99 protein-coding genes, 3 tRNA genes, 1 other RNA gene and 1 pseudogene (2 of these 104 cut by a window edge) are annotated in these 115,343 nt (G+C 35.4%); 54 read left to right on the top strand and 50 right to left on the bottom strand.

Annotated elements, in window-relative coordinates; translation table 11 throughout:
• The 5 genes from recF to cyoD all read left to right on the top strand — a co-directional run.
• Positions 1 to 895, top strand: partial view of a DNA replication/repair protein RecF gene (gene recF / locus O99_RS00235; RefSeq protein ID WP_035005543.1) — the 3' portion only. Its footprint begins 248 nt before the window's first position; only the last 895 of its 1,143 coding nucleotides appear in the window; the start codon falls outside the window, past its left edge; the stop codon is at positions 893 to 895.
• 599 nt (positions 896 to 1,494) lie between these two features.
• A complete protein-coding gene (cyoA, locus tag O99_RS00240) occupies positions 1,495 to 2,466 on the top strand; it encodes a ubiquinol oxidase subunit II (protein WP_035005544.1) in 972 nt (323 codons plus the stop codon).
• A 78-nt stretch (positions 2,467 to 2,544) separates the two neighbouring features.
• Positions 2,545 to 4,563 carry a cytochrome o ubiquinol oxidase subunit I gene (gene cyoB / locus O99_RS00245; protein WP_035005547.1) on the top strand — a complete coding sequence of 673 codons (2,019 nt, stop codon included), beginning with the start codon at positions 2,545 to 2,547 and terminating at the stop codon, positions 4,561 to 4,563.
• Positions 4,560 to 5,231: a cytochrome (ubi)quinol oxidase subunit III gene (locus tag O99_RS00250; protein ID WP_035005548.1), complete on the top strand. Its 672-nt coding sequence runs from the start codon at positions 4,560 to 4,562 to the stop codon at positions 5,229 to 5,231. Before cyoB ends, O99_RS00250 begins: the two co-directional genes overlap by 4 nt.
• Positions 5,231 to 5,734, top strand: coding sequence for a cytochrome o ubiquinol oxidase subunit IV (gene cyoD, locus O99_RS00255; protein ID WP_035005551.1), 504 nt, complete (start codon positions 5,231 to 5,233; stop codon positions 5,732 to 5,734). The genes O99_RS00250 and cyoD overlap by 1 nt, the downstream gene beginning before the upstream one ends.
• 179 nt (positions 5,735 to 5,913) lie before the next feature.
• Here the strand turns inward: cyoD and fabI are convergent, their stop codons facing one another.
• From fabI to fabA, 3 genes are read right to left on the bottom strand one after another with little or no spacing between them, the layout of a single operon-like run.
• Positions 5,914 to 6,753, bottom strand: a complete 840-nt coding sequence (gene fabI, locus O99_RS00260) for an enoyl-ACP reductase FabI (RefSeq protein WP_035005553.1) — start codon at positions 6,751 to 6,753, stop codon at positions 5,914 to 5,916.
• 48 nt (positions 6,754 to 6,801) lie between these two features.
• Complete coding sequence (gene fabB / locus O99_RS00265; RefSeq protein ID WP_035005554.1) at positions 6,802 to 8,022, bottom strand: beta-ketoacyl-ACP synthase I; 1,221 nt, start codon at positions 8,020 to 8,022, stop codon at positions 6,802 to 6,804.
• A gap of 58 nt (positions 8,023 to 8,080) precedes the next feature.
• Positions 8,081 to 8,590, bottom strand: a complete 510-nt coding sequence (gene fabA / locus O99_RS00270; protein ID WP_035005555.1) for a 3-hydroxyacyl-[acyl-carrier-protein] dehydratase FabA — start codon at positions 8,588 to 8,590, stop codon at positions 8,081 to 8,083.
• 221 nt (positions 8,591 to 8,811) lie between these two features.
• Here fabA and irrA point away from each other — a divergent pair, with 221 nt between their 5' ends.
• Complete coding sequence (gene irrA / locus O99_RS00275) at positions 8,812 to 9,306, top strand: iron response transcriptional regulator IrrA (RefSeq protein WP_174377789.1); 495 nt, start codon at positions 8,812 to 8,814, stop codon at positions 9,304 to 9,306.
• 61 nt (positions 9,307 to 9,367) lie between these two features.
• Here the strand turns inward: irrA and O99_RS00280 are convergent, their stop codons facing one another.
• Complete coding sequence (locus O99_RS00280) at positions 9,368 to 9,925, bottom strand: SH3 domain-containing protein (protein ID WP_035005556.1); 558 nt, start codon at positions 9,923 to 9,925, stop codon at positions 9,368 to 9,370.
• 608 nt (positions 9,926 to 10,533) lie between these two features.
• On the opposite strand from O99_RS00280, the gene O99_RS00285 reads away from it, so the two are divergent.
• Positions 10,534 to 13,434: an autotransporter outer membrane beta-barrel domain-containing protein gene (locus O99_RS00285; protein ID WP_035005558.1), complete on the top strand. Its 2,901-nt coding sequence runs from the start codon at positions 10,534 to 10,536 to the stop codon at positions 13,432 to 13,434.
• 473 nt (positions 13,435 to 13,907) lie between these two features.
• Here the strand turns inward: O99_RS00285 and O99_RS00295 are convergent, their stop codons facing one another.
• From O99_RS00295 to O99_RS00310, 4 genes are all read right to left on the bottom strand, one after another.
• Positions 13,908 to 14,750 carry a C40 family peptidase gene (locus O99_RS00295; protein ID WP_035005563.1) on the bottom strand — a complete coding sequence of 281 codons (843 nt, stop codon included), beginning with the start codon at positions 14,748 to 14,750 and terminating at the stop codon, positions 13,908 to 13,910.
• Positions 14,751 to 14,876: 126 nt separating this feature from the next.
• Entirely contained in the window at positions 14,877 to 16,250 is a 1,374-nt protein-coding gene (locus O99_RS00300; protein ID WP_035005564.1) for a leucyl aminopeptidase family protein, read from the bottom strand.
• 13 nt (positions 16,251 to 16,263) lie between these two features.
• Positions 16,264 to 17,262 carry a type I pantothenate kinase gene (gene coaA, locus O99_RS00305; RefSeq protein WP_035005568.1) on the bottom strand — a complete coding sequence of 333 codons (999 nt, stop codon included), beginning with the start codon at positions 17,260 to 17,262 and terminating at the stop codon, positions 16,264 to 16,266.
• A gap of 110 nt (positions 17,263 to 17,372) precedes the next feature.
• Positions 17,373 to 18,362, bottom strand: coding sequence for an asparaginase (locus O99_RS00310; RefSeq protein WP_035005572.1), 990 nt, complete (start codon positions 18,360 to 18,362; stop codon positions 17,373 to 17,375).
• 212 nt (positions 18,363 to 18,574) lie between these two features.
• On the opposite strand from O99_RS00310, the gene hslV reads away from it, so the two are divergent.
• Together hslV and hslU are read left to right on the top strand one after the other, a co-directional pair.
• Complete coding sequence (hslV, locus tag O99_RS00315) at positions 18,575 to 19,156, top strand: ATP-dependent protease subunit HslV (RefSeq protein ID WP_035005574.1); 582 nt, start codon at positions 18,575 to 18,577, stop codon at positions 19,154 to 19,156.
• Positions 19,157 to 20,464 carry an ATP-dependent protease ATPase subunit HslU gene (gene hslU / locus O99_RS00320; protein ID WP_035005576.1) on the top strand — a complete coding sequence of 436 codons (1,308 nt, stop codon included), beginning with the start codon at positions 19,157 to 19,159 and terminating at the stop codon, positions 20,462 to 20,464.
• A 20-nt stretch (positions 20,465 to 20,484) separates the two neighbouring features.
• On the opposite strand, the gene O99_RS00325 is transcribed toward hslU, so the two are convergent.
• The 3 genes from O99_RS00325 to rpsO form a co-directional block, all read right to left on the bottom strand.
• Complete coding sequence (locus tag O99_RS00325; RefSeq protein WP_035005578.1) at positions 20,485 to 21,483, bottom strand: class I SAM-dependent methyltransferase; 999 nt, start codon at positions 21,481 to 21,483, stop codon at positions 20,485 to 20,487.
• Positions 21,484 to 21,555: 72 nt separating this feature from the next.
• The gene (pnp, locus tag O99_RS00330) at positions 21,556 to 23,757 is read right to left on the bottom strand and encodes a polyribonucleotide nucleotidyltransferase (RefSeq protein ID WP_035005580.1); all 2,202 of its coding nucleotides are present in this window, start codon (positions 23,755 to 23,757) and stop codon (positions 21,556 to 21,558) included.
• A 227-nt stretch (positions 23,758 to 23,984) separates the two neighbouring features.
• Positions 23,985 to 24,254, bottom strand: a complete 270-nt coding sequence (gene rpsO, locus O99_RS00335; RefSeq protein ID WP_035005582.1) for a 30S ribosomal protein S15 — start codon at positions 24,252 to 24,254, stop codon at positions 23,985 to 23,987.
• Between the two features lie 312 nt (positions 24,255 to 24,566).
• On the opposite strand from rpsO, the gene O99_RS00340 reads away from it, so the two are divergent.
• Complete coding sequence (locus tag O99_RS00340; RefSeq protein WP_035005584.1) at positions 24,567 to 26,189, top strand: MFS transporter; 1,623 nt, start codon at positions 24,567 to 24,569, stop codon at positions 26,187 to 26,189.
• Between the two features lie 102 nt (positions 26,190 to 26,291).
• Here O99_RS00340 and truB read toward each other — a convergent pair whose 3' ends face one another.
• The 23 genes from truB to O99_RS00450 form a co-directional block, all read right to left on the bottom strand.
• Positions 26,292 to 27,251: a tRNA pseudouridine(55) synthase TruB gene (gene truB / locus O99_RS00345; protein WP_035005587.1), complete on the bottom strand. Its 960-nt coding sequence runs from the start codon at positions 27,249 to 27,251 to the stop codon at positions 26,292 to 26,294.
• Positions 27,248 to 27,664, bottom strand: coding sequence for a 30S ribosome-binding factor RbfA (rbfA, locus tag O99_RS00350; protein ID WP_035005589.1), 417 nt, complete (start codon positions 27,662 to 27,664; stop codon positions 27,248 to 27,250). The genes truB and rbfA overlap by 4 nt, the downstream gene beginning before the upstream one ends.
• 125 nt (positions 27,665 to 27,789) lie before the next feature.
• Entirely contained in the window at positions 27,790 to 30,333 is a 2,544-nt protein-coding gene (infB, locus tag O99_RS00355) for a translation initiation factor IF-2 (protein ID WP_035005591.1), read from the bottom strand.
• Positions 30,330 to 30,965: an RNA-binding protein gene (locus O99_RS00360; RefSeq protein ID WP_035005592.1), complete on the bottom strand. Its 636-nt coding sequence runs from the start codon at positions 30,963 to 30,965 to the stop codon at positions 30,330 to 30,332. Before O99_RS00360 ends, infB begins: the two co-directional genes overlap by 4 nt.
• Positions 30,966 to 32,579, bottom strand: coding sequence for a transcription termination factor NusA (nusA, locus tag O99_RS00365; protein ID WP_035005596.1), 1,614 nt, complete (start codon positions 32,577 to 32,579; stop codon positions 30,966 to 30,968).
• Positions 32,580 to 32,628: 49 nt separating this feature from the next.
• A complete protein-coding gene (rimP, locus tag O99_RS00370) occupies positions 32,629 to 33,255 on the bottom strand; it encodes a ribosome maturation factor RimP (RefSeq protein ID WP_035006637.1) in 627 nt (208 codons plus the stop codon).
• Between the two features lie 145 nt (positions 33,256 to 33,400).
• Positions 33,401 to 34,102 (bottom strand): tRNA (guanine(46)-N(7))-methyltransferase TrmB, encoded by a 702-nt coding sequence (locus tag O99_RS00375; protein ID WP_035005598.1) that lies wholly within the window; start codon positions 34,100 to 34,102, stop codon positions 33,401 to 33,403.
• Positions 34,099 to 35,367: a methionine adenosyltransferase gene (gene metK / locus O99_RS00380; RefSeq protein ID WP_035005600.1), complete on the bottom strand. Its 1,269-nt coding sequence runs from the start codon at positions 35,365 to 35,367 to the stop codon at positions 34,099 to 34,101. Before metK ends, O99_RS00375 begins: the two co-directional genes overlap by 4 nt.
• A gap of 116 nt (positions 35,368 to 35,483) precedes the next feature.
• Entirely contained in the window at positions 35,484 to 35,897 is a 414-nt protein-coding gene (locus tag O99_RS00385) for a helix-turn-helix domain-containing protein (RefSeq protein ID WP_035005602.1), read from the bottom strand.
• 144 nt (positions 35,898 to 36,041) lie between these two features.
• A complete protein-coding gene (gene lnt, locus O99_RS00390) occupies positions 36,042 to 37,637 on the bottom strand; it encodes an apolipoprotein N-acyltransferase (RefSeq protein ID WP_035005603.1) in 1,596 nt (531 codons plus the stop codon).
• A 3-nt stretch (positions 37,638 to 37,640) separates the two neighbouring features.
• On the bottom strand, positions 37,641 to 38,663 hold the full coding sequence (locus O99_RS00395; protein ID WP_035005605.1) for a hemolysin family protein: 1,023 nt from the start codon (positions 38,661 to 38,663) through the stop codon (positions 37,641 to 37,643).
• Between the two features lie 101 nt (positions 38,664 to 38,764).
• Positions 38,765 to 39,241 (bottom strand): rRNA maturation RNase YbeY, encoded by a 477-nt coding sequence (ybeY, locus tag O99_RS00400; RefSeq protein WP_035005607.1) that lies wholly within the window; start codon positions 39,239 to 39,241, stop codon positions 38,765 to 38,767.
• A complete protein-coding gene (locus O99_RS00405) occupies positions 39,238 to 40,362 on the bottom strand; it encodes a PhoH family protein (protein ID WP_035005608.1) in 1,125 nt (374 codons plus the stop codon). The genes ybeY and O99_RS00405 overlap by 4 nt, the downstream gene beginning before the upstream one ends.
• 112 nt (positions 40,363 to 40,474) lie before the next feature.
• On the bottom strand, positions 40,475 to 41,857 hold the full coding sequence (gene miaB / locus O99_RS00410; protein WP_035005610.1) for a tRNA (N6-isopentenyl adenosine(37)-C2)-methylthiotransferase MiaB: 1,383 nt from the start codon (positions 41,855 to 41,857) through the stop codon (positions 40,475 to 40,477).
• A 31-nt stretch (positions 41,858 to 41,888) separates the two neighbouring features.
• A complete protein-coding gene (gene rimI, locus O99_RS00415) occupies positions 41,889 to 42,380 on the bottom strand; it encodes a ribosomal protein S18-alanine N-acetyltransferase (protein ID WP_035005611.1) in 492 nt (163 codons plus the stop codon).
• The gene (gene tsaB / locus O99_RS00420) at positions 42,380 to 43,063 is read right to left on the bottom strand and encodes a tRNA (adenosine(37)-N6)-threonylcarbamoyltransferase complex dimerization subunit type 1 TsaB (protein ID WP_035005613.1); all 684 of its coding nucleotides are present in this window, start codon (positions 43,061 to 43,063) and stop codon (positions 42,380 to 42,382) included. The genes rimI and tsaB overlap by 1 nt, the downstream gene beginning before the upstream one ends.
• Positions 43,064 to 43,304: 241 nt before the next feature.
• Positions 43,305 to 44,306 carry a YeiH family protein gene (locus O99_RS00425; protein ID WP_035005614.1) on the bottom strand — a complete coding sequence of 334 codons (1,002 nt, stop codon included), beginning with the start codon at positions 44,304 to 44,306 and terminating at the stop codon, positions 43,305 to 43,307.
• A 122-nt stretch (positions 44,307 to 44,428) separates the two neighbouring features.
• The gene (gene recR / locus O99_RS06935; RefSeq protein ID WP_035005616.1) at positions 44,429 to 45,034 is read right to left on the bottom strand and encodes a recombination mediator RecR; all 606 of its coding nucleotides are present in this window, start codon (positions 45,032 to 45,034) and stop codon (positions 44,429 to 44,431) included.
• A gap of 36 nt (positions 45,035 to 45,070) precedes the next feature.
• Entirely contained in the window at positions 45,071 to 45,394 is a 324-nt protein-coding gene (locus tag O99_RS06940) for a YbaB/EbfC family nucleoid-associated protein (protein ID WP_035005618.1), read from the bottom strand.
• A gap of 14 nt (positions 45,395 to 45,408) precedes the next feature.
• Entirely contained in the window at positions 45,409 to 47,268 is a 1,860-nt protein-coding gene (locus tag O99_RS00440; RefSeq protein ID WP_235692213.1) for a DNA polymerase III subunit gamma/tau, read from the bottom strand.
• 326 nt (positions 47,269 to 47,594) lie between these two features.
• Positions 47,595 to 47,692, bottom strand: an RNA gene (gene ffs, locus O99_RS06670) — signal recognition particle sRNA small type.
• A 170-nt stretch (positions 47,693 to 47,862) separates the two neighbouring features.
• A complete protein-coding gene (locus O99_RS00445) occupies positions 47,863 to 48,267 on the bottom strand; it encodes a hypothetical protein (RefSeq protein ID WP_035005620.1) in 405 nt (134 codons plus the stop codon).
• A 147-nt stretch (positions 48,268 to 48,414) separates the two neighbouring features.
• Positions 48,415 to 49,146 (bottom strand): 3-deoxy-manno-octulosonate cytidylyltransferase, encoded by a 732-nt coding sequence (locus tag O99_RS00450; RefSeq protein ID WP_035005622.1) that lies wholly within the window; start codon positions 49,144 to 49,146, stop codon positions 48,415 to 48,417.
• Positions 49,147 to 49,254: 108 nt separating this feature from the next.
• On the opposite strand from O99_RS00450, the gene O99_RS00455 reads away from it, so the two are divergent.
• The 4 genes from O99_RS00455 to O99_RS00470 all read left to right on the top strand — a co-directional run bounded on the left by O99_RS00455 (position 49,255) and on the right by O99_RS00470 (position 53,799).
• The gene (locus O99_RS00455; protein ID WP_035005624.1) at positions 49,255 to 49,794 is read left to right on the top strand and encodes a c-type cytochrome; all 540 of its coding nucleotides are present in this window, start codon (positions 49,255 to 49,257) and stop codon (positions 49,792 to 49,794) included.
• 134 nt (positions 49,795 to 49,928) lie between these two features.
• Positions 49,929 to 51,050, top strand: coding sequence for a microcin C ABC transporter permease YejB (locus O99_RS00460; RefSeq protein ID WP_035005626.1), 1,122 nt, complete (start codon positions 49,929 to 49,931; stop codon positions 51,048 to 51,050).
• The gene (locus tag O99_RS00465) at positions 51,050 to 52,189 is read left to right on the top strand and encodes an ABC transporter permease (protein ID WP_051668830.1); all 1,140 of its coding nucleotides are present in this window, start codon (positions 51,050 to 51,052) and stop codon (positions 52,187 to 52,189) included. Before O99_RS00460 ends, O99_RS00465 begins: the two co-directional genes overlap by 1 nt.
• On the top strand, positions 52,189 to 53,799 hold the full coding sequence (locus O99_RS00470; RefSeq protein WP_035005627.1) for an ABC transporter ATP-binding protein: 1,611 nt from the start codon (positions 52,189 to 52,191) through the stop codon (positions 53,797 to 53,799). Before O99_RS00465 ends, O99_RS00470 begins: the two co-directional genes overlap by 1 nt.
• On the opposite strand, the gene O99_RS00475 is transcribed toward O99_RS00470, so the two are convergent.
• Entirely contained in the window at positions 53,745 to 54,533 is a 789-nt protein-coding gene (locus O99_RS00475; RefSeq protein ID WP_035005629.1) for a molybdopterin-synthase adenylyltransferase MoeB, read from the bottom strand. The genes O99_RS00470 and O99_RS00475 overlap by 55 nt on opposite strands.
• A gap of 88 nt (positions 54,534 to 54,621) precedes the next feature.
• On the opposite strand from O99_RS00475, the gene gshB reads away from it, so the two are divergent.
• The 17 genes from gshB to O99_RS00560 all read left to right on the top strand — a co-directional run bounded on the left by gshB (position 54,622) and on the right by O99_RS00560 (position 74,743).
• The gene (gene gshB, locus O99_RS00480; protein ID WP_035005632.1) at positions 54,622 to 55,560 is read left to right on the top strand and encodes a glutathione synthase; all 939 of its coding nucleotides are present in this window, start codon (positions 54,622 to 54,624) and stop codon (positions 55,558 to 55,560) included.
• Positions 55,561 to 55,661: 101 nt separating this feature from the next.
• Entirely contained in the window at positions 55,662 to 56,708 is a 1,047-nt protein-coding gene (locus O99_RS00485) for a PstS family phosphate ABC transporter substrate-binding protein (RefSeq protein ID WP_035005633.1), read from the top strand.
• A gap of 62 nt (positions 56,709 to 56,770) precedes the next feature.
• On the top strand, positions 56,771 to 58,219 hold the full coding sequence (pstC, locus tag O99_RS00490) for a phosphate ABC transporter permease subunit PstC (protein ID WP_035005635.1): 1,449 nt from the start codon (positions 56,771 to 56,773) through the stop codon (positions 58,217 to 58,219).
• On the top strand, positions 58,216 to 59,508 hold the full coding sequence (pstA, locus tag O99_RS00495; protein WP_035005636.1) for a phosphate ABC transporter permease PstA: 1,293 nt from the start codon (positions 58,216 to 58,218) through the stop codon (positions 59,506 to 59,508). The genes pstC and pstA overlap by 4 nt, the downstream gene beginning before the upstream one ends.
• 42 nt (positions 59,509 to 59,550) lie before the next feature.
• The gene (gene pstB, locus O99_RS00500) at positions 59,551 to 60,309 is read left to right on the top strand and encodes a phosphate ABC transporter ATP-binding protein PstB (RefSeq protein ID WP_035005638.1); all 759 of its coding nucleotides are present in this window, start codon (positions 59,551 to 59,553) and stop codon (positions 60,307 to 60,309) included.
• 27 nt (positions 60,310 to 60,336) lie between these two features.
• Positions 60,337 to 61,053 (top strand): phosphate signaling complex protein PhoU, encoded by a 717-nt coding sequence (gene phoU / locus O99_RS00505; RefSeq protein ID WP_035005639.1) that lies wholly within the window; start codon positions 60,337 to 60,339, stop codon positions 61,051 to 61,053.
• A 397-nt stretch (positions 61,054 to 61,450) separates the two neighbouring features.
• Positions 61,451 to 62,299 (top strand): cell wall hydrolase, encoded by an 849-nt coding sequence (locus tag O99_RS00510; protein WP_035005641.1) that lies wholly within the window; start codon positions 61,451 to 61,453, stop codon positions 62,297 to 62,299.
• A 31-nt stretch (positions 62,300 to 62,330) separates the two neighbouring features.
• Positions 62,331 to 63,578 carry an aminopeptidase gene (locus tag O99_RS00515; RefSeq protein ID WP_035005643.1) on the top strand — a complete coding sequence of 416 codons (1,248 nt, stop codon included), beginning with the start codon at positions 62,331 to 62,333 and terminating at the stop codon, positions 63,576 to 63,578.
• A gap of 29 nt (positions 63,579 to 63,607) precedes the next feature.
• Entirely contained in the window at positions 63,608 to 64,483 is an 876-nt protein-coding gene (mutM, locus tag O99_RS00520; RefSeq protein WP_035005644.1) for a bifunctional DNA-formamidopyrimidine glycosylase/DNA-(apurinic or apyrimidinic site) lyase, read from the top strand.
• 75 nt (positions 64,484 to 64,558) lie between these two features.
• The gene (locus O99_RS00525; protein WP_035006644.1) at positions 64,559 to 65,974 is read left to right on the top strand and encodes a dipeptidase; all 1,416 of its coding nucleotides are present in this window, start codon (positions 64,559 to 64,561) and stop codon (positions 65,972 to 65,974) included.
• Positions 65,946 to 66,566, top strand: coding sequence for a ribonuclease D (locus O99_RS00530; protein ID WP_035005646.1), 621 nt, complete (start codon positions 65,946 to 65,948; stop codon positions 66,564 to 66,566). Before O99_RS00525 ends, O99_RS00530 begins: the two co-directional genes overlap by 29 nt.
• Before the next feature lie 645 nt (positions 66,567 to 67,211).
• Positions 67,212 to 67,535: a hypothetical protein gene (locus tag O99_RS00535; RefSeq protein ID WP_035005647.1), complete on the top strand. Its 324-nt coding sequence runs from the start codon at positions 67,212 to 67,214 to the stop codon at positions 67,533 to 67,535.
• 374 nt (positions 67,536 to 67,909) lie between these two features.
• On the top strand, positions 67,910 to 68,797 hold the full coding sequence (locus O99_RS00540) for an outer membrane protein (protein WP_035005648.1): 888 nt from the start codon (positions 67,910 to 67,912) through the stop codon (positions 68,795 to 68,797).
• Between the two features lie 146 nt (positions 68,798 to 68,943).
• Positions 68,944 to 69,732: an outer membrane protein gene (locus O99_RS00545; RefSeq protein WP_035005649.1), complete on the top strand. Its 789-nt coding sequence runs from the start codon at positions 68,944 to 68,946 to the stop codon at positions 69,730 to 69,732.
• A gap of 136 nt (positions 69,733 to 69,868) precedes the next feature.
• Positions 69,869 to 70,789: an outer membrane beta-barrel protein gene (locus O99_RS00550; RefSeq protein WP_035005651.1), complete on the top strand. Its 921-nt coding sequence runs from the start codon at positions 69,869 to 69,871 to the stop codon at positions 70,787 to 70,789.
• A gap of 245 nt (positions 70,790 to 71,034) precedes the next feature.
• Positions 71,035 to 73,950, top strand: coding sequence for an isoleucine--tRNA ligase (ileS, locus tag O99_RS00555; RefSeq protein ID WP_035005653.1), 2,916 nt, complete (start codon positions 71,035 to 71,037; stop codon positions 73,948 to 73,950).
• A 226-nt stretch (positions 73,951 to 74,176) separates the two neighbouring features.
• Complete coding sequence (locus tag O99_RS00560; protein ID WP_035005655.1) at positions 74,177 to 74,743, top strand: hypothetical protein; 567 nt, start codon at positions 74,177 to 74,179, stop codon at positions 74,741 to 74,743.
• 117 nt (positions 74,744 to 74,860) lie between these two features.
• On the opposite strand, the gene O99_RS00565 is transcribed toward O99_RS00560, so the two are convergent.
• Positions 74,861 to 75,313 carry a nucleoside deaminase gene (locus O99_RS00565; protein ID WP_035005656.1) on the bottom strand — a complete coding sequence of 151 codons (453 nt, stop codon included), beginning with the start codon at positions 75,311 to 75,313 and terminating at the stop codon, positions 74,861 to 74,863.
• A gap of 273 nt (positions 75,314 to 75,586) precedes the next feature.
• Between O99_RS00565 and O99_RS00570 the strand changes: the two genes are divergently transcribed.
• From O99_RS00570 to lpxK, 9 genes are all read left to right on the top strand, one after another.
• Complete coding sequence (locus O99_RS00570) at positions 75,587 to 76,966, top strand: pseudouridine synthase (protein ID WP_035006646.1); 1,380 nt, start codon at positions 75,587 to 75,589, stop codon at positions 76,964 to 76,966.
• Position 76,967: 1 nt separating this feature from the next.
• Positions 76,968 to 77,525: a 16S rRNA (guanine(966)-N(2))-methyltransferase RsmD gene (gene rsmD, locus O99_RS00575; protein ID WP_035005657.1), complete on the top strand. Its 558-nt coding sequence runs from the start codon at positions 76,968 to 76,970 to the stop codon at positions 77,523 to 77,525.
• A 390-nt stretch (positions 77,526 to 77,915) separates the two neighbouring features.
• Complete coding sequence (locus O99_RS00580; RefSeq protein WP_035005658.1) at positions 77,916 to 78,758, top strand: patatin-like phospholipase family protein; 843 nt, start codon at positions 77,916 to 77,918, stop codon at positions 78,756 to 78,758.
• Between the two features lie 90 nt (positions 78,759 to 78,848).
• Entirely contained in the window at positions 78,849 to 80,177 is a 1,329-nt protein-coding gene (locus tag O99_RS00585; RefSeq protein ID WP_035005659.1) for a TldD/PmbA family protein, read from the top strand.
• Entirely contained in the window at positions 80,164 to 80,967 is an 804-nt protein-coding gene (locus O99_RS00590) for a 3'(2'),5'-bisphosphate nucleotidase CysQ (protein ID WP_035005660.1), read from the top strand. Before O99_RS00585 ends, O99_RS00590 begins: the two co-directional genes overlap by 14 nt.
• 44 nt (positions 80,968 to 81,011) lie before the next feature.
• On the top strand, positions 81,012 to 81,257 hold the full coding sequence (locus tag O99_RS00595) for a DUF4170 domain-containing protein (RefSeq protein ID WP_035005662.1): 246 nt from the start codon (positions 81,012 to 81,014) through the stop codon (positions 81,255 to 81,257).
• Positions 81,258 to 81,332: 75 nt separating this feature from the next.
• Complete coding sequence (locus O99_RS00600) at positions 81,333 to 82,088, top strand: lysophospholipid acyltransferase family protein (RefSeq protein WP_035005663.1); 756 nt, start codon at positions 81,333 to 81,335, stop codon at positions 82,086 to 82,088.
• A gap of 10 nt (positions 82,089 to 82,098) precedes the next feature.
• A complete protein-coding gene (waaA, locus tag O99_RS00605; RefSeq protein WP_035006648.1) occupies positions 82,099 to 83,409 on the top strand; it encodes a lipid IV(A) 3-deoxy-D-manno-octulosonic acid transferase in 1,311 nt (436 codons plus the stop codon).
• 2 nt (positions 83,410 to 83,411) lie between these two features.
• Positions 83,412 to 84,434 (top strand): tetraacyldisaccharide 4'-kinase, encoded by a 1,023-nt coding sequence (gene lpxK, locus O99_RS00610; RefSeq protein ID WP_035005665.1) that lies wholly within the window; start codon positions 83,412 to 83,414, stop codon positions 84,432 to 84,434.
• A gap of 44 nt (positions 84,435 to 84,478) precedes the next feature.
• Here lpxK and O99_RS00615 read toward each other — a convergent pair whose 3' ends face one another.
• Positions 84,479 to 84,712: a DUF2093 domain-containing protein gene (locus O99_RS00615; protein ID WP_035005667.1), complete on the bottom strand. Its 234-nt coding sequence runs from the start codon at positions 84,710 to 84,712 to the stop codon at positions 84,479 to 84,481.
• A 119-nt stretch (positions 84,713 to 84,831) separates the two neighbouring features.
• Positions 84,832 to 86,670, bottom strand: a complete 1,839-nt coding sequence (gene mutL, locus O99_RS00620) for a DNA mismatch repair endonuclease MutL (protein WP_035005669.1) — start codon at positions 86,668 to 86,670, stop codon at positions 84,832 to 84,834.
• 337 nt (positions 86,671 to 87,007) lie between these two features.
• Between mutL and O99_RS00625 the strand changes: the two genes are divergently transcribed.
• Complete coding sequence (locus O99_RS00625; protein WP_035005670.1) at positions 87,008 to 88,096, top strand: 2'-deoxycytidine 5'-triphosphate deaminase; 1,089 nt, start codon at positions 87,008 to 87,010, stop codon at positions 88,094 to 88,096.
• 89 nt (positions 88,097 to 88,185) lie between these two features.
• Positions 88,186 to 89,337 (top strand): FMN-dependent L-lactate dehydrogenase LldD, encoded by a 1,152-nt coding sequence (gene lldD / locus O99_RS00630; protein ID WP_035005672.1) that lies wholly within the window; start codon positions 88,186 to 88,188, stop codon positions 89,335 to 89,337.
• Between the two features lie 602 nt (positions 89,338 to 89,939).
• Here lldD and O99_RS00635 read toward each other — a convergent pair.
• The 5 genes from O99_RS00635 to O99_RS00655 all read right to left on the bottom strand — a co-directional run bounded on the left by O99_RS00635 (position 89,940) and on the right by O99_RS00655 (position 94,248).
• On the bottom strand, positions 89,940 to 90,494 hold the full coding sequence (locus tag O99_RS00635) for a biotin transporter BioY (RefSeq protein WP_035005674.1): 555 nt from the start codon (positions 90,492 to 90,494) through the stop codon (positions 89,940 to 89,942).
• Between the two features lie 4 nt (positions 90,495 to 90,498).
• Positions 90,499 to 91,122 (bottom strand): energy-coupling factor transporter transmembrane component T family protein, encoded by a 624-nt coding sequence (locus O99_RS00640; RefSeq protein ID WP_035005675.1) that lies wholly within the window; start codon positions 91,120 to 91,122, stop codon positions 90,499 to 90,501.
• The gene (locus O99_RS00645; RefSeq protein ID WP_035005677.1) at positions 91,119 to 91,796 is read right to left on the bottom strand and encodes an energy-coupling factor ABC transporter ATP-binding protein; all 678 of its coding nucleotides are present in this window, start codon (positions 91,794 to 91,796) and stop codon (positions 91,119 to 91,121) included. Before O99_RS00645 ends, O99_RS00640 begins: the two co-directional genes overlap by 4 nt.
• A gap of 37 nt (positions 91,797 to 91,833) precedes the next feature.
• Complete coding sequence (locus O99_RS00650; protein ID WP_035005679.1) at positions 91,834 to 93,267, bottom strand: amino acid permease; 1,434 nt, start codon at positions 93,265 to 93,267, stop codon at positions 91,834 to 91,836.
• A gap of 774 nt (positions 93,268 to 94,041) precedes the next feature.
• The gene (locus tag O99_RS00655; RefSeq protein WP_035005680.1) at positions 94,042 to 94,248 is read right to left on the bottom strand and encodes a SlyX family protein; all 207 of its coding nucleotides are present in this window, start codon (positions 94,246 to 94,248) and stop codon (positions 94,042 to 94,044) included.
• A gap of 466 nt (positions 94,249 to 94,714) precedes the next feature.
• On the opposite strand from O99_RS00655, the gene O99_RS00660 reads away from it, so the two are divergent.
• From O99_RS00660 to O99_RS00670, 3 genes are all read left to right on the top strand, one after another.
• Positions 94,715 to 94,790, top strand: a tRNA-Thr gene (locus tag O99_RS00660).
• A 1,571-nt stretch (positions 94,791 to 96,361) separates the two neighbouring features.
• On the top strand, positions 96,362 to 96,805 hold the full coding sequence (locus tag O99_RS00665) for a type II toxin-antitoxin system HicB family antitoxin (protein ID WP_051668831.1): 444 nt from the start codon (positions 96,362 to 96,364) through the stop codon (positions 96,803 to 96,805).
• A gap of 231 nt (positions 96,806 to 97,036) precedes the next feature.
• Positions 97,037 to 97,744, top strand: a complete 708-nt coding sequence (locus tag O99_RS00670) for a hypothetical protein (protein ID WP_235692181.1) — start codon at positions 97,037 to 97,039, stop codon at positions 97,742 to 97,744.
• 128 nt (positions 97,745 to 97,872) lie between these two features.
• On the opposite strand, the gene O99_RS00675 is transcribed toward O99_RS00670, so the two are convergent.
• A complete protein-coding gene (locus O99_RS00675) occupies positions 97,873 to 98,385 on the bottom strand; it encodes a hypothetical protein (protein WP_235692182.1) in 513 nt (170 codons plus the stop codon).
• 854 nt (positions 98,386 to 99,239) lie between these two features.
• A complete protein-coding gene (locus O99_RS07175; RefSeq protein WP_051668832.1) occupies positions 99,240 to 99,449 on the bottom strand; it encodes a hypothetical protein in 210 nt (69 codons plus the stop codon).
• 244 nt (positions 99,450 to 99,693) lie between these two features.
• Here O99_RS07175 and O99_RS06605 point away from each other — a divergent pair.
• A pseudogene (locus O99_RS06605) lies at positions 99,694 to 100,200 on the top strand (lysozyme); the annotation flags it as partial.
• Positions 100,201 to 100,204: 4 nt separating this feature from the next.
• Complete coding sequence (locus tag O99_RS00690; protein ID WP_051668833.1) at positions 100,205 to 100,420, top strand: hypothetical protein; 216 nt, start codon at positions 100,205 to 100,207, stop codon at positions 100,418 to 100,420.
• 293 nt (positions 100,421 to 100,713) lie between these two features.
• Here O99_RS00690 and O99_RS00700 read toward each other — a convergent pair.
• Positions 100,714 to 100,789 (bottom strand) — tRNA-Phe (locus O99_RS00700).
• A 751-nt stretch (positions 100,790 to 101,540) separates the two neighbouring features.
• On the opposite strand from O99_RS00700, the gene O99_RS00705 reads away from it, so the two are divergent.
• Together O99_RS00705 and O99_RS00710 are read left to right on the top strand one after the other, a co-directional pair.
• Entirely contained in the window at positions 101,541 to 102,830 is a 1,290-nt protein-coding gene (locus O99_RS00705) for an adenylosuccinate synthase (RefSeq protein ID WP_035005682.1), read from the top strand.
• A gap of 221 nt (positions 102,831 to 103,051) precedes the next feature.
• Entirely contained in the window at positions 103,052 to 104,485 is a 1,434-nt protein-coding gene (locus O99_RS00710) for a hypothetical protein (protein ID WP_035005683.1), read from the top strand.
• Between the two features lie 79 nt (positions 104,486 to 104,564).
• Here the strand turns inward: O99_RS00710 and rpoH are convergent, their stop codons facing one another.
• From rpoH to O99_RS00725, 3 genes are all read right to left on the bottom strand, one after another.
• Positions 104,565 to 105,482 (bottom strand): RNA polymerase sigma factor RpoH, encoded by a 918-nt coding sequence (rpoH, locus tag O99_RS00715; protein WP_035005685.1) that lies wholly within the window; start codon positions 105,480 to 105,482, stop codon positions 104,565 to 104,567.
• 156 nt (positions 105,483 to 105,638) lie between these two features.
• Entirely contained in the window at positions 105,639 to 106,640 is a 1,002-nt protein-coding gene (locus O99_RS00720; RefSeq protein ID WP_035005687.1) for an RluA family pseudouridine synthase, read from the bottom strand.
• A 37-nt stretch (positions 106,641 to 106,677) separates the two neighbouring features.
• A complete protein-coding gene (locus O99_RS00725; RefSeq protein ID WP_035005689.1) occupies positions 106,678 to 108,108 on the bottom strand; it encodes an aldehyde dehydrogenase family protein in 1,431 nt (476 codons plus the stop codon).
• Between the two features lie 269 nt (positions 108,109 to 108,377).
• Here O99_RS00725 and O99_RS00730 point away from each other — a divergent pair, with 269 nt between their 5' ends.
• The gene (locus tag O99_RS00730; RefSeq protein WP_035005690.1) at positions 108,378 to 110,954 is read left to right on the top strand and encodes a DNA translocase FtsK; all 2,577 of its coding nucleotides are present in this window, start codon (positions 108,378 to 108,380) and stop codon (positions 110,952 to 110,954) included.
• 437 nt (positions 110,955 to 111,391) lie between these two features.
• Here the strand turns inward: O99_RS00730 and mscL are convergent, their stop codons facing one another.
• Entirely contained in the window at positions 111,392 to 111,805 is a 414-nt protein-coding gene (gene mscL, locus O99_RS00735) for a large conductance mechanosensitive channel protein MscL (RefSeq protein ID WP_035005692.1), read from the bottom strand.
• 431 nt (positions 111,806 to 112,236) lie between these two features.
• On the opposite strand from mscL, the gene O99_RS00740 reads away from it, so the two are divergent.
• From O99_RS00740 to O99_RS00755, 4 genes are all read left to right on the top strand, one after another.
• Positions 112,237 to 113,325, top strand: coding sequence for a quinone-dependent dihydroorotate dehydrogenase (locus tag O99_RS00740; protein ID WP_035005694.1), 1,089 nt, complete (start codon positions 112,237 to 112,239; stop codon positions 113,323 to 113,325).
• 102 nt (positions 113,326 to 113,427) lie between these two features.
• Positions 113,428 to 113,504, top strand: a tRNA-His gene (locus O99_RS00745).
• Between the two features lie 201 nt (positions 113,505 to 113,705).
• A complete protein-coding gene (locus O99_RS00750; protein ID WP_035005695.1) occupies positions 113,706 to 115,109 on the top strand; it encodes a glutamine synthetase family protein in 1,404 nt (467 codons plus the stop codon).
• An 11-nt stretch (positions 115,110 to 115,120) separates the two neighbouring features.
• Positions 115,121 to 115,343 carry the start of an NAD(P)/FAD-dependent oxidoreductase gene (locus O99_RS00755; RefSeq protein WP_035005697.1) on the top strand. The gene runs 1,061 nt beyond the window's last position, so only the first 223 of its 1,284 coding nucleotides appear in the window; it begins with the start codon at positions 115,121 to 115,123; the stop codon falls past the right edge of the window.

Genomic DNA, 115,343 nt, shown 5'->3' on the forward strand with positions numbered 1-115,343 from the left:
TGCGCGTCTTCAGTGTGCACTTTATGGTGAAGCAAATATTGGTACAGCTTTAGAAGTTAATGATGGTGGTAGAAAAGTACATATTAATGGTGTGAATGAAGCAAGTGATTGCTTAATGGACTATTGCCATATTAGTATATTGACACCTTCTATGGATGGGCTTTTTATAGGGCCTGCACTTGATCGACGTCGTTTTTTAGATCGTATGGTTTTATCTATTGATTCTTTGCATGGCCGTCGTATAGCTGATTATGACAGAGTTATGCGTGCACGGAATCGTTTATTTTTAGATGGAAATAATGATCGTGTTTGGTTAGATGCTTTAGAGGTTCAAATGGCTGAACTTGCAACAGCCATTGCAGCAGCGCGGGTTGATGTTATTCAGCTTTTAAATGATACGTTTGCGCAAGTTTCTTCTTGTGTACCTTTTCCAAGAGCTTTTTTACAAGTTGATGGTTTTTTAGAAAAAGCGCTTAGAGAAATGTCTGCTATTGAAGTTGAAGAGCAATTTTTGAATCGATTGCGTAACAATCGTGCTATAGACTGTGTTGCTGGCCGGACATTAGAAGGTCCACACCGTACAGATTTACAAGTTTTTTACGCAGATAAAAATATGAATGCGACATTATGTTCAACTGGTGAACAAAAAGCTTTATTAGCAGGCTTAGTTTTGTGTCATGCACGTTTAACAAGTATGATATCTAATATGACGCCTATTTTCCTTCTCGATGAAATAGCTGCTCATTTTGATTCTCACCGACGCGCTGCTTTATTTGATATTCTTGATGATTTAGGTGGGCAAGCATTTATGACAGGGACAGATCATATTTTATTTGACTCTTTAAAAGGACGGGCAGAGTTTTTTGAAATTGAAAATGGTGTTTTATTGCAATAAGCAATGTATTAATAACTTTTTATGAGCAAATAATTGAAATAAAAGGCTCATCATATCTACGATTATAATGGTTTTGAATGATCCTAATTTAAACTTTTTAGTACACATGAGCTAGAAATTTATAGCACTGCGACTTTAGAAGATAGTGAAAGATCATGTAAAGATCGAGCAGTAGGATTTATAATAACATTACACTTCTTATCAAATTATCAAAGTAATTGTGCAAATCAACTCGTAGATTGGATATAAACAGTCATTGAAGTGAGTGTCAGATTGATTATCAATTCAATTGCTTATAGTTATACGTCTTTTGCAGTTTTTGATGTATTAAAAATATTTTTAGAACTCACTAGAATTAATGGGAAAAGTTCATTATTTTTACAGCAATAAATGGGGTTATTGTTGGATGCTGTTGTGAAGGATATTAGCTTATATTTAAATATATTGATAAGCATTTTAATATAGTTTAAAGGCTAAAACTGGTTAATGGCAATAAATTTGCTTGATAATTTTTGTTTGAATAAATAAGATACATTTAAGAGACATTATTGTTGTATATTAATGAGAACTGCTAGGGGGCATGTACGGGGAAGATAGGAATGAGAGACTTTATTCAACAAATAAAGATACTCGCGGTTTTATGGATGGCATTGCTTTTATCTAGTTGTAAAGTTGATGTTCTTCAGCCTGCGGGATATGTTGCGCGCCAACAGCTTATTTTAATTATTTTATGTGTTGTTGTTATGTTATGCGTTGTAATTCCAGTAATGATTGCAGTGGTTTTTTTAGCTATAAAATATCGTGCTTCGAAAACAACAGAAGATTATTTACCGGATTGGGGACACTCAAATAAAATTGAAGCTTTTATGTGGGGCATTCCAGTTATTATTGTAATGGTTTTAGGGCTATTAACAGCGCATTACACTTATAAGCTTGAACCCTCAAATGCTCTTCCTACGGATGTTGTTGGTGAAGAAAAGCCTTTGCAAGTGGATGTTGTCGCACTAGATTGGAAGTGGTTATTTATTTATCCTGAATATGGTATTGCATCGGTTAATGAAATTTATGCACCACAAGGTCGTCAAGTATTATTGCAAATAACATCAGAGAGCTCAGTTAATGCGTTCTGGGTGCCAAAACTTGGTACAGTTATTTATGCTATGCCACAGATGAATGCTAAATTACATTTAATGGCTGATAAACAAGGTGTATTCAATGGCAGCTCAGCAAATTATAGTGGTGATGGTTTTGCAAATATGCGTTTTAAATGGCATTCTGTACCATTGAATGATTTCGATAATTGGGTTGCTAAAGTTCGGGCAAATGGTCAAAAGCTTGATCGTTTATCTTATCGTCAACTTTCTGTTTCTCCTCTTATGGGTGATATTGCTGCGAAAGAGAAAGACGCTGAAGTGCGTTATTTCGCTCCTGTTGAAAAACAGCTTTATTATCGTATTGTCAATCGGTGTGTTGGTGAAAATGTCATCTGTAATGAAGATTTAATGAAGCGGGCTGCTGCTCAGACGCTTTGGGGTACACTTTGTTCAGTTTTTGATCCAAGTGCTATTTAGGAAATAGTTAATCGAGAAAGAAACCATTTTTAAATAAGGATTCTTTTCAATTAGAATTAAATTTGTATAGGATAGAAAATGTTTGGAAGACTTACAGATCCTACAGCAGCTGCTTTTCATGCACTTGCACATGAGCCAATTGTTCTTTATACGTGTATTGCAATTATTTTGGGCGGTTTAGCTGTTATTATTGCTTTAACAGTACTTGGTTGGTGGAAAGTTCTTTGGCAAAATTGGATTACGACTGTTGATCATAAACGAATTGGTATTATGTACATCATTCTCGGCATTATTATGCTTGTTCGTGGTTTTGCTGATGCAATTATGATGCGAACACATCAGGCTTTAGCGTTTGGAAGTGAAGCAGCAGGTTATTTACCTCCTGAGCATTTTGATCAGATTTTTTCAGCACATGGTGTGATTATGATTTTCTTCATGGCTACACCAATTTTATTTGGTCTTTTCAATTATCTTATACCACTTCAGATTGGTGCCCGTGATGTTGCATTTCCATTTGCGAATAATCTAGGATTTTGGATCACAGTTGCGGCAGCAGTATTAATTAATATATCACTTGGTATTGGTAATTTTGGTCGTGGTGGTTGGTTAATGTATCCACCTTTCTCAGAATTGCAAAATAGTCCAGATACAGGAGTGGATTATTATTTATGGTCTCTTCAGCTTTCTGGTATTGCAACAACGATGGGATCAGTCAATTTTGTGGCAACCATTATCAAAATGCGTGCTCCTGGAATGACGATGATGAAAATGCCTGTTTTTTGTTGGTCTGCTTTTGTTAGTAACATTCTTATTTTAGTTATTTATCCTGTTTTAGCTGTTGCGTTTGTACTCTTGGCAGCTGACCGTTATTTAGGCATGAATTTTTTTACTAATGTTGCTGGTGGGAACCCAATGGTGTGGATTAATTATGTTTGGGTTTTTGGTCATCCAGAGGTTTATGTTTTAGTTGTGCCTGCCTTTGGAATTGTTTCGGAAATCGTCTCAACATTTTCTTCAAAGCGCCTTTTTGGTTATGCCTCAATGATATGGGCAATTGTAGTGATCTTGGTTCTTTCGCTTCTTGTTTGGGGGCATCACTTCTTTACAATGGGAGGAGGTGAAGCTGTGAACACTTTCTTTGGTATTGCTACGATGATCATAGCAGTTCCGACGGGTGTTAAAGTCTTTAATTGGTTATTGACTATGTATAAGGGGCGGATTCGTTTCGAACCTCCAATGCTTTGGTGCATGGGAATGATTTTTACGTTTGTTGGTGGCGGATTAACCGGTGTTTTGATGTCGATTGTTCCTGCTGATTGGCAGTTTCATAATTCTTTATTTTTAGTTGCTCACTTCCATCATACGATTATTGGAGGTGTTGTTTTTGCTTATTTAGCTGGGTTAGCCTTTTGGTTTCCAAAAGTTTTTGGCATTAAACCAAATCGTATATTAGGTATTGCATCTTTTTGGTGCTGGTTTATTGGTTTTTACCTTGCTTTCTTTCCAGTTTATCTCCTTGGATTAATGGGTGCTACGCGTCGTCTTCAGCATTATATTGAGCCAGGTTGGCAGCCGATGTTTATGGTTGCTGCAGTAGGTGCTTTTATTATTCTTCTTGGTATACTTTGTTTTGTATTACAAATGCTTTTAGCAATTTGGTATGGTATTAAGCATAAAGGGCGTTTGCCGGTAACATCAAATGATCCTTGGGGAGACGCACGAACACTTGAGTGGTCTATTTCTTCTCCTCCTCCTTCTTATAATTTTGCAGTTATTCCAGAAGTGCAGAGTGAGGATGCCTATTGGGATATGAAAAAGAGAGGTTATCAGCGTCCGACAAGTGGGTTTGCAAAGATCCATATGCCTTCAAATACATCAGCTGGAATTATTGCAGGCTTTTTCTCATTAATTGTTGGCTTTGCTCTTGTTTGGCATATTTGGTGGCTGGTTATTTTAGGATTAGTTGGATTTGTTACAACGATTATTTATCATTCATTAATGGGTGATCATCATGGTTATTATATTTCAGCCGAAGAGGTGCAAAAAACAGAAGATATCTTCACAGCTGTTTTAGAAAAACAAGGGGTAAAAGTATGAGTGCGACAACAATGAATCATGTATGCACGGACGAACATCATCATGATCATCATAGTAGTTCAATAATGATATTTGGATTTTGGGTTTACATTCTTTCAGATTTAGTTTTGTTCTCAACATTGTTTTCGAGTTTTGCTGTATTTTCTGCTTCTTATGGAGGAGGTAAAGCTGGTAATGAGTTTATTAATTTAAACTTTGTTTTGGTTGAAACAGCAATTTTATTATTATCGTCAATTACTTATGGGTTTGCTATGGTGTATGCTCATAAGGGATCTCTTGCTAAGCTACGCGTTTGGATGGCAATTACCTTCGCGTTTGGATTATGCTTTGTTGGAATGGAAATTTATGAATTTTATGAACTGCTGAATGAGGTGTTCTATTACGATCCTAATGCTTATGCTGGTGTTGATCCTACAACAGGCATAAAATCTTTTGGGCGAAATGTTCTATCTGCTTATTGGTCAGCATTTTTTGCGTTGGTTGGTACCCATGGTCTTCATGTGAGTGTCGGTTTATTGTGGATGGTTGTAATGTTTTTTCATCTGCGTCGTAGTGGTTTGGATCAGGATAATAAAACACGTTTAACATGTCTCTCAATTTTCTGGCATTTACTTGATATTGTTTGGGTTGGTGTCTTCACCATGGTTTATTTGTTAGGAGCACTGTAATGAGCGTGTATGATAAAAATCATGAGCCAAGTATTGGTTCTTATCTAGTTGGCTTTATTTTAGCTGTTCTTTTTACTTTAGGTTCTTTTATTCCTGTAATGTATGGATTATTAGATAGTTGGGCTATTAGTACAAAGGTTATTTATCTTATTGGGATGGCACTTATACAAATTATTGTACAAATTGTTTTCTTTTTGCATTTGAATTCTGGTCCAGATGCCAGATGGAATCTAACAGCTTTATTGTTTACAGCTATGTGTGTTTTCATTATCATCGGTGGTACTTGGTGGGCTATATCTCATTTGAATTATAATATGATGGGCGGTTCGGGGCGTATTGTTGGACCAGATATCAATACAAATATATTAGAAGAAAAATCCATTAATGTACCAGAAACAATTGAGAGTGTGCCAGAAACAATAGAGCAGCCCTCTAACACTTTCGAGACGATTGAACAAACTCCAGAAACAATAGAACAGCCTTCTGAGATATCAGATCAATAAAGCAACTTTTTTGAAGAGAAGAAAATCAGTAACCAATTGTTAAAACTGTTATTGTGAAGATAGAGCCTTTTAATTTTAAAGCTTATAACGTGGCTTTTTGGTTATTAAGGGGTGTTAAATACATTTTTAAAGTTTAAGGTACTTTTCAACTTTATAGTTTTTTACAATAGACGTTGCTGCTATTTTTCGTTGTGTGAGTTTTTATTTTCTTGAGCTTCTTCGCTTTGTTTTAGTTCTTCAAGTGTTGGCATAGACAAGACGTTATAGCCTGAATCGACATAATGAATTTCACCTGTAACACCTGATGATAAATCGGAGAGTAAGTAAAGAGCCGCATTTCCAATTTCATTAATATTTACAGTACGACGTAGAGGTGCATTACGGCGTTGGTATGAGAAGATTGCTCGTGCAGATGCAATGCCATTACCAGCTAATGTCCGAATAGGTCCAGCTGAAATTGCATTAATACGAATATTTTGAGGCCCAAAATCTGTCGCTAAATAACGCACCATAGCTTCTAAAGCTGCTTTAGCTATACCCATGACATTGTAATTAGGAACAACTCTCTGTGAAGCTCCATAAGTGAGTGTTAATAATGCACCACCATTAGGCATGAGTTTACCTGCGCGTTGAGCAATTTCAGTAAAGGAATATGCTGAAATAACCATTGTACGATTAAAATTTTCACGTGTTGTAACATCAACATAACGCCCCTTTAATTGCGTTTTATCTGAGAAACCAATAGCATGGACAACAAAATCAATAGTTTCCCACTCTTTTTCAAGATATTCAAATGCACGATTGATACTTTCAACTTTTTCAACGTCACATTCTAATAGTAATTTACAACCAAGCTTTTCTGCTAGTGGCTGGACGCGTTTTCCAAAAGCTTCTCCTTGATATGTAAGAGCCAGCTCAGCTCCTGCATTTGCTAATTGACAAGCAATACCCCAAGCAATCGAATGGTCATTTGCAATTCCCATAATAAGACCTCGTTTGCCCTTCATCAAACCTTTCATATTATTCTCCATAGACTATGCTAGTTTCAATACACTAAGAGTTCCTGCTTATGTATAACGTTGGAAAACAAGCGTTGCATTGGTACCACCAAAGCCAAAAGTATTTGATAATACGGTATTAAGTTTTTGGTTATCGAGACGTTTACGAACAATTGGCATATCGGAAAAAGCTGGATCAAGTTCTTCAATATGAGCACTTTCACAAATAAAATTATGATTCATCATCAACAGTGTATAAATTGCTTCTTGAACACCTGCTGCACCTAAAGAATGCCCAGTTAAAGATTTTGTGGCGGAGATGGGGGGACATTGGTCTCCTCCTCCAAAAATACGACGAATTGCATCTATTTCAGAGGAATCACCAACAATTGTTGCTGTTGCGTGAGGATTAATATAATCAATTTTATTTTTTATGGTTGCAAGAGCCATACGCATACATCTTTCTGCTCCTTCACCAGATGGAGAGACCATATCATGACCATCGGATGTAGCACCATAACCAACAATCTCGCCATAAATTTTAGCACCACGTGCTTTAGCTAATTCCAGTTCTTCAAGAACCAAAACACCAGCTCCACCAGCAATGACAAATCCATCACGATTAATATCATAGGCACGTGAAGCTGTTTCTGGTGTATTATTATATTTGCTGGACATAGCACCCATAGCATCAAATAAAACAGATAATGTCCAATCCAAATCTTCGCAACCACCTGCAAAGATGCGATTTTGCTTACCGTATTGTATCATCTCATAAGCATTTCCAATACAATGATTGGATGTAGCACAAGCTGAGGAAATTGAATAATTGATCCCTTTAATTTTAAAAAAGGTTGCGAGAGTTGCTGAAGCTGTAGAACTCATTGCTTTGGGGACAACAAAAGGTCCAACGCGCTTTGGACCTTTTTGGCGTGTAAGATCAGCAGCTTCAACAATTGATCGAGTTGATGGTCCTCCAGAGCCCATAATAATACCAGTATATTCATTTGATACTTCATTAGGTTCTAAACCTGCATCAGCAATTGCTCTATCCATAGCAATCTGATTCCACGCTGTCCCATAGCCATGGAAACGCATGGCTCGCCGATCAACAAATTCTTCTATGTTAATATTCGGTTTAGCATAGACTCTACTCCGGAAACCTAATTCAGCGTGCTTGGGTGCGTAGCAAACTCCTGATTTTGCTTCATATAAACTCGTTAAAACAGTTTGAAGCTCATTTCCAATTGCGGAGATAATACCCATTCCGGTTACAACAACTCGATGCATTCATACCTCCTTGTTTCCTATAGAGTAATAAAATACCTTTAACTTGTTGAAAGAATGTCTAACTTTCTTTAAACAAAGCGACACGTAAATCATTGGCTTTATAGATTGTTTCTCCATCTGCTTTTAACCATCCATCTGCTATTCCTAAAACCAAATGTCCACGTCGAATACGTTTAAAATTTATTTCATATTGAAGCAATTTAGTTTGCGGAGTTACCATGCCTGATAATTTTACTTCTCCTGTTGAAATAGCACGTCCTTTTCCTAGTTCACCTAACCATCCAAGAAAAAAACCCGTCAATTGCCACATACCATCTAAACCAAGACACCCTGGCATAACAGGATCGTTGATGAAATGACAATCAAAAAACCATAAGTTTGGAGTAATGTCAAATTCAGCACAAACTACTCCTTTGTTATATTCTCCACCAGTTTCACTGATTTGAGTGATTCGGTGAATCATTAACATTGGAGGTGCAGGTAATTGTGCATTACCTTTACCAAACATTTCGCCGCGAGCGCAGCTTAAAAGCTCTTCATAAGTGTAGTGAGACTTTTGTTCAGCCATTGTTATTTCCATATTTCTTTTTTATGCCTCTATCCTAATCTACTTTTAGAGCAAATTTTCAGGAGAGGGAAATGATTTATATTATTTATGGTGAAAAAAGTTTTTTATGTTTCTTATTACAAAGGATTATCATTTAAAATATTTATTATCTTGTTTTTTCATTGTGTTTAAATTGCAAACCAAACTTGCATATGCATGTAGGAAGATTTATAATATCATAGATGAGTACTGATGACTTGAGATTGAATAAAAAAGAACGATTTATCGGAAATCGTAAGGAAGTTGTGAATTGCCATTCGTTATCTGAGTTAAAAGAGCGTTTGCGTAAAAATGGTTTGCGGCCAACGCGCCAACGATTAGAACTGGCTAATATGATTTTTTTTCAAGGTGATTGCCATGTGACTGCTGAGGAGTTATATGAAGAGGCAGTTAGGTCCGGTGTGCCTGTGTCCTTGGCGACAGTTTATAATACTCTTCATCAGTTTACAGAAGCAGGTTTATTACGGATTATTGCTGTAGAAGGTTCGAAAACTTGGTTTGATACGAATACATCTAATCACTATCATTTCTATGTTGAGGGTGAAAATCGTATTCTTGATATTCCTTGTAATTTGGAAGGTTCTCCTATCATTGAAAATCTCCCTCAACCACCAAACGATATGGAAATTTCACATGTCGATTTAATCATTCGTTTAAGGCCAAAGAGTTCTATTTAATTTTACGGACTTCAAGGATTGTATGAAGAATAAAAATAAAATGCTGATAGTTTAAGCTTTTTTAATTTTTAATTTTTTCGTCAGGATAAATTCCCCATAATTGGGTTTGATAAAGCCAGCCACGAGCGTTACGGATGTCTAATTCACACCAGATTCCATTACATTGGCGAATAGTACCGATGATATTAGGTTCTATTTCTGCTACAATTTTCTCATTATCTCCTGGATTTTTACGTAACATGAGTCTGTGTGTTTTGTCCTTTTGCCACGGAATAGTTATTGCAGTTCGTTTTCCTGATAAGAGTGACTGGTAAATCCATCCTTCATCTCCTTCTGCATCACGAACTTTGCGCCATTGATCATATTCTTGGATAATTTCAATAGGGAGTCCCTGCTTTTGATAAGTAAAGATAATAGAATAATTATTTCCTGGCCCAACACGCATATTAACACGAGCAGATTTTATCGAAGCAAATCGTGGAAGTGGTAAACCACTAGGACCTAAATCTTGATTGAGTGTTTGCGAATGTGAAAAGGAAAGAGACCCAAATAGAAGCCCTCCTGTCATTAATATACATGATAAGAGTACAAAAAAACGAAACCAAATAAAATGTTTCATATTTACACCTCTTTTTCTTCATTTATGTAATTTGCCATTTGAGATACGGAGGATAGATTCGAAACTTTATTCGAGCATGGCATACATTTGGTTAAAAAGGTCTAAATACTCCGAATATTATTATAAAAAATAGCTCAAATAGTATATAGGTTTGAAAATTTTTATGTCAGTTCAATACAATCAATCAGTCATGTATTTGCTATGAAATTTTTTCTACAAAGTAGTAAAATATATGATTTTTTTCCTGTTTATGAAATGTAGTGCCACTTTAAAGCGTAGCGCTTAAATTAATATCATAAACTAGATATCTTGATATGATAAAAATTCGTTTCCAAGTAAAGAGTAATGATTTTTGCATAGAAAGATGATCTAAGGTAATCGATGATATCGAGCATGAAAAAGTTTTGTTTCTTGCAAAATAAGATATCTCATTAGGAACATCTGACAATTTATTTCTTGCTTTACATAAAATACATAACGTATTAAATAAAACACATAATGTATTAAATTAAAACAATTGCAAAGATATGATAATACACTTTTTAGTTGTTAAGATATATCTTTCGAGATGTTAATTTTGATTGGAAGGAAAAAATTGAGGCAAAATTATGCTTAAAGTTTTTAAAAATTATACTTACGTTTGTGCTTGTACAACAAGTGCTTTTTTCTTTTTGCAAAATATAGATGTTAATGCGACATCTGAAATGAAAGATTGTTCAGAGAATAGTTCTTTTCTTAAATGTTCTGATGGTAAAACACATACTTTTACAAGTAAGACCTATCAATCAAATGAGCAGAAGGGTTCTTCATTCTCTAAAGCAGTATCCGCAGAAAAATCAGGCACAGTTATTAATGCGAAGAACATTACCATTACTAACTCTAACACAGGTGTATTTGCAAAAGAGAATGGAAAAGTTATTTTGCAGGATTCAATTATTAAGGAAGTAGCAGAAGGCCTTTCTGCTAGTGAAAATGGTGCAATTAAAATGGTGGGTGGAACAATTAATTTGAATTATGATGAGAGGAGTATAGGAGTAAGCTCGTGGAGTAGTCAAGGAGTAGAATTAGAGAATGTGCATATTATATTGAGAGAAGGGAAGGAACAGCGTGCTAATATGGGTTTATATGCTGGATGTTCTCCTAATAAGATGTGTAATGCCAAAATTACAATGATAAATGGGTCAATAAATGCTGTTGGTACAGGTGCTGTAATAGATAAGGCATCTCAGGGTAATATTTTCTTAACTAATGTAAAAATTACAGTGAAGAATGGTGGAAGTAATGAGTATCCTTATGATTCGTTAGGGATGTACATCGCCAATAATAACAGTAAGCTTAAAATGATAAATGGGTCAATTGATTTTACAAATGGAGTTGGGGTGTTTGTAGAGAAACAGGGGCATGCTGATTTATATGGTGTTATAATTACTGGAAAAAACAATGATGATAAGGGAAAAACAGATGATAGAGGTGGATTATATCTAGATACAGGAGGGTCTATTTTTTTAAAGGATGGGCGAGTTTCTGTTTCTAATACTTATGGTATAGCAATGTATCAGTCTATAGACAGAAGTATTGTAGGGGAAAAGGTTGATATTGAAAACTCAATTATTATAGCTGCAAAATATCCAGCTATTTATATCACAAAACAAAATTCTTTAATAAGAAATTTTGATACTCATGAGAAAAAATCTATTATTAAATTATCAAAAAATTCCAATATCTCTGGTGACCTTTTGTTACAAGCCAAGGGAGGTGTTATAGAAGTTCAGGCTGATCAGTCTATCCTCAAAGGGGGAGTTTCTATTGCTAATGAAGCTCTTGCAAATTTTAGTTTGAAAAATAATTCAACCTGGACTTTGACAACAAGAGAAAATAACGATTTTATAGATCAAAGATATTTGAATAACATCGCATGGTTTATAACATCTTTAGAACTGGATCATAGTATTGTTCAGTTTGATACGCCAAAAAATGTTGTTTATCAAACACTTAATATTGGAAGAGGATCGGGTGTTGTTTATAATGCTGCGAACGACGCAAAGCTTCACTTGAATGTTTTTATTAGTAAAGAAAATAACATTAACGACCAAAAGACTGATAGGCTTTTGATTCATGGTGATGTGTCGGGTACGACTACTATTTACATTACTAGCCAAAATGGAAGTTCCAAAGATGATATAGGGAGGAATGGGAATACTCAAGGTATTTCGCTTATTCAGGTTTCCGGTAGGGCGCAAGAAGATTCCTTCAAACTGAAGGGGGATTATATTACAATCGATGGTTCACCTTATCAGTATGTTCTTTCTGCTTATGGCCCAGGTTCTTCTAGTGGTCAGGCTAGTCTTGATCAAAAGTTAGTTAGTGGTAATGGAAGTGATTTTTGGGATTATCGCCTGCAGAGTAAATATATTTCTCCACGAGTACAACCATCACCACCAAAACCAGCGCCAGTACCACCGGAATCATTACCATCGGTACCGGAACCACCAACGCCATCCAAACCACAGGATCCCAGAACACCAGATTTACCTGGAAAAAGAATACCGGCGGTTGTGCCACAACTCCCAAGTTATTTGCTTTTACCTCATGCTTTATTTCATACAGGCTTGGTAGATGTAAGTAATCAACATGAACTGTTGGAAATCATACAAAATGCTTCTCATGAGCCTGATAAAAATAGAAAGACAAGCTTTTTTATCCGTGGTTATGGTAGTAACCATCATTATACTTCAAATTTATCCGTTTTTGAACATGGTTATGGAGCTGATCTTGACTATAATAATGCGACAGCAGGAATTGTATTCAATACATTAGAGAGTAAAGATAGTGCTTCGTCCTTTGGAGTTATGGGCGGTTATGGTCAGCTCTCTCTTCATCCTCGTGCAGTTAAACAAAGTCAAAAGAGTGTTTTTAATAAATGGTCGGGAAAGCTTTATGCTAATTTGCATCATGATACAGGCGTTTATGCAAATGGCTTTATCTCTTATGATTTTTTTAAGGGCGATGTTGTCACTCTTTCTCGTGGAAAAACAGCAGAATTAAAAGGGGGGCTTTTGAATGCTTCTTTGATAGGCGGTCATGCAATTATAACAGGCTATAATGGTCTTATTATTGAGCCGCAGCTTCAAGTTATTTATCAGTCTCTCATGTTTGATCAAGCGCGTGATATTGATCGGTTTGATATTGATTTAGGAAGCCATGATCAATTGATAGGGCGGATTGGTGGTTGTTTAACGAAAGTTGTTTCTGCTTCCGAAAAAGCACATGTTGTTTCCTTTTATACCAAACTTCATGTTGCGCATAGTTATGAAAAGAAGCGGATAGTGCATTTTAAAGACGCTTTTCAGTTAGGTGCATTTGGTTCTACAGTTGAAACAGGGATGGGTGTTCATGCTCAATTGTCTAATACTATAACATTCCATGGCGATTTGTTATACCAACATAAATTAACCAAAGCCGGCTTTTCTGGAATTAGTGTTTCGGGTGGCTTGCGTTATCAATTTTAGCCTTTAAAGATTAGTCTTGTTTTTATTTTGAACAATTATTTGTGAGTTTCGTTAAGTTGTTTAGCCAAACTCACAGAGATTCTAATTTCCAGGAATATTTCTTTATATCTTATGGCCATATCAAGGTGTTAACAACATATTGAATAGTAGTTTACACATTTAATTTAATGACAGCTTATGCAAAAAGATGAAATTATTTATGTTAAAAATAACTTCATTTACCCTTAAAAGAGTCTATAAATATGAAGCTTTTAATAAATTATATAGAGATAAATTAGAAATATTTCATTTTGTTTATATGATTCTTATTAAAAAAATAATCTATAATATCAAAAGATTAAATATAGAAAAATTTGTTATTAAAAGAATTATAGAGTGTATTTACAAATATTAAAAATTCAAAGTAATTCGATAAATAAAATGTTCTAAAATAGCATTTAAGATATTACGCTATTAAATTTTGTAAGATGTTATTAAAGTGGTCGACGTTTTGCTACAGGATATTTGTGATTTTTAGCAATTCGTTCAACTGCTTTTTCTAAAGGTTCAACCATAACATCCATAGAATAACCATTTGAATGAATAATATTTTCATAGTCAATCATAATTGCAACATGACCTTGCCAAAAAATCAAATCACCTCGTTCAAGAGTATCAGTATCTGTTAGTGGTTTTCCTATAGTTTGCTGTTGCATACTAGTATCACGTAAAACTGCTTTCCCTGCCATCATCATAGAAAGTTGAACTAGTCCAGAGCAATCAAGACCAAAGCCACTAACACCTCCCCAAAGATAAGGTGTGCGAATAAAAGTTTGAGCAACAGTTACATAATCTTTGAACGTATGTTGAATAGGATGAAGATGAGAAGAAATAATAGCTGTTCCATTTTCAAGAATAGAATACATTGTACCACGTGTTTCAGTTACATCAACAACGGTTACTTTACTTCCCATAGACAAAGCACGTTCTACAGCCTTTTTTAAATCAGCTTGCGAATATTGGAAAGTACGAGGAACTGAAACAATATGCGTTTGTTTTATGGTTGATGTGCAAAGAATTTGTGTATCAATATAACCTACATAACCATCTTTAAGCGATTCTACCTTTGACATGGTTTCATCTTGCTCAAGGAGTAAGATTTCTTCTCCGAAGAGGCATTCTGTTTGCCTTTCGCTTTTCTTACTGTTTTCTTTAAATAGACCTGCAACAGCTGTATTAACGCGTCTTCTTTCTCCTTGGACAGAACATGGAGTTTCAAATTGCTGATTTGTGAGGATATCTTGAGATATATGCAACGGTGAATTTTTATAAGGCATTTTTTACCTCTAATGGACTAGCAGCAAATATTAATAGATCTCTTATCCAATAGAAAGAATAAAATTATAAAAAGAATAAAATTATAATTTGTCCAAATTATTGTACATCCTTACCAATTATTTATATCAAATTTGATCTTTGAAGAGTTTATAAAGAGCACGAATAGCTTGCGCGGTTCCACCGACAGGATAACCTGGTGTTTCTTTTGGAGACCATCCATAAAGGTCAAAATGAGCAAATTTTTCTGCTTTTTCGACAAAAGAATTTAAAAATAAAGCGGCAGTTATAGAGCCAGCAAAGTTATTTCCGGATGTATTATTAATGTCCGCAATTTGTGATGATAACATTTGTCTATAGGGTTTCCAAAGTGGCATTTGCCATAGAGGGTCAGTAATGGAATTTGCTGATTGAGAAATTTTCTGTGCCCATATTGGGTTGCTACAATAAAATGCAGGGAGATCTGGCCCTAATGCTATGCGTGCTGCTCCAGTTAAAGTAGCCATGCAAATCATGAACTGGGGGCTTTTTTCATCACCATAAGTTAGGGCATCAGCAAGAATAAGTCGGCCTTCGGCATCTGTATTGCCAACTTCAACAGTTAATCCCTTACGGCTTTGAAGGATATCACCTGGCCGGAAAGCATTAGCAGAAATGGCATTTTCAACTGCAGGAATTAAAACACGCAGACAAAAAGGAAGTTTTGCATCCATGATTAGTTTTGCTAATCCCAAAACATGCGCACTACCACCCATATCCTTTTTCATTAATAGCATATTATTGGCAGATTTAATATCTAATCCTCCGGAATCAAAAGTTACTCCTTTGCCAACCAATGTGATTTTAGGATGGTTTTCTTGTCCCCATTGTAGTTCAATGAGTCGTGGTGCAATGTTGCTTGCTCGTCCTACAGCATGAATCATTGGAAAATTTTGTACTAAAAGATCATCTCCACAAATACTTGTGACATGAGCATTATAAGTCTGCCCTAGTTGGCGTGTTGTTATTTCGAGAGTGTTAGGATCCATATCATTAGCTGGAGTATTGATAAGATCACGGACCCAAAAGACAGTTTCATAAATTCGTTTAAGTTCATCTAGATCAATTGCGTTATGTACATGGATCGATAGTGATTTAGAAGGGGATTTTTGACGATAGCGGTTAAATTGGTAACTCCCAAATGCTAATCCAAGATAGGTATTCATTTCATTTGAGGTAGTTCCTTCTAAATGCCAATGGCCAGTGGGGAGATTTTTGGGAAGGAGTCCTGTGATGAAAGGATTTTCTTGGTCACCAAGTCCAAATAAAACTTGTTTTAATTGTCCTGTTTCGTGGGGAACAAATAATATTTGTCCTGCTTTTCCAGTAAAGCCATTAACTTTCATCCATGAGGTTTTTGATGAATCAAGAGTTAAATTAGCAAAGTTTTTTGTATCAATTAAGAGGATAGGGCAGCTCTTATCAGAACGTGTAGCAGTGAAATTAATTTGATGTTGAAGCATGTGTTTATAATCCTTATAGTTTTCGAAGTGCAACATATTCAACTAAATGATTTTTTCCCTTTCGTAGAATAAGATCAGCTCGCGGTCGTGTTGGTAATATATTTTCTTGTAAATTTTTTAGATTAATTGTGTACCAAAGGTTTTCAGCAATTTTTAAGGCCTCTTCTTCATTTAACAGTGCATAACGATGAAAATAAGATTCGGGTTTTTGAAAAGCTGTTTTACGTAACTGTTTGAAACGCTCTAAATACCATTGATGGATCACTTCTGTTGCAGCATCTACATAGATTGAGAAATCAAAAAAGTCTGAAACAAAAGGTACAATTTTTCCATCTTTAGGATAATCACTAACTTGAAGCACATTAACACCTTCGACAATTAAAATATCGGGCCGGTCGATAATAATTTTTTGATTTTCTAGAACATCGTAGATCATATGCGAATAAAGCGGCGCACTAACATTACCAATGCCTGATTTTACGTCAGAAAGAAAGCGCAGTAATTTTTTAATATCATAGGAATCAGGAAATCCTTTACGATTCATACGATTTTTTGCTTGTAAAATGGCATTAGGGTAGAGGAATCCATCGGTTGTAACAAGATCAACTTTAAGACTAGATTTCCATCGTTTCATGAGTTCTTGAAGAATACGTGCGGTTGTTGATTTTCCCACCGCAACAGAACCAGAAATTCCAATAATAAAGGGTGTTTTTTTGGTATCTGCTTGATACAAAAATATTTGACGTTTTCGGAAAAGTTCCTGTACGGCTTCAACATGGTATGATAAGAGACGCGCTAAAGAAAGATAAATACATTGCACTTCTTCTAAATCGATAGGATCATCGATTGATCGTAAGCGTTTAATTTCATCAAAAGTTAAGGTAAGCGGGGTATTTGCGCGAAATTGAGACCATTCTTGTACAGTAAAAAAAGTGTAGGGAGAATATTGATCAGAAACGTAATTGATCAAGTTATCTTCTTGATTGTTTTTGAATTGAGTAGTATCAAGCATCTTTATTGACCAAGAGTTTTTAGATTATTTTTTAGAAATTGTCATGATTGAGAGCAGAACAACAAGCTGTCTTTTGTTTAAAAAATCATGTTTTGTTTTAAAATAGTGAATTAACTTATAGTCCAATCATTCCAGCGTGCAATGATTTGTTTTTGTGATAGATCTTCTGCCAAAAAAGCCCATAAAAGTAAACGTGCTTTTACTGCTGACAAATAGCCAGACATTAAAGCACCAGAAGAAATCATATCAATTTCTGAACCTTTATAACCGTAGGTTGTACGAGTTGTTGGACCATGATAAGAACGGCTTGCAATGATGATTGGTATTTTTTTTGCGTATTTTCGTACTATATCCGCTTCTTGAAAACTGCAGTGGCCTGAACCAAAACCTGCTATGACAAGGCCTGCATAATGTCCACTTTCAAGGCAAAATTTCATCAAGTGTGTATCAGATGATAAAGAGGAATATAGCAGCGCAACTTGATGATCATTTTTTTTAGGAGCTGTGAAAGTTGTAGGAAAAAAATTTCGATCGTTAAAATAAAAGAGTTTTCCTTCTAAAATTGTTCCTAGAATGCCTGTTAGACCTGATTGCAGCGTTTCGACTTTAACAGTATGGCTTTTTTGTACCCAGTAGGGTGAATGAATAGTATCATTCATTACAACTAGGACTCCTCTATTACGGCTTTGTGGATTAGCCGCGACGCGGGTTGCAGCCAAAAAATTAGCAGGTCCATCAGCGCTTGCTTCACAGGGTATACGCATAGCACCAGTTACAACAAGTGGTTCAGCTCTATTCCAATAAAGGGAAAGAAAAAAAGCTGTTTCTTCTAATGTGTCGGTTCCTTGCGTTAAAACAATACCATCTGCACCCATCTTAATTTGCTGTGTTGCCCATTCTATTGTTTCAAGCAGAATTTTAAAAGATAGAGATCCACTTGGTAGTTGTGTTAATGTGTAACTCTGAATATCAGCAATTTTTTCTAAATCAGGAATATTTTTTATGAGTATATCTGATGTTAAAGTCGGCTGCATTTGGCCCAAATTATTGGCTGTCATTGCAATTGTTCCACCTAATGTGCCTACTGCTATTCTTTTCATAATTTTCCCCTGTAAGAAGGCAGATTGCTTATATAAAGCAATATAACAATAATTCGAGTATACAACAATGATGTCATTTTTTATATTATTTTATATTGAGAAAAATTGAAGTGCGCTCAAGCATTGTGTTTTGCAATATATATTATTAAATAAAGGAATTAGTGATTTTATTTTATGTATGATAAAAGGGAGCCATGTTAAGGAGTTTTCTTATGACAGAGCATAAGCCTGATATTATGTATGGTACGACAATCGTAACTGTAAGAAAAGGTAATAAAGTAGTTATGGCTGGCGATGGTCAAGTTTCACTTGGACAAACAATTATGAAAAGTAATGCGCGCAAAGTTCGTCGTCTTGGGAAAAGTGGAGCAGTGATAGCTGGTTTTGCAGGTGCTACAGCAGATGCTTTCACACTATTAGAAAGATTAGAGACAAAACTTGAGCAATATCCTGATCAGCTTATGCGTGCATGTGTAGAGCTTGCAAAAGATTGGCGTACCGATCGTTATTTACGTCGTCTTGAAGCAATGATGCTTGTGGCTGATCAAAAAACTACTTTGGCGTTGACAGGTCTTGGTGATGTCTTAGAACCAGAAGATGGAGTGATGGCAATTGGTTCTGGAGGTAATTTTGCTTTGTCGGCTGCACGGGTACTGATGGACATGGACTTAGATGCAGAAACTATTGCTTCTAAAGCTATGAGTATTGCTGCTAAAATTTGTGTTTACACCAATGATAATTTTACAATAGAAACATTGGATGCTGAATTACCTCCTTTAGAGAAAGCTATTTGAATGTGTGTTGTATTTTCCCCTCGTGAAACTGTTTCTGAACTTGATCGTTTTATTATTGGACAAAATGATGCTAAGCGTTCTGTTGCTATTGCACTGCGTAATCGGTGGCGTCGACAACAGCTTGAAGGGCAGATGCGTGAAGAAGTGATGCCTAAAAATATCCTGATGATAGGGCCAACAGGTGTTGGTAAAACAGGAATAGCTCGTCGATTAGCAAAACTTTCTGGAGCTCCTTTTGTTAAAGTAGAGGCCACTAAATTTACTGAAGTGGGCTACGTGGGTCGCGATGTTGAGCAAATTATTCGTGATCTCGTTGAAATTGCAATTTCTCTTGTGCGTGAAAAAAAACGTGATGAAGTAAAAGCAAAAGCTCATCTTAATGCTGAAGAACGAGTTTTAAATGCTCTTGTAGGAAAAACCGCGAGTCCTGCTACCCGTGATAGTTTTCGTAAAAAATTGCGCGAAGGAGAATTGGATGACAAAGAAATTGAAATTGAAGTAACTGATAATAGTAATAGTGCTCCAACTTTTGATATTCCTGGTATGCCTGGTGCACAAATGGGTATTATGAATTTATCAGATATTTTTGGAAAGATGGGTGTTCGTACAAAGGTACGCAAAACGACTGTAAAGGACGCTTTTAAACCATTAATTGATGATGAATCGGAGAAACTCCTAGATCAAGATCAAATTATTCAAGAGGCACTTCGTGTTGCTGAAAATGATGGAATTGTTTTCATTGATGAAATTGATAAAATTGCAACTCGTGATGGTGGGGCAAGTGCTGCTGTTTCACGCGAAGGGGTTCAAAGGGATCTTTTGCCTTTAGTTGAAGGGACAACAATTGCGACTAAATATGGGCAAATAAAAACAGATCATATTCTTTTCATTGCTTCTGGTGCTTTTCATGTATCTAAGCCCTCTGATTTATTACCAGAGCTGCAAGGTCGTTTGCCTATCCGTGTAGAATTAAATGCTTTAACAAGGGAAGATTTACGGCGTATTCTTACTGAACCTGAAGCTAGTCTGATTAAACAATATATTGCTTTAATGGCAACAGAAGAAGTTCATTTAGAAATTACTGATGATGCAATTGATGCGTTAGCTGATATTGCTGTTGATTTAAATGCGAGGATCGAGAATATTGGCGCACGTCGTTTGCAGACGGTTATGGAGCGTGTTTTAGATGAAATTTCTTTTACGGCACCTGATAAAGCCGGTACTTCATTTAAAGTTGATGCTGATTATGTCAGAAAATCTATAGGAGAGCTTGCTTCTGATATAGATCTTTCACGTTTTGTTCTTTAGAGACCTTTGCATATAGTGATCTATCGATGTGCTTCTATGATTTTGTAGCCATGAACTTCTTCATGGATAAAAACTGTGCAGAAGAGCTTTTTTAATAGTGTTTCATAAGGTAGATGGCGATTTGCAACGAGAAGCAAGCGACCTTTAGGTTTAAGGTATTTTGCAGCATTTATAATAAAATGCTGCCCTAATGAAATGTCTGTTGTTTGTTGTGTATGAAATGGTGGATTTGAAATAATTGTATCATAAAGATTTTTTATAGGCTCATAAATAAGATCATGCCAATAAAAGCCAATCGGAAGAGAGGTTTTTATATGCTGTAGATGTTTTTTTGCTGCCTCTAAAGCGTTATAGTCGGCTTCATAAAGGTCGAGTGCAGTTAAGTTTTTGCTTACTTCAAGTGCAGTATAAGAAAGAAATCCCCAGCCCGCTCCAAAATCAGCTGTTTTTCCAAAAATGACTTTATGTAAATAAGGTATAAGTGCAGCAGATCCTGGGTCAATACGACCATGAGAAAACATACCAGAAGTAGTTTGAAATTTATTTCCAAAACTGAGTGGTGATGAGCGAAAATGAGCAATATTTTGTTTATCTATTTTTTGCGGTACTTGCAACCAGAAGATATGGCTATGATTTTTGGATAATTTTTTACTAATAGGAACAAGAGTGTTAACCCATTTCATCATTGAGGCAGAACCAGCAGTTTTTTCTCCACTAATGATGATCCATCCACCAGGTTTGACTCGTTCTAATAGATCAAGAAAACGATTTTGATTAAGATCACGATATTTACTAAGTTGTAGCAGTCCTCCATCATAGATTATGGTTTGATTTATTTGGGGGCTACATTGAAATTTAGCATTGGTAAATTTTAAAAAGTCTTGTCGCCAAGGGGTTATAATTTCAAGATTTTTTATCCATTGTTTATCAGGAATTTTAGTTAAACCAAAACCTAAAAAATATTGGTTCGAACAAGGTCTAGGGAGATCATAGCTTTCAAAAGGTAAAAATAGAGACACATTTTATTCTTTCAAAGAAATGCCTCTCCAATATTTTAGAATGGCATTTTATTTTACAGTAAGAAAATAAAATTAATCTTCTTTTTTCTTACGACGGTTTTTCTTTTCAGATCGATTCCTTTCATGAATATTACCGCCTTTTTCTGTTTCTATTGAGTCATCATGGATAAGCTCTTTTCCAGTTTGTTGATCAACGACTTTCATCGATAACCGAATTTTACCACGTTCATCGAAGCCCATTAATTTAACCCAAACCTTATCACCTTCTTTGACAATATCAGTTGTTTTTGCTACCCGTTCTACCGCGAGTTGAGAGATGTGAACAAGTCCATCGCGAGAACCAAAAAAATTAACAAACGCTCCAAATTCTGCAATTTTAACAACTGTTCCTTGGTAAATAGCACCGACTTCAGGTTCATCAACAATTGAAAGGATCCAATTTTTTGCTGCTTCAATGGTTTTTAAATCAGAAGAAGCAATTTTAATTGTTCCATCATCCTCAATATTAATTTTAGCTCCAGTTTTTTCCACAATTTCTCTTATTACTTTACCACCAGCACCAATAACATCACGAATTTTATCTACAGGAATATTCATCATTTCAATACGTGGAGAAAATTCGCTAAGTTCACTACGTGCACGAGCTAAGGCCTTTGCCATTTCATTGAGAATATGGATTCGACCATCCTTAGCTTGTGCAAGTGCGATTTTCATAATCTCCTCAGTAATGCCGTCAATTTTTATGTCCATTTGCAGAGAAGTAATTCCGTTTTCTGTACCTGCTACTTTGAAATCCATATCACCAAGGTGATCTTCATCCCCTAAAATATCTGATAGAACGGCAAATTGTTTACCTTCTTTAATCAAACCCATTGCAATACCAGCAACAGGGTTGGCTAAAGGAACACCTGCATCCATGAGTGCTAGTGAAGTTCCACAAACAGTTGCCATTGAAGAAGATCCATTTGATTCAGTAATTTCTGATACAGTACGAATAGTATAAGGAAATGATTCTTTTGTCGGCAACATGGGATGAATAGCACGCCACGCTAATTTACCATGACCAATTTCACGGCGGCCAGGAGAACCAATACGGCCTATTTCACCTACTGAAAAAGGTGGAAAATTGTAATGGAGAAGAAATGTTTCTTTATACATACCTGTCAAGGAATCTATATATTGCTCATCTTCTCCAGTTCCTAATGTTGCTATGACAAGTGCTTGTGTTTCACCACGAGTAAATAATGCTGATCCGTGTGTGCGAGGTAAAATACCTACTTCTGATTGAATTGAGCGAACATCTGAAAGATTTCGTCCATCAATGCGTTTTCCCGTATCAAGGATGTTTTGGCGAACAATTTTTGCTTGCAACTGTTTGAAAACAGTTGCAATCTGATCTGTATTAAATTCGCAGTTTTTTTCTGTTTCTTGTGTGAATTTATTGATGACTTCTTCTTTAAGAAAATCAAGTGCAGCATGACGTTTTTGTTTATCAGTAATTGTATAAATGTCTCTGAGATCTTGTTCGACCATTTCAAGCATATCTTTTTCAAGGATAGATAGATCCTCCGGAATAAAGTCGCGGGGCTCTTTAGCAGCTACTTCGGCAAGTTTGATGATTGCATTAATTACAGGTTGAAAACTTTTTTGGCCAAACATGACAGCGTCTAACATTACATCTTCAGGTAATTCATGTGCTTCTGATTCAACCATTAGTACAGCATTTTCTGTTCCAGCAACAACGAGATCAAGTTTTGATTCAGGCATCTCGTCAATATTAGGATTAAGAATATATTGTCCATTGCAGTAACCAATACGAGCAGCGGCAATTGGGCCCATAAAAGGAATACCTGAGAGAGTTAGTGCGGCAGAAGATGCAATTATAGCAAGAATATCAGGGTTGTTTTCTAAATCATGCTGGATGACAGAAACGATTACTTGTGTATCATTTTTATAACCATCAACAAAGAGCGGGCGAATTGGACGATCAATTAACCGTGAAATTAAGGTCTCACTTTCACTTGGACGGCTTTCGCGTTTTAAATAACCTCCAGGTATTTTACCAACTGCATAGTTTTTTTCTTGATAATTAACGGTGAGCGGAAAAAAATTTTGATCTGGTTTTGGAGTTTTTGCTGAAACGACAGTTGCCAAAACAACAGTTTCACCATATGTAGCAAGAATCGCGCCATCTGCCTGACGTGCAATTTTTCCTGTTTCGAGGATAAGTGGCCGGCCGGCCCATTCAATTTCTACCTTATGGGTTTTAAACATTTTTTATCCTTAATGACCTAATATTTACATTGTGATTTTGTGTTATGTTTCAAAGTTATGGGTAATACAACAAGACATTTCTATATTTTGCATAGAGAGAAATAAATGACAGATCAAATGGAAACACCCGGCAATCTTGCTCACGATTCTTCATTAGTCTTTGATTACGAGCAGTATATTAAAGTAAAAGAGTGATTTTTCGTAAAAAAATACTCACTTACTTTTCTTCAACGGCGTAAGCCTAATCTTTCGACAAGTTTCTGATAGCGATCTTGATCAACACCTTTTAGGTAATCAAGAAGCCGGCGGCGTTGGGATACCATCTTTAAAAGACCCCGACGAGAATGATTATCTTTTTTGTGAGATTTAAAGTGGTTGGTTAAATTAGAAATGCGTTCAGAAAGAACAGCAACCTGAACTTCTGGTGAACCTGTATCACCGATTTTAGTTTTATATTCTGTAATAAGAGCTTTTTTACGCTCAGCAGTAATCGACATCGTATTGTCCTTTCAAAAAATAAGCAAAAAACACCTGTAGCCAAGATGTCGTCCAGCAAAGGCTATAAAAGAACAAGAAGAGAGAAAATCTTACTTGCTTTGATACTGATATTTGGTACTTATATAGGAAATAAAGTTAAAATACTAGCCCTTGAAGATTTTCTTTATATAAGTTTATTTTGGCAAATATTTATTTTAAGATTTTTTATGAAAGTTTCTTAAAGAATTATTATTCTAAATAGATAAGATAATAACTTTACATGATGTACTAATAGTAAAGGGACGAATGAACTGCTGATTTGGAGACAAAAGATGCAGAAGGTTTCAACATTAGAGATTTTTCATAATTCAACATTCAGAAATTTATGGGTCGCTACTCTTGTAGCGAATTTAGGTGGCTTTGTACAGGCGGTGGGAGCAAGCTGGATGATGACATTGATTAGTCCTTCTCATTTTATGGTAGGGCTTGTGCAAAGTGCTACGACATTACCTCTTGTTGTTTTTTCTCTGATGGCAGGTGCATTAGCTGACAATTTTAATCGGCGTCATATTATGCTTTTTGCTCAAATTATTATGATGATTGTCTCAATTAATTTGGTTATTTTATCTTATATGGGATTAATTACCCCCTGGCTTCTCTTATGCTTTACATTTTTGATTGGATGTGGAACCGCTTTGTATAATCCTTCTTGGCAAGCAACAATAGGGGATATTGTGAACCGAGAAAATATTTCTACTGCCGTTAGTTTGAATAGTGTTGGTTTGAATTTGATGCGCAGTGTAGGACCTTCTATTGGAGGAGCTATTATTTCTACTTTGGGTGGTATTACAACTTTTTTTGTCAATGCGCTCAGTTATATTCCTTTGATTAGCGTTTTGTTTTTGTGGAAGCCAAATTACAAGAACAATACATTACCAAGGGAGAGTTTTTTAGGAGCTATAGCAGATGGTCTCCGTTATGTAGCAATGTCTCCCAATCTTTTGAGTATTATGATAAGATCATTCCTTTTTTGTGTTGGTGCTGTTTTTGTTTTTGCGTTACTGCCAATCGTTGTACATGAATTTTTTGAAGGGAATGCACTGTTTTATGGTACATTACTTAGTTGTTTTGGTCTGGGAGCTATTACAGCTGGCGTGATTAATTCGTTTGTACGAAGCAATTTTAAGTCAGAAATAATTGTTGCAAGTGCATTTGTTGGATTGTCCTTTTCTTGCTTTGTTTTAGCAATGAGTCGTTCGTTGTTTATAAGCCACTCTGTTTTATTTCCTGCTGGTTTATGTTGGGTTTTGGCATTATCACTCTTTAATACATCTGTACAGCTTTCTACACCACGTTGGGTTGTTGCGCGTGCTTTAGCCCTTTATCAAACTGCATCTTATGGTGGTATGGCTGTTGGAAGTGCAATCTGGGGTGTATTAGCTGAGGTTTATTCTTTAACAGTCGCTTTGAATGTTTGCGCGATATTCTTAATTTGTGGAGCTCTTGCGGGTATTAAATTTAAAATTCAAGAAATTCCTCAAATTAATTTTGAGCCGCTTGATCAATTTAGAGAGCCAGAGCTTTCATTAGATCTAGCAGGACAAAGTGGTCCAATTATGATTATGACTTATTATCAAATTAATGAAAATGATCTTGCAGAATTTCTTGAAGTTATGAGACGTTGCCGTCATATTCGACTACGTGATGGAGCACACCAGTGGATTCTTTTGCGTGATCTTGAGAGGCCGGAATATTGGATAGAATCTTACCATATACCAACTTGGGTAGATTATTTGCGCCATAATCGCCGTTGCACAAAAGCAGATATAGAGGTTAACAAACATCTTGATAGATTAAATCGCATATCCAATAGCGTAAAGGTTCATCGCATGATTAAGTGGCAAACAGTACCAAAGATTAATGAGATACATTTAAAACTATCCAATAATCAATAATTTGAGTGTTATAAAATTGAAATATAAAATAGAAAATAGCTATTAGTATAAAAAAACAGCCTTCTATACTGGGCTTAGCTTAGTGTTAGAAATAGCAGCTCATTAAATTGTGAAAATTCGTTTTGGTTTGAATTGATTTTTATCAATTGTACCTATAGCAAGAAGCTGATCTTTGTAAGTGACATAAACATTTTCTTCATCAATAGAGATGTTATTTTCAAATAAGAGTACTGACTTACCCACTTTTATATGCATTGCTTGAGTTTTATTGAGAGTGTAGTGTGATAGGCAATGTAATGCAGCATCTGTTTTAATCAATAACTGATCAAGTACAGAGAAATCTCTCTTCGGTAGAGTACAATTTTCATCTGCTGTTTCTTTACAAGGCATTGCAACTTTTAATTCATCCCATGTAATGAGATCATTTTCTTTAAAAGGCGCGACTTTTATACGGCGTAGGTCAGAAATATATCCATAACAACCGAGATCGTGTCCCATATCACGTGCTAAGGAACGTACATAGGTTCCTTTTCCACATGTCATTTCAAAAATAGAATGTCCTTGAGCAGTAGTATCGATAAGCTTGAGGGTTTTAATTTCTACTTGACGAGATGAAATTTCAATATTTGTACCTTTGCGTGCTAAATCATAGGCACGGTTACCAGCAATTTTAATTGCTGAAAATTTTGGAGGTTTTTGCCAAATAATACCTGTATATTTTGGTAAAAGAGCAAGAATATTTTCTTGTGTTGGGCGTATCGAAGATGTTTTAGTAATTTCACCTTCTAGATCATCTGTGGAACGCTCTTCTCCCCAGGCTACACAAAAATGATAAGTTTTGGTACCTTCCATAACATAAGGAACAGTTTTTGTTGCTTCTCCCAGCGCAATAGGCAATAAGCCAGAAGCAAGTGGATCAAGTGTCCCTGCATGTCCAGCCTTTTGTGCGTTAAAAAGCCATTTGATTTTTGAAACAGCTGCTGTCGAACTCATTCCTTTGGGTTTATCTAGGATGATCCAGCCGGAAATAGAACGACCTTTTTTTGTACGTTGTCGTGTCACGTTTTTTGATCTTTAAGTTTATCATTATGAAGATCACGCGCAACCTCAGGTGATCGGAGTAAAGTATCAATTTTTGCAAAATTATCAAAACTGTTATCGAATCGAAAACGGAGTGCAGGCATGTATTTCATTTGCCGTAACTGATGACTGATCGCTCCACGGATAAAACGACTATTTTTATTTAAAGCGCTAACGATAGCATCGTGAGAAGTTTGATCGACGGTATTGAGAAAGGAAACAAAGCAAGTAGCAATTTTCAAATCTGATGACATACGCACTTCAGAGACAGAAATAACAATATTTTTAAAGGTATCATCAAGCAAAACACCTCGTTGCAATATATGAGCTATTGCGTGGCGAACCTGTTCTCCTACTCTTAATTGCCGTTGTGATGGATGTATATTTTTTACCAAAATTATAACCTTTTATATCCTGTTTTCCTTTTGTTCTCTTAAAAGATAAGAAAAGATAGAAAGATTGTATTAAGTTTAATACTTTTCTTTTTTAACTATTAGATAAAGAAAGCTCTTAGGTGACCTTATAATGTACGATTAATATGCTCGACTCGGAAAGTTTCAATAATATCACCCGCGCGAATGTCATCATAGTTTTCAAATGCCATTCCACATTCTTGACCAACTTGTACTTCACTGACTTCATCTTTGAAGCGTTTGAGTGTTTTAAGTTTTCCTTCATGAATAACGATATTGTCTCGAATTAGCCGGACGCCAGCTCCTCGTTCTATTTTTCCTTCTGTAACCCGACAACCAGCAACTTTTCCAGTTTTTGTAATGTTAAAGATTTCTAGAATTTCGGCATTACCAAGGAAGGTTTCGCGCTGTTCTGGTGATAGCAATCCTGACATAGCTGCTTTTATATCGTCAACAAGATCATAAATGATGTTATAATAACGGATTTCAATTCCTTGAATTTTAGCTGCATCTCTTGCTTGTTTATTCGCTCGAACGTTAAAGCCAATAACAGCGGATTGAGAGGCTTCAGCGAGAGAAATATCACTTTCAGTAATACCTCCAGCACCGGAGTGTACGACGCGTGCACGCACTTCCTCATTGCCTAGTGTTTCTAACGCTGAAGTGATCGCTTCAATAGATCCTTGGACATCTCCTTTGATGATAAGTGGGAATTCTTTTACACCAATAGTTTGTAATTTTGTCATCATTTGTTCAAGAGAACCACGAGAGCTAGTTTGTCGAGCTACAGCTTTGTCACGAGCTAAGTGTTGGCGGTATTCAGCTATTTCTCTTGCTTTTGCTTCATTTATCACTACAGCAAATCGGTCACCAGCTTGTGGTGTACCTTGCATGCCTAAAATTTCAATTGGTGTAGAAGGCCCTGCTTTTTTGATATAACAACCACAATCATCAATTAAAGCACGAACACGTCCCCATTCATTGCCTGCAACAATAATGTCAGAAAGTTGTAATGTACCTTTTTGAATAAGAACAGTTGCAACAGGCCCCCGTCCTCGATCAAGTTTAGCTTCAATAACAACGCCTTCTGCTGTTCGCTCTGAGTCCGCTTTAAGATCAAGAAGCTCAGCTTGAAGAAGAATAGCTTCCAAAAGTTTATCAAGATTTTGTCCAGTTTTGGCAGAAACTTCAACTTCTAAAGTTTCACCACCCATGGCTTCAACAAAAACTTCATGTTGCAAAAGTTCTGTACGTACTTTTTGTGCGTCGGCAGTTGGTTTATCAATTTTGTTAATAGCAACAATAATGGGAACATTAGCGGCTTTTGCATGATTAATGGACTCAATTGTTTGTGGCATCACACTATCATCGGCGGCGACTACTAAAATAGCAATATCAGTTACTTGAGCACCACGAGCACGCATGGCTGTAAAAGCAGAATGTCCAGGCGTGTCGATAAAGGTAATCTTTTGACCATTTTGCTCAACTTGATAAGCACCGATATGTTGTGTAATTCCACCTGCTTCACTGGAAACAACATTGGCTTTACGAATAGCATCAAGAAGAGAAGTTTTTCCATGGTCAACATGACCCATAATGGTTACAACAGGTGGACGTGGATGCATCTTTAATGGATCATCACTGATATTGAAAATACCATCTTCTACATCAGATTCTGAAACACGTTTAACTGTATGACCAAATTCAACAGCAATGAGCTCTGCAATATCCGCATCGATGACATCACCAGGCTTCATCATTTGTCCTTGTTTCATTAAAAATTTAATAACATCAACCGAACGTTCGGTCATGCGCTGAGCGAGCTCTTGGATGGTAATGGTTTCAGGAAGAGTAACTTCACGAGAAATTTTTTCTCTTGGTTCTTGATTTTGTGCACGTTTGAATTTTTCCTGTCGACGACGCATTGCTGCTATTGAACGTCCACGTCCACTTCCTTCTTCATCCAACGCACTATGAAGAGTAAGTTTTCCTCGACGACGCTCATCAGCTCCTTTTACAACTTTAGGTGAACGCATTTCTGGTTTAGAAGAATTAGTGCGTCGGTTATGTTTGTCTTCATTATCATGATCATCTATAATACGTTTTTCTGCTATGGGTATATTTTTAAGCGGAATAGCTGCTTCTAATGCTTTTATATCTATTGCTTCGATAGATTCTGTTGAGGAGAGTGTAGAAGTATGAGTTGGAATTTGATCTGTGGTGTTCTTACTTTCTCGTAATGTTTGCTTTTCTTGATGAGTTTGTAAATGCAAACGTTCTTCACGTTCTTTGTCACGTTTTTCTTTTTCAGCTTGTTTACGTATTATTTTTTCTTGGATATGTGCTTCTTCTAAAGCACGGCGCCTCGCTTCTATTTCTGCTGATGAAAGGTTGCTCGGCGCTATAGGTTTACTGGGCGGTATTTCTTCAAATTTTGGTTTGGAGTGTTGAGCTACATGCGGTTTAGTAATAGGCTGTGGTGCTTCAGTTTTTTCGTCCGGGCGTGTAATTTTGCGTCGTTTAGTTTCGACAACCACAGCCTTTGTACGACCATGGCTGAAATTTTGTTTGATCGTACTAGTTTCTAATCCTGATCGTTTTAAGGTCAGTGTTTTTTTAGCTGTTATTTTGTCATTATTTTTTTCACTCATTGTATTTCCTTCACGGCCTTTGCCGTTATTGCACTAAGCTTACTATATTTATCCTCACGATAGGTGATTAATTTGTATATCGTTTTGATAAATCCCTCTGCAGCTTTCGTATTCAATAAGGCAGCATGTATCACAGGATTAGTTCCAAAAGCCATACTCATTTCATCACTTGTAAATAAAGATATAACTTTTATATTCTGATTTACTTTTTTTTGTATTGCGTGGATGGCTTGTGAAATTTTGCGTTTTCCATCTTCTTTTGCTTCTTTTGCATGGAGAACAAGAATAACCTGACCGGTGCGAATAGCAGAAACAACTTTGGTTGATCCTGTAACAATAGTCCCTGCTTTTCGAGCCATAGAAAGGCTTGAAAGTGCAGCTTTTAGTAGTAATTTATCCACAATATGAGCGAGGTTTTCAGAAACCTCAACATCTGTTTTAAGATTTTTGCTAAAAGCTTTACGTTTGACTGCCTCTTCTATGATAGTGTGATGCGCAGAAACCCAAAGACCACGTCCGGGTAAATTAGCTTTAAGATCAGGGATAATTTGATTATTTGGACCAATGACAAAACGGATCAGCGCTGCCGCTGAAGCACTTTTCTTTGTCACAATACAAGTCCGCTCATTCATTTAAAATTTATCCGCATCCAAATTATTTGTTGCTTCATCTTCTACAGGATGTTGTTTAATAAGATCAGCTTGATTTATCCAACCTGCTTGCACGCGTGCTGCTAACACCATGGCTTCTGCATCTGCACGGGTAATATCAAAGGGTGTCAAGATGCCAGGAAAATTTTGTGTTTGACCTTCTTTACATTCTCTCCATCCAACGAGATCATCAACTGCATAGCCTGCAAAATCCTCTATTGTTTTTACACCATCCTCACCTATAACAACTAGCATAGCATTTGTTATACCAGGCAGTGTTTGCAATTCATCTGAAACACCAAGCTCTTTACGCTTTTCGTTGAGTTCTTTTTCTTTACGTTCTAAATATTCACGTGCACGATTTTGGATTTCTGAAGCAGTATCATGATCGAAGCCGTCGATAGACTCTATTTCTTCAAGATTAACATAAGCGATTTCCTCAATTGAGGTGAAACCTTCTGAAGCCATAACTTGCCCAACCATTTCATCAACATCTAAAGTTTCCATGAAAAGCTTGCTACGTTCAGTGAATTCTTTATGACGATTTTCAGATTCTTCTTGTTCTGTTAGAATATCAATATTCCATCCTGTTAATTGCGAAGCTAAACGCACATTTTGTCCACGTCGACCAATTGCAAGACTAAGCTGATCACCAGGTACGACGACTTCAATACGTTCTGCATCTTCATCAAGAACAACTTTCGAAACTTCAGCGGGCTGCAGTGCATTGACGATAAATGTTGCAGCATCAGGTGACCAAGGAATAATGTCAATTTTTTCGCCTTGTAATTCTGCAACAACAGCCTGAACACGGCTTCCTCGCATTCCAACACATGCACCAACGGGATCAATTGAGCCATCGCGTGAAACAACAGCGATTTTTGCACGTGAGCCTGGATCACGAGCAACAGATTTAATTTCTATGATACCATCATAAATTTCTGGGACTTCCATAGTAAAAAGTTTTGCCATAAATTGAGGGTGTGTCCGTGAAAGGAAAACTTGTGGTCCTCTTGGTTCACGGTGTACGTCATGAACAAACGCACGAATGCGATCTCCATAATGAAAAGATTCCCGCGGAATTAATTCATCACGTCGCACGATAGCTTCTCCACGACCTATATCGACAATAACATTGCCATATTCCACACGTTTAACTGTACCAGAAATAATTTCACCAATTTTATTTTTGAATTCTTCAAATTGGTGATTACGTTCTGCATCACGTACTTTTTGCACAATAACCTGTTTAGCAGATTGTGTTGCAATGCGTCCAAAATCCATGGGAGGTAAAAGATCGGAAAGAAAATCACCGACTTTTGCGTCTTCTTTGCGTTTTAGGGCATCAGATAAAGCTATTTCAGTTGTATAATCTTCAACGACATCAACAACTTTAAGAAGACGTTGTAATTTAATTTCACCTGTTTTAGAATTGATCTCAGCACGGATGTTGGTTTCTTGGCCATAACGAGAACGTGCTGCTTTTTGAATAGCATCAGCCATTGCAGAAATGACAATTTCACGGTCAATTGACTTCTCACGTGCAACAGCATCTGCAATTTGCAGAAGTTCAAGCCTGTTAGCGCTTATAGCCATTGATTTTCTCCTTTTTTATGCCACATGAGGGCAGGGGGTCTGTTAATATTTAAGTGTTATATTTGTTTTCGTTCTTGAGAGGTTTAAGATTATCGTTCGAAATTAATTGTTTGTCTAAATCTTTATTTTTTTTCAATGTATCACGAATAAGTTCATCGGTGAGGATCAAGTGCGCGTTAGTAATATTAGAAAAAGAAATAAATATATTTATTTCTTCTCTGTGAGCTGTTTTCTCGATATTTAAAGTAAATCCATTTTGTGTAATATCTTTAAGCTTACCACGCAATTTTTGACGTCCATCAATAACAGTGTTGGTTTCAATTTTTGCGAGATGCCCTTGCCAATGAACAAAATCAGATTTTCTTACGAGTAGGCGATCAATACCAGGAGATGAAATTTCTAAGTGATACTTGCGTTCAATAACATTTTCTATGTCAAGGAGAGGGGCAACAGCTCGACTAACTATTTCGCAATCTTCTATTGTCATGGTGCCATTAGTGCGTTCAACCATAATCTGAAGTGTTAAACCATTTAAGCCCAAAAGTTTTGTGCGAACTAACCGAAAACCTAAAGGTTTTAGTAATGGTATAATAAGAGCAGAAACACGTGCTGCAACGCCATCTTCTTCAAATAAACGCGGTTCATCAATATCACCCATTCTTTCAATTTCATTCATATGGTTCATCCAAATTGTTATCGAACTTACAATAAAAAAGAGTGGCTCCAACTGGACCACTCCTCATCATAAGGCCGAAAATCTATCTCTTTATACTCTTAAACAGAGAATTTTACAAGTTATTTATAGTAAAGCATTTTATCTTTTATTGTTTAATAAAAGTAAGGTAAGTGGGTGTTCTGCCTTCACATAGGGCTTTGGCTTCATATCGGGTGCTTGGCCATAGTGGATAGGGAATTTTCCAGTCTGTAGGTTTTTGTGCGAGCCATTCAAAACTATTGTGTTGAATACAATGATAAAGCGTCCAATTGATATAGTCATCTATATCACTAGCAAAGCGGAATTTTTTACCGGCTTTAAGAACTCGAGAAAAACGGTTTAGATTTTTTTCATTAATGAACCGTCGTTTCCAATGCTTTTTTTTAGGCCATGGGTCAGGATAAAATAAATCTATTCCATCAAGAGATTCTGTTGGTAACCAATCAAGAAAATGTGTAGCATCATCGTTATAAAGACGAAGTTGATTTTGATATTCTTTGTGCTTTTCAGTGTATGATAATATTTTTGCCATTCCATTAATAAAAGGTTCTATACCGATAAAACCAGTGCGTGGAAAACGCTTCATTTCATGGAGTAGATGTTCTCCGCTACCAAAGCCAATTTCAAGTCGAACTTCTTCCACTGGATTGGTGAATAAAGATACTAACTTTAAAGGTGCAGGTTTGCTTAAATCAATGTTAAGAGTAGGAAGAAGCGTATTTATAAGTGTAATTTGATTGTTTCGTAGCTGTTTTCCTCGTCGGCGACCAAAAAAAGCTTCACTCATACGCGTTTTATGTGTAGTCATGATATTTTAATCATTTTTTTAAGTTGTCCAACTAAATCAGTTTTTTCCCAAGAAAATGAACCATCATGCTCTGGTTTGCGTCCAAAATGGCCATAAGCTGCTGTTTTTGCGTAAATAGGTTTGTTGAGATCAAGATGCTTTCGGATGCCTGTTGGTGATAAATCCATTATTTTTGGAATTGCGGCTTCAATAGCACTTTCATCTACTTTTCCTGTTCCATGGAGGTTAAGATAAATGGACAAAGGTTCTGCAATGCCAATTGCATAGGAGAGCTGAATAGTGCATTGATCTGCTAAATCAGCTGCAACAATATTTTTAGCTAGGTAGCGTGCAGCATAAGCTGCAGAACGATCAACTTTTGTTGTATCTTTACCTGAAAAAGCCCCACCACCATGAGGTGCGGCACCACCATACGTATCCACAATAATTTTCCGTCCTGTTAATCCCGCATCACTTTTAGGACCACCAATAACAAATTTTCCTGTTGGATTAATATACCATCTGCATTGATTGGAGATTGGGATATCATGTAAAGCTTGCAAAATATAGGGTTCAACAATTGTACGGACTTTATTCGAATCCCAGCTTTCATCAAGGTGTTGTACTGAAAGGACAATAGATGTCACTTCCGCAGGTTTGCCATTTTTGTATTCTATTGTTATTTGGCTTTTAGCATCTGGTCCTAATTTACCAGTTTCTCCCTCTTTTCTATGACGGGCTATTGCAAGATGTTCTAAAATCTTATGTGCATAATAAATTGGTGCAGGCATGAGATCTGGTGTTTCACGGCAAGCATATCCAAACATAATGCCTTGATCACCTGCTCCTTCTTCACCATGACGATCAATGGCATGATCAACTCCTTGTGCGATATCAGCTGATTGAGGGCGTAAAAGAACATCAATTTTAACGGTTTTCCAATGAAAATCTTCTTGTTCGTAGCCAATAGCACGAATGGCGTGACGTACAACTTTACGAAAAGGGGTAGGGTTAACAATAAGAGAGCCAGCCTTATCGCGTATAAATTGACCGTTTTTATCTTTTTTTAAGAGTGTATCGGGAACACGTACCTCACCAGCTATGACAACACGATTGACACTTACTAAAGTTTCACAAGCAACTCGTATTAACCATGGATTAGTTTTGGCTTTGTGAGATTCTCTGTAAACCATATCAACGATTTCATCAGAAATACGGTCACAAATTTTATCAGGATGTCCTTCCGATACCGACTCACTTGTAAAAAAATAATTTTGATGCGGCATAGGAACTCTCTCAAATAAAAAAGGAAGTCAATATTTCATGTTTGGTAGACTCAAATTTGCTTTATTTGCCAATCCTATGCCAAATCGTCAATAATAATGTAAAAAAGAATATAATTTTATATCTCATCGTTATGATCTTCTTCAGAAAGAGCCTTCGCTAAATCAATAATTTTTCGGCGCACTTTAGCATCAGATATATTGGTAAAAGCACGCATTAATTGAATGCCTTCACTACTAGAACAAAAATCTATAAAATTATTATCACTTTCCGTAAAACCTTCTAAAGATTGTATACCAATTCCTTTATCAAAAAAATAGGAAACTGGAACATCCATAATTTCTGCAATTGCTTGGAGGCGGCTTGCTCCAACACGATTTGTTCCTTTTTCATATTTTTGAATTTGTTGAAAAGTAATACCTAATTTTTCACCGAGTTTTTCTTGAGTAAGACCTAATATATTACGACGCAAACGAATACGGGTTCCAACATAAATATCCATTGGATCGGGTTTTTTTCTAGTTTTGGTCATAATGCAACTCTTTATTTTCAGCGCTTTGTTTTTAAACAAACATTAGGTGCATGTGAGGTTAGTTTATTATAAATGAGGATGATATATAATACTTTTCTTGACGTTACTGGTACACATAACATGATATTGTACATAAGTACTCAATCATTCAAGCTGTTTTGTAGAACCAAAACTAATACGATACAATAGCATAAGAATGAATAAGATGAAAGTAGAGAATGTTCTGTATTTATTGTTCCAAATAGTGGTAATTGGTTGTGGGATCGGTGCATCAAGTGCGCCAATAATATTATATTCAAGGGAAGAAACAATTCTTCCATAAGGATCAATAACAGCTGATATTCCATTATTTGCTGCTCTAATAAGAGGTATTCCCAATTCAATGGCACGAAGTTGCGCTTGTTGAAAATGTTGATATGGGCCAGGCGTTTTACCAAACCATGCATCATTTGTTATATTAATAATTGCTTGAGGGGGGGGACCTTTAAAAGCCGTTATATTAGGAAATATCGCTTCATAACAAATAAGTGGAAGATAAGAAAAACCATTTGGCATCATAACGGTTCTTCGCACATTGGCAGCAGTATATCCATCAATGGTGTCAGCGAGAACATGCAATCCTACCTTTTTTAGTAAATTTTGATAGGGAAGATATTCACCAAAAGGGACGAGATGAAGTTTATCAGATATGTGAAGAATATCACCTTTGGCATCAATTACTGCAATTGTATTAAAATATTGTATTTGGGTATAAGGAGGGGAAGCATCACCGGTTCGGATGGCACCGATAATAGCCCATTGTTGGGGTTTTAGAAAAGAACCAATATGCTTTGTAAGAATAGAAGGCGTATTACTAAGAATATAAGGAAGAGAAGCTTCTGGCCATATGATAAAATCAGGCTCTGGATTTTGGCTAATAGCTGTTTTAATACTTAAGTTTAGATGAGCTGCAAATATATCGTTTCTTTTCGTATTGTTCATTTTGGTGGCTTGTTGGATAGAGGGTTGAACAATACGAACCCAATGGTTATTATTGCGGTACTCTGCTATATTCGGTGCTGTTTTCAAACGATAAAATCCAAATCCACTATGGGCTAATATAAGAAGAAAACAAAGTAAAAGCGCTGAATTTTTTTTTTCATTTGTTAATAAAACAGTTGGTAAACTATAGCATAAAATAGCAAGGATATTCATTCCATAGAGTCCTACAATCATATCTGATTGCATAAACATTGGGGTTGGCATAGCTGTATAACCGAGAGCATTCCATGGAAAACCCGTCAATAGGATAGCACGTAACCACTCTGCTAATCCGAGTGAGAAGGCTAATACAAAGAAGCGTGCTATGTTTTTTGTCCATAATAAGGAAACAATTATACCAGCAAAAAACCAATAAAAAGAAAGATAAACAGGAAGACAAAAAATAGAGAATGGTAATGCCCAAGCAAAAGAGATTGGATCTATTAATAATGCATTACTTAACCACCAAAGGCTACAAAAAAAATAACCAAAGCCAAAATTTCCAAAGGCTAGTGCATTTGTTAAAAGACGTTTTTTGTTGTTGTGGATAGTATTGATTTTATCGAGAAAAATAATGAAAATAGGAAATGTTAAAAAACAAATGGGCGTTAAATAAAAGGGGGGAAGTGCAAAAGACGTTAAAGCACCGCATAAAAAAACACATATTTGCTGTTTCCAACCAGTGATGGAAAGCAGGAGAAGGTTGAGATTCTTTAACAATAATTAGCTATCCTTATAAGATTGTTGTTCCTTAAGATTTTCATTTTCTGAGATACGAAAAATGCATAATCGTTTAATTCGACGTTTATCAGCTTCTAAAATACGGAAACGATAACCTGGTACAGTTTCAATAATTTCACCTTTTGAAGGGATGCGATCAAGAATGGAAAAGATTAAACCACCAATGGTATCCACTTCATCTCCGTATTCTCCCACGACAAAATCAGGACCAAGAGCTTTTTCCAAATCTTTTAATTCAGTCTTTGCATCAACCAACCATTTATTATCAGGTTGGCGTATGATAGCGTTATCAATATTATCATGTTCATCTTCAATATCTCCAACAACCAATTCGACAATATCTTCCATAGACACCAAACCATCTGTACCACCATATTCATCGATCACTAAAGCCATTTGTGTTCGTGTGGTTTGCATACGTGTTAATAATTTGCTTGCGAGCATAGAACGAGGTACAAAGAGAACTGTTCTAATAAGGTCTAGTTCACCGATAGGGTGTTGTAAATCTTTATGATTCAGTTGTAGAGAGTCATATTTTTGTTCATTTCGAGTAGAGCTGGTAATAAAAGAGGTTATATAATTGAGGATATCGTGGATGTGAATCATACCTCGTGGATCATCTAATGTTTCAGCGTATACAGGTATGCGTGAATGTCCAATTTTTGCAAAAAATTTAAGAGCTTCGCCGAGAGGAGTATTGATTTCCAATGCTTCTATTTCGGAACGCGGAATCATAATATTATCAACACGTGCTTCTCGTAGGCATAAAATATTATGAAGCATAGTGCGTTCTTCAGGAGAAAAAAGAGTTGTTTCCTTTTCGTTATCAGTAGCAAGTACATTAGTAAGACCATCACGTAGTGATGTATGGTTGCGTCTACGTAAAAATGAAAATAGAGAGCTTAGCAATGAATTTTTCTTTGTATAGCTTGTTTTTTGTAGAGAATATTCTTCAGGATTAGAAGATATTTGAGTATTATTTTTTGTATTAATTTTATCCGCCATAGCTTTAAAAATTTTCTAAACTTTCTCAATTATAATAGCTGCACCAATTATTTTAAATTTTATTATTTGTAAACCTAACCTTAAGTTTAACTTTTATCATTTTATAACAACTTAGTATAGGGATCTTTTATAGTTAGCTTTTGAAGTATTTCTTTTTCTAGTTTTTCCATTTGATTAGCTTCATCATTTGTTTCATGATCATAACCAAGAAGGTGAAGGATACCGTGAATGATTATATGCGTTAAGTGATCCTGAAATGATTTTTTTTCTTCTTCTGCTTCTCGCATAACAGTTTCTTGCGCAATAACGATATCACCAAGCATAAGCTTAGGATTTTGTCCAGCTTTAAGAGGAAAAGCAGGAAAGGATAAAACATTTGTGGGTTTATTGTGATTACGCCATCGTGCGTTAATTTGCGCCATATGCGTATCATCTGTAAAAAGCAGGCTGAGCTCACTTGTTATTTCATTTAATGATAAATGCTGCAATGTGGTAACTAGAGCTTTTTCAGTGATATTATAAAGCATTTTCTCATTATTCCATTTAGCACTTTCAATAGTTATATCAATAGAAATCATGAGAAATTGCACTCATTTTTTTTACGGAAAGCCTGTGAGTTGTATTGCTTTTTTTGTTCAATAGAATCACGATCATAAGCTTGAATGATGGTGGAAACAAGAGGGTGCCGTACAACATCTTTTTCATTAAAATGGATAATTTTAATATTTTCTATATCTGAAAGGATGCGAATTGCTTCCACTAAACCTGATTTTTGTCCTGCAGGCAAGTCAATTTGGCTTAAATCACCCGTTATAATCATCCGTGATCCTTCTCCAAGGCGTGTAAGGAACATTTTCATCTGCATAGGTGTAGTATTTTGTGCTTCATCGAGGATTATTGCTGAATGAGCAAGTGTTCGACCACGCATGAACGCTAGAGGAGCGATTTCTATAACTCCAGAGGTTAAAATGCGTTCTACTTTTTCAGCAGTTATCATATCATACAGAGCATCGTAAAGGGGACGTAAATAGGGATCAACTTTTTCTTTAAGATTACCGGGAAGGAAGCCAAGATGTTCTCCAGCCTCAATGGCTGGACGTGAGAGAATAATTCGTTCAATGATACCATATTTAAGAAGCATGACAGCATGAGCAACGGCAAGATATGTTTTTCCAGTGCCTGCTGGACCTATTCCAAAAATAAGTTCAGCATGTTCCATGGCACGCATATAAACGTCTTGTGTTAAAGTACGAGCATAAATTGTTTTTTTATGGGTATTAAGTTGTGCTAGTGTATGTTGTGCAGAAGGTTGAGTTATTTGAAGTTTTTCTTGTTGTTCATCGGGCAAATTTGCCATAGCGATTGCACTTTCCATATCTGATAGAGTAAGCTCTGGATGTGTTTTTGCTTTTTGATAAAGCTGATCTAATACATAGTGTGCTTGTTGTACGGCAATAGCTGCTCCATAAATTAAAATTTTGTTACCGTGTGGACGGATATCAAGCTTGAGTTTTTTTTCAAGATAAGCAAGATTTTCATCAAATTTACCAAAAACTATTTTTGCAGTATTGTTGTTTTCAAATGTTAAAACAACATGGTTAGTATTGACTGTATTAGCTTTTTTAAAGATATTTGTATTTTGAGAGGGAATACCTTTTATCTTTGGACTTTGCTTCGATTTTTTGGTTGATGCTTTCAACCCTTACTCCTTATCTGTTTATATCATAGCTTTAATATAAGCACTTATCTTTAAAAGTGAAATAGCTTTTTAAGATTATATTTTTAAATAGAACTATGAAATTTCTTTAATATTAATATATGTCGGTTTTTTCACCGATGAAACTATTAGAGCTTGCATTTGTAATACGAATTTTCATAATAGTTCCAATAGAGGCTTGTGTATTTACGACAACAGGTAAAAGCCAAGGGGAGCGTCCTATCATTTGCCCAGAGTGACGACCAATTTTTTCAATAAGAACATCGGTTGTTTGACCAATTTTAGAGTGTAAGAATGTATGCTGTTGGTCGAGAAGAATGGCTTGTAAATGCTGGAGGCGAGCATTTTTGACCGTTTCATCAACGTGATTTTTCATTGTTGCACCGACTGTACCAGGTCGAGGTGAATATTTAAAAGAATAAGCCGAACTATAGCCTACTTGTTGAATAAGCTTGATAGTTTCTTCAAAATCTTCGTCAGTTTCACCCGGGAATCCTACAATGAAGTCGCCTGAAAAAGCAATATCAGGCCTTGCAGCACGGATCTTATCGATGAGATTAAGATAATGAATACTTTTATGTTGTCTATTCATTGCTTTCAGGATACGATCTGAACCTGATTGAACAGGAAGATGCAGATAAGGCATAAGTATATCAAGATCTCGATGTGCAGCAATAAGACTGTCATCCATATCGCGTGGATGACTTGTTGTATAACGTAATCGTTTTAAACCATCAATTTTAGCTAGGTGATGGAGAAGATCTCCAAGGCGCCAAGTTTTTCCATCGATACTCTGTCCATGCCATGCGTTTACATTTTGCCCAAGAAGTGTAATTTCTTTTACACCTGCTTCAATAAGTTGGTACGCTTCAGCTGTGATTTGCTTAACGGATCGGGATATTTCTGCTCCCCGTGTATAGGGAACAACGCAAAAGGTACAAAATTTATCGCAACCTTCTTGCACTGTTAAAAATGCACTAATGCCTCTTTGTCGAACAGCTTGTTTGTTATGAGGTGGTAAATGAGAAAATTTATCTTCAACGGCATAATCTGTTTCAATAACTTTTTTTCCTTGTTTGACTTGTTTTAATAGTTCCGGTAGCCGATGATACATTTGTGGTCCAATGATAAAATCTACGGTTGGTGCACGTCGCAAGATTTCATTGCCTTCGGCTTGCGCAACACAACCTGTAACACCGATCATCAAAGGTTTATCATGTGTACGTCCTTGACGTATTATTTGTAAGCGACCAAGATCAGAGTAAAGTTTTTCTGCTGCTTTTTCTCGAATATGACAGGTATTAATCAGAATAAGGTCTGCATCATTTGGTGTTTGTGTGGCAATATAACCTTGAGCACTTAAACTATCATTCATTCGCTGGCTATCATAAACATTCATTTGGCATCCATAAGTTTTAATAAAAACTTTTTTGGGGCCACTGGGAAGTATATTTTTAGAATTTGTACGATGATCCATATTGCGTTTCTAAACGTTTTTTTTTTAAATCTCAATCTATTTGCTTGAAAGTTTTTTGCATGATGATTGCATCTATGAGTCCATTGTGTGATTGATAGTAGGCTGGGCGTTTAGCAATCTTTTGAAATTTAAATCGTTTATAAAGGGCTAAGGCAGGAAGATTGGTTTCTTCTACTTCTAGAAAAAGTTTCGTTGCACGTTTACGACGAAGGTGGCGAAATATGTTATCAATAAGAAAATGACCAATTTTTTGTTGACGGTTATTAGAATCAACTGCAATCGTTATAATTTCTGCTTCACCAAGAATAAGACGGCAGAGACAAAATCCTAAAATTTGATGAGATTGTCCAATGAGATGGGCTTTATAGCCAAAGATAGAATGATCTTTTAAAAAAGTCTCAAATGTTTGTTGTGTCCACGCTATAGAAAAACAATTTTTATGAATTTGATGAAGAAAAATACTATCTTTAGAGCTTAATGGTGCGATTATAAAATTTTTTTTTGTCAACAAAGATTTAGCCATTATTGTTTTCGTGGTAAAGCAAAATCAGTTTGTTGTTTTGCATCAGCATCGCGTAAGTAGAGGGGATGCGGTGGTATTGGGGGCTGTTTATTTGCAGCTAGGTATGCATAAGTTAAAACGTCTGCAGCATCACATGGAATGGAATCCAGTATAATTTTTTTGCTCATTGTATTGTTTTTAATATAGAGAGTAATAATTTCAGCAGCTGGGCCAGTAAGCATAGTGTGTTCGGATAGATCTGCGATAATATTTTCAGGAGTTTTTAGGCTGGGCATGCTTAAAGCTATAAGATTTTTGTTGAAATTTTGATGATAGAACATTCCTCTACCGGCTTCAATAACAACAGTAATGATTGATGTGATATGTTTATTAGCTACTTGTGCAGCTAATGCTTCAAGTGAGCTGACTCCAATAACTGGAATTTCTAATGCTAAGGCCAAAGCTTTTGCTGTAGCAATGCCTACACGTATACCTGTAAATGATCCCGGTCCAATATTGACGGCAATGCGATTAATCTGATCAAGCTTAATATTTGCTTGATGAGTTAGCTGTTCGATTTGACCAATGAGTTTCTCAGCATGACCTTTGCCAATACATTGACTGATGCGTGCGATAACAGATTTATGTTGAACAAGTGCGACAGCACAATAAGTTGAAGCAGTATCTATAGCAAGAATAAGCATAAATGCTTTTTAGCGGAATATAGTAATAAATAAAAGATAAGTTTTGATTTTTAAAAATTTTCTTTATCTCTAGTGAAATATTAAAAAATAATGAGATCAGTAGGATATATAATTGTTTTGAGCTGTATTTGAGCATAGCGTATCTTTTATCACAGAAAGACAATACATGTGAAATAGGTTCAATATTTTACGTTGTTCTGTAAGCTATATTTAAGAAAGTGAAGTATTCGATGTAAATTTTTTAAAATGTTATGCGATCAAAATTAAAAAGTTTTATCATAAGACTACTGAAGACACTAAGGAAAAATATAGAGGTGATTGAAGCACATATCACGCGCCATCCTGCTTTTTTTAATGAACGAATATCAACACTTAATCCTAATCCTGCCATTGAAATAATAGTGAAAAGTTGAGTAATAAAGTTGATAGGAGTAAGAGCAGTTGTAGGAATAAGTTCTGCTGAGCGTATAAGCATCATGATAATAAAGCCAATGATAAACCATGGAATGAAATTATGTAAACGTAGATGATGTCCTGGCCGAGGGTAAATGATTGCTAGAGTAAAAATGATCGGACCTAACATTAAAACTCGCACTAATTTAACAAGAGTTGCTATTTGAACACTCACAAAAGATACAGATGTTGTTGCTGCTAAAACCTGTGGAACAGCATAAACGGTCATACCTGCTAATATACCATATTGATTAAATGATAAATTAAAGAGAGGTTGTAGAGAAGGCAGAATGAAAATAATAATAGCTCCTAGGAGAGCAGCAAATGCAATTGATGCAGCCACTTCTTCACTTTTTGCATTAATAACAGGCGCAGTGGCTACAATAGCTGAATTATCACAGATAGCATTACCACAAGCGACAAGCATGGCTAAATTTTTAGAAAGTCCATAAAATCGTCCAATAATAAAACTGATAAAAATAGTAAGAAATACAATAACTATAATACCAACAAGTAAAGTCCAACCGGCGGAAAGTACTGTGTGGACACTAACGCTTGCACCTAGAAGAACAATAGCGATTTCCAAAAGTATTTTTGCGCAAAAATTTATACCTTTATCAAAATATTCTGGAAGAGAAGAACAACTACGGACAATAGAGCCTAATAAAATCGCTAAAACAAGAGTTTCAATCCATGCTTCTGCAAGAAGTTTTTTTTCTATAATTTCTAAACCATAAGAGGATGCCGATATAAGCGCACAGATTAAAATTCCTGGTCCTAAATTGACTATAAAAGATAAATTTTTTTTGGCATTTTAGAAGTTCCCCTGCCGCGCATTATACAAAATATTGGCCTTTAAGATCCTTCTATCATAAAATTTAGGGATTATTAAAAAACGACCGAGAAATAATTTCAAAAATTAGTTCTTGCTTGTAAAGCAGCAGCTAACGTTCCGTCATCGAGATAATCTAGTTCACCACCTACTGGTACTCCATGGGCAAGGCGGGTGATTTTAATGGAAAACTGGGAAAGTTGATCGGTAATATAGTGAGCTGTCGTTTGTCCTTCAACTGTAGCATTAACGGCTAAGATGATCTCTGTAATTGAATTATTAGTAACGCGGTTGATTAAAGAGGCGATGTTTAGTTCATCAGGTCCTATGCCATCTAAAGGAGACAGTCGTCCACCTAAGACATGATAACGTGCTGATAAAAATTTTGCACGTTCAAGAGCCCAGAGATCAGAAATATCTTCAACAACAATGATTATTGATTCATCACGGTGAGGATCTGTACAAATTGAACAGGGATTTGTTGTGTCTACATTACCACAAACAGAACAAATTCGAACTTTATTTGCAGTTTCTTGTATTGCAGATCCTAGAGGTTCTAACAGAGTTTCTTTTTTCTTGATGAGATAGAGAGCGGCACGACGTGCTGAACGTGGTCCGAGACCTGGTATCCGTGCTAAAAGCTGAATAAGGTGTTCAATTTCGGGGCCTGCAATATGTTTAGACATACTATTATACCAAGAGATTAAAATATAATTTGTTTATCAAAACGGAAATTGAAAACCTGGTGGGATTGGCATTCCTGCAGTCACGCTTTTAGTTTTTTCTTCAATAATTACATCAATTTTACTTTTAGCGTCAGTATAGGCAGCTATCATAAGATCTTCAAGAATTTCTACGTCTTTAGGATTCATCAATGAAGTATCAATGTTTATGGCTGATATAGTATTTTGACCATTAAGAGTGATTTTGACAAGACCTCCACCTGCTATACCAGTTGCTTGCAGATTGGCCAATTCACTTTGCATTTGCTGCATTTTTGTTTGCATTTCTTTGGCTTTTTTCATTATATTCATCATATCACGCATAGGGATGAGTTTCCTTATTCATCATTTGTATTGTTATCAGTGTCAAAGATATTAGGGATTAAATCAAGATCATTTTCTTTTTTATTGAAGCGAATATCAATGATTTTTGCTCCTGGGAAAGTATTGAGGATTTTTGCAATATCAGGGTCCGTTTGTGCATCGGCAAAAAGAGATTTTTGTATAGCAACACTTTCTTCTTGTAGAGTCGGTTTTCCTCCTTCATTGACAAGAGTTATATTCCAGTGTTTTCCAGTCCATTGGTACAGCATTTTTTTTATATCACGTTCAAGGGAGCGTGGGGCTTCTTCAGCGAGTCTTAATGTTATGTGCTGCGGTTCAAAAGAAACAGGATGAACGAATTCTTTGATCAATAATTTGAAATGTATTTCATTATGCTGGTCAGCTAGATCAACAATATCTTGCAAAGAATCTATGATGATTTTTTCTTTTGTAGCTTTTGTGTCTAATTGGGGGTCAATTTGAGATGAATTGATTATATTTTTATTAAGTTGATTCGTTTGAACATTTTCGCGAGTTTCAATCTTATTACAAAAATCGATCTTTTCAGAAGTTTTAATCTTTATATATTCGGGAGAGCAACTAGATTGGTTTTGCAGTGTATCTGAAATTGGAGAGGAAGTGTAACTATGTGCAACTTCTGTTTTTATAAGATTGCTTTCATTTATTGATTCTTGAGAAGAATGATTTTCAACAATTATAGGTGTTTTTTTTTCCTGTGTGAGTTTTGTTAAAGCTTCGTCAAGAGTTGGTAAATCAGCAATGTGGGCAAGACGAATCAATAACATTTCGGCAGCTTGAATAGGATGGGGAGCTTGATTGACTTCCTGTAGGCCTTTGAGAAGCATTTGCCAACTGCGTGAAAGAACACGAATAGAAAGTTTTTGTGAAAAATTTAAGCTTCTTGAGCGTTCCTCTTCTGTAAGTGATAAATTCTCTATTATTTCTGGTGTCAAACGTAATCGTGTAATTAGATGATTAAAATCAGCTAGTTCTGTTAGTATAACAAAAGGATCTGCACCTCTATTGTACTGATTGCGTAATTCGTGCAATGCATTAACAATATTTCCTTTCATAAGGGATTCAAAGAGATCAATAATGCGAGATTGATCCGTTAATCCTAACATGAGGCTTACTGCAGTGGCATCAACTTTACCATTACCATAAGCAATTGCTTGATCAAAAATAGATAACGCATCACGGACAGATCCTTCTGCCGCACGGGCAATCATGAATAACGCTTGATCTTGCGCTTCAACTTTTTCCAGTTGAGCAACTTTGCGTAAATGAGTGACCAAAACAGTTGTTTCAATACGCTGCAGATTAAAACGCTGACAGCGTGAAAGAATTGTAATAGGAACTTTACGGATTTCTGTCGTTGCAAAAATAAATTTCACATGTGGAGGAGGTTCTTCAAGTGTTTTTAATAGACCATTAAATGCTTGTGTTGAGAGCATATGAACTTCGTCAATAATATATATTTTATAACGTGCAGAAACGGGGCGGTAACGGATTTGTTCAATAATTTCACGAATATCGTCAATACCAGTATGCGAAGCAGCATCCATTTCTATAACATCTATATGGCGACCTTCAATAATTTGTGCGCAATGCTCACCAAGTGTATCGAATAGGGTGGTTGGTTGATCAATATCTTTGGTTTTGTAGTTAAGAGCTCGAGCTAAAATACGTGCTGTTGTGGTTTTTCCTACTCCACGAATCCCCGTTAACATCCATGCTTGTGCAATACGTCCTGTTTTAAAGGCATTATTGAGAGTACACACTATTGCTTCTTGGCCAATTAGGTCAGAGAAGTTTTGAGGTCGATATTTGCGAGCAAGAACGCGATAGGCCATTGTTGCTGGCGTATTTTCTATTAATTGTTCCAATTTTGAAGCTCTTTTTGATAAAGACTCAATAATAAAAAGAGGTAGATTAACAGAAATCTCTTTAAATATTAAGAGAGTTTTTTAATGAGTTTATTTTAAGACTAAAATTTTTTGAATTTAAGAGAGCTCAAAATTTCTCTTCTTGTGAGACAGAAATGTTATCCTAAAAGGCTAAAAACATTGTAGTTGAAAACTGTTCCAACTGTTATTAAAAGACCTAAAGTAAGTTTGTATCTCATACTAAAGACCTTATTCTCCTCCAAAATCAATGTAGAGGACCATTATTTAAAAAGTAAGGAGGTTGGCACGATGACCCGTACAAAAACTCGTTAGGGCTGCTTCTTTCCAGACCTGACCCGGTTGGCGAGCAGTTCGTCCATCACCAACCTCCCTCTATTTAGATTATCGATTTAAAATAAAAAATCAAGCAAGAACCAAAAATATGATACAGATGATTAAAATTTGTATCTGAATTTGATGAATTTTCAGGAAGCGCTATAAAAGCGTACTCACATAGAAATAAATCTTTCTTAATTTTAAAATTTTAAGGTACACTTATCCTTATTTATACAATCCTGTATCACAGTTTGTTCCTACAATTTTTTTGTCAGTTATATTTTCAAAAGTATAAGGTCTTCCTATCCAAGGGAAACCTACGTCAAGGGATTCAACATTATTAATGATAAATACTTTTTTGTTTTTGTTATGAGTTACTTGACTTGGATTTTCAGAAATAATTTTCAGATCTTCTAAACCACGAGGATCCGTATATGTTAAACGAAATGTGGCTGCAGGATTGAGGTTTTTGCAACCATATTCCACCCCTTGTCTGAATTCCTCGTTTTTTTGAATTACAACCTTTTCATGAGGTGCAAATGTCCATTCATGTTCGCTAAATCCAGCAAAAGCATCATTACAGATCAAAATACTTACAAAAGTTAGCCCTTGAGATAGAAGTTTTTTCATTTATATATTCCCCTTTTAAGTTATTTAGAATGATCACGTCTGATTGATAATACAACATTGCTTAAGTTTAAGATATACCAAAAATAATATAGCAATTAATTCTATATTTTTTTGAAAAAAGGATTGTGTTGATTATTGCAGTTAGTTTTACACTAGAATTTTACGGACTCTTTCAAGATCATTTTGTGTGTCAACACTTAAAAAAGTTGTATCGATTATCTCCACATCAATACGCATATTATTTTCTAATGCGCGTAATTGTTCAAGATTTTCACGTTGTTCAAGTGTGGAGGGTTTCAGTGTGACAAATTGTTCAAGAGCTTCACGTCGGTAAGCATATAATCCAATATGATGGTAAAAAGGTCCATCTCCATAAGGTGCTGTTGCACGAGTGAAATAAAGAGCACGAAGGCGATTGTGAGCAATTGGTGTGCCAATAATTTTCACAACATTTGGGTTGATTTTTTCATTCTCTTCAATCAGTTTCGTTCCCAATGTTGCAATATCAGTTAAATTATTTTCTAGAGGTCGTAAGGTACTTAAGATGGCATTAGGCGTGATTGTTGGCAAATCACCTTGTACATTCAAAATGGCATTATAGCGTCGTTCAGGATCAATTTTGGTTAAGGCTTCATAAATGCGATCAGATCCTGATTGATGGTGGGTACAGGTTATGATACATTCATGGCCATAAGCTGTAACGGTTTGAGCGATTTTGTCGTGATCTGTTGCAATGATAATACGCGTTAGCCCAGTTTTTTTTGCCTGTTCAGCAACATGAACGATCATAGGTTTTCCAGAAATTTCAGCGAGAGCTTTACCCGGTAAACGTGTTGATTCCATGCGAGCAGGAATAAGAATGAGTGGTTCAAGAGTCATTATAGAGTTCCAAATATTATAAATTTGATGCTTTTATAATATTGTACATGATAAGGGAAAAGCTTAAACTAAAAATAATAATAATAGAAAGATGATTTTAAAATTCTTATGAAACGATTGACCTTCATTTATTTAATGTGCGCGTGTTTATTTTTGTTGATTATTTTAGTGGGTATTTTCACGATCAGCGATATGATTTCTAATGATTCAGTGCAACATTCTTCTAAAATTACTGATAATGATAAGCTTAAAGAAACACAAAATATATCTGACAAATCTTTATTGTTGAGTGATCTTCTTAAACAAGGTGATCTTGAGAATGGACGGAAGATTTTTCGTCAGTGTGCGATCTGCCATGCTTCTAAACCTGGTGGATCTAATCGTGTTGGTCCATCACTTTGGGAGATCGTGGACCGTCCTTTTGCAAGTATAAAAAATTTTTCTTATTCAAAAGTGTTACGTGCGAATTCTGATAAAAAATGGGATTTTTTTACTTTAGATCGTTATATTCAATCACCACGTCAAGCATTTCCAGGAACAATTATGTCTTTTCGTGGGATTAAAAATGATCAAGATCGTGCTGATCTTTTGCTTTATTTGCGTAGTTTATCTGATTATTCTGTTCCTCTACCAGAGGATGATGAATAAGATTAGTTAATGTTTTAAAAAACATAGGCCTAGATTTTATTTATAATTTTGTTGTTTTGAATTTGTCAAAAATCATTATTGATGCGTCATTAAAATAATATGATACGTTGTTATTGAAAAGGAAATACAAATAAATGGCAGCTTATATTATACGACGTTTTTTTTTGATTATACCAACACTTATTGGTATTTTAACAGTAACATTTATCATCGTTCAATTTACTCCAGGTGGGCCTATTGAAAATATCATTGCTCAATTACAAGGAATAGGGGGAGATGGTACAGGGCGTATAGCAGGTGGTGGAGATTTTAATTTATCTTCTGATGTTATTGCTAATGGTGTTCATGTTGGGTCATTATCGTCCGGATCTTCTCAATATCGCGGTGCACAAGGATTGGATCCAGAGTTTATCACAAAACTTGAAAAACAATTTGGTTTTGATAAGCCTCCTTTGGAACGTTATTTAACAATGCTTAGTCGTTATGTGCGTTTTGATTTTGGGGAGTCTTATATACAGGGGCGTTCAGTTATTGACCTTATTAAAGATGCATTACCTGTATCTCTTTCTCTTGGTTTTTGGCATTTATTAATTTCTTATGCTATTTCTATACCATTGGGAATTCGTAAAGCGCTCAGAGAAGGGTCTTCTTTTGATGCGTGGACAAGTACTGTTATTGTTATTGGCTATGCGATTCCAAGTTTTCTTTTTGGTATTTTTTTAATGGTTTTTTTTGCTGGGGGGTCCTTTTTCGATTGGTTTCCATTGGGCCATTTAACTTCTGATAATTTTGAGACATTATCTTTTGGAGAAAAGATTTTGGATTATTTATATCATTTAGTTTTACCATTGACAGCGATGGTTATTTCTTCTTTTGCGACAACGACATTATTGACAAAAAATTGTTTTTTGGAAGAAATTCGCCAGCAATATGTTATTACCGCTCGTGCTAAGGGTTTAAGTGAGCATTCAGTTCTTTATGTCCATGTATTTCGCAATGCGATTTTGGTTATCATAGCTTGTTTTCCTGCGACTTTTATGGGATCATTTTTTAGTGGATCTTTATTAATTGAAATGCTCTATTCATTAAATGGTATAGGCCTTTTAAGTTATACGTCTATTGTTAGCCGTGATTATTCTGTTGTATTTGCTTCTCTTTATATTTTTTCGTTAATTGGTCTTATTATAAGCCTCATTTCTGATGTTGTTTATATGATGGTTGATCCACGTATTGACTTTGATAAAAAGGACTTGTGATGGAAAAGGAAAGAGACAATAGATTGTATGATGATAAATTGAAACGATGGACTTTTCTTTCTCCATTAAATGCTCGTCGTTGGCACAATTTCAAGCAGAATCGTCGCGGTTGGTGGTCGTTATGGCTCTTTTTATTTTTATGTGTTTGTTCTTTTTCAGCAGAATTTATTGCTAATGATCGTCCGATTATTGCTTCTTATAAAGGAGAGCTTCTTTTTCCTATTTTTTTTGATTATCCTGATGAAAAATTTGGTGGAAATTTGGCTAAAACTGATTTTCGTGATCCTTTTATTCAAAATGAAATAGCCCAACATGGTTGGGCATTGTGGCCAATGGTTCGTTATTCCTATAATACGGTGGTAGGGAATAAAACTGTAGCATTAGCGCCTCCTTTTTGGCTTCAAAGCAAAGAGGAGCGTTGTATTCATTATGCACAGGGAAGTGTTGATCCAGAGTGTACTATTCATCAATGGAATTGGCTTGGAACTGATGATTTAACGCGTGATATTTTTGCGCGAGTTTTATATGGTTTTCGTGTATCGATAATTTTTAGTATTCTTTTAACAGCTATTTCTGCAATTATTGGTATTACAGCTGGTGCAATTCAAGGGTATTTTGGTGGTTGGATTGATTTAATTTGTCAACGCTTGATTGAAATATGGTCTTCTGTACCATCACTTTATTTAGTGATTATTATGGCTGCAGTTTTAGCGCAGGGTTTTTGGATGCTATTGGGTGTTATGCTGCTTTTTCAATGGGTCGTATTAGTTGGTGTGGTACGGGCAGAATTTTTACGAGCACGAAATTTTACCTATATTAATGCTGCACGCGCGTTAGGCGTTCCTAATAGGATTATTATGATACGTCATTTGTTGCCTAATGCTATGATTGCTGCTTTAACTTATTTGCCGTTTTTATTGACATCAGGGATTTCATTGTTAACATCGCTTGATTATTTAGGTTTTGGCCTTCCCCCTGGTTATGCTTCTTTAGGAGAGGTAATGCGGCAGGCTACCTCTAATTTAAATGCTCCTTGGATTGGTATCACAGGTTTTTTTGTTATTGCTGTGACATTGTCTTTGCTGGCATTTATTGGTGAAGCAGCTCGAGATGCTTTTGATCCACGAAAGATACAATAATGACAGAATTGCTTTCAGTCCGTGACCTTTCGGTTGCATTTTGTCAGACAGAGACAAAAAAATATATTCTTAAACAAATTTCTTTCGATGTTCGGGAAGGGGAAACAGTAGCGTTTGTTGGGGAATCAGGTTCAGGAAAGTCAATAACAGCACTCTCTATTTTACAATTATTATCTTTTTTGAAAAGGCTTGATCAATCGGGTGAAATTCTCTTTAATAATAAAGATTTAATGAAGTTGAAAGAAGAAGATTTGCGTAAAATTCGTGGCAAAGATATTGCTATGATTTTTCAAGAGCCGATGATTTCTCTTAATCCTTTACATACCGTAGAGCGTCAAATAGGTGAAGTTCTTAGAATGCATGCAGTGATTTCTGATCAAGTATTGCGCATGCACATTATTGATTTACTGAAACAAGTAGGTATTAGTGAACCACAAAAACGTTTGGATTCATTCCCTCATCAATTATCAGGGGGTCAACGACAACGTGTGATGATTGCAATGGCACTTGCGAATAATCCAAAATTATTGATTGCTGATGAGCCAACAACTGCATTGGATGTAACTGTTCAAGCACAAATTCTTGAATTATTAATACAGCTTAAAAAGCATCGCAAAATGTCAATGCTTTTTATTACGCATAATTTGTCTATTGTGCGCCGTATTGCAGATCGTGTCTACGTTATGAAGGAAGGAAAAATTGTTGAAAATGGTTCAACAAATGAAATTTTTAAAAATCCTCAACATCCTTATACCAAGCAATTATTAGCAGCGGAGCCTAAAAATCATCCTCTTCAAGCTGATAATAACGCACCTATTTTGATACAAGCTCAGAAAGTACAAGTTTGGTTTCCAATTAAGAAAGGATTGTTTCGACGGACCGTTGATTATGTAAAAGCTGTTCAGGATGTCGATGTTATAATTCGTTCTGGGAAAACGCTTGGTGTTGTAGGAGAGTCGGGATCAGGAAAAACAACATTAGGACTTGCGTTGACACGAATGCTTTCTTCTAAAGGTCAAATCATTTTTGATGGTGTAGATATAAGCAATTTTAATTTTAAGCAGATGCGTTCTTTGCGTCGTCATATTCAGATTGTTTTTCAAGATCCTTTTAGTTCACTTTCTCCACGGATGTCTGTCAGTGAAATTATTGCTGAGGGATTATCAATTCATGAACCTAAGCTTTCTTATTCTGATCGTAATGATCGCGTGATTGAAGCTTTGTGTGAAGTTGATCTCGATCCTAAGACCCGTTTTCGTTATCCTCATGAGTTTTCTGGTGGACAGAGACAGCGGATTGCCCTTGCGCGCGCAATTATTCTTAAACCACGCCTTATTATGCTTGATGAACCAACATCCTCTCTTGATATGAGTGCGCAGGCACAAATTGTTGATCTTTTACGTTATTTGCAACTAAAATATCATTTAGGTTATTTATTTATTAGTCATGACTTGAAAGTTGTTAAAGCGCTTGCCCATGAAGTGATTGTTATGCGTCATGGCAAAATAGTTGAATATAGTTCTGCTGATCGTATTTTTTCTTGTCCAAAAAATCCTTATACGCAAACTTTGATGTCTGCTGCATTTGCGTTAGAAGCTGATCGTTTATAGGAAATTATATCAAATTGTGCTGATAATCCGTTATAAAGAAGAAGTTTTCCTACTAAAGGTTTACCGATATTTGTGATCAATTTAATTGCTTCCATTGCTTGTAATGTACCGATAACTCCAGGCAAGGCACCGATGATTCCAGTTTCAGCACATGTCGGTGTCGTATCTGGAGCTGGTGGATTAGGAAATAAATCCCGATAGTGTGGATTATTGTCTTTATAAGGCATAAGTACTGTTAGTGAACCTTTGAATCGGTGTATAGCTCCGCTTATTAAAGGCTTAGAACATTGGGCAGCATGATCTGCAAGGAGATAGCGCGTGGAAAAATTATCGCTACCATCAATAATGATGTGATAGGCGTTAAGCAGTTGATCCACATTATTTTCATTCAGTCGAAAGTTGTATTTTTTAACTTTAATATGAGGGTTTATTGCTTTTATTGTTGTTTCTGCACTGATGGTTTTGTATTGGTTAATTGTGTTTGTGCTGTGAATAACTTGACGTTGTAAATTGGATAATGAAACAATGTCATCATCAACAATTCCAATAGTTCCAACCCCTGCTGCAGCAAGATAGAGTAAGACAGGAGCTCCAAGACCACCTATACCAATGACAAGAACACGTGCAGTTTTAAGTCTTTGTTGTCCTATTCCACCAATTTCAGGGAGGATGATATGGCGTGCGTAGCGTTCGATTTCTTCTTTACTTAATTTTTTATCACTTTCTTTTATCATAGGCTCTCTCTTGTCATAGTTTCCTTTACTGTTTAATAAATTTATGTTTGCTTGACCAGTTGGCAGTCAGCGGTAGGAGGTTTTATTAATGAAAATTGCTATTCAGATGGATCATATTGCGATGATTAAGATCCGAGGAGATACTACGTTTGCACTTGCTTTGGCAGCTCAAGAACGTGGACATTCTCTTTTCCATTATACACCGGATTCCTTATTTATACGTGATGGGTGTGTGATTGCTCAGTTAGAGCCACTAACTGTACGTGATGAAGAAGGATCTCATTACCAATTAGGTGAGTCTGTACGTACGGAATTAATGGATATGGATGTGGTTTTGTTACGACAAGATCCACCTTTTGATATGCATTATATCACTACCACTCATTTTTTAGAACGTATTCATCCTAAAACACTAGTTGTGAACGATCCAATGTGGGTGCGTAATAGTCCGGAAAAGATTTTTGTGACTGAATTCTTTGATTTAATGCCCGAGACAATCATTACAAAGGATATTGAAGAAATAAAGGCATTTAGATCTAGATTTGGCGATATCATTCTTAAGCCACTTTATGGGAATGGAGGGGCGGGTGTTTTTCATTTAAAACATGACGATCGCAATTTCGCATCACTGGTCGAAATGTTTGAAAAAAGTTATAAAGAGCCTTTTATTGTGCAGCGTTATTTAGAGGGCGTACGAAGGGGAGATAAACGAATTATTTTGCTTGATGGTGAGCCAGTTGGGGCAATTAATCGAATTCCTACAGCTACCGATGTTCGTTCTAATATTCATGTTGGAGGTCATGTAGAATATATTGGTTTGACAGAACGTGATTATGAAATTTGTGCACGTATTGGCCCATCTTTAAAAAAACGTGGTTTGCTTCTTGTAGGAATTGATGTGATTGGGGACTATATAACAGAAATCAATGTTACATCTCCTACAGGAGTTCGTGAAATTAAACGCTTTGGAGGCGCAGATATCGCTTCTCTTTTTTGGGATATTGTTGAACTTAAACGCTTAAATTAAAAATGACTATAACATAGTTTATCATATGACTGATATGAATTAATTTTGTATGTTACGGTAATGCAACGATAGATCTTGAATTAAATTTAAAGGAATTATAAATGAGGAAATTGTTATCAATTGGAATAGGGTTTATTTCCTCTATTATATTATTGGTTGATATTAGTTATGCTCGCAATCGAGTTCATATTGTAGGTTCATCGACAGTTTTGCCTTATGGGAAAATTGTTGCTGAGGTCTTTGGAGAAATGTACTCTGATTTTAAAGTTCCTGTTATTGAATCGGGAGGTTCAGGAGCTGGTATTAAGGAATTCTGTCGTGGTATTGGGAAGAAAACAGTTGATATTGTTCATACTTCGCGAGCAATGAAATCAGATGAATTACGATCTTGTTTTGATGCTGGCGTAAAGGATATTGAAGAAATGCGTATTGGGTATGATGGCATTGTTTTTGCGACAGATATCAATGGTCCTGATTGGAAATTGCAGCCAGTGGATTTGTATAGAGCATTAGCTGCGCAGGTTATTGTGGATGGAAAATTGCAACCAAATAAATTTATGAAATGGAGTGCAGTCAATAGTGATCTTCCTGATTGGACAATTACAGCTTATATTCCTGGTGAAAAGCATGGAACTCGTGAAGTTCTTGAAGAAAAAGTGCTTTCTATTGGCTGTAAAGCCAGTGGTGCAGTTGAGCAGATGAAGGCTTTGGGAATGAGTGATAAGGCTATTAATGCTACTTGTATTGCTGTCCGTAAAGATGGAAAAGTTATTGATATCGATGGTGATTATTCTGAGACATTTGCTCGTCTTACTTCTTCTAAAACAGGAATTGGGGTTTTTGGTTTGTTTTTTTATGAAAACAATGCAGATAAACTTAAGGTTGCATCTATTAATGGTATTTATCCAACTGTTGAAACAATTTCTGATGGTACATATTTGATTGCACGTCCGTTGTTTTTCTATGTTAAGAAATTGCATTTAAACATTGTACCAGGTATGCAAGAATATGTTGATTTCTTTCTTTCTGATCAAATGATTGGTTTACATAGTCCATTAACTGAATATGGTTTAGTTCCTCTTTCTGAAAGAGAAAGACAGCTGCAACGAGATGCTTTTTCTTCTGGTAAAGTCATGGTTTTGCAGTAATTTTTTATATTGATGATGTGGAATTATTTTATGTTTCTTTTTTACAGAAATTGAAAAACAAGATGGCTATTTCTTTCATTATTTTTCTCTTGTTGACTTTTAGTATCATTGGCTTTTGCATTTCTTATATGCGAGCGCGTTGCCTTGAACGTTCAGGATTTAAGATGCATTCTCGTGCACATTATTATGGTTGGTGGACATTTTTAATAACTATTATTCCAGCTCTGATTTTTTTAATTTTTTGGAATGTTGGTAGTTCTGCTTATTTGGAATATATTGTTTCACGAGAGTTGGAAGCTCATATAGTGTCTATGATAGAAATAGATAAGCATGGGCTTATCCGCGGGTTAATCAAAATGATGCCTCACTTTAAAGGAGCTCTTACCGCTACTTTATATGAGGATGTGAGAGCTCAATTGTTAGTGCAAGGATTTGTTTTGCCCGTAACAGTGCCAGATTATATATTGAAAATTACAGAGTTATGGCATTTTTTTTATGATAAATTGCAATTTATTGGTCATATTTTGTTTTCTATTATTACATTTTTCTGTTTTATTTTTGGTATTATGCAAGTTTCTCCGCGCCAACGTGCCCGTAATAAAGTTGAGCGTTTGATTATTATTGGATTGGTTTGTGCATCTACAATTGCTATTTTAACAACGGTTGGTATTGTGGTTTCTATGTTTTTTCAAACAATGAATTTCTTTCAATCTGTGTCATTATCAAATTTCTTTTTGGGGACAGTATGGGATCCCCGTTTTTCAATGAATCATGCAGAAAATAGTGTGGGACAATTTGGTTTAATACCATTATTAGCTGGTACGCTTTATATTGCTTTTATTGCTATGCTTTTTGCTGTACCTGTTGGGTTATTTGCTGCTCTTTATATGGCTGAATATGCTTCAATTCGATTACGGTCGATTGTGAAACCATTAGTAGAAGTACTTGCTGGCATCCCAACTATTGTGTACGGTTTCTTTGCTTTGAAGATTGTTGGGCCTTTTTTGCACAATCTTTCACTGTCTCTTTCTGGTGGGGTTAGTTTTATTATGGCTCAAAGTGTTTTGACGGCTGGTATTGTTATGGGAATTATGTTGATTCCTTTTGTTTCATCTTTATCAGATGATATTATTACTGCTGTTCCACGTTTTTTACGTGAAGGTTCTTATGGTTTAGGAGCAACACAATCTGAAACAATTAAAAAAGTAGTTATACCAGCTGCTCTTCCTGGGATTATGGGAGCACTTCTGTTGACTGCATCACGGGCAATTGGAGAGACAATGATTGTGGTATTGGCAGCTGGTGTTGCTGCAAATTTTACTTTTAATCCATTTGAAGCGATGACAACAATGACGGTTAAAATTGTTAATCAATTAACGGGTGATTTTGAGTTTAATTCTCCACAGACACTTGTAGCTTTTGCTTTGGGAATGACACTTTTTATTCTGACTCTTTTAATGAATATTTTAGCTCTTTATATAGTACGTAGATATCAGGAACGATATGAATGAGTGAAGCTTTTTTTTCGCATCGTCGTAATATTGACCTTAAAGGTCGTTATCGAGCTGAACGCCGTTTTCGTATTTATGGTTTAAGTGCTATCTTTATTAGTTTGTTTTTTTTGGCAATTCTTTTATGGTCTATTGTTAGTCAAGGTTATACAGCTTTTTTTCAAAGTGAGATGATTTTATCAGTTTATTTGGATGAAAAAGTGATTGACCCTAGTGGTCAGCGTGAGAGTAATCCAAAGATATTAGTAACTGCTAATTATCCACTTCTTGTACAGAATGCTTTGGCAACAAAACTTGGGGTCGATCTCAATCATCAGATATCTATGCGTAATGTTAACCGTATGTTTTCGCAGAGTGTTCGTGTTCAGTTGCGTGATATAGTGGTGAAAAATCCTCATTTAATTGGAACAACGCAAAAAGTTAAAGTTTTAGCTGCGTCAGATATTGATTCAGCATATAAGGGGCAGATTAATTTACATGTACCAGAAAAAAATCGTAAAATTTCTGATCAACAGATACAATGGATGAAATATTTAATTAATGACGGTACTCTTTATAAGACTTTCAACCGTCATTTTTTTACATTTGGTGCATCAAGTCGTCCTGAGACTTCGGGTTTAGGTGTCGCGATGATTGGTTCTCTTTATATGATGATTATTGTTTTAGTAATTTCATTACCAATAGGGATAGCGACAGCTCTTTATCTTGAAGAATATGCACGAAAAAATAAATTCACAGATTTTATTGAAATTAATATTAATAATCTTGCTGCTGTTCCTTCGATTGTTTTTGGTCTTCTAGGACTTGCTGTTTTTATCAATTTTATGGGGATGCCGCGTTCAGCATCATTTGTTGGAGGGCTTGTTTTGGCTCTTATGACATTACCAACAATTATTATTGCTACGCGTTCTGCTTTACGAGCTGTTCCATTCTCTATTCGTGCAGGAGCTTTAGGGTTGGGTGCATCGAAGACGCAAATGGTTTTTCATCATGTGATTCCTTTAGCAGCTCCTGGTATTCTGACAGGCACAATTATTGGTTTGGCTCAAGCACTGGGTGAGACAGCGCCTTTGCTTTTGATTGGGATGGTTGCTTTTGTTGTGGATATTCCCATTACGCCAATGGATCCAGCAACAGCTTTGCCTGTTCAAATTTTTATGTGGGCAAGTGAAGCAGAGCGTTCTTTTGTGGAGAAGACATCAGGTGCTATTATTATATTAATGATTTTTCTCATTTTTATGAATATTGCAGCTGTTCTTTTACGCCGGCGGTTTGAACGACGTTGGTAATTTTTGAGAGAGTTGATGCATAACACTAAGGTTGAATCGAGTATGAAGATCAAAATGCGTGGTCAAGATGTTCGTGTTTTTTACGGAAAGAAAGAAGTTATTCACGGCATTACTCTTGATATTATCGAACATCAAGTCACTGCATTAATTGGGCCTTCAGGTTGTGGAAAATCGACTTTTTTACGATGTTTTAACCGTATGAATGATACAATTGAAGGCGCCAAAGTAACAGGTTTGATTACTTTAGATGAGGAGGATATTTATACCTCACGTATTGATGTTGTAGAGTTACGTGCGCGTGTTGGAATGGTTTTTCAGAAACCTAATCCTTTTCCAAAATCTATTTTTGAGAATGTTGCTTATGGACCGCGTATTCACGGTTTAGCGAAATCTCGTGTTGAATTGCAGGAGATTGTTGAAAAAAGCTTGATACAAGCGGGATTATTCGAAGAAGTGAAAGATCGCCTTCATATGCCAGGAACAAGTTTATCAGGCGGACAACAACAACGTTTATGTATTGCACGTGCTATTGCTGTAAGTCCTGAAGTTATATTGATGGATGAGCCCTGTTCAGCTCTTGATCCAATTGCAACGGCACGTATTGAAGAGCTGATCGATGCGTTGAGACAAAGTTATACAATTGTGATTGTGACACACTCTATGCAGCAGGCGGCACGTGTTTCTCAATATACGGCTATGTTTCATGTAGGGCACTTGGTAGAAGTTGGCGCAACAGAAATGATGTTTACATCACCAAAAGAGCAACAGACGCAGGATTATATTACTGGACGTTTTGGGTAAGTGAATTGAAGGGTATAAGGGACTATCATGAGTCATATTGTTCATTCTTATGATATAGAATTAGAATATTTGGAATCCAAGATTTCAGAAATGGGTCGCCATGCTGAAAGAATGATTGAACGTTCTGTGGCATCAATTGTGTGTGATGATTCTGAGTTAGCAGCTTCAGTTATTGCCGATGATTTATTTTTAGATGAAGCAGAACGTGATCTTGATGAAAAAGCGATTACCATTATTTGTAAACGCCAACCAATGGCTGTTGATTTACGTGAAATTGTTGGAGCTATCCGGATTGCTTCTGATCTTGAACGAATTGGAGATATGGCAAAAAACATTGCAAAGCGGACAGTTGCTATTTCTGAAATCCGTCAACCTGCAGCTTTTTACCGTGGGCTTGAAACGATTACAGTTTTAGCGCGCAATCAGTTAAAGGAAGTCCTTGACGCTTATAAGAGTCGTTTATTGGATCGCATTGATGCAGTACGTGAAAGTGATGATAAAATTGATGCTTTATATACGTCTCTTTTTCGTGAACTTTTGACTTATATGATGGAAGATATGCGTAATATTACAGTTTGTACACACCTACTTTTTTGCGCAAAAAATATTGAACGGATTGGTGATCATGTGACTAATATTGCTGAAACACTTCATTATATTATTACAGGCAATCATATGACATTTGGTCGTCCCCGTGATGATATGACGTATAAAGTTGGAGTGAATGAGAAGAAAACAGATTAGGTTTTATTATTAACTGGCGCGCTCTATAAGATTTCTTAATCTGTTTTGAATTGCATTTGAGTTTGGTAAAACTTTTTATGTAAAAAGTTTTTTAAATGGTACTCAGGTGTGGTGTTTAATGGTTATCAAATACTATAGTCAGTTATAGAGATATTAGTGTTTGAGGATTATTTTAAAAGCTTAAGATTAACACAATATTCATTGAATCATTTAGGCAATAAGAGATGTTTTGAATTAAGATTTTTTTATTGTTTTTTGTGTAGAAGCATTTTTTGACGATTAAATTATTAGATTATATATGTGAGCAATTAGCAATTAATTGTATATTTTTTTGATTTGTATTTAAAAATTCATTTGAATTTTAGATATTTGAAGACATAGGAATATATTGTATAAAATGAAAAAAAACCAGTGGTTTATTATTGTTCTTTGCGTTATATCATCCGTTATTGTAGGGTGCTCATCAAATCGTGTGAAGCTTCAAAAAACGGACGATTATAAAAACACTAAATCAGTCGATTATCCATTAACAGAACGCCAATGTCTTATGCGTGCGATGTATTTTGAATCAAATCGTTCAAGTCGTGAAGGAATGATTGCTGTTGGAACGGTTGTTATGAACCGTGTGAATTCAAGTGCTTATCCAAAGACTATTTGTGGTGTTGTTGGCCAGCGCAAGCAATTTGCTCCCGGTGTTTTAACCCGCCCTATGCTTGAGAAGGCATCTGTTGCTCGTGTTAAAGAGGCTGCTGATGCTGTTTTACGTGGTGAGCGAGATAAGAAAAGTAAAAATGCCATGTTTTTCCACACTGCTGGTTTATCTTTTCCTTATAAGAATATGCATTATGTTCGTGTTGCGGGAGGTAACGCTTTTTATGAAAAACGTTCCCGTAATGGATCACTTCAAGTTCCGGTTAATGACCGTCCTTATGATGTTGCGTTTGCTTTTTCTCAAGAACGTTCTGATAATATGTCCAACTTTATAAACTCAAGTGTAGACAGTGGAGAAGTAAAAACAGAAGAAATACAGGAAGGACCTGTTTCAATAGAGATTGCACAAGCAGATAAAAAGAGTTTTACACCTTTTGTTGTTGCACAGCTTGATAAAATTCCTATTCCTACATCTGCACCTCGTTATGGGGATGAGCTAAGAGAAAACACAACAATTGTGGCGTATGCTATGCCTTCACAACATCAATTAAATGCAGTTGTTGCAATGTTAGAAGAACGGTATAGAAGTCGGTAATTTTTTTCGCAGTTGAATAAGGATAAGGGTTATGCGTTTTGATCGTGATGAAATGATTTCTCCTGAAATGCTTGACCGCCTTGCAGAAGTTACAATAAAAGTAGGGCTCAATTTACAAGAAGGACAGGATCTTGTTTTGACAGCTCCAGTTACGGCTTTACCTTTGGTTCGACAGATAGCCCTTCATGCTTATAAAGCTGGTGCTGGTGTTATTACACCACTTTTTGGTGATGAGGCATTATCACTTATTCGGTTTGAAAATGCGCATTCTGCTAGTTTTGATCGTGCACCTTCTTGGCTTTATGAAGGAATGGCAAAAGCATTTGAAAATGGAGCTGCACGTTTGGCAATTGTTGGTGATAATCCATTGTTACTTTCCAACCAAGATTTGAATAAGGTTTCACGTTTGAATAAGGCCACTTCGATAGCTTATCAGCCAGCTCTGAACAAGATATCGAATTTTGCGATTAATTGGTCGATTATCGCTTATCCAACAGCGGGATGGGCTACGGCAATGTTTCCTGATTTACCTCTTGAGCAAGCAATTCAGAAATTAGCAGGAGCTATTTTTTCTGCTTCACGTGTGACACAGGATAATGCTGTAGATGCTTGGCATGCGCACAATGCCAATTTAAAGCAACGTTCATCTTGGCTTAATGATCAACGTTTTGCTGCTTTGCATTTTACCGGTCCAGGAACCGATTTAACAGTTGGTTTAGCTGATGAGCATGAATGGCATGGGGGTGCCTCGATTGCTCAAAATGGTGTTATCTGTAATCCTAATATTCCCACTGAAGAAGTATTTACAACTCCTCATGCTTATAGAGTTGATGGTTTTGTTCGTTCAACAAAGCCACTTTCCTATCAAGGAACGCTCATTGATAATATTGAAGTTCGTTTTGAAGCAGGCCGTATTGTCAATGCATCAGCTTCAAAGGGGCAAGAAGTTTTGCAAAAAGTTTTACAAAGTGATGAGGGTGCTAGTCGATTAGGTGAAGTCGCTCTTGTCCCGCATTCTTCACCTATTTCTAAGAGTGGTTTACTTTTTTATAATACATTGTTTGATGAAAATGCTGCGTGTCATATTGCTTTAGGGCAATGTTATTCTAAGTGTTTTTTAAATGGGGCAGCATTGACGCCGGAAGAGATTGCGATGCGTGGTGGGAATAAGAGTATTATTCATATAGATTGGATGATTGGATCAAATGAAATCAACATAGACGGTGTTATGCAGGATGGTGCAAAAATTCCTGTATTTCGTCAGGGTGAGTGGGCTTAATTTGCACATGTGTAATCATTGGGGAGATAATGCCTGAACTTCCTGAAGTGGAAACGGTTCGCCGTGGGCTTGATCCGTTTTTAACTGGTGCAAAAATTATATCTGTTCAACTTAATCGTAAAAATTTGCGTTTTCCTTTTCCAGAAGCATTTTCTGAGCGATTAGTAGGCAGAACGATTATACAACTTAGTCGTCGCGCGAAATATTTATTATTTTCTCTTTCAAACAATGAAACGATTTTGAGTCATTTAGGTATGTCAGGATCGTGGCGTATAGAGGGTGAATTTTTAAGCAAGGAGCATTCTTCTATAAGCAAATTAGTTGAGCATGATCATTGCATTATAAATATTCGGGCAAAAGATGATAAAATTTATCGTCTCACTTATAATGATGTTCGCCGTTTTGGTTTTATGCTTTTAACAGATACAACAAAGCTTTATGAACATCCATTTTTAAGAAGGCTAGGGGTTGAGCCTATGAACAATACGCTTTCTGGTGCTTATTTAAAAAAAGCTTTTGCTAATAAAAAAACATCTCTGAAAACAGCTTTGCTTGATCAATCTATTGTTGCTGGCCTTGGGAATATTTATGTTTGTGAAGCACTTTGGCGTAGTCATTTATCACCACAGCGGAATGCATTTACATTGGCGTTAGAAGATGTACATACACTGGAATCTACAAATTTTCTTGCACAAAATATATGTAATGTGATTACTGAAGCAATTGCTTCTGGGGGGACTTCTTTACGTGATTATATGCATGCAGATAGTTCACTTGGATATTTTCAACACCATTTTTCGGTTTATGGACGTGAAGGAAAAGAATGTTTGAATTGTAGGGTACCTATTGTGCGTATTGTACAGTCAGGTCGTTCAAGCTTTTATTGTCCACAATGTCAAAAATGAAGAATGTGTCTTGCAAAATTTTATAACAAGCTTAAAGTCATATTTATAATTTTGCGAAGATTGAAAGGTTTTTTTATGCTTAATAAAGTGTTAGAGTATCTTGATAAGAATCTAGAAAAAAACCTTGAACATCTTTTTTCTCTTTTACGTTTTCAATCTATTTCTACAGACCCAGCATATAAAGATGAATGCCGTAAAACAGCTGATTGGTTGGTGGAAGATTTGAAAAGTATAGGTTTTACAGCTTCACGTCGCGATACACCTGGTCATCCAATGGTTGTTGGTCATCATCCAGGACCTTTTGATGATTGTTTGCATGTGTTATTTTATGGGCATTATGATGTACAACCAGTTGATCCATTGGATTTATGGGAAAATAATCCGTTTGAGCCTTCTTTAAAAGAACAAAATGGAAACAAGATCATCTGTGCTCGTGGTGCTTCAGATGATAAAGGCCAGCTCATGACTTTTATTGAGGCATGTCGTGCTTTTAAAGAAAAAACAAAACAGCTTCCTGTAAAGGTTACCATTTTGTTGGAAGGTGAAGAAGAAAGTGGTTCACCTTCACTTATTCCTTTTTTAAAGGAAAATGCTGATGAATTGAAGGCTGATTGTGCATTAGTTTGTGATACCTCAATGTGGGATGCGAATACACCATCTATTTCTGTGGGTCTTCGAGGAATTTTAGGAGAAGAGGTTGTCGTTACGGCTGCTAATTGTGATCTGCACTCAGGTTATTTTGGAGGCGCAGCAGCTAATCCTATTCGCATTTTAGCTAAAATTTTGGCTGGGCTTCATGATGAAAATGGTAGAGTACAACTTCCTAGATTTTATGATGGTGTAGAAGAGACGCCTTTACAGATTTTACAATCATGGGATAAACTTGGTTGTAATGCTGAGACATTTCTTAGTCCTGTTGGTCTTTCTATCTCTACTGGAGAAAAGGGACGAAGTCTTTTAGAACAAGTATGGGCTCGTCCTACAGCAGAAATTAATGGCATGAGTGGGGGATATGAGGGTGAAGGATTTAAGACGGTGATTCCTTCTCAAGCGTCTGCAAAAGTTTCTTTTCGTTTAGTGCATAAGCAGAATCCAGAAAAGATAAGCCAAGCTTTTCGTAATTATGTGCGCTCTCTTATTCCTGCAGATTGTACAGTTGCATTTAAAGAACACGGTGCTTCTCCGGCGGTTCAACTTCCTTATGATTCACCTTTTATTCAAGCGGCGCAAGATGCTTTATTTCAGGAATGGGAGACACCTGCTTTGTTAACTGCTATGGGAGGATCTATTCCGATTGTCGGGGATTTTCAATCAATTTTTAATATGGAAACTATTTTAGTTGGATTTGCATTAGCTGATGATCGGATTCATTCACCTAATGAGAAATATAATTTAAAATCATTTCATAAGGGGCAACGGTCTTGGGTACGCATTCTTGCAGCCCTAGCAAACAGGAGAATAAATGGCAGAAATTCGTGTTCATCAAGGTGATTTACCAAATTTGGATAATTATTGTGTTGATTCTATTGCAATTGATACTGAAACTTTAGGATTGCAACCACACCGTGATCGTTTATGTGTGGTTCAACTTTCTTCTGGAGATGGTACTGCTGATATTATACAGATTGCTAAAGGACAAAATAGCGCTCCTAATTTAGTTACGTTGCTTGAAGATAAAACAATTACGAAAATATTTCATTTTGGGCGTTTTGATCTTGCTATTTTAGCGCATACATTTGGTGTGATGCCCGATGCTGTTTTTTGCACGAAGCTTGCTTCAAAACTGACGCGTACTTATACTGATCGTCATGGCTTGAAGGAAATTTGTAGTGAATTATTGAATGTTAATATTTCTAAACAGCAACAATCATCAGATTGGGCAGCAGATGCTTTATCTCGTGCACAAATTGAATATGCTGCATCTGATGTTTTGTATTTACACCGTTTAAAGAGTATATTTGAAGAACGTTTAAAACGTGAAGAACGTGAAGATATTGCAAAAGCGTGTTTTCAATTTTTGCCTGTAAGAGCAAAGCTTGATCTTTTGGGATGGTCAGAAGTTGATATTTTTGCGCATGTTTGAACTTTAAAATTTATTTCTAAAATTGAAAAGAAATAGTTGATCTCGTTAGTACAGAATATTTGTACGTTGCAAATCTTTCTTTACTCATTTTCCTGTATCATTTTGAGGAATATCAATTACCAATTTTACAAAAAGTAAATAGATTATATTTTTATAAAATATAATGAAATAGTAGATTACAAATGAATCTTTTATGAAGATGAGATTTCGTATTGTTGTTAGAATTATTTTTAGGAAGGAATATGATTAGTAAGTAAATGTACTACTCAGAAAAATGAATTTGGTAAGATATTTTTCAAATTAAATTGAACTTATCAAAACCTTATTAAACTGATTATAAGATAGATACAATAAAAATACCTTCTGGTTTTCTAAGGTTATCCTTCATTTTAAGAGTCAAGCGATAACATTGAGCGTACAGAATATCATTATTCAGATTTTATTTAAAATTCAAAATTTTCTTTATTAATGATTTTTGCATTGGAAGATCTCATAAATTTTAATGTGTTATGAGAATAAATTATAGGGAGGCTTTGTTAAAGACAAGGCTTTTGTTTTTTCTGTGTTTACACCATTTTTTCATAGATATGTGTGATGAAATAGTTTATAAAATACATTTTGTATTTTATAATATGGAGATAAGTTATGAATATGAAGTATTTTATTACAGTTTCGAGTTTTACTATGATGACAGCTGCTACGGTTCAAGGATCTGATCTTAAAGAGGAGATACCGCTTATTTCTCCAACTTTTCGTGTTAGTGAATGGAATAAGGACCCTTTACTTTTAAAAGATTCTTTTGGTCGTGTTGTTTACAGCAAGTGGGAAAAAATGACAGAACCAGTACATGTGGCTTTTGCATCGAGTGGTTCAAAAAAGTCAAAATCTAAAAAAAAGAAAAAGCCAGAGACATCTAATCATAAAAACAAAAGACCTAATTTATTTAAGCGCAGTCCATTCAGTTTTTAGTTGATAAGTATACAGTTTTTACGTGTGCTTTTTTATTAGGTTTATTAGGAGATATATTTTGTTATCACTTGTTGGAAAGGCTTAGTTTTATTTCTAGTCAGTGAGAAAAGTGGCTGACTAGAACGTGTTTTTGGTGACTGAATATAACTTAAGATGTGATTTAATTATATTCATGATATTGGTGACTTCATAATAATCAATATAACTGCGATATTTTGTAATTGCGTTTTTCATTATTTATAATAACCGTAAAATAAAACTAAAAATTATATCATATAATTGTGGTTTTTTTATGTTTGTATCATTTTTACTACAGATCTTTTGAAGGAAATGTGTAACTATGTGTATATGAACATTAGCTATGGAGCAAATTTATGAATAATATGAAATGTTTAATCACAACATCTGTTGTTGCTTTGATAACAGCTTCTGCAGTGCAAGCAGCAGATATTAGAGTTCCTCAAGAAATAGGAGAAACAATTGTTGTTGCTCCAGCTTTTTCTTGGACAGGTTTTTATTTAGGTGCCCAGATTGGTGGTTTTTCTAGTAAGACTTCTTTTAGTGGCCCTGCTGATGATGATTCTAAAAAGTGGCTTCCGCTTGATAAAAAATTGTCGCCTAAGCCTTCAGGTTTCATAGGTGGTTTCTATGCAGGTTCTAATGTTGATTTAGGGAACGGTCTGATTCTAGGTGTTGATACGGATGTTGTTTTTTCTGGGCAGAAAGACACAAAAAATGACAAAGTAACATCTGAATTGGATAAAGACAATAATAACAACAACGCACCTGCAGGCGCAAAAGATAAAGATAATGGAAAGCCTGAACCAGAGAAAGAACCAGAGAAAGAAAAAGACGTTAAATTTACACAATACGATCATACTTTAAAAGCGAAGTGGGCTGGTGCTACACGCATTCGTATTGGTTTTGCTGCTGATCGTATTATGCCTTATGTTGCTGGAGGTGTTGCTTATACACAGCTCCAAGACACCTTTACAACGTTAACTGGTATAAAGAAAGTTCCTGCGCAAAAAGCTGAGGGAACAGACAAAGAAACTTCTGGTAAGAGTAATACAGTTGATGAATCAAAAACAATGATTGGCTATACTCTTGCTGCTGGTGTTGATTTTGCAATGACTGACAACGTATTGCTCCGTGCAGAGTATCGTTACTCAGATTTTGGTAAAAAGAAATTGCATAATGACAAATTTGAAGTTAATTATAAAGCCAATGATTTCCGCGTTGGTGTAGCTTACAAATTCTAATTTATAGGCAAAATTTAAACTATAAAGAGGCCCTATCTCTGATAGGGCCTTTATTTTTTGCGAAAAGTGTTATTTGAGTTACAGATATTTAAAATAAAATGTTTTATAAAAACCAGTTTGGATTATTTGGAATTAGGAGATATTATATGAATATAAAACATTTACTGGTTGCATGTAGTTGGACTTTTATTCCGGTTTCTATGGTGCAAGCAGCTGATATTATGAAACCGCATCAGTCACAGAGCTATCAGCCAGTACCGGTGATTTCCTCTTCTAACAATTTTTCTTGGACGGGTTTTTATGTAGGCGCTCAGATTGGTGGTTTTTCAGGTGAAGCTACCTTAAGTCCTATTCAAGATAGTGTGGAGGAGGATAGAGAAGGTCAAGGATTTTCTGAAATAAAATCACCCAAACTTTCAGGTTTTATAGGGGGGATTTATGCAGGTTCAAATTTTAGTTTGAGCAAAGACCTTATTTTAGGTATTGATACAGATATGGTGTGGTCTGGAAAAAAAAATACAAAAGTATTTGATGTACAGGATATGAGCATAGATATGAGCATAAAAGAAAAGTGGGCTGGTGCTATGCGGATGCGTGTTGGTTTTGCTATGGATCGTGTGATGCCTTATGTTTCTGGTGGTGTTTCTTATGTGCAGCTTCAAAATGTTTTTACAGCGAAGAGATTAGCTAAAGCAGTAGTAAGAGAAAGAAGGAACACTTTACCTTCTGATTCTGAGCCAAAATTCTTAGATGAAACAAAGATTCTAGTTGGTTATAGTGTTGGTGGTGGTGTTGATGTTGCAATGACTGATAATGTTATTATGCGTGCGGAGTATCGTTATTCAGACTTTGGTAAAAAGAAATTTGCGAAGGATAATGTGGATCTTAGTTATAAAACCAATGACTTCCGTGTTGGTGTAGCTTATAAATTCTAATTTACTAGAAGATTGAACTATAAGTGAAATCCCTGCTTTACAGCAGAGATTTTTTTATTGTGTTATTTTTACTACAGATTTTTAAAATTAAAACGTTATATAAAATACACTCTGAAATTTATATGGAGATAGATCTGTGAATATTAAATCTTTTTTTATTACATTGGCTATTACTTCAACTTGTATTCCCGTAGTACAAGCATCAGGAAGTGTGTCTTTTCAAGAGTCATTGTCACCAGCTTCTTTTCAACCTTCGTGGACTGGATTTTATATTGGTGGTCAGATTAGTAGTTTTTCAAGTACGGTTTCTGCAAGCTCTTTGGATTTTGAGGTTCCTCTAATAGGTGGTGCACAGAGTTCTGGACGTAATAATAAATGGGCACCAGTTGATCCGAAATTTTTGCCTAAACCCCTGGGGATGAGAGGTGGTATTTATGCAGGATCCAACGTTGATCTTGGTAATAACCTTATTGTAGGTGTTGATACGGATATAATGTGGTCCGGAAAAGAAGATAGCAGAAATTTTATCATTGATGATAATGGTATTCCAACGTATCGATCAGGTGGAGCAGGCAGTGAAACAGGTGCTAACTCTAAACAACAACCTCAAATGGAAGCGAGAGCGATACTTAATCCTATCGGAGGTTTTAGAAATAAGAGTGTAATGTATTATTATATGGCTCAAGCAAAAAATAACGCACAAACAGGTATCGTTTTTAATCACTGTTTAAAAGAAAAATGGGCTGGTGCTACACGAGTACGTATTGGTTTTGCTGCTGATCGTATTATGCCTTATATTGCTGCTGGTGTTTCTTATACGGAGCTTCAAGATACTTTATCAGTATTGGTATCTAGAAGAAACGCTGAAGTAGATGAAGAAAAGAAAATGGTTGGTTACACCTTTGGTGGTGGTTTTGATATAGCAATCGCTAAGAGTTTTATTATGCGCACTGAATACCGTTATTCAGACTTTGGCAAAAAGAAATTTGCAAAAGGAGAAGTTGAGCTTAGTTATAAAACTAATGACTTCCGTGTTGGTGTAGCTTATAAATTCTAATTTATTGAGAAATTTATATTTTTATTGCGAAAAGATTCTGCTTATACAGAGTCTTTTTTTTGAGAGTTATTTTTTGTTTTCTTTTTTAATAGTTTCATGATAAAATTTACAATATTATGTATTCTTGATCACTGCTGAATACGAATTATTAGTCCAGACTCCTTATAGAGTGGGTAGCTATAGTTTCAGGGTTCAGGGAAATGATACAAAACTAAAATAGTAAAAGTGGACAGGAATATTTCACAATGTCTGTGAAAAATGAAGTAATAGATTACTCAAAAACTCTTTATTTGCCCAAAACTGATTTTCCTATGCGTGCAGGGTTACCACAAAAAGAGCTTGAATTAATAAGACGATGGGAAGAGATAGATCTTTATACTCAATTGCGGCAACAAGCAAAAGATCGTCCATTTTACATTCTTCATGATGGTCCACCTTATGCAAATGGCAATATTCATATTGGACATGCTTTAAACAAAGTTTTAAAGGATGTTATTGTCCGTTCGTTTCAAATGCGGGGTTTTAATGCGAATTATGTTCCTGGTTGGGACTGTCACGGACTTCCAATTGAGTGGAAAATTGAGGAAAAGTATCGCGCGCAAGGGAAAAGTAAGGATGATGTTCTTCTTAGTGAATTTCGTCAGGAATGTCGCGATTTTGCACAGTCTTGGATAACAGTTCAAAGTGAAGAATTTAAGAGACTTGGTATTATAGGAAATTTTAAAAATCCTTATACAACAATGGCATTTCATTCAGAAGCACGTATTGCTAACGAATTAATAAAATTTGCTATGTCTGATCAACTTTATTGTGGTTCAAAACCTGTGATGTGGTCTGTTGTTGAGCGTACAGCTTTGGCTGAAGCAGAAATTGAATATCATGATCATGAATCTGATGTTATCTGGGTTAAATTTCCTATTTTGGAAACGTGTTTTCATGATTTATATGATACCTATGTTGTAATTTGGACAACGACGCCATGGACAATTCCTGGTAATCGTGCGGTTAGTTATTCTTCACAAATTTCTTATGGCGTTTATCTTGTTGAAAGTGCAGAAAATGATTTTGGACCTCAAGCTGGGGAAAAGCTTCTTTTTGCTGATGCTTTAGTTGAGAATTGTGCAGCAAAAGCGAGACTTATTTTAAAACGTTTGCGTTCTGTGTATGCTGATGAACTTAAAACTCTTATTCTTTCTCATCCGCTTAAAGGTTTGGCTGGGGGATATAACCATAAGATTGCGATGCTTGATGGCTCCCATGTGACAGAGAGTGCTGGTACAGGTTTTGTCCATACAGCACCTAGCCATGGGCGTGAGGATTTTGAAATTTGGAATGCTTATAAGTCTGTATTGGAGCAAGCTGGTATTGACACTACTATACCTTTTCCTGTTGATGATGCAGGTTTTTATACGAAGGATGCTCCTGGTTTTGGACCAGATCGTAAGGAAGGGGCTATCCGCGTTATTGATGATAATGGAAAAATGGGGAGTGCTAATAAAGAAGTTATTAATGCTTTAATGAAAGCAGGACTATTATTTGCGCGTGGTCGTTTAAAACATTCTTATCCTCATAGTTGGCGTTCAAAAAAGCCAATTATTTTTCGGAATACGCCTCAATGGTTTATTGCAATGGATAAAGATCTTGGTGATGGTTCAACCTTACGCAGCCGAGCTTTGGAAGCTGTTATGACGACACGTTTTGTTCCACCTTCCGCCCAAAATCGTTTGGCTTCTATGATTACAGATCGTCCAGATTGGGTGCTTTCTCGTCAGCGTGCTTGGGGTGTTCCAATTTGTATTTTTGTTAATGAAGATGGGCTTATTCTTAAAGATGAGCAAGTGAATAAGCGTATTTTACAAGCTTTTGAAGCAGAAGGGGCAGATGCATGGTTTGCAGAAGGGGCTCGAGAGCGTTTTTTAAATGAACGTGCCCATGAGAGTTGGGTACAAGTGTATGATATTTTGGATGTTTGGTTTGATTCTGGAGCAAGTCATAGTTTTGTGCTAGAAGATCGTGCTGACTTGAAATGGCCTGCTGATGTTTATTTTGAGGGATCTGATCAGCATCGTGGATGGTTTCAGTCTTCTCTTTTAGAAAGTTGTGGGACACGAGCTTGTTCACCCTATAAAACTGTTGTTACACATGGTTTTACTTTGGATGAGAATGGCAAAAAAATGTCTAAGTCTTTGGGCAATACGATTATGCCACAAGATATCATTAAAACATCTGGTGCTGATATTTTTCGTCTTTGGGTGATGACAACTGACTATTGGGAAGATCAGCGTTTGGGTAAAAAGATTCTTCAAACAAATGTGGATTCATATCGCAAATTGCGAAATGCAATTCGTTGGATGCTTGGTATTTTAGTGTATGATGAAGGAGAAGAAATACCCTATTGTACACTACCGGATCTTGAAAAATTGATATTGCACCGACTTTATGAACTTGATCAGTTGATTAATCGATCTTATGATGAGTTTGATTTTAAGAAAATTATGCGTGCATTATTGGATTTTTCAATTGTTGAGTTATCTGCGTTTTATTTTGATATTCGTAAAGATACTCTTTATTGTGATCCCCCTTCATCAAAAAAGCGTAAAGCTTCTTTACAAGTTATTCGTGAGATTTTTGATCGAATGGTGACATGGCTTGCTCCAATGTTACCTTTTACAATGGAGGAAGCATGGTTAGAACGTTATCCAGAAAGTTGTTCGGTGCACTTACAACAGTTTCGCCCTATATTGACAGAATGGAAAAATGAACTTTTAGCAGAACGTTGGAAAAAAATCAGACAGGTTCGTAAAGTTGTAACAGGTGCTTTAGAGATTGAGCGAGTAAATAGACGGATTGGATCATCTTTAGAAGCGGCGCCTATTGTTTTTATTTCTAACCCTGTTTTATTAGAATCTTTGAACAATTTAGATATGGCAGAGATTTGTATTACCAGTGCTTTAACAATCGTTCAAGATATACCTCCTGCGGATGCTTTTATTTTGAGTGATGTTGAAGGTGTCGGTGTCTGCTCGAATAAGGCGGTGGGTACTAAATGTGCTCGATCATGGCGTTATACACAAGATGTTGGGAGTGATCCAAATTATCCTGATGTTTCTGCTCGTGATGCAGCTGCTTTGCGAGAATTACAAGCACTTGGCAAAATTTAAGAGGTTTAGCATATATCAGTAGAAGATGCTTTGAATAGGGTCATTTGAAAGGGTAGTATTCAATAAATTTAACATCACTTAGATTCTATCATTGATGAAGAGGAAATTTATGTTAGAAATGAAATGCGTTGTTTTGTCTATGAATAGGCGATTTGTGTGTTGTTGGCAGTCTCCAAAGAGTCATAATAATGTCAGTGAACTGTGCGCTTAAGGGAGTGAGTGAGCAATGAATAGATATGCAATGAAAATATTTTTAGCAAGCACGCTGAGTGTATGTTGTATATTGACGGGGTGTAATTTGTCTGCTCCTACTTATGGTACAGATAAAACAGCTTCATTACAATTTTTTGATGATATAACTAATCTTGCTTCCTTAAGATCAAAAAATAAAAATAGTCAAATTGTGATGAAACAGCGTTCAAAACTTGTCTTCCCAGAACCTAATGCACATGTAGTTTTACCTCCACCTCAGATAGATAGTACGGAGATTAATTCTCATAATGAGATGGAGATGTCAGGACAGTCTCAGAAGAATTTGCGAGGCGGAGTGGAGGCTAATAGAGTAAATTCTCATGGTAATTCTTCAGATAAAAAATTAGTAAGAAAAGATCGTACAAATCTTGATGATCCAGAGGGTATTGTACAGCTTAATGAGAAACAACAACGTGAGGAATATTTGCGTCGGCGGAAGGAGGCTGCTGGTGGGAGTGCAAATTATCGTCGGTATCTTAGTGAGCCGCCTTTAATTTATCGTCAACCAGCAGTAACCGCACCTGCAGGGCCAAAAAGGTAAAGAACAAGAAATAAAAAAATATGTGAAAAAGGAATATCCGTTTGCCAGTAGAAAGCAATAAGGAGTTAAAAAAGGGGGATGTCGTTTAAAGATTAGAGATTCAGGTTGAAATAAAGTTTATTTTTGATGTCGTTTTTGTATAAAAAAATCTTTAAGCAATTGAGAGGCTTCTTTTTCTTTAAAACCAGAATAAACATTAGGCCTATGGTGGCAGGTTGGTTGTTGGTAGAAACGCGGTCCGTGTTCAATAGCGCCACCTTTTGAATCGCTCGTTGCATAATACAAGTTTCTTATGCGTGCAAATGAAATGGCTGCGGCACACATTGCACATGGTTCGAGTGTTACATAAATATCGCATTCAGGAATTCTTTCACTTTTGAAAATTTGACAAGCTATACGAATAACACGCATTTCTGCGTGTCCTGTAGGATCGTGTGGGTTTTTTATGTAATTACCGGCACGTGCGATGATTGTTTGACCATGTGTGATAACTGCCCCTACGGGGATTTCATCTTGTTTTTTTGCTGATTGTGCTTCTAAAAGAGCTATTTCCATGGGAGTAAGTCTCATATTATTCTTCCATTGAAGTATAAGTAACCAAAAAGCTATATTAAAGAGGTCTACGAAGTGAGCAAGCTTTTTTATTATGTCTCATTTGGTAATGAAATGGTTTCATTACATCTTAAAAATGTTAAGAGCTGCTTTAAAAGTAAATGGGACCTTAGGGATATCAAAGGATAAAATATGATGACTGACTGCACTTCTCCTTCTGTTCAGAATAAACGACATAGTATGCGTGATAAATTTTCTATACAATTTGAAAAAAATAGAAATGAAAAGAGAGTGAGTGAAAAGAGTGAAAGTGAACGAATTGCTAAAAGGTTAGCGCGTGCTGGATTAGCATCACGCCGTGACGCAGAAATGATGATTGCTGCAGGTCGTATTGTTGTTAATGGTGCAGTTGTCACTACGCCTGCTTTTAATGTTACTCGCTCTGATGTTATTATGGTTGATGGTAAGCCTTTACCTCCTATAGAACGAACGAGGCTATGGCTTTATTACAAACCAATAGGATTTGTTACGACTAATCGTGATCCTCAAGGGAGACCAACAGTATTTGATAATTTGCCAAAAGGTATGCCTCGTGTTCTTTCTGTGGGGAGGCTTGATATTAATACAGAAGGACTTTTGCTTTTAACCAATGATGGTGGTTTAGCACGTGTATTAGAACTTCCTTTAACGGGATGGGTGCGCAAATATCGGGTTCGTGCTCATGGAAAAGTTAAACAGAGTGCACTTCAAGATTTAAAGAATGGTATTGCAGTTAATGGGATTTTTTATGGTTCAATTGAAGCTTCGATTGAACGTGAGCAGGGATCAAATGTATGGCTTTCTGTAGCTTTGCGTGAAGGAAAAAATCGTGAAATCAAGAATGTTTTGGGAGCTTTAGGATTATCTGTTAATCGCTTAATTCGGGTGTCTTATGGTCCGTTTCAGTTGTCTGATTTAAAAGAAGGTGCAGTTCGTGAATTAAAAGGTCGAATGTTGCGTGATCAATTAGGAGAGCGTTTGATTATGCAAGCTAATGCGGATTTTGATGCGCCTATTTTAAAGCCTTTTTCAAATTCTGCTGTTAGTGAAAAACAAAACATTACAAAACCTCCTGTGATTAAGGATAATTGGATTGTTTCTAGCAAAGAAAATCTATCGTATGGGAAAAAAAGCAGATTTTTAGGGCACAGTCAGGTACGATTGAGTAAAAAAATTGATGAAAAATTAAGGGGTAAAGAGCAAAACAAAGGTGGGAAGGAAGAGCGTGCTTTTTTACGTTCACGTTGTTCTAATGTCTGGATGGCTCCTGGTGCTTGTCCGAAGATTGTACGTAAAAAGTCCTATTCTGATACAGATAATTATTATGATCGTAAAAGTAATTGGGTTGGTAAGAGATCTACTGATAGAGGGAAGGAAAAACGATCAGAAAGACAAGTAGAAAAAGCTAAATGCATTAATTTTTCTAAAAAACATAGCAAAACATCCTCTGTTGAATCACGTATTTTTAGCAAGAAAGATCAATTATTAAAAAAAGAGAGAAAGGTTATTCAAGACGATCGTGATGAACATTTTTTGAATAATAAGAGGAAATCTAGGCCATTTGATAAGGCCATGAAAAAATTTAAGAAATATAATAATGGTGCAAGAGTATCTCAGCGATCTGGAGGATAAAGTGCGGGTTATCGGTGGTAAGTTTTCGGGGCGTATTTTGGCAAAACCTCTTGGTCTATCCATTCGCCCAACAACTGATCGTACGCGTGAAAGTCTTTTTAATATTCTTACGAGTCGGGAAGAAAATTTTTGGGTAAATAGGCGTGTTCTTGATCTTTTCGCTGGCACTGGTGCTTTAGGAATTGAAGCGCTTTCACGTGGAGCAAAGACCGCTGTTTTTGTTGAAAATACAATAGAGGGGCGCAGTTTAATTCAAAAGAATATTGAAACTTTAGGGTTGCAAGGCGTTGGGCGAATTTTACGCCGTGATGCAACCAAACTTGGAAATATTGGGACAATGCTTCCATTTGATGTTATTTTTGCGGATCCTCCTTATGGTTTTTCGTTGGGTGAGAAGGCTTTTATTCAAGCTCTTAAAGGAGGATGGGCAAAAACTGAAACACTTTTTATTCTTGAAGAAGCAAAAGAAGCGATTATCAATTTGCCCGATCCATTTTATTTGGATGATGAGCGTTTTTATAGTGATACAGTAATACGGATCTATAGACTTCAACAGTAATGTATATTTGAGAAATTTTTTTTATAAAGTGACACAAGATTATTCTACATAGTTTTACAATATTTCTTTATAAAGCAGTTATTCCGTTATTGCAGGATTTTTTCTGGTTTGGTTAAAGATTTTGAGGAAAAGAAAATAGCTATTTTTGCAAAAGAGTTTCATTTTAATCAATGAATAAAGATAGTGTGATTGAGGAATTGGTATTCGAGTTATCACTCAGATCACCTGGCATTATCTGAGATTAGTGGATGAACTAAAAGGAAGATAAAGAGTGCATATTTTTATTGTCGTTTCTCAAAGACTTCTATAAACATAAAAAATAGTAACCATAGAAGGCAACATTTCTTTTGTATTTACTTGGGAATTGAAGCATGCTGTAGGAGAGATAGAGTGAAAATTGGTGTGGCATTCGGTGGTGGAGGGGCTCGTGGTTTAGGTCATCTTCCAGTGATTGGGGCATTCGAAGATTTAGGCTTGAAACCAAATGTTATTGCAGGATCTTCTATTGGTTCTATTGTTGGTGCTGGTGTGGCTTCCGGAATGACAGAGACTGATTGGAAAGAGTATTTTTTATCAACTTTTTCTAACTCAAATGATATTTTAAAGCGTTTATGGTCTTTAATGCCGACGTCATGGAGAGCGCTTTGTGAATGCAGTTTCCATCTTTTTCAATTTAATTTGGAGTTAATTTTAGAAAATTTTTTACCATTGAACTTTCCGAGAGATTTTTGTGCATTAGAAATTTCTTTTTGTGCTGTAGCTTCAAATTTAAAAACAGCAGAGATGGTCGTTATTCAAGAAGGAGATTTGCGTTCTGCTTTGGCAGCTTCTTCTGCTCTTCCTGGTTTATTTAGGCCTGTTTTACGCAATCATGATTTTTTGATTGATGGGGCGATTTGTAATCCAGTCCCTTTTGATTGTTTTACTGAATCAGTTGATCTTTCAATTGGTGTTGATGTTACAGGGCTTCCGATTATTGAATGTAAAAATGGACACTTTTCTGTTTCTGAAAGTCTTGTTGCTACAGGTATTATAGGACAACAAGCGCTTGTGACAGCACGTTTGCAGTGTGCAAAATTAGATCTTTTATTATGTCCTCCTGTTAATGGGATCCAAATTTTAAATTTTTTTGAAGTCAAAGAAATTTTAAAACGTGTAGAGCCGTTTCGTGAAAAAGCTAAAAGGCAAATTTCTGAATTAGTTGAAAGAAAAATGATACATAGTGGCTTATAACTTTTAACTATAAATAGACAAAAATTATATTTTTCATTTAAAATTTCTTATTAAAAATGAATAATTACTATTTAAAGGATATTTAGGAAGATGAACAAAAAACAGCTTGATAAAGCTAGTTCGTTGGTTGAAGCGGCAAAGCGTTTTGGAGCAGATGCTGCTGATGCTGTTGTTATCCACTCAAATTCTGTTTGTGTAGCAGTTCGTCTTGGCAAAGTAGAATCGACTGAAGCTTCAGAAAGTGATGATTTTACATTGAGGGTTTTTGTTGGTAAAAAAGTGGCAAGTGTTTCTGCTAATTTTGTTGTTAATCCGCAAGAATTAGCAGAACGTGCTATTGCAATGGCTAAAGCCTCGCCTGATAGTTTATTTGAAGGTTTGGCGGATAAAGAGTGTTTAGTTACTCATCCTAAAGATCTTGATCTTTTTGATCATTTTGTTCCACAAAGTCATTTTTTAACACAAGATGCTTTGCAAATGGAAGCAGCAGCCCTTGATGTAAAGGGTGTGAGCAATTCTGGCGGTGCAGCAACAGCTTATGGCAAGAATGGGTTTGTTCTTGTGAATAGTGATGGTTTTTATGGATCTTATTGTTCCAGCTATTTTTCGCGTTCTTGTAGTGCTCTTGCTGGTGAAGGAACGGAAATGGAGCGAGATTATGATTATACGACGGCTTTACATTTCTCTGATTTAGAATCAGCAGATACGGTAGGTAAAAATGCTGGATTAGGAGCAGTTCGACGTTTAGGAGCAGTTCGTGCAGAAACTGGGGTTGTGAATGTTGTTTTTGATCCACGTGTGGCTCGTGGAATTGCGGGTCATATTGCGTCTATGGTTAATGGAGCATCAATTGCTCGCAAAACAAGCCTTTTGCAAAATTTAAGGGGTGAAAGGGTTATGAAGGCGGGTATTAATGTTATGGATCAACCTTTAAGATTACGCGGAAATGCTTCTCGTCCTTTTGATGGTGAAGGGGTAGAGGGACATACACTGAATATTATTGAAAATGGTGTTTTAAAAAACTGGCTTCTTTCATCATCTTCAGCTCGTGAATTAGGACTTAAAACAAATGGCCGTGGTGTACGTTCTGCATCCCTTGTTCAGCCAGCAAGCACTAATTTTTCTATTGAACCAGGTTTAGTATTACCTCATGATATGATAAAAAGTGTGCAAAATGGTTTTTATGTTACAGAATTGTTTGGGCATGGTGTTGATTTTATTACAGGGCAATATAGTCGTGGAGCTTCTGGTTTTTGGATTGAAAATGGCGAAATCACTTATCCAGTGAGTGAAGTAACACTAGGATCTGATCTCCTCCATATGTTAGCGCATTTAGTCCCTGCGAATGATATTGATCGACGTTATGGTATATCGGCACCGACATTATTAATTGAAGGAATGATCCTTGCAGGAAAATAATGCACATTATTATGCCGACTTAAATCTTTTGCTCGATGTTTGTTGGGAGGCAGGAGATTTAGCAATGAAGTATTTTGGATGTGAGTTCGATGTTTGGTTTAAAGATGGTAATTCACCAGTTAGTGAAGCGGATGTTGCTATAGATGTTTTTTTAAAAGAAAAACTTCTTAGTGCACGTCCGGATTATGGCTGGATTTCAGAAGAAACAGAAGATAAGAGGGGAGAAGCTATTTATAAACGCTGTTTTGTAGTTGATCCCATTGATGGGACTCGAGGTTTTCTTTCTGGAAGCATTGAGTGGTGTATTTCTGTTGCTATTATTGAGAATAATCGTCCTATTGTAGGTGTTTTACAATGTCCTGCTAAAGGTGAAATATATGCAGCTGTAACAGGGGAAGGGGCAACATTGAATGGCGTTAAGCTGTCCCTTTTAAGACCTAATATCAATCGAAAATATAGGATTTCGATTGATCGATCAATTGCGCAAAAATTACCATATGATTTTAGCAACCGAATCAGTTTGTTTCGTTATATTCCTTCTCTTGCTTACCGTATTGTTCTTATTGCTCAAGGTGAAATTGATATTGTATTGGTTCGTCCGAATTGTCATGATTGGGATATTGCTGCTGCTGATCTTGTTTTACAGGAGTGTGGTGGATGTCTTATGTCGCTTGAGGCGCCATTTATTTCTTATGGAATTGAAGCTTATCAAGATGGTTTTTTAGTTGCTGGTGAAAGTAATTGTTGTCAAAATATGATACATGTTGTTCGTCAAGCAAAGTTAGTTTAATCAAATAAAAAATCTTAAATTTTAAAACGATACGGAGGGTAAATATGGCTGAAGTCAACGAAAAGAGACAATTATTGCATCTTGTGTTTGGTGGGGAATTAAAAGATCTAAATGATAATCAATTTAGAGATCCCAGTAATTTGGATGTGGTTGGTATTTTTCCAGACTATCAATCAGCTCAGGAAGCATGGCGGGCAAAAGCGCAAAGCAGTGTAGATAATGCATTACAACGTTATTATGTTGTGCCTTTACATCAGTTTCTTGATTACTCAACAAGCGATAGATCATAAAGTTTAAATATTCAATTATTGTTTTTTATTCTACGAAAATACTACAAGATTGAGTTTGCTAATTTTAATGTCGTTATGAGAGAAGCTTTTAACAAGAAAAAAAATGGAATTTTGAAAAAAATTTGGCGGGATAATCGTCATTCATTAATGAAAACATGGTTTGTAAAAGTTTTTGTTGTATGGATTTTGACGAGCTATCTGCGCTTTGTTTATTGGACGAATCCGCGGTTAAAATGCTCAGATGATATGAGCAAAATATATAATGCTTATAATCCGTTTATTATAACCTTTTGGCATGGACGTCATATTATGGGGCCTTTTTTACGTTCTCAAGGTGAGGAAGTTATTGCTATGTTTTCTCGTTCTGCTGATGCAGAAATAAATGCACAATTGGCCCAAAAATTAGGACTTGAAATTGTTCGTGGTTCAGGGGGGCGCGGTAAAACCCAACACACTCATAAAGGAGGAGCAAAAGCATTGTTAACGCTTAAAAATGCTCTTAAATCTGGTAAAACAGCTGCTATGATTGCAGATATCTCGTGTGGAAAAGCACGTGAGTCGGGAAAAGGAATTATTTTATTAGCTAAATTATCTGGCCGTCCTATTATACCTTGTGTATATGCGTTTTCGCGAGAAAAAATTCTTGAAAAAACATGGGATAAAACTGCAATTCCACTTCCTTTTGGGCGTTCAATTGTTCTCGCAGGTGAAGCATTTTTTGTTCCTAAAGATGCAGATGATTCTTTGTTAGAAGAAAAACGTATACAATTAACAAGCATAATGAATCATTTGACAGATGAAGCTTACAGCTATCTCAAAACAAGGAAATAAGGGGTTTAAAATGATGGAGTTAAAGGCACGTGTGGCTCTTTCAATCTATCGGATAGTTGGCTTTTGTTTACACCCTGTGGTACCACTTTATTTGTTTTTTAGAGCGATGCGTGGGAAAGAAGAACGAGGACGACATAAGGAACGTTTAGGTAAAAGCAAAAAAGCACGTCCTCAAAGTCCGTTAATTTGGTTTCATGCGGCGAGTATTGGAGAAACAGTAGCTCTTTTACCACTCATTAATTACATTTTATCTTTAAAGATACAAGTATTATTGACAACATGTACTGTGACATCTTCTACTCTTGTTAAGAAATATTTTGGCAATCGATTAATTCATCAATATGCTCCATTAGATTTAGAATTAGCTGTGCGTCATTTTATTAGTCATTGGAAACCTGATTTGGCATTGATTTGTGAATCTGAGATTTGGCCTTTACGTATTAAAGAACTTGCTAAAATGCGCATTCCACAGATTTTGGTTAATGCCCGTATGTCGGAACAGTCTTTTAAAGCTTGGCACAAACGACTCTTTCTTGCTAAACATATTTTTAAACATATTGATGTGGCTATTGGCCAAAATGAAACAGATGTAACATATTATTATACACTTGGTGTAAAATCAGTTGCACTTTCTGGTAATCTTAAGGCTGAGGTGTGTCCGGTTGAGGATCAGGAATTACTTGCGCATTATTGTAAGGCTATCGGTAATCGTCCAGTTTGGGCAGCTGTTTCAACCCATGAAGGAGAAGAAAAAATTGCTTGTGAAGTTCATAAAATGCTCAAGAGTTATTTTCCAGATTTATTAACGATTATTGTTCCACGTCATCCTGAACGTTCAGAAGATATTATTAGAGTATGTGATCAAGAAGATTTGCGTTATGTTCTTAGAAATAGCAATATCGTTCCAGATATAGATACGGATATTTTATTAGGGGATACGATTGGAGAAATGGGTCTTTTTCTTCGTTTGTCGAAAGTTGCTTTCATTGGTAAATCATTGTGTGACTATGGTGGGCATAATCCATTAGAGCTTGCTTTGCTTGGAGTAGCTATTTTAACAGGGCCTCATATCGCAAATTTTCAAAATACATTTGAGCGATTTTTATCCTGTGATGCGGCTTATATAGTTGAAGATACAATGCAACTTGCTGTTCAAGTGAATAAATTTTTAACAAATGAAACCTTGCGAAAAGAAGTGACTGATAAGGCTTATGAAGTAGCAACAAGTATGGCTGGTGCACTTGAGTGTACATTAAAGGTTCTTGATCCATTTTTGCAACCACTTGTGATACAGATGGGTTTAAGGCAGTGTCAAAAATAGGCATGCATATTTGTTCTCCACGCTTTTGGTGGAAAAATAAAAGCTTTTTGCGTTTTTTATTAGCACCAATTGCTGGAGTTTATGGTTATTGTGCACGATTCTGTATGGAAAGAGAGCCTCTTGCTATTGATTTGCCAGTTTTGTGTGTTGGAAATTTTACATTAGGCGGGGCAGGTAAAACACCTGTTGTTATTGCTTTTGCCCAGGTGGCTAAGGAACTTGGCTTAATACCTGGTATTGTATCACGTGGTTATGGTGGAAGAGTCAAGAAAGTACATCTCGTTGATGTTAAATGTGATAATGCATGCGATGTTGGTGATGAGTCGCTTTTACTTGCACGTCACGCTTTTGTTGCTATATCATCTGATCGTTATGCAGCAGCACAACGGCTTAAAGAAAATGGATGTAATTTTATTTTAATGGATGATGGTTTTCAAAGCCGTCGCCTTTATATGGATTATGCATTGCTTGTTGTGGATGCAATGCGTGGTTTTGGTAATAAAGCTGTTTTTCCAGCGGGACCTTTACGTGCACCATTAAAAACGCAATTATCTTTCATGGACAGTGTTTTAGTCATTGGTTGTTTGGATGAGAGTGATGAGGTAGCTCTTTTTGTTTCACGCACTGGAAAACCTTTGCGTTATGGGCATTTTAAATCACATGTTAATGATGAAGTTGCTGGAAAATCTTTTTTAGCATTTGCAGGTATTGGCAATCCAGATAAATTTTTCAAATCCATTAAAGAAATGTCTGGTCATGTTGTGCAAGCTTATTCTTATCCTGATCATTATTTTTTTACAGCTACGGATCTAAAGAATTTGGCACGGAAGGCCAAAATTCATAATCTGTGGCTAGCTACGACTGCTAAGGACTATATACGCATACAGGCTAACAATTTACATAAAATCTTAGAAAATCTTATTGTCTTTGATGTTAAAGTTGATTTTGTTCAAAGAGATTTTTGTCGTATGCTTCTTGAGGAGACTATTGCTCGTTTTAAGAAACGAAATATCACCTTTAATTGATATATTTAAAAGCATATGGATACTATTTTAGAGTTTCTTATAGGTTATTTTATGTTTTTTAGTAATTGACTAAGATATGGATTACACTCAAGTTCACGCTGATAGGATAATTCACAACTGGCATATGCTTCTTGACGCTGATGATTCCAGTATTTGAGATCATCGATAGGGATTTTTTGTCCACTAACTGCACAAATAGTATAAGTTCCATATTTAACAATTTTATAACTATTATTAAAATAATGGATTGTTGCTTCGCATTCATTATGAGAGAACATATTTTATGCGCCCTTTCTATGTATTTATGAAAAAATAATGCTGATAAAATATTATAGATATTTTATAAAGTTGAGCATAAATGAAGCAAGTAGTTTTTAGTCAAAATAGTTATGAAATTTTATTTTCTACCAAAAAGGCGTTCTATATCAGCGAGTTTAAGTTCAATATAAGTAGGACGTCCATGGTTACATGTGGCTGAATTAGGCGTTGCTTCTATTTGTCGTAAAAGTGCATTCATTTCTTCAGGATGCAAAAGACGTCCTGAACGTATTGAACTATGACAGGCCATAGTTGCTGCAACATAATCAAGCATTCCTTTTAAATTATCTATTGTGTCATATTCAGCTGCTTCATCGGCGAGATCTTTAATTAAAGCTTGGACATTAATTTCTCCTAACATCGAAGGTGTTTCGTGTACAGCGATTGCCCCAATTCCAAAGGATTCAATTCCTAATCCAAATTTTTTTAAAGCATCTTTGTGAGATAAAAGGCATGTGGCATCTTCTTCAGAGAGTTCTACAATTTCAGGAATAAGTAATAATTGTGAAGGAAGTGGCTTAGAATACAGAGCATTTTTAAGTGCTTCATAAACCAGTCTCTCATGAGCAGCATGCTGGTCTACAATGACAAGACTATCTTGAGTTTGAGCAACAATATAGTTTTTATGGATTTGCGCTCTTGCAGCCCCTAAAGGATAATGTAATTCTTCTGATGTTAGTGCATTAATTGTAGCGCGTGTATCACCACTTGGTGTGCTAAGATGCTCCATAATAGGAACCGTATCTTCTTGGAAGTCAATAGAGCTGTTTATATCTAATGGTTTATGAAATATTGATGTAAGGTTTGGATCAATATGGCGTGGTCGTGCATCATAAGAAAAAGGTTGATGCATTTTTGCAGTTTCTAAAGGTTCTGTTCGAAACGCAGCCAACATGGCTTCAGAGCCTGTTGATGTAGGGCGAATGCCAGTTTGATGCAATGCTTCACGGATCGCTCCAATAATTAAACCACGAATGAGACTTGGGTCGCGAAACCGCACGTCCATTTTTGCAGGGTGTACATTAACGTCTACATCAGTGGGTGGTAAATGAATAAAAAGAATGGCTACAGCATGACGATCTCGAGCAATAACATCGGCATATGCTCCTCGGATTGCTCCCCACAGGAGTTTATCACGTACTGGACGCCCATTAACATAAGCAAATTGATGAAGGCTGTTACTGCGATTGAAAGATGGCAAACCGATAAAACCGGTTAGATGAACAGATTCACGTTTAGCATCGAGGATAAGGCTGTTTGGAGCAAATTCTTTTCCCATAATTTGTGTAATGCGTTGTAATTGCCCTTGGGTATTTTGTTCCATAGCAGGAAATTCCATGGGAGCTCGATCTATACCAGCAAGAGAAAAACGGATATGTGGAAAGGCGATTGCAATTCGTTTAATTGTATCCGTGATAGTAATTGTTTCAGAACGATCAGATTTCATAAATTTCAATCGTGCTGGTGTAACAAAAAAGAGATCACGTACTTCAACGATAGTTCCAGGATTAGCAGCAGAGGGTTTTGGTCCTTCAATTTTTCCCGCATTAACAATAATTTCAGCTGCGCTATCGGAATTTTTTGTTCGTGAGGTCAGTTTAAGTTTTGAAACAGAACCAATAGAGGGCAATGCTTCTCCACGAAAACCAAGAAAACAGATATTATGTACATCATCAGTAATTTTAGATGTACAATGCCGAGAAATTGCTAAAGTTAATTGATCTTCTGGGATACCACAACCATTGTCACTCACTCTTATCAGGCTTTTTCCACCATTTGCTATGACAATTTCGATACGACTTGCTCCTGCATCAATAGCATTTTCAATAAGCTCTTTAACAACATTAGCGGGTCGTTCAATAACTTCACCTGCTGCAATTTGATTAATAATAGTTTCGCTAAGATGACGTATAATCATATCTGAATTTTAACGAGTTTTTCTCTTATTGTATAGAATACTTTCAACTATAATAACACTATTTATCAACTTTTATGCAAAAAAAGCTGAAAATGTATTCTAAAAGATGAGTGTATAGGTTGTGAGTAAAAAGTTATCTATGATGAATTCTAGAGTTTGTCCTACGGAAGAGCACTTTACCGAATGCTGTTTTATAGGTTAAAATCATTTATTACGCTTGTATTACGCTTGTGAACCAAGTCGTTAAATTTGGAATAAACCATTGGTTATTTTTGAAAGGGTTTGCTCCAGTTAATAATACTGATAAAAAGGGAGAAAAAGATGGAAGGCACAACATATGATGCGCATGAATGGTATTCTTGCTGATAGTGATATACATGATTTAATTAACAATGGTATGGTTCATGCCATTGACTCTCTTGATGAGAGGCAAGTACAACCTGCAAGTCTTGATTTACGTTTAGGAAATAAAGCATATCGTATACGCGCTTCTTTTATGCCAGGGCCTGATGCAACCGTTATTGATAAACTTGAACGATTAAAGTTGCATGAATTTGATTTACAAGATGGAGCGGTTTTAGAAACGGGTTGTGTTTATATCGTTCCTCTTTTAGAAAATTTAGCCTTATCAAAAGTTTTGTCTGCGGTTGCTAATCCTAAAAGTTCTACGGGGCGGTTGGATGTTTTTACGCGCGTGATTTCAGACTACGCTCAGGAATTTGATAAAATTTGTTCGGGTTATCATGGTCCACTTTATCTCGAAATTAGTCCACGAACATTTCCGATTTTGGTCCGTACGGGTTCACGCTTATCACAACTTCGATTTCGTAAAGGATATAGTTATTTAAAAGAAGTTGAATTATATGCGTTGCATAAAAGTGAAATGCTTGTATCTGATGATACTCCTAATATTAACGATGGTGGTATTGGAATTTCCATTAATTTAGAAGGCCATGAAAATGGACTTATTGGGTATCGGGGTAAACGTCATACTGGTGTTATCGATGTTGATAAAAGCGCTGTTGCTCCTATTTTAGATTTTTGGGAACCTATTTATGATGATGGAACAAGAGAAATAGTTCTTGATCCCCATGAATTTTATATTTTAGTTTCACGAGAGGCTATTCATATTCCTCCCTTTTATGCTGCTGAAATGAAACCATTCGATCCCTTAGTGGGAGAATTTAGGGTACATTATGCAGGTTTTTTTGATCCAGGATTTGGGAGTATGGCAATAAGTAGAAAAGGAGCGCGTGCAGTTTTAGAAGTAAGGAACCACGAGGTTCCGTTTATTTTAGAGCACGGGCAAATCATCGGCCGTTTGATTTATGAACATATGCTTAATCGGCCAGTGAAACTTTATGGAGATGGTATTGGATCACATTATCAAGAACAAGGGTTAAAATTATCTAAGCATTTTAAATGAGTTTAACAATATAAATTTTAACAAAATATATACAAGAGATTTGCCGTTGAAAAAATCTTTTTGTATTTTACTGGAGTAATGGTGTTACTATGATTATTTCTTCAACAGTTGATTATCGCGAAGCAGCAAAACGCCGCTTACCTTCTTTTCTATTTCACTACATTGATGGTGGTGCTTATGCTGAAGAAACAATGCGGCGTAATTGTACAGATCTTCAAGAACTTGCATTACGTCAACGGATTCTAAAGCAGGTTGGTGACGTTGATTTTTCAACGGAGATTTTGGGTCAAAAACTTGGTATGCCAATTGTACTTGCGCCTGTCGGGTTGACTGGTATGTATGCACGTCGTGGTGAAGTAAAAGCTGCACGTGCAGCTGTTGCGAAAGGTATTCCTTTCACTTTGTCCTCAGTCTCAGTTTGTCCTATTTCAGAAGTACATGCAGCAGTTGGAAAAGAATTTTGGTTTCAACTTTATGTTCTTAAGGATCGTGGGTTTATGCGGGATGTACTGGAAAGATCCTGGGCTTCTGGTGTTCGTACCTTGGTTTTTACAGTTGATATGCCAGTTCCTGGAGCACGTTATCGTGATGCTCATTCGGGGATGTCTGGGCCTTATGCTGGATTGCGACGTATTATACAGTTTATTTTTCACCCACATTGGGCTTGGAATGTTGGTGTTATGGGGCACCCACATGATCTTGGAAATGTTTCTACTTATCTTAAAAAGAAAACGACATTAAAAGATTATATTGGTTGGCTTGGTGCAAACTTTGACCCATCAATTAGTTGGGGTGATTTGCAATGGATTAGAGACTTTTGGAAAGGAAAAATGATTTTAAAAGGTATTCTTGATCCAGAGGATGCACGTGAAGCTGTACGATTTGGAGCTGATGGTATTGTTGTTTCCAATCACGGTGGGCGTCAGCTTGATGGGGTATTGTCAACAGCGCGGGCATTGCCGAAAATTGCGGATATTATAAAAGGCGATTTAACCATTTTAGTTGATTCTGGTATTCGTTCTGGCCTTGACGTAGTTCGTATGATAGCGCAAGGTGCGGATGCTGTTATGATTGGTCGTGCTTTTGTTTATGCGCTTGCCGCAGCGGGTGAGAAAGGTGTTACTCATCTCTTGGAGCTTTTTTCTCAAGAAATGCGTGTGGCTATGACATTAACTGGTGTACGTACAATTAAAGAAATTACACGTGAGAATTTAGTTCGTCCAGAGAATCTAAAAGGGTGATCAAGATAAGAAGAGTTTAGTGTTGTAGATCACCCAAAGTTATTTTTATTAAATACGATAAAGAGTATGATATATTGTTATGTGATGCCCTTGTACTCTTATCAGTAATTTTTGATAAATTTTATAATGTGCCTTCAACACATTATGTTATGGTATTTTTGCAAATAGATCGATAATTTTTTCTAAAAATTAAATCTATTTAATAAAAACAATAACTTCCACAAGATAAAAAAAGATATTAATAGGTTTGTATTAATATGAAAAATATTTTATCTTTTATAAAAAATCCTGCAACTGCTCTTAAATTGGAAAAAAATTATATAATTAGCGCTACGACAAAAATCTCAGATTATAAAGATAGTCGTGTTGTAATGGAGTATGTGAATAATTTATTTAGATTGTAGAAAATTAATTCTGGAATATTGAAATTCTCATTCAAAATTTTATCCATAATTTTAAAAATAAGAATTCATTAATTCTAAGAATTAGAAGTCAAATGGCTTAAATAAATCATCAATATATTTTCATATGGTTTGGAAATATTTTAATCATTTTTTTCCGATCCTTAAGAATAAAACCCTTGCAGTTGATGTGAATGGCTATTACTTTTTTGAGGGAGTAATGAGTGGAACGGATTTTTTGACTGTAAGTGCAATAAATGACGCAATCAGAACTTTAAAAAAGTCACCTACCATAAATCCTAATGACATTGTTAAAGCTGTCAATAAAGGAATTTTAGAAATATAAACGATCCAAGATATTCCAAAGAGATAGACAACTCCAATTCCACCTATACTATTTATTATAACCAATTTTATAAAATTTAGTCGTCGCCAAAACAATTTAACCATAAGACCAATAAAGAATGCTGCAAATGGATAACCAATCATGTAGCCACCACCAGGTCCCCAAAAAACACCAATGCCTCCACGTCCACCAGCCAACAGAGGTAAGCCGATAGCGACCAGAAAAAGAAATAGTGCTGATGCTGCAGCGCCTCTTTTTGCTCCAAGGATAGATCCAGCTAACATTGGCCCCATAGATTGAGCAGTAATAGGAAGGCCAAGAAAAAAAGGAAGAAAAATAGGAGGAAAAAAACCTAGAACTGCATAAAGGGCGGCAAATAAAGAAATATACGTTAAATCTTTGGTTGTCACTGAATTATTTCCTTAAATACAATCGGTTATCATTAGAATCATAAGAGCGCGCATCTAATGCTTCTGCTACTTCTGATGCCATTCTTATTATTCGAATAATTAAGGGTATTGCAAGAGCTATAATGTTTATATTAAGTCCACGCGCTTTCTGTGCTTCACATATCTCATTGAATTTTTCATTAATAACTGGAATAAATCTAATTGCCATAGATAAGGCAATACTTAATTTTGATGGATTAACACCGAAACATTGAAAGAATCGAAACCCTGCTTCAATTGAAGCTATCACGTCTGAAACTTTTGTTGTGAATGAAATAAGTGACGCTAGAGAAATAAGAATAATAAAGCGCAATATAATCGCAAAACCTGTAAACCAATTATCAAAAATAGCTTGAAAAATAAATATAAAGACTAAAAATAGCCATACCGATTTAAACTGTTTTATTATTTTGTTGAAGGGAATTTTAGCTATTTTATATAATAAAGATATAAATAATAAAAAAAATAAAAAAGTAGATACTGATGAAACCATAAAGATAATAGTTCCACACAGGATAAGAAGTGATAATTTAATTCCTGGTCTAAGTTGGTGGATGACTGTATCTTGAGAGATATATAAACTAATCATGACATTCTTTTCATATATTCTTTGATTGCAACCAAGGGTATATCATCAACTGCTATTGCTCCTTTATCAAAAACAAGTACTCTATCAAATTCTTTTAGGAATTCCAAATCGTGTGATACAACGATAGTTGTTTGCGGTAATTCTTTAATGGCTTGGGTAACGCGGCGTTTATTTTGTAAATCAAGTGATGTTGTTGGTTCATCAAAAACGATATAGCTTGGTTTCATTGCTACTACACTTGAGATAGCAATTAATTGTTTCTGTCCACCACTTAATAAATGAATGGCATGGTTTCTGAATGCTTGTAGGTTATAATACTGTAAAACTTCATCTACTCGTTTTTTAATTTCATCCTTACTTAATTTTAAGTTTTTAAGCCCAAAAGATAAGTCTTCTTCTACCAATGGTAATACAATTTGATTATCGGGATTTTGAAAAACAAATCCTACTTTCAGTCTTATTGCTTTTGCATCATGTTTTGTATCCAATCCATCAACATTAACAGACCCCCTTGATGGAAGTTGTAAACCATTAATAAGGCGAACAAATGTACTTTTTCCAGAACCGTTTGCACCAATAATTGCAATTCGTTTTTCCGTGAGATTTACGGTAATATTTTTCAAAACACATAAATCATCAAAAATTTGCGTTACCTTATCAAATTTTATCGCCAATGTTTATTCCAATCAATTCCTTTATATGATTTCAGAACTATCGTTTGAGTTTATATCCTAATAATAAAAGTGAACACCATATAGGAATGATAATAACTGCTAAACTCATATCAGGCATTTGTGTAGGAATATAGGATTCAATAAAGCTTATTTTTATTCCTATCATTTCAAAGAGTTGGGTAATTAACCCATTTTTTCCTAAACCACTTATAAACATAACACAAAACAATAGTGCAAGAAAAAAAAGACAAAGATAATTTGCATAAGGATAGAAACCAAACGCATAAACGAAGGATTTTTCTTGACCTTTATGTGCTTTTCGAAACTTGAAATGCACAATAACAATAATAGCCCAAGTAATAGCTGCTGTTACCGTTGTAATAGCCATGATCCGCATAAAACTATTATTCGGCATAAGAACATTAATGACAATAATTGTTGCAGTACAAATTGATGAAAAAAGAATAGCAACATAAGGAACACAAGTAGCATTAAGTTTACTAAAAATATGCGGTGCATTTTTTTGCATCGCTAAGCTATAAAGTATACGACCATTTGAGTAAATACCGCTATTATAGACTGAAATAGCAGCCATAATCACCACGAAATTCAAAATATGACCAGCCGCAGGGATACCTATAGTTTCAAAAATAGTTACAAAAGGACTCCCGTTTTTTTTAATCATATTCCATGGGCTTATCATCATAATTACACTTATAGAACCGATATAAAAAATGATAACACGCCACATAACTTTACGAATGGCTGATGGAATTGTTTTTTGTGGATCTGATGTTTCTCCTGCGGCAATACTAATAAGCTCTGTGCCACCAAAAGAGAACATGAGTACAGCAGTAGCAAATATAACTCCTGTTGCGCCATAAGGAAAAAAACCACCATGATTCCAAAGATAGCTGATACTGGCCTGGCTTCCACTTATCCCCGTTATAATGATAAAAGTTCCAAATACGATCATACCAATAACAGCAATAACTTTAATTAAAGCTAGAGCAAATTCAAATTCTCCGTAAAAACGTACATCTATAAGGTTAATCGATGTGACAAACAAAAGAACCAACAAAGATGATTTCCAATGATCAATCAAAATCCAGTGGTCAAGATAAAACCCAATAACTGTTAGTTCAGTCATACCAACAAGAATATAAAGAAACCAATAATTCCAACCTGTTATAAAACCAGCAAGGCATCCCCAATACTTATAAGCAAAAAAGCTAAAAGCACCTGAAGTTGGTTCTTCTGCTGACATTTCACCAAGTATTCGCATAATAAGATAGATAATGAACCCTCCAACAAGATATGCTAAAATGGTTGAAGGGCCAGCTAATTGAATAGCTTCTGTTGATCCATAGAAAAGACCTGTTCCAATAACACCTCCTAAGGCAATCATTTGAACATGACGATTTTTAAGTCTCCGTTTTAATTCATCGTGTTTTAGCTCAACATTTTTCATTATTCTGATGTATTCAACCTAAATTTTATATAAAAACAAAATACAGTTTCTACATATTTTTGTTCTAGATAAAAAATTACAATAAAAATGAATTCATGTTTATTGTCATGATAATGCAACTTTCTATTTTTTATAGCTTATATCAAATATTCTATTAAAATAATAGGAATAAGATATGTTTTACTCTTTAGTTAAATTAATGACGCTTATTTTGTTACATTGACATATATGATAATTCGTTATTGATGGCGTATGTTCTATTAGCACATTAAGCTGGATTATTAAATCCATTTAGTGAAATATTGGCAGTTTCTTTTTTCAGACAGGTATTAATAGTCTCAATCAATTTATATGTAGTATTGTATCATTTCTTCTATCTTCAATGCTATTCTCAATAATTTCCCAGCGTGATTTATATTTGGCATTTTGACAATAACATTCTTATATTTTAAGTTACTAACTATAAAAATCGTTTCATAGAATTGCCTGTCAATAAGGAAAATATATTCAATATTAAAGAATTTTTTTTAAGATTTATTATATTTACTCATAAAATAATTTCTCGAGCATTCACATTTTTAAAAGATAACGGAAATTGGCTGTTTTAGTAAGTCCAAATTAAAGATATTTTTTACACTACATTAAAGAAAAATTATAATAAATATAACAACAAGAATAATAATTTGATTCAGTCACTAAACAGACTTTTTAATAAAACACAAAAAATACTTTTATAATTTTGCGAGGGATGAGTATACTAATTTTACTATACTTTTACCAGTGAGGAGGGCGTTCAACAGGAATTTCGGAAGAATTTCGCTCTTCTAAATCGAGTAATCGTTTTGTTAAAGCATTTAATTTTTTAGATATTTCATCTAAACTTTTCCATTGATCAGTCACCACACAAGAAAGTTCTTCAACAAGCTTTTCTTGATGAGCTAGTTTAATCTCTAATTCTGTCATTCTATTGTCATGTGACATCGTCTTCTGACTCCATTTAACTTGATATCTCTAGGTCCAGAAATGAGGAACACTTTTCTATCCAATAATTATCATACTAGTATGGTTTGGATTGTATAAAAACACAAACACTCTTATTTTTTCCATCCAAAAAATAACTTGTCAAATAATTTTTTCATTCTTCGCAAAATTATAAACACTCTTCTAAACAGAACATTTAGCATCATTTCATTACACAAAAATTTTACTTTCAGTCCTACTTTTGAAATTAGATATGATCATAAATTGAAGAAATATTTAATTCATTTTTAAACAACAGAAACTCAAGAAATGTAGCCTTAATCCTTTTGCTTATAAGGATTTATTGTTTTATTTTAGTAACTGTTGCATTTATGAATTATTGAAAAAATTACCTGCTTGCTTTTATATATACTTTTAGTTATTACCCTCGAATTAGCCTTTAGTTTTAAATAATGTACAAGTTTATGCCGTATTAGCTCAGTTGGTAGAGCACATCATTCGTAATGATGGGGTCGCTGGTTCGAATCCGGCATGCGGCACCATAACTTCTTTAAAAATTAAAATACAATATTTTTCCTTTAATTCGCTATTTTAGGGCTATTTTTTGCAATTTATACAATTTTACATAATTTATGCTTATTTGCTCTGTATTGTTCTTTAATTGATTATCTTGCTATATCTAATGTAGAGTATAGTCTTTAAAAAGACATCTATGTGAGGAATTTCCTTAATTTTAGTAAAATTCGTGAAATCTTTACCTTATTGAAAATTGTATTCTTAGAGTGCAATAAATAATTCAAACTATAAAACGTTTTATAGCTAAAAATGTGTGCAGTTCACCTCTATTTATGATTTGAATAGTTTTCTGATTAATTATTTTTCTGAAAGTATTCATGATACAGTTCATTTCTTAGTCAAAAGCTGTTGAGGCTGTTTATAGAGAATTGCATAAGATATGAAATAAATTTTAACTAAAGCTACTTATTAATTATATGGAATGTGCTTTTGTAGTCTCTTAAAGTACACTATCGATTCATATAATATAGCAAAATAGAAAGCAATTAAGATAATATTGATTGATCTGTTACGATATGTGAATAGAGGCTGCTTTTAAACTTATTAGTGAAAACCACTCTGCATTGATTTTGCAAAGGCTATTTCTGTTACTTTGGTTATGGTGGAGTATTTGAGATCGAGAAAAAAAGAGATCTTAGCATTTATTCTAGAAGAAAATACAGAGCAAATAATAACAAATTAGGTAACATTGTATAAATCATAAGAGGTAATCTAAAAACAGACAATTAAAGAAAAATTTATATATTTCAATATACTAAAAATAAAAAATGTTATCTAAATGCGGCAGGCGGGGGTATAGCAACGGAATTCAAGTTATGTAAATATGTGTAAAAGCGTATAGATGTGTATATTTTTTAGTATTGGCGGTGAATTTTTGCGGCCTTGCAGGTTATAGAGGCTTATTTAAAAGAATTTGTTATTACTTTTTGAGCTGACGGATTTTTTACAGCTCTAGTATTAAAAGATCAATTTAAAATGATGAGCAATTACAAAGAAAGCAAATGTTAAACAAATAACAAATTGATTTATTATTAGAGAATATTCTTTTTACCAATAATTATTATAGCGTATCCCTCTCTTATTCTTCAATAGAAAAATATTATAAACAATTGAAAATAATAGTTTATTTATCTTTTTATTCTTTTCTTTTTGTTGTGTTTTTCATCGCTCTTCAAAAAATATCTTCTATAAAATGCTATATCAAACTTTTTTATTCGATTTATTATTAATTATCGAACTTTTTTGTGCGATCTTTATTTTATAAAGATGAAGGAGGATGAGTTGGAACGAGAAGTGCTGCTGAGATAATTACGTAAAGAGGCCAGAAAAGAAGTGTTCATTACAGTGAAGTTCCTGATACAGGTAAAGATCACATTATTTGGTAACTTTTGGAGACAAAATAACTGTTATAAAATCTGGTGAATTAACTCCGCTTTACGTGAAAATAATAAAAAAGAATTGGAGGTACGAGTCACTCTCTTAAGTGCTTTTATCTTTTGTTTCAAAGGTATTTCGATTACGGTGAGGAGATTTAAATATGGAATATGCTTATCAAGTAAAATTTGAAACTGATCCTGATGATAATTTTTTTGTGACTTTTCCAGATGTACCGGAAGCAATTACAGCTGGAGAAAATAGAGTTGAAGTACTAGAAAATGCTAACGAAGCTTTAGGATTAGCACTGCGTAGTTATCTTATGCGTGACCTACCTTTACCCAGACATCAGCAGTATAAAGACCTTGTAGAGGTAATGCTGGATGCATGGAATGCTCTGAAGTTCGCAGTGGCAGAATCTTTTAATGAAGCGAATATCAAAAAAACAGAATTGGCTCATCGTCTTGACAAGAAAGAAACAGAAGCAAGACGCATTCTTGATCTAAACTATCCAACTAAACTTCAGACACTAGAGCAAACACTAACTGTTCTTGGAAAGAAAGTTGTTATTAAAACAAAGATGCTGCTTGATTTCTTTTCGACTTAAAGGCGGGTAAAATGATCTTACTTCCTTTAAACTTAGCAGCTTTTAAATAGATTCTTCTAAAACTCATATTGCTTCTACAATTAAAATTTTATAGCCCGCGCTTTTTAGTTGAATGATTCTAAAAAACACAAAATATTTTAGATATAAACCATCTACTTTGATAATCACCGAGATAACTTGAATAGCGTCTTTCACCCATAAGACTACGAACGTTGTAATTGTATTAGCTTTATGAATACCATTAAATTCCTTTCTTATAAATATGAAATAGATACAGACTCAAAATTAGTTAATACAAATTGTATTGATAAATTTTTACAGGAAGGAACTTACACTCTTACCGTTAAGAATCAATGTGCTACCTTAACAATTGAGAAATTTTCTGTAGAATCAATTACCTACTATTGGGTTTATGTTTTAACAGGAGAAGAAAGTCCTTATAATCCTGAAGTTATTGATTCCGAAAATGGTTTTCAAAGCGTTCCTAATCCGCATTCTAAAAAACAAATTGAACAAAATCAACAATATTTTGGAGTTTTGATTCCTACAAAATTCCTTCTTTTTTCTTCAAGTAAAAAGTTAAACCAATGCTTACAGTCATACTACAAAGAAAATTTCAAGGAAGAAATTAATATTTTACCTGAGCTTATTGATAAGGAAGATTTCGAAAAAAAATTGCATTCAATTAAAGAAATAAAACTAAAATATAAAAAACAAAAACAATTAGAACTTTTTGGAAAACAATCAGAAAAGTATTTAGTGGAGTTGGCTAAAAATTCTCTTGATGGGCTTCCCACTGATGATGTTACTGAAATAGAACTTATTTTAGATATCAAATTTAAAGAAGAAAATAATTTAAGGGAGTATTTGTGGAATTTTTTAAGAAAAGATAAAAAAAACCATATTACACAAATTAAATTTTGTGGGAAATACATATGATAAGTTTGATGTAATATTTAATACTGAAAGTTTTCAGCATAAAATCTCTATTAAAGCATTTAAAGATGATAATGGCAGATATAATAAAGATTTTGTAAAAGAAGAATTAATATTTGAAATCGGAAATTTCATTGTTGCTTGATAATCGAAGACTGTAGCGTAAGGATAGATATATTTATTAAACTGCGTGTATACAACATAAGAAAAAGTACACGGCATAAAAAATAATACCAAAGTACAATATTTAAATACCAAAGAGCAATATCTGAGTACCAAAGTACGGTATCTAATGAAAAAGGAAACTTGTGCTCCACATACCTAGAAATGACAGGCAAAGAAACAGTGTCTTTATAACTATTTGGGAAAATTAAAGCGATAAGCGCTAAAATTATTATATTTAAGAGTCTGTGCATATACTGTTGTAAATCGCATGTTAGTTTCACCCAACCCGTTGTACCATCATCTTTATATTTTGGGTTATTCTGCAACTCAGAAGGAATATTAGAATTGCATAAAATTGCAAAAATAGTTGTTACTATTATTAAACCAACAGACACAAATATTAAAACACCCTGAATAAATTCAAGGTTTTTTGTTATTCCTGAAAAACATAAAAATATAAAAGTTATAATACCAAACAAGGCTCTTAGTTACTTATCTGTAAACATACTTATTTCCTGTGAAAAATAATGATTTCAATTTCTTAAATTATTTTCTGATAGAAGCTATAAACTAACTTTAGTTTTTTCGCGTTTGCTTTTCTTTTAATAGCAATGTCTTTTATTAAAGCCAGTTTCTTTTAGTTAACCTCATCTATGATTTATCTATAGTTGATGATCGCTTTAAGCACTAAAATCCCCTAACCTTTCATAAAGATTAGAGAAACACTCTGTTATTTCAAAAGTACACGAAAGAACTTCATGACTAATGCAATATTTTTTACATTGATATTGGCTGTTTATGCTTTTTTAACAAATACTTTGAAATTTACACATCCTAAAATTCTTAATTTGTATTATAAGGATTCATTTAGTTTATAAATCTGATACTATATACAATTTCAGGAAAGTATTATATCTTAAAAAAACTTTTTAGTCACTCTTAAAAACGCATATAAAATCATAAAACAATCAGCAGTTCTCACTAATTTGCTGAAACTTCCCTTCCAAATCTACTTAAAGATATTTGCAAACTTTTTGTGAAAAATTGCAAACGCGTGTGAGCGTTCCAAAATCTTCTCTAATTGGTGCTTTTTTGTCGTATATATGAACAAGAAGTATTATATAAACATCACGTTATTCCAATGTTATGCTATCTGTCCTACTTATCCAGTCATCCAAATGGAATCTTATCCATGGCATTGCATTAGATATGTATTTCCTCTTTTTTCCTTAAATATAAAATTGCCAAAGCATCTACTTCATTATCATCTTGAAGCGTATGCCTTTGGCATATACTGTTTTCATCATCTCTTCTTTCGAGGCATTTCTTTTCCCTATTGTCTCTTTCTTACATAAGGGATATAATAATACTTACACTGCGTTGTTAAGGTTGCTAATAAGTTATCACAAACCCGTGCTGCATTTGTCCTTACACGTTGGCGTACTTCTTCAAAATACACCGCATCAATTTTTCCTGCTGTCAGCTTAATTTCATAATGCTCAATAATCCGTTTGCTATTGATGATATTGCTGACCCAAAGCAAATCCGGGTTCTTTTTTATGCTAGCCGTAGAATGGTTTATGCGACCTTAAATAAGATCATTGCTTTGATCAAAAGGATGCAGCATGTTTTTTAAGCGCTTTAATGGAGCACCAAAAAGCAACCGATGAATGCTTGGAAGCCCTGAAAAAATGATCGATGAACTGCGCTTGCAGGGTTTTCCTTCCACATTCCTCAAAAATGAACTTAAGGAATTGAATACCATACTTCCTCTCCGTCATCTTTACGAAAGAAGAGCCGAAACGATGCTTTTAACTGATTTGCGTCAATATGAGCGAGCATTAGAGAAAGCGGTTTATGTTGACTTAAGTGATGAGCAGTTTGGAGCTCTTGTTTCTTTTTGTTATAATATAGGGATTACAGCTTTCCAAAATTCTACCTTATTGAAAAAGCTTAATAAAGGCGATTACGAATCTGTCCCCATTGAATTGCAGAAATGGACAAAAGCGGGAGGCAAGCGTTTAAAGGGCTTAGTGCACCGTCGTGCAGCAGAAGCAGGATTATGGGCGAAGAGCGCTTATGTTTCGTCTAATTATTAGCTTGTTGAAAAACAAGAATCACCCAAGCTTTTAAAAGCAGAAATTCTTGCTCCTCTCATAGCTTCTTTTTCGGGAATTGCAGAATTGTTAGAAGGAAGTGGACCTGTGCAATGGGTTTTAGCAACGATTATAGTTCTTGCGTCCTGTGTGGGGTTAATCTTGATTGCTAAGCGCTTACGGGAGGAACGTTTGTGATCGTGTGGGGAAGAAAATATTGTGTGGTGATGACGGCGGCTATAGCCGCTTTTTTATAGCCTTAGTAAGAGCTTTTCGTTTAGGCAAGAAGACTGAACAGCAAAAACAAACAGAAACCCTTATCAAGAGAGCAATAACCCGGCTGGAAATAGAAAATGAAGTTAATAAGCAAAGTGATGGCGATGTGCGTTCTGATCTTTCTCAGTGGGTGCGGAAGTAGAAGCTTTTCTTGTATCGTGGTCTCCCCTGTATTTAGATCAGAAAGATCTCACTGTCATCAGTATCAACTTGGCCAAACAAATCTTGAAGCATAACAAATATGGTGAACAGCTGTGTGGATGGAAACAGGTCCAAAAAGTTAAAACACAAAGATAAAGAGATCAAAAAACAGGATTAATTTGTCATAGATTTTAGAGAAGAATCTAAAATCCTATTCCCTCACCTTTATTTTGGTATCCCTCACCTTAAAAAAGATAAATAAAATCAATAAGTTATGTGTTGCTAAAAAGCAGATGGTGCCCAGACGCGGATTCGAACCACGGACACGCGGATTTTCAGTCCGCTGCTCTACCAACTGAGCTATCTGGGCATATCTCAACAAATTCATAGAGTTCGTGAGGTTATAACATCAAAATTTTTTCTGTCTAGTCGCCAAAATAAAAATAATCTATTTTTTTAAATTTATTCTTTGGTATCTATTTCAGAATGTGAAGCTACACTATATTCTATTTTTTCATATATTAAGAGAAACATTCAAGTATCCCAAATATAAAGTGATCATCAAGATAATAAATTCAGAATAATATATAATGTAGGTTAGAAGAAAGTTTATTATTAGTATAATGAGAAATTTTTAAAAATTTTTTAAAGAGAAAATATTCTAATATTTTTTTCCTTAATGATTGATTTGTAAAAAGCCATAATAATATTATTAAGTTTAAAACTGGAACTTTAGATTTTAGGGAAGTTTGATCGTCTTTAAGTTACATTGTTTTGTTATTAGGAAAGGTTGTGGTCGGTAGTGATGATGGTTTGACCTTATCTTTAAGAAAAATTATCCAAATATGTATAATACTTTTATTGTGCAACGATTATGGTCTTTGTTATTGCTGTTGTGAGTATTAGAGTATAGGCTTTTTAAAGAGTTGTGATGTGTTTGAATGAAGAGAGGTATTTTTTAATATTGACGTGCAGTCTATTTTGGTGATTTAAAAATGCTTGTTCATATGAAAATAAGCAAAAAGTTGAAATGAATAGGCACACTTGCTATAAAATTTTATTATAAAGAACCATTTGTTTTTGAACACTGGTGTTATTTTCCAAATACAACGGAGAAAGTTATGGCCAATGTAGTAGTTGTCGGCACACAATGGGGAGATGAAGGCAAGGGTAAAATCGTAGATTGGTTGTCTGAGCGGGCGGATATTGTAGTAAGATATCAAGGTGGGCACAATGCTGGTCATACATTGGTTATTGATGGGATTAGTTATAAATTATCACTGTTACCATCTGGTGTAGTTCGTGGAAAGCTATCAATTATCGGGAATGGTGTAGTTATTGATCCCCATCATTTTGTTGCAGAATTAAAAAAATTACGTGCTCAGGGTATAAAGATTACACCGGAAATTTTGCGTGTTGCTGAAAATGCTCCTTTGATTCTTTTTGTGCATCGTGATCTTGATACAGCTCGGGATAGTAATGTTTCTGGTTTGATAATTGGTACGACAAAACGTGGTATTGGTCCTGCTTATGAAGATAAAGTAGGTCGCCGTTCCATACGAGTAGTAGATTTGGCAGAGGCTGATACTTTAATGCCAAAGATTGAAAGGCTTATGGGGCATCACAATGCTTTACGTCGTGGTATGGGGGTTGCAGAAATTGATCCACAAACAATTTATGATGAATTGATGCAAGTGGCAGATGAAATTTTACCCTTTATGGAGTGTACGTGGCGTCTTTTGGATGAAAGTTACCGTATAGGGCGGCGTATTCTATTTGAAGGTGCACAGGGTGCATTATTGGATAATGATTTTGGAACTTATCCCTATGTAACCTCTTCTAATACAGTTGCTGGGCAGGCTTTTATTGGCTCTGGTTTGAGTCTTAGTTCAATTCATTATGTATTGGGTATTGCAAAGGCTTATACAACGCGTGTGGGAGAAGGACCATTTCCGACGGAAGAAATGAATAAAATTGGTGAATTTCTTGGAGAGCGCGGAAATGAATTTGGTGTTGTGACTGGTCGGAAACGTCGATGTGGTTGGTTTGATGCTGTTTTAGTGCGTCAGATGGTGACTATTGGTGGCGTCAATGGTCTTGCACTGACAAAGCTTGATGTTTTTGATGGTTTAGATGAAATTAAAGTTTGTATTGGTTATGAACTTGATGGTAAAAGAATAGATTATCTGCCATCCTCTATGGGAGCGCAAGCCCGTGTTCAGCCTATTTATGAGACATTAGAGGGTTGGAAAGAAACAACAGCGCGTGTATCAAATTTGACAGAACTACCAGCGCAAGCTATCAAATATGTGCGCTATATTGAAGAATTAATTGGTATACCAGTAGTTTTATTATCAACTAGCCCTGAGCGAAAAGATACAATCCTCATTGCTGATCCTTTTGGGGATTAAGTTTTATCTTATACCTTAATGATAGCAAAAATAAGCATCTAAGACTATATAATAGATAAGGTACAAAATAGCGTTGTTTATTTTTGTACTCATCTAGATTGCTATATCGTTTCTACTAATGTCAATTACGTTAGTTGAGGGCTAAAGTAATGAATGATTAGCGCTTTAATTTTGTAAACTGAGGAGTTTTCCTCTTAAGTTTAAGAAAGACTATACAGAATATGATAGATTTCGTTGGGATCTTAAAAAATAAAATTAATGCGCAAAAAGATATTACGCCCAGATTACGTAAACAAATTTATGAGCATGCTACTAAAACATTAGAGCATACAATCGTAAATATGAAATTGCCAAAAGAAGCAATAGAAGCGCAAAGAAGTGCTTTGCAAAGTGCTATTACGATTGTTGAAGAGGAATATTTAGCTGTTGAAAAAGAACAACTTTCTTTAATTATAGGATGGAATTGTACAGACAGAAACAGTGGTGAGAAAAATGAGCAAAGCTCTATATCATCATTAGAAAATAATGCTTCGGTTTTGGCTACAGAAAAACAGCAACAATTATCTATTCCTCATTTAGTTGATAATGAGATTTGTGATGAGGCATCTGTAATGTCAGATATACCGGATGCGGAACTTGTTAAGTTAGACGCTTTTAATGCCCATGAAAAGGATCAGAATATTAAAAAAGATATGTCTAATAATGCTCTTTTAGTGTCTACTTCGCAAGTGGATAATGCTCATATTGTGTCACATATCTTTTCGCAAGCTTTACGGCGCGCTAATCGTTCATCGCTGCAGAAGCATATTTTAGTAAGTGTTGTTTCTTTTTTTACTATTATTATTTTGTTTAGTGGTATTTTTTTTGTTAGTGGACGCATATTTATATCGGGCAATAAAAATTTGCAGGAGAAAAATATTCAAACGTCGAACGCACTACAGAAAGCAACTCAAACAAATCGAAAATTAACACAACGCTTATTAGAGGATGGAAGTGAGGTTGATGTTGGTCCAGCTGAAAGAACCGAATCTCCAAGTGCAGAAGGGACATCAACAGTTGTTGCAACTAATTTAAAATCGTTTGGGCAGGTAGGTGAGGTTGTATTATATCAAATGGCTACCAAACATGATTCAGGAAAAGCAACGACGGGTAGTGTATCATGGTCATTGATAACAGAAGATTCTGTTAAAGGGATTCAAGGAGAATTGGCTATAAGAGGTGATATTACAATTCCAGATGAAGGGTTATCATTACGGTTAACTTTACGTCGTAATACTGATGAAGCTTTGCATGCCGCTTATATTATAGATCTAATTTTTATTATTTCTGATAAATTTTCAGGACAAGCAATCAATAATATTAAATCATTGACTTTTAAGGAAAGTGGAAAATCGATCAGTCAAACTTTAGTTGGAACTGTAACTGCTAAGATTGATAATGATTTTTTCGTTTTTGCATTGGTTGGCAATCACCCGTTTCTTGATAGAAATTTACAGCTGATACGTGATCTAGATTGGTTTCATTTAGTGATAAGCGATAAAAATGGCCGTATGCATGAATTAAATTTTGCAAAGGGACCAGCAGGTCAAGCCATTTTTAAAGAGGTTATTGGAAAATGGCTTATGAAAGAAAACAATCATAAGCCTTTGATGTAAAAAACACTGAAGTTGTTCTCAACCTACTTTAAATAAATCATTTTGTAGTATGAATATACGTTATGATGCTAAGTTTCTTTTACTTTTCAGATTTATGCAAATCAACCTGATTTCGTGCTTTCTTCTGGAATAAAGCAGAGGTTTTAATGAAATTTTGTATTTTTTCAAATGCGCGCGCTTCAATCTGTCTAACGCGTTCTCTGCTAATGTTAAATTCATTTGAGAGTTCTTCTAGCGTTAGCGGATCATCTCTTAAACGGCGAGCTTTAAAAATACGTTTCTCGCGTTCATTAAGATTATCCATAGCGTGTATTAATATGGAATAACGATTCTCTAATTCATTTTGCTCAATTAAAGTTTGTTCTTGGTTATTTGAATCATCAACTAACCAGTCTTGCCATTCATAACTCTCACCTTTATTTGTAAGAAGAGGAGCATTAAGAGAAGCATCACCATTAAGTCTACGGTTCATTGATACCACTTCATCTTCTGTAACTTTTAATCGTGTTGCAATTTCTTTAACTTGTTGCGCATTGAGATCACCGTTATCAAGCATCTGAAGTTTATTTTTTAATTTACGAAGATTGAAAAAAAGACGCTTTTGATTAGCAGTCGTTCCTATTTTCACTAAACTCCATGATCGCAGAACATATTCTTGAATTGATGCTTTAATCCACCACATTGCATAAGTTGCAAGCCGAAAACCACGTTCTGGCTCGAAACGCTTAACAGCTTGCATAAGTCCAATATTTCCTTCTGAAATAACTTCTCCAATGGGTAAACCGTAACCTCGATATCCTATTGCAATTTTCGCTACAAGACGTAAGTGACTGGTTACCAATTTATGCGCTGCTTTTGGGTCATTATACTCACGATAACGCTTAGCTAACATGTATTCTTCTTGTGGCTCAAGTACTGGAAAACGGCGAATTTCTTCTAAATAACGGTTCAGACCATTATCATTTGCTATAAATGATGGTAAATTTATATGGGCCATAGAGCACCCTCCTTTTGCATGAATTCCCTTAAAGGCGAATTTTATTTACAAACATTATATATATAACACATTTCTTTCTTTATTTACACTATTATAATTCTTGATTTTATTCGAAACTGGATATTTTATTATAAAATCTTGTAATGATTAAAGGTTTCAATTAAGTTTTTTTAAATGGTTGAGAAGGTCAGCCAGATCTTTTGGAAATGGCGAGGAAAAAGACATAATTTCACTGTTAGCTGGGTGCTCAAAGGTAAGACTAGTTGCATGGAGCGCTTGCCGATTAAACTGATCAATTGTATTTTTAATTTCAGGATCAAGAGTATTTGATTTTGTTTTAAAAGCGTTTCCGTATACTTTGTCTCCTATAAGGGGATGACCAATATGAGACATATGGACGCGAATTTGGTGTGTGCGCCCGGTTTCTAGACGACATTCTAGAAGACTAGCCAAAGATGTTGTATCATTACAGGTTCCGTATTTCTCTAATAGAGAAAAATGCGTAATAGCACGGCGAGCATGAGCATATTCACTATGAACAACAGTGCGCTTTGTTCGATCACGAGAAGAACGAGCAAGGAACGTATCAATTGTCGCAATATTGCGATTAGGAGAACCCCAAATGACAGCATGATAACGTCGGTCTAATGCGCTAGTTCGTCCATGATCAGCAAATTGTGCATTAAGGTTTCTATGAGCAAGGTCGTTTTTAGCGATAACCATAACACCGCTTGTGTCTTTATCAAGACGATGAACAATACCAGGACGCTTAATACCTCCGATACCAGATAAACTATCACGACAATGATAAATAAGTCCGTTTACTAAAGTTCCTGTCCAATTACCATTGCCAGGATGGACAACAAGACCAGCTGGTTTATTAATAACAATAATATGATTATCTTCAAACAAAATATCAAGAACTAGAGCTTCACCTTGAGGTTGTGCCTCATTAGGAGTCGGTATTGTTAATTCAATGATTTGATTAGATTTTAATTTTGTTTTTGGTTCCTTTATTAATTGACCATCAATTTTTAAATAACCCTCGCGGATTAGAGTTTGCAAACGTGAACGTGATAATTCACCTTTATATTGTTTAGCGAGCCATTGATCAATTCGTTGTCCACATGCATTTTCATTCGTTATGTGTTGTGTCACTACATAATCCTCTTTTTGAGGTTTTTTATGGGATTTTTTACCAATATGAAATCGCTTTGGTATCTAAAAATTCTTCAATTCCCCAACGGCCACCTTCACGAGCACGTCCAGATTGTTTTACACCCCCAAAATAACTGCCATCAGGCAAATCGTATCCGTTAATTTCTACCATACCAGAACGTAGTTGTGTAGCAATACGTTGACATCTATTTCGGTCTTGTGATTGTATATAATTGGTGAGACCATATTCTGTATTATTGGCTAAGGTTATAGCTTCTTCCTCTGTATTAAAGGGAATAATTGAAAGAACTGGACCAAAAATTTCTTCTCGGAAAATACGCATGTGCGGTTTCACATCAGCAAAGACTGTTGGCCGTACATAATAACCTCTTTTCATATTTATAGGGAGACCTGTACCACCAGCAACAAGAGTTGCTCCTTCGTCGATTCCAGATTGAATAAGCGCTTGAATTTTATCGTACTGTTGTTTTGATACTACGGGACCAATATGATTTCCTGATTGAGAACTTAGTCCTACTATTGTTTTTGCAGCAATATGTTGTGCTATTGTTACAGCTTTATTATAGATCGAATGCTCCACAAGCATACGTGTTGGTGCATTGCAGCTTTGCCCACTATTATAAAAACAGTCGTTTACGCCACGTTGAATCGCATCATCAGAAGCATCAGCAAAAATAAGATTAGCCCCTTTCCCTCCTAGTTCTAAGCAGACCCGTTTTAAGGTATCACTAGCATTTTTAGAAATAGCTTTTCCTGCTCTTGTTGAGCCAGTGAAACTGATCATTTCTAAATCTGGATGTGAAGATAAATAAGAGCCTACATTGATTCCATCACCGTTGATTAAATTAAAAACACCAGCAGGTAAAGCAGCTTCATCTAAAATTTCAGCGAAAAGCATTGCAGAAAGAGGAGCAAGTTCAGAGGGCTTTAAGATCATAGTACAGCCAGCCAATAATGCAGGAATAACTTTTAAAGTTATTTGATTCATGGGCCAATTCCATGGTGTAATCAATCCGACAACACCAATAGGGTCATATTGCAAAACTGCATGATTACAGCCTTTTATTAAAACTTTTTGAAAAGAAAAGTCTTTGAAAGCTTTAATAAAATTGCGAATATGGTAGCTACCAGCAGCAGTTTGAGAATTTCGCGCCATATCAATAGGTGCACCCATTTCCATTGAAATAGTTTTGGCAATATTTTCAGAGCGTTTTTCGTAAATTTCTAAAACTTTTTCAATAAAGGCAAGACGTTGTTTTGGTGTAGTTGTTTTCCAATTTTGAAAAGCATTTTTGGCAGCTGTAATTGCTTTATCTACGTCTTTGATATTCCCAACACTAATAACAGCACAGATTTCTTCTGTTGATGGGTTAATAACATGAAGATCATTGTTTGTATTTGGATTTTCCCATAGACCGTTGATATAAAATTGTCTCTTATTTAACATAATCTATTTACCATTTCTTTGTCTGTAAATTATAGAATACAGTTTGCTTTTGTAACAAGAGGTTTTTCAATGAAAAGCGAACAGGTTTAAAGCATAAGAGCAGTATCACATTACCATATCAGTGAATTATATTTTTCTTTAATTAATTTCTTTTATTGCGAATTTTAAAAAATTTAACGTTTGGCAAAAGGTTATTAACCTTCATAATATAAAATTACGTATTCTCTTTGTAAAATAATTATTCTCATTTCTATAATTTGTTGGTTATCATGCGTCATTTGAAAACAAAATCTATTTCTACGTCTTGTCCTGCTGATAAAAGTGAAGAAGATGTATCAAAAAAAGATTCATCAGCGAATGTTGTTGAAATGCTTTCTTATCCTGCGGTGTGGAAAAAAGCATTTTCTCTTGGGCAGAACGTACGTTTTACCCGAACACCAGAAGTAGAGATTTTGCGTCGTCGTATAGAAACAGATCCAATTTTTGCAAAACAATTTAAAGGTTTTACGGGGAAAAAGCAGCAAAAATTTACGGATATGACGAAATTAGATAGGGTGGAAATGGAATCTCAATTGACAGAAAATGAAATAAATATTTCGTTGTCTGAAAAGAAAGCATCGCTTTATTCTTCAGCTGCTTTTAAACAATTTATACAACAGACTATGGTTACGCCAATTAAAGAAAATAGAGTACATCATTCATCTGTGATAGAAGAAGAAAACGTAACCCAAAAAACAGATCATACGTTATATCTATCTGATTATTTGTCTGATGATGCATTTTTTGAGTGCGATCCTTTTATATTAGGACAAATTAATCAGAAGACTTCAAGAGAAGAAGCATTGGTTAATTTTATTCATAATAAAGATTTATTGGAGACTGATTCTGTTATTGATGAATCAATTACTGCTTTTTATCGTGTGTTTGAATTTCATCATCCTCAGCTTTGTAATATGGGTGAATCAAAAGCTTCAACAGGAGAGATCAAGGATTCTGAAAAAATTTTTGATTTGAATTATACGGAAAGTGAAGTTGTTCAAGAAATTCAAATGTGTCATGTTGAATCTTCTTTGAAAGACGAAGATAATGAAGTTATAAAGAGCCAAGATTCTTCTGTTGTTGAAGAATCTATTTATGAAGCAAACAATATAACGGATGCTGTAGCGCATAATAACTTGTCCCATGTTACTGATTGCATAACAGTAAGAGAGGATATAGTGAATGCTTCTCCAATGAGAGAAAAAGAAAGCGGACAGAAAACGACAGGTGTACCATTTCGTGGTCGTGATTCAGCTTTTATACCAAGTTTGCATTCTGTAAACTGCGGTGCTTATGAATTTCCTCCAATTGATTTATTACAAGAACCTGTTTTTAAGGATGGCGCAATTATTTCGCAAGAAACATTGGAGCGTAGTGCAGGGCTTTTGGAAAGTGTTTTAGAAGATTTTGGCATTAAGGGTGAAATTATTCATGTTCGCCCAGGGCCAGTGGTAACAATGTACGAATTTGAACCAGCAGCTGGGGTTAAATCATCACGTGTTATTGGCCTTTCTGATGATATTGCTCGTTCTATGTCTGCTATTTCTGCTCGTGTTGCTGTGATTCCTGGACGGAATGTTATTGGAATTGAGTTGCCAAATGCAGTTCGTGAGACTGTTTATTTGCGCGAATTAATTCAATCAAGTACTTTTGGTGATAGCAAATTTAAATTAGCTCTCGCTTTAGGGAAAGGGATTAATGGTGATCCTGTAACAGCAGAATTGGCAAAAATGCCTCATTTATTAGTTGCTGGAACGACAGGATCAGGAAAGTCAGTTGCTATTAATACAATGATTTTGTCGATTCTTTATCGACTTTCGCCAGAGCAGTGTCGTTTGATTATGGTTGATCCTAAAATGCTGGAATTATCTATTTATGATGGTATTCCTCATCTTCTAACACCTGTTGTAACTGATCCTAAAAAAGCTGTAACGGCTTTAAAATGGGTGGTTCGTGAAATGGAAGAACGTTACCGAAAAATGGCTAAATTGGGTGTACGTAATATTGATGGTTTTAATGCACGGGTTGCGCTTGCTGTGGAAAAAGGTGAGACAATTATGTGTACTGTACAGTCGGGCTTTGATAAGGAAAGTGGAGAAATACTTTATCATGAAGAAACTATGGATTTGACACAGTTGCCTTATATTGTTGTTATTGTTGATGAAATGGCGGATCTCATGATGGTGGCAGGTAAAGAGATTGAAGGCGCTATTCAACGTTTAGCACAAATGGCTCGGGCTGCTGGTATTCATCTTATTATGGCTACACAGCGCCCTTCTGTTGATGTAATTACAGGCACAATTAAGGCAAATTTTCCTACTCGTATTTCTTTTCAAGTTACATCGAAAATTGATAGTCGTACAATTTTAGGTGAACAAGGTGCTGAAACCCTTTTAGGGCAGGGAGATATGCTTCACATGGTTGGTGGTGGCCGTATTGTGCGTGTGCATGGACCTTTTGTTTCTGATAAAGAAGTAGAGTCAGTTGTTGCACACCTTAAAAAGCAGGGGAAACCTGATTATTTAGCAACAGTAACAGATAGTGAGGAGGATGATGACGATTCTGAAGTTGCTGATTCTGTTTCTGAAATTGTTGCAGCAGGAAATTCTAGTGAAGATGGTGAAGAGCTTTATGTGCAAGCAGTTAAAATTGTATTGCGTGATAAAAAATGTTCAACGTCTTATATTCAGCGTCGTCTTTCAATTGGCTATAATAAAGCGGCTGCTCTTGTAGAACGAATGGAAGAAGAGGGTATTGTTGGGGCTGCTAATCATGTAGGGAAACGTGAAATTTTGCTTAGTAAGTGATTTAAAAGCGATATTAATATCTTATAACTATCAGATCTATATTAGAGCTAAATGATTCATTTTTAAAAGCTCATATTTTATGGTAAATCTTCATAAGATTGAATAAAAAGTGGTAGAGTAAAAGAACTATTTGAAGATTTCAGTTTAATAAATTGTCACCCATCTATTCTTATAGAGGAAAAACAGACTTCAAAATTGTAATGAGAGATAACAGTTGCAATAGAGACGATAAGAAATTGTACGAACGATATAGCTTTATGATCAAATAGATAGTAGGCATTGTGTAAGCGCTTATTGGAACCGGTTTCGATTTTATTAGGTGCCAAATAGTGTAAAAGGGATTGGGAATCAAACTTATTATTTTAAAAACTTAATCACGGAACAAAGGTCAGAATTATTTTTCTATGTTCCATGACTAAAGAGCTATATATGTAAACTTATTTTTTATTGGCTAATAAATCGCGGATTTCTGTTAAAAGTTTTTCTTCAAGAGACATGTCTGTTGGATTTTCTGCTTCTTTTTGTTGACGGCGAATTTTATTGATACCTTTGACAAAAAGGAAAAGAACCCAAGCAATAATCAGAAAATTGATAAGAAGTGTTATAAAATTTCCATAGCTAATGGTTGCTCCTGCTTCTTTCGCAGCATTTAGGGTTGCTTGTTTTTCACCTGCGAGTTGAATAAACATATTAGAGAAGTCAATACCACCTGTGATAAGACCAATAACTGGCATAAAAATATCATTAACAATTGAATTAACTAGACCACCAAAAGCGCCTCCTATAATGACACCGATAGCTAAATCAATCATATTTCCTTTTAAGGCAAATTCTTTGAATTCTTTAAGCATTGTGTTTTCCTATTTATATTTGCGATGTATAACAATTTTAACTATCGCTTTTAATAAAAAAGAAAAGAGTAATTTTAATTTTCTTGCTCAATTATAGTGTAGATATCAACAATATTTTACAATATTCTTATGATAATGAAAATGCTCTACTAAATGTTTTATTTTACGCTAATATTAAAGATATTTTATAGTGAAATACCTATATTAAAAATCATGAAAATATGTTAGATGTATAAGTTCACTTCGATGATTTATCTGACTTTTTCAATATTTATAAGAGTAAAGTTAATCCCTTAAATTATATTGTACATTTTTGTACTATAGAGATTTATTTTATCATTTGTATGCTATTTTGTCTTTATTGGTGGTTTTTGATGTCAAAAATTTCAATAAAATGCAAAAGATAGATTTTATTGTATAAAGGCAGATTTATGGGTTTCTTTCGTTGTATTGGTCGTTCCGCTTTATTTATGTTAGATCCAGAGCGTGCGCATCATTTAGCTATTTCTGGATTAAAAAGTGGACTGGGTTGTTGTCAAAAGATTTTTGATAAGCGTTTATGTGTCAATATTTTAGGACTTACTTTTGAAAATTTTATTGGCCTTGCTGCAGGCTTTGATAAAAATGCAGAAGTTGTAGATTCTATTTTACGCTTAGGGTTTGGTTTTACTGAAATTGGTACAGTTACACCAAAACCACAGGTTGGGAATCCAAAACCACGGCTTTTCCGCTTGATAGAAGATGAAGCTATTATTAATAGAATGGGTTTTAATAATGACGGATACCAAACTGTTTATCGTAAGCTTTGTGCACGGAAACGTGTTGGTATTGTAGGAGTCAATATTGGTGCGAATAAGGATGCAGTAAATAGGATTGACGATTATGTTTCTGGTATTGCTTGCTTTTACGATGTTGCTGATTATTTTGCGCTTAATGTTTCTTCACCTAATACACCAGGTTTACGTAATTTGCAGATCCGTGATAGCTTGCATTTTTTGATTCAAGCAATTTCGCAAGCACGTAGCGAACAAAAGGAAAAACATGGATTCTCTATTCCGATTTTTTTGAAAATTGCTCCTGATTTGACGGAGAAGGAATTAGATGATGTGGCTCAAGAAATAAGTGCTTCTGATTTTGATGGTTTAATTATTTCTAACACGACTCTTTCGCGTAGGGGACTCACAGATAGCAGGTGGATTGATGAAGAAGGTGGGCTATCAGGACGTCCATTATTTGAACGTTCTACTATTGTTCTTGCAAAAATGCGTAAAAAATTAGGAAAAGATATTGCAATTATTGGTGTCGGTGGTGTGAGGGATGCACAAACAGCTTTGGAAAAAGTTAAAGCTGGTGCAGATTTGATACAAATTTATAGTGGAATGATTTATGAAGGACCAAATATTGCTGTAACCATTATGGAAGAAATTTTAAAGTTGATGCAGCAAGAGGGTGTTGATAATATAACAGCTTATCGCGATTATAATGTTGACAATTGGGCAAAATGTGCACTCTCTTTATAATAAAATTGTTGTTTTTTGATAAAAAATGTAAGTTTTGTTTAAAGGGGCTTGCAAACTCTTTTGATCTTCCGTATGTCACACAAACAAAAAGTAAGTATTTATGCGGTTGTAGCTCAGTTGGTTAGAGCGCTGGTTTGTGGCACCAGAGGTCGTAGGTTCAAATCCCACCAACCGTACCATTTTTCACTGTGTTTAGCAAAATTAAACGGTATTTTAGAAAACCGTTAGATGTATTTTCCTTGATAAGCGTTATTATGTTCTTTAAATAAAAATTAAGCTGATGCAATTTTTGCATAATATTGATTATATAAAATGATGTTATAACAAAGAGAGCTGAGTTTTTTTGAATTGGTGCGTTATGACTGTGAAAAAGTAAACAAATGAAGAATGAAAATTGTAAGTCTATTTCTGATTTTCTTGAAAATTTACGTGGTGTAAAGGATTGGAAGCAAGTTTCACAATGGCTTGCATTTCGCAACGTAGAGGATATCGAGTGTATTACACCCGATCAAGCAGGGGTAGCACGTGGCAAGATGATGCTTTCTAAAAAGTTCACGTCGGATACATCATTAGCATTACCTTCGTCTGTTTTTATGTCAACAATTTCAGGAAACTATCCAGAAGATGGCAATGGTTTTGAGTATCCAAAAGCAGACGGTGATTTACGCCTTGAGCCTGATCTTTCTACATTGACCATTGTTCCATGGGAAGAGGCTCCTACAGCACAAGTGATTTGTGATCTTATCTATCAAAATGGACAGGCTGTTGAGTATACACCGCGTAATGTTTTGAGAACAGTGATTGATTTTTATACTCAGATGGGTTTAAAGCCAGTTGTTGCACCAGAAATTGAATTTTATTTTGTACAAAAGAATCCCGATCCTGATTATCCTTTGGTATCTCCAGTTGGTCGCTCTGGGCGTGCAATTGGGGGAGGGCAAGGATATTCAATTGCTGGTGTGAATGAATTTGATGAAGTGATTGATGATATTTATCATTTTTCAGAAGCACAAGGATTAGAAATTGATACACTTATTCATGAAGAAGGGGCTGGTCAATTCGAAATTAATTTACGTCATGGTGATCCTATTGAATTAGCTGACCAAGTTTTTATGTTTAAACGAACTATCCGTGAAGCAGCACTTAAACATAATATGTATGCAACATTTATGGCAAAGCCTATCCAGGGGCAGCCAGGATCTGCTATGCATATTCATCAATCTGTGATCAATCAAGAGACAGGTGCGAATATTTTTACAAAAGAGGATGGTGGAGAAAGTGTATATTTTCGCTACTTTATTGGTGGGTTACAAAGGCATATGGCAGGAGCTCTTGTTATGCTTGCTCCTTATGTTAATTCTTATCGGCGGCTCATGCCTGGAATCTCAGCACCGGTGAATTTGCGATGGGGATATGATAATCGTACAACAGCTTTTCGTGTGCCAAGTTCTGTTCCACAAGGACGGCGTGTTGAGAATAGAATTCCTTCATCAGATGCTAATCCTTATTTGGCACTTGCAGCTTCTTTGGCTTGTGGCCTCATTGGTTTGCAACAAAAAATTGAGCCGGATAACCCAACAATAAAAACTGTAAATGCTGATAATATCGAATTACCGCGTGGTCTTATTGAAGCTGTTAATTTATTTGAACAAGATAAAGAATTGCGTGCTATTTTAGGAGATACATTTGTGAGCACTTACGCTGCTATTAAACGACAAGAATTTGAAATTTTTATGGAAGTTATTAGTCCATGGGAGCGTGAATATCTTCTGCTGAATGTTTAAGTATTTCTATTATGAGTGATTATAATCCCGTTTCTCCTGGACATTCTTGGTATGAAGATACTTTAAAAGAACGTCCTTCGTATCCATTCGTTGACGAACAAGCACAGTGTGATGTGGTTATTATTGGAGGTGGTTTTACTGGGCTTTCAGCTGCTTATCACTTAGCTAAAAATGGAGTTAGTGTTATTTTATGTGAGGCTTCACGTTTTGGCGATGGAGCTTCTGGAAGGAATG

Source organism: Bartonella rochalimae ATCC BAA-1498 (assembly GCF_000706645.1).
Classification (GTDB): Bacteria; Pseudomonadota; Alphaproteobacteria; order Rhizobiales; family Rhizobiaceae; genus Bartonella; species Bartonella rochalimae.

Bases quoted from the DNA above. Each gene is read 5' to 3' on its own strand.
- cyoA (WP_035005544.1), top strand. From the start codon at position 1,495: ATGAGAGACTTTATTCAACAAATAAAGATACTCGCGGTTTTATGGATG.
- cyoB (WP_035005547.1), top strand. From the start codon at position 2,545: ATGTTTGGAAGACTTACAGATCCTACAGCAGCTGCTTTTCATGCACTT.
- O99_RS00250 (WP_035005548.1), top strand. From the start codon at position 4,560: ATGAGTGCGACAACAATGAATCATGTATGCACGGACGAACATCATCAT.
- cyoD (WP_035005551.1), top strand. From the start codon at position 5,231: ATGAGCGTGTATGATAAAAATCATGAGCCAAGTATTGGTTCTTATCTA.
- fabI (WP_035005553.1), bottom strand. From the start codon at position 6,753: ATGAAAGGTTTGATGAAGGGCAAACGAGGTCTTATTATGGGAATTGCA.
- fabB (WP_035005554.1), bottom strand. From the start codon at position 8,022: ATGCATCGAGTTGTTGTAACCGGAATGGGTATTATCTCCGCAATTGGA.
- fabA (WP_035005555.1), bottom strand. From the start codon at position 8,590: ATGGCTGAACAAAAGTCTCACTACACTTATGAAGAGCTTTTAAGCTGC.
- irrA (WP_174377789.1), top strand. From the start codon at position 8,812: ATGAGTACTGATGACTTGAGATTGAATAAAAAAGAACGATTTATCGGA.
- O99_RS00280 (WP_035005556.1), bottom strand. From the start codon at position 9,925: ATGAAACATTTTATTTGGTTTCGTTTTTTTGTACTCTTATCATGTATA.
- O99_RS00285 (WP_035005558.1), top strand. From the start codon at position 10,534: ATGCTTAAAGTTTTTAAAAATTATACTTACGTTTGTGCTTGTACAACA.
- O99_RS00295 (WP_035005563.1), bottom strand. From the start codon at position 14,750: ATGCCTTATAAAAATTCACCGTTGCATATATCTCAAGATATCCTCACA.
- O99_RS00300 (WP_035005564.1), bottom strand. From the start codon at position 16,250: ATGCTTCAACATCAAATTAATTTCACTGCTACACGTTCTGATAAGAGC.
- coaA (WP_035005568.1), bottom strand. From the start codon at position 17,262: ATGCTTGATACTACTCAATTCAAAAACAATCAAGAAGATAACTTGATC.
- O99_RS00310 (WP_035005572.1), bottom strand. From the start codon at position 18,362: ATGAAAAGAATAGCAGTAGGCACATTAGGTGGAACAATTGCAATGACA.
- hslV (WP_035005574.1), top strand. From the start codon at position 18,575: ATGACAGAGCATAAGCCTGATATTATGTATGGTACGACAATCGTAACT.
- hslU (WP_035005576.1), top strand. From the start codon at position 19,157: ATGTGTGTTGTATTTTCCCCTCGTGAAACTGTTTCTGAACTTGATCGT.
- pnp (WP_035005580.1), bottom strand. From the start codon at position 23,757: ATGTTTAAAACCCATAAGGTAGAAATTGAATGGGCCGGCCGGCCACTT.
- rpsO (WP_035005582.1), bottom strand. From the start codon at position 24,254: ATGTCGATTACTGCTGAGCGTAAAAAAGCTCTTATTACAGAATATAAA.
- O99_RS00340 (WP_035005584.1), top strand. From the start codon at position 24,567: ATGCAGAAGGTTTCAACATTAGAGATTTTTCATAATTCAACATTCAGA.
- infB (WP_035005591.1), bottom strand. From the start codon at position 30,333: ATGAGTGAAAAAAATAATGACAAAATAACAGCTAAAAAAACACTGACC.
- O99_RS00360 (WP_035005592.1), bottom strand. From the start codon at position 30,965: ATGAATGAGCGGACTTGTATTGTGACAAAGAAAAGTGCTTCAGCGGCA.
- nusA (WP_035005596.1), bottom strand. From the start codon at position 32,579: ATGGCTATAAGCGCTAACAGGCTTGAACTTCTGCAAATTGCAGATGCT.
- rimP (WP_035006637.1), bottom strand. From the start codon at position 33,255: ATGAATGAAATTGAAAGAATGGGTGATATTGATGAACCGCGTTTATTT.
- O99_RS00375 (WP_035005598.1), bottom strand. From the start codon at position 34,102: ATGACTACACATAAAACGCGTATGAGTGAAGCTTTTTTTGGTCGCCGA.
- metK (WP_035005600.1), bottom strand. From the start codon at position 35,367: ATGCCGCATCAAAATTATTTTTTTACAAGTGAGTCGGTATCGGAAGGA.
- O99_RS00385 (WP_035005602.1), bottom strand. From the start codon at position 35,897: ATGACCAAAACTAGAAAAAAACCCGATCCAATGGATATTTATGTTGGA.
- O99_RS00395 (WP_035005605.1), bottom strand. From the start codon at position 38,663: ATGGCGGATAAAATTAATACAAAAAATAATACTCAAATATCTTCTAAT.
- ybeY (WP_035005607.1), bottom strand. From the start codon at position 39,241: ATGATTTCTATTGATATAACTATTGAAAGTGCTAAATGGAATAATGAG.
- miaB (WP_035005610.1), bottom strand. From the start codon at position 41,857: ATGGATCATCGTACAAATTCTAAAAATATACTTCCCAGTGGCCCCAAA.
- rimI (WP_035005611.1), bottom strand. From the start codon at position 42,380: ATGGCTAAATCTTTGTTGACAAAAAAAAATTTTATAATCGCACCATTA.
- tsaB (WP_035005613.1), bottom strand. From the start codon at position 43,063: ATGCTTATTCTTGCTATAGATACTGCTTCAACTTATTGTGCTGTCGCA.
- recR (WP_035005616.1), bottom strand. From the start codon at position 45,034: ATGTCTAAACATATTGCAGGCCCCGAAATTGAACACCTTATTCAGCTT.
- O99_RS06940 (WP_035005618.1), bottom strand. From the start codon at position 45,394: ATGCGTGATATGATGAATATAATGAAAAAAGCCAAAGAAATGCAAACA.
- O99_RS00440 (WP_235692213.1), bottom strand. From the start codon at position 47,268: ATGGCCTATCGCGTTCTTGCTCGCAAATATCGACCTCAAAACTTCTCT.
- O99_RS00445 (WP_035005620.1), bottom strand. From the start codon at position 48,267: ATGAAAAAACTTCTATCTCAAGGGCTAACTTTTGTAAGTATTTTGATC.
- O99_RS00450 (WP_035005622.1), bottom strand. From the start codon at position 49,146: ATGACTCTTGAACCACTCATTCTTATTCCTGCTCGCATGGAATCAACA.
- O99_RS00455 (WP_035005624.1), top strand. From the start codon at position 49,255: ATGAAACGATTGACCTTCATTTATTTAATGTGCGCGTGTTTATTTTTG.
- O99_RS00460 (WP_035005626.1), top strand. From the start codon at position 49,929: ATGGCAGCTTATATTATACGACGTTTTTTTTTGATTATACCAACACTT.
- O99_RS00465 (WP_051668830.1), top strand. From the start codon at position 51,050: ATGGAAAAGGAAAGAGACAATAGATTGTATGATGATAAATTGAAACGA.
- O99_RS00470 (WP_035005627.1), top strand. From the start codon at position 52,189: ATGACAGAATTGCTTTCAGTCCGTGACCTTTCGGTTGCATTTTGTCAG.
- O99_RS00475 (WP_035005629.1), bottom strand. From the start codon at position 54,533: ATGATAAAAGAAAGTGATAAAAAATTAAGTAAAGAAGAAATCGAACGC.
- gshB (WP_035005632.1), top strand. From the start codon at position 54,622: ATGAAAATTGCTATTCAGATGGATCATATTGCGATGATTAAGATCCGA.
- O99_RS00485 (WP_035005633.1), top strand. From the start codon at position 55,662: ATGAGGAAATTGTTATCAATTGGAATAGGGTTTATTTCCTCTATTATA.
- pstC (WP_035005635.1), top strand. From the start codon at position 56,771: ATGGCTATTTCTTTCATTATTTTTCTCTTGTTGACTTTTAGTATCATT.
- pstA (WP_035005636.1), top strand. From the start codon at position 58,216: ATGAGTGAAGCTTTTTTTTCGCATCGTCGTAATATTGACCTTAAAGGT.
- pstB (WP_035005638.1), top strand. From the start codon at position 59,551: ATGAAGATCAAAATGCGTGGTCAAGATGTTCGTGTTTTTTACGGAAAG.
- phoU (WP_035005639.1), top strand. From the start codon at position 60,337: ATGAGTCATATTGTTCATTCTTATGATATAGAATTAGAATATTTGGAA.
- O99_RS00510 (WP_035005641.1), top strand. From the start codon at position 61,451: ATGAAAAAAAACCAGTGGTTTATTATTGTTCTTTGCGTTATATCATCC.
- O99_RS00515 (WP_035005643.1), top strand. From the start codon at position 62,331: ATGCGTTTTGATCGTGATGAAATGATTTCTCCTGAAATGCTTGACCGC.
- mutM (WP_035005644.1), top strand. From the start codon at position 63,608: ATGCCTGAACTTCCTGAAGTGGAAACGGTTCGCCGTGGGCTTGATCCG.
- O99_RS00525 (WP_035006644.1), top strand. From the start codon at position 64,559: ATGCTTAATAAAGTGTTAGAGTATCTTGATAAGAATCTAGAAAAAAAC.
- O99_RS00530 (WP_035005646.1), top strand. From the start codon at position 65,946: ATGGCAGAAATTCGTGTTCATCAAGGTGATTTACCAAATTTGGATAAT.
- O99_RS00535 (WP_035005647.1), top strand. From the start codon at position 67,212: ATGAATATGAAGTATTTTATTACAGTTTCGAGTTTTACTATGATGACA.
- O99_RS00540 (WP_035005648.1), top strand. From the start codon at position 67,910: ATGAATAATATGAAATGTTTAATCACAACATCTGTTGTTGCTTTGATA.
- O99_RS00545 (WP_035005649.1), top strand. From the start codon at position 68,944: ATGAATATAAAACATTTACTGGTTGCATGTAGTTGGACTTTTATTCCG.
- ileS (WP_035005653.1), top strand. From the start codon at position 71,035: ATGTCTGTGAAAAATGAAGTAATAGATTACTCAAAAACTCTTTATTTG.
- O99_RS00560 (WP_035005655.1), top strand. From the start codon at position 74,177: ATGAATAGATATGCAATGAAAATATTTTTAGCAAGCACGCTGAGTGTA.
- O99_RS00565 (WP_035005656.1), bottom strand. From the start codon at position 75,313: ATGAGACTTACTCCCATGGAAATAGCTCTTTTAGAAGCACAATCAGCA.
- O99_RS00585 (WP_035005659.1), top strand. From the start codon at position 78,849: ATGAACAAAAAACAGCTTGATAAAGCTAGTTCGTTGGTTGAAGCGGCA.
- O99_RS00595 (WP_035005662.1), top strand. From the start codon at position 81,012: ATGGCTGAAGTCAACGAAAAGAGACAATTATTGCATCTTGTGTTTGGT.
- O99_RS00600 (WP_035005663.1), top strand. From the start codon at position 81,333: ATGAGAGAAGCTTTTAACAAGAAAAAAAATGGAATTTTGAAAAAAATT.
- waaA (WP_035006648.1), top strand. From the start codon at position 82,099: ATGATGGAGTTAAAGGCACGTGTGGCTCTTTCAATCTATCGGATAGTT.
- lpxK (WP_035005665.1), top strand. From the start codon at position 83,412: ATGCATATTTGTTCTCCACGCTTTTGGTGGAAAAATAAAAGCTTTTTG.
- O99_RS00615 (WP_035005667.1), bottom strand. From the start codon at position 84,712: ATGTTCTCTCATAATGAATGCGAAGCAACAATCCATTATTTTAATAAT.
- mutL (WP_035005669.1), bottom strand. From the start codon at position 86,670: ATGATTATACGTCATCTTAGCGAAACTATTATTAATCAAATTGCAGCA.
- O99_RS00625 (WP_035005670.1), top strand. From the start codon at position 87,008: ATGATGCGCATGAATGGTATTCTTGCTGATAGTGATATACATGATTTA.
- lldD (WP_035005672.1), top strand. From the start codon at position 88,186: ATGATTATTTCTTCAACAGTTGATTATCGCGAAGCAGCAAAACGCCGC.
- O99_RS00640 (WP_035005675.1), bottom strand. From the start codon at position 91,122: ATGATTAGTTTATATATCTCTCAAGATACAGTCATCCACCAACTTAGA.
- O99_RS00650 (WP_035005679.1), bottom strand. From the start codon at position 93,267: ATGAAAAATGTTGAGCTAAAACACGATGAATTAAAACGGAGACTTAAA.
- O99_RS00655 (WP_035005680.1), bottom strand. From the start codon at position 94,248: ATGTCACATGACAATAGAATGACAGAATTAGAGATTAAACTAGCTCAT.
- O99_RS00665 (WP_051668831.1), top strand. From the start codon at position 96,362: ATGGAATATGCTTATCAAGTAAAATTTGAAACTGATCCTGATGATAAT.
- O99_RS00670 (WP_235692181.1), top strand. From the start codon at position 97,037: ATGAATACCATTAAATTCCTTTCTTATAAATATGAAATAGATACAGAC.
- O99_RS00705 (WP_035005682.1), top strand. From the start codon at position 101,541: ATGGCCAATGTAGTAGTTGTCGGCACACAATGGGGAGATGAAGGCAAG.
- O99_RS00710 (WP_035005683.1), top strand. From the start codon at position 103,052: ATGATAGATTTCGTTGGGATCTTAAAAAATAAAATTAATGCGCAAAAA.
- rpoH (WP_035005685.1), bottom strand. From the start codon at position 105,482: ATGGCCCATATAAATTTACCATCATTTATAGCAAATGATAATGGTCTG.
- O99_RS00725 (WP_035005689.1), bottom strand. From the start codon at position 108,108: ATGTTAAATAAGAGACAATTTTATATCAACGGTCTATGGGAAAATCCA.
- O99_RS00730 (WP_035005690.1), top strand. From the start codon at position 108,378: ATGCGTCATTTGAAAACAAAATCTATTTCTACGTCTTGTCCTGCTGAT.
- mscL (WP_035005692.1), bottom strand. From the start codon at position 111,805: ATGCTTAAAGAATTCAAAGAATTTGCCTTAAAAGGAAATATGATTGAT.
- O99_RS00740 (WP_035005694.1), top strand. From the start codon at position 112,237: ATGGGTTTCTTTCGTTGTATTGGTCGTTCCGCTTTATTTATGTTAGAT.
- O99_RS00750 (WP_035005695.1), top strand. From the start codon at position 113,706: ATGAAGAATGAAAATTGTAAGTCTATTTCTGATTTTCTTGAAAATTTA.